118 protein-coding genes, 1 tRNA gene and 1 pseudogene (2 of these 120 only partly in view) are annotated in these 110,349 nt (G+C 69.6%); 49 read left to right on the top strand and 71 right to left on the bottom strand.

The window, feature by feature from the left end:
• The 4 genes in view from BKA24_RS03085 to BKA24_RS03070 are tightly spaced (at most 53 nt apart) and all read left to right on the top strand, a layout consistent with a single transcriptional unit that may run on beyond the window.
• Positions 1-902: the final stretch of a bifunctional aldolase/short-chain dehydrogenase gene (locus tag BKA24_RS03085; protein WP_184214947.1), read on the top strand. 1,135 nt of this gene lie to the left of the window's left edge; only the last 902 of its 2,037 coding nucleotides appear in the window; its start codon lies off the left edge, out of view; it ends in the stop codon at positions 900-902.
• Complete coding sequence (locus BKA24_RS03080) at positions 899-2,305, top strand: rhamnulokinase (protein ID WP_184214945.1); 1,407 nt, start codon at positions 899-901, stop codon at positions 2,303-2,305. The genes BKA24_RS03085 and BKA24_RS03080 overlap by 4 nt, the downstream gene beginning before the upstream one ends.
• 13 nt (positions 2,306-2,318) lie before the next feature.
• Positions 2,319-3,563 carry an alpha-hydroxy acid oxidase gene (locus tag BKA24_RS03075; protein WP_184214943.1) on the top strand — a complete coding sequence of 415 codons (1,245 nt, stop codon included), beginning with the start codon at positions 2,319-2,321 and terminating at the stop codon, positions 3,561-3,563.
• Between the two features lie 53 nt (positions 3,564-3,616).
• On the top strand, positions 3,617-4,936 hold the full coding sequence (locus BKA24_RS03070; protein WP_184214941.1) for an MATE family efflux transporter: 1,320 nt from the start codon (positions 3,617-3,619) through the stop codon (positions 4,934-4,936).
• A gap of 3 nt (positions 4,937-4,939) precedes the next feature.
• Here BKA24_RS03070 and BKA24_RS03065 read toward each other — a convergent pair whose 3' ends face one another.
• Positions 4,940-5,611, bottom strand: coding sequence for a TrmH family RNA methyltransferase (locus BKA24_RS03065; protein WP_184214939.1), 672 nt, complete (start codon positions 5,609-5,611; stop codon positions 4,940-4,942).
• 72 nt (positions 5,612-5,683) lie between these two features.
• On the opposite strand from BKA24_RS03065, the gene BKA24_RS03060 reads away from it, so the two are divergent.
• Positions 5,684-6,994, top strand: coding sequence for an Nramp family divalent metal transporter (locus tag BKA24_RS03060; protein WP_184214936.1), 1,311 nt, complete (start codon positions 5,684-5,686; stop codon positions 6,992-6,994).
• Between the two features lie 47 nt (positions 6,995-7,041).
• Complete coding sequence (locus BKA24_RS03055) at positions 7,042-7,686, top strand: metal-dependent transcriptional regulator (protein WP_343065890.1); 645 nt, start codon at positions 7,042-7,044, stop codon at positions 7,684-7,686.
• Between the two features lie 21 nt (positions 7,687-7,707).
• Here BKA24_RS03055 and BKA24_RS03050 read toward each other — a convergent pair whose 3' ends face one another.
• A complete protein-coding gene (locus tag BKA24_RS03050; protein WP_184214934.1) occupies positions 7,708-8,661 on the bottom strand; it encodes an SDR family NAD(P)-dependent oxidoreductase in 954 nt (317 codons plus the stop codon).
• 132 nt (positions 8,662-8,793) lie between these two features.
• On the opposite strand from BKA24_RS03050, the gene BKA24_RS03045 reads away from it, so the two are divergent.
• A complete protein-coding gene (locus BKA24_RS03045; RefSeq protein ID WP_184214932.1) occupies positions 8,794-8,937 on the top strand; it encodes a hypothetical protein in 144 nt (47 codons plus the stop codon).
• Positions 8,938-8,942: 5 nt separating this feature from the next.
• Here BKA24_RS03045 and pyrE read toward each other — a convergent pair whose 3' ends face one another.
• A complete protein-coding gene (gene pyrE / locus BKA24_RS03040; protein WP_184214930.1) occupies positions 8,943-9,521 on the bottom strand; it encodes an orotate phosphoribosyltransferase in 579 nt (192 codons plus the stop codon).
• Between the two features lie 51 nt (positions 9,522-9,572).
• Here pyrE and BKA24_RS03035 point away from each other — a divergent pair, with 51 nt between their 5' ends.
• From BKA24_RS03035 to BKA24_RS03025, 3 genes are all read left to right on the top strand, one after another.
• Positions 9,573-10,412, top strand: a complete 840-nt coding sequence (locus BKA24_RS03035) for an exodeoxyribonuclease III (protein WP_184214928.1) — start codon at positions 9,573-9,575, stop codon at positions 10,410-10,412.
• A gap of 85 nt (positions 10,413-10,497) precedes the next feature.
• Positions 10,498-11,814, top strand: coding sequence for a sensor histidine kinase (locus BKA24_RS03030; protein ID WP_184214926.1), 1,317 nt, complete (start codon positions 10,498-10,500; stop codon positions 11,812-11,814).
• Positions 11,811-12,497: a response regulator gene (locus tag BKA24_RS03025; protein WP_184214924.1), complete on the top strand. Its 687-nt coding sequence runs from the start codon at positions 11,811-11,813 to the stop codon at positions 12,495-12,497. The genes BKA24_RS03030 and BKA24_RS03025 overlap by 4 nt, the downstream gene beginning before the upstream one ends.
• 60 nt (positions 12,498-12,557) lie before the next feature.
• On the opposite strand, the gene BKA24_RS03020 is transcribed toward BKA24_RS03025, so the two are convergent.
• On the bottom strand, positions 12,558-13,127 hold the full coding sequence (locus BKA24_RS03020; protein WP_184214922.1) for an NADPH-dependent FMN reductase: 570 nt from the start codon (positions 13,125-13,127) through the stop codon (positions 12,558-12,560).
• A 236-nt stretch (positions 13,128-13,363) separates the two neighbouring features.
• Between BKA24_RS03020 and BKA24_RS03015 the strand changes: the two genes are divergently transcribed.
• Both BKA24_RS03015 and BKA24_RS03010 read left to right on the top strand, forming a co-directional pair.
• Positions 13,364-14,248 (top strand): ABC transporter ATP-binding protein, encoded by an 885-nt coding sequence (locus BKA24_RS03015; RefSeq protein WP_184220349.1) that lies wholly within the window; start codon positions 13,364-13,366, stop codon positions 14,246-14,248.
• Entirely contained in the window at positions 14,245-15,339 is a 1,095-nt protein-coding gene (locus tag BKA24_RS03010) for an ABC transporter permease (protein ID WP_184214920.1), read from the top strand. The genes BKA24_RS03015 and BKA24_RS03010 overlap by 4 nt, the downstream gene beginning before the upstream one ends.
• A gap of 76 nt (positions 15,340-15,415) precedes the next feature.
• On the opposite strand, the gene rraA is transcribed toward BKA24_RS03010, so the two are convergent.
• From rraA to BKA24_RS02995, 3 genes are all read right to left on the bottom strand, one after another.
• The gene (gene rraA, locus BKA24_RS03005; RefSeq protein WP_184214918.1) at positions 15,416-15,883 is read right to left on the bottom strand and encodes a ribonuclease E activity regulator RraA; all 468 of its coding nucleotides are present in this window, start codon (positions 15,881-15,883) and stop codon (positions 15,416-15,418) included.
• Positions 15,884-16,034: 151 nt separating this feature from the next.
• A complete protein-coding gene (locus BKA24_RS03000; protein WP_184214916.1) occupies positions 16,035-16,865 on the bottom strand; it encodes a zinc-ribbon domain-containing protein in 831 nt (276 codons plus the stop codon).
• 34 nt (positions 16,866-16,899) lie between these two features.
• Positions 16,900-18,183 (bottom strand): serine/threonine-protein kinase, encoded by a 1,284-nt coding sequence (locus tag BKA24_RS02995; protein WP_184214914.1) that lies wholly within the window; start codon positions 18,181-18,183, stop codon positions 16,900-16,902.
• 139 nt (positions 18,184-18,322) lie between these two features.
• On the opposite strand from BKA24_RS02995, the gene BKA24_RS02990 reads away from it, so the two are divergent.
• Entirely contained in the window at positions 18,323-18,940 is a 618-nt protein-coding gene (locus BKA24_RS02990; protein WP_184214912.1) for a nitroreductase family protein, read from the top strand.
• A 14-nt stretch (positions 18,941-18,954) separates the two neighbouring features.
• Here BKA24_RS02990 and BKA24_RS02985 read toward each other — a convergent pair whose 3' ends face one another.
• Positions 18,955-19,473: an ArsR/SmtB family transcription factor gene (locus BKA24_RS02985; RefSeq protein WP_184214910.1), complete on the bottom strand. Its 519-nt coding sequence runs from the start codon at positions 19,471-19,473 to the stop codon at positions 18,955-18,957.
• Positions 19,474-19,531: 58 nt separating this feature from the next.
• Between BKA24_RS02985 and BKA24_RS02980 the strand changes: the two genes are divergently transcribed.
• From BKA24_RS02980 to BKA24_RS02965, 4 genes are all read left to right on the top strand, one after another.
• Positions 19,532-20,872 (top strand): MFS transporter, encoded by a 1,341-nt coding sequence (locus BKA24_RS02980; RefSeq protein WP_184214908.1) that lies wholly within the window; start codon positions 19,532-19,534, stop codon positions 20,870-20,872.
• Positions 20,873-20,934: 62 nt separating this feature from the next.
• Positions 20,935-22,113 (top strand): type III polyketide synthase, encoded by a 1,179-nt coding sequence (locus BKA24_RS02975; RefSeq protein WP_184214906.1) that lies wholly within the window; start codon positions 20,935-20,937, stop codon positions 22,111-22,113.
• Positions 22,110-22,817, top strand: coding sequence for a methyltransferase domain-containing protein (locus BKA24_RS02970; RefSeq protein ID WP_184214903.1), 708 nt, complete (start codon positions 22,110-22,112; stop codon positions 22,815-22,817). Before BKA24_RS02975 ends, BKA24_RS02970 begins: the two co-directional genes overlap by 4 nt.
• Positions 22,810-23,952: an FAD-dependent monooxygenase gene (locus tag BKA24_RS02965; protein ID WP_184214901.1), complete on the top strand. Its 1,143-nt coding sequence runs from the start codon at positions 22,810-22,812 to the stop codon at positions 23,950-23,952. Before BKA24_RS02970 ends, BKA24_RS02965 begins: the two co-directional genes overlap by 8 nt.
• 69 nt (positions 23,953-24,021) lie before the next feature.
• Here the strand turns inward: BKA24_RS02965 and BKA24_RS02960 are convergent, their stop codons facing one another.
• The 3 genes from BKA24_RS02960 to BKA24_RS02950 all read right to left on the bottom strand — a co-directional run bounded on the left by BKA24_RS02960 (position 24,022) and on the right by BKA24_RS02950 (position 28,201).
• Entirely contained in the window at positions 24,022-24,846 is an 825-nt protein-coding gene (locus BKA24_RS02960) for a UbiA family prenyltransferase (RefSeq protein WP_184214899.1), read from the bottom strand.
• 97 nt (positions 24,847-24,943) lie between these two features.
• A complete protein-coding gene (locus BKA24_RS02955) occupies positions 24,944-27,142 on the bottom strand; it encodes an ATP-dependent Clp protease ATP-binding subunit (protein ID WP_184214897.1) in 2,199 nt (732 codons plus the stop codon).
• A gap of 90 nt (positions 27,143-27,232) precedes the next feature.
• Entirely contained in the window at positions 27,233-28,201 is a 969-nt protein-coding gene (locus BKA24_RS02950; protein ID WP_184214895.1) for a GlxA family transcriptional regulator, read from the bottom strand.
• Between the two features lie 89 nt (positions 28,202-28,290).
• On the opposite strand from BKA24_RS02950, the gene BKA24_RS15705 reads away from it, so the two are divergent.
• Positions 28,291-28,422 (top strand): hypothetical protein, encoded by a 132-nt coding sequence (locus BKA24_RS15705; protein WP_281385731.1) that lies wholly within the window; start codon positions 28,291-28,293, stop codon positions 28,420-28,422.
• 56 nt (positions 28,423-28,478) lie between these two features.
• Positions 28,479-28,958, top strand: coding sequence for a hypothetical protein (locus tag BKA24_RS02945; protein ID WP_184214893.1), 480 nt, complete (start codon positions 28,479-28,481; stop codon positions 28,956-28,958).
• A gap of 13 nt (positions 28,959-28,971) precedes the next feature.
• On the opposite strand, the gene BKA24_RS02940 is transcribed toward BKA24_RS02945, so the two are convergent.
• Together BKA24_RS02940 and BKA24_RS02935 are read right to left on the bottom strand one after the other, a co-directional pair.
• Positions 28,972-30,072, bottom strand: a complete 1,101-nt coding sequence (locus tag BKA24_RS02940; protein WP_184214891.1) for a glycosyltransferase family 4 protein — start codon at positions 30,070-30,072, stop codon at positions 28,972-28,974.
• Between the two features lies 1 nt (position 30,073).
• Positions 30,074-31,225, bottom strand: coding sequence for a glycosyltransferase (locus tag BKA24_RS02935; RefSeq protein ID WP_184220346.1), 1,152 nt, complete (start codon positions 31,223-31,225; stop codon positions 30,074-30,076).
• A gap of 195 nt (positions 31,226-31,420) precedes the next feature.
• Between BKA24_RS02935 and BKA24_RS02930 the strand changes: the two genes are divergently transcribed.
• On the top strand, positions 31,421-32,011 hold the full coding sequence (locus BKA24_RS02930; protein ID WP_184214889.1) for a hypothetical protein: 591 nt from the start codon (positions 31,421-31,423) through the stop codon (positions 32,009-32,011).
• Between the two features lie 45 nt (positions 32,012-32,056).
• On the opposite strand, the gene BKA24_RS02925 is transcribed toward BKA24_RS02930, so the two are convergent.
• The 4 genes from BKA24_RS02925 to dnaK all read right to left on the bottom strand — a co-directional run bounded on the left by BKA24_RS02925 (position 32,057) and on the right by dnaK (position 36,052).
• Positions 32,057-32,506: a heat shock protein transcriptional repressor HspR gene (locus BKA24_RS02925; RefSeq protein WP_184214887.1), complete on the bottom strand. Its 450-nt coding sequence runs from the start codon at positions 32,504-32,506 to the stop codon at positions 32,057-32,059.
• A gap of 61 nt (positions 32,507-32,567) precedes the next feature.
• The gene (locus BKA24_RS02920; protein ID WP_184214885.1) at positions 32,568-33,557 is read right to left on the bottom strand and encodes a DnaJ C-terminal domain-containing protein; all 990 of its coding nucleotides are present in this window, start codon (positions 33,555-33,557) and stop codon (positions 32,568-32,570) included.
• A 15-nt stretch (positions 33,558-33,572) separates the two neighbouring features.
• Positions 33,573-34,187, bottom strand: a complete 615-nt coding sequence (locus BKA24_RS02915) for a nucleotide exchange factor GrpE (RefSeq protein ID WP_184214883.1) — start codon at positions 34,185-34,187, stop codon at positions 33,573-33,575.
• 2 nt (positions 34,188-34,189) lie between these two features.
• Entirely contained in the window at positions 34,190-36,052 is a 1,863-nt protein-coding gene (gene dnaK / locus BKA24_RS02910; RefSeq protein ID WP_184214881.1) for a molecular chaperone DnaK, read from the bottom strand.
• A gap of 174 nt (positions 36,053-36,226) precedes the next feature.
• Between dnaK and BKA24_RS02905 the strand changes: the two genes are divergently transcribed.
• Positions 36,227-37,663: an MFS transporter gene (locus tag BKA24_RS02905; RefSeq protein WP_184214879.1), complete on the top strand. Its 1,437-nt coding sequence runs from the start codon at positions 36,227-36,229 to the stop codon at positions 37,661-37,663.
• A gap of 37 nt (positions 37,664-37,700) precedes the next feature.
• Here BKA24_RS02905 and BKA24_RS02900 read toward each other — a convergent pair whose 3' ends face one another.
• The 3 genes from BKA24_RS02900 to dcd form a co-directional block, all read right to left on the bottom strand.
• A complete protein-coding gene (locus BKA24_RS02900; RefSeq protein ID WP_184214877.1) occupies positions 37,701-38,336 on the bottom strand; it encodes an NADPH-dependent F420 reductase in 636 nt (211 codons plus the stop codon).
• Between the two features lie 28 nt (positions 38,337-38,364).
• Positions 38,365-40,017: a BCCT family transporter gene (locus BKA24_RS02895; RefSeq protein ID WP_184220343.1), complete on the bottom strand. Its 1,653-nt coding sequence runs from the start codon at positions 40,015-40,017 to the stop codon at positions 38,365-38,367.
• Positions 40,018-40,164: 147 nt separating this feature from the next.
• Entirely contained in the window at positions 40,165-40,770 is a 606-nt protein-coding gene (gene dcd / locus BKA24_RS02890; protein WP_184214875.1) for a dCTP deaminase, read from the bottom strand.
• Positions 40,771-40,900: 130 nt separating this feature from the next.
• On the opposite strand from dcd, the gene BKA24_RS02885 reads away from it, so the two are divergent.
• The 3 genes from BKA24_RS02885 to BKA24_RS02875 all read left to right on the top strand — a co-directional run bounded on the left by BKA24_RS02885 (position 40,901) and on the right by BKA24_RS02875 (position 41,703).
• On the top strand, positions 40,901-41,212 hold the full coding sequence (locus tag BKA24_RS02885; protein WP_184214873.1) for a hypothetical protein: 312 nt from the start codon (positions 40,901-40,903) through the stop codon (positions 41,210-41,212).
• A gap of 93 nt (positions 41,213-41,305) precedes the next feature.
• Positions 41,306-41,379 (top strand) — tRNA-Gly (locus BKA24_RS02880).
• 174 nt (positions 41,380-41,553) lie between these two features.
• Positions 41,554-41,703, top strand: a complete 150-nt coding sequence (locus BKA24_RS02875; protein ID WP_221417792.1) for a hypothetical protein — start codon at positions 41,554-41,556, stop codon at positions 41,701-41,703.
• Between the two features lie 182 nt (positions 41,704-41,885).
• Here BKA24_RS02875 and BKA24_RS02870 read toward each other — a convergent pair whose 3' ends face one another.
• A complete protein-coding gene (locus BKA24_RS02870; RefSeq protein WP_184214871.1) occupies positions 41,886-42,404 on the bottom strand; it encodes a GNAT family N-acetyltransferase in 519 nt (172 codons plus the stop codon).
• Positions 42,405-42,510: 106 nt separating this feature from the next.
• Here BKA24_RS02870 and BKA24_RS02865 point away from each other — a divergent pair, with 106 nt between their 5' ends.
• A complete protein-coding gene (locus BKA24_RS02865; protein ID WP_184214869.1) occupies positions 42,511-44,103 on the top strand; it encodes an SLC13 family permease in 1,593 nt (530 codons plus the stop codon).
• Between the two features lie 2 nt (positions 44,104-44,105).
• Here BKA24_RS02865 and BKA24_RS02860 read toward each other — a convergent pair whose 3' ends face one another.
• Positions 44,106-44,465: a hypothetical protein gene (locus tag BKA24_RS02860; protein WP_184214867.1), complete on the bottom strand. Its 360-nt coding sequence runs from the start codon at positions 44,463-44,465 to the stop codon at positions 44,106-44,108.
• A gap of 74 nt (positions 44,466-44,539) precedes the next feature.
• Positions 44,540-45,070, bottom strand: a complete 531-nt coding sequence (locus tag BKA24_RS02855; protein ID WP_184214865.1) for a MarR family transcriptional regulator — start codon at positions 45,068-45,070, stop codon at positions 44,540-44,542.
• A gap of 132 nt (positions 45,071-45,202) precedes the next feature.
• Between BKA24_RS02855 and BKA24_RS02850 the strand changes: the two genes are divergently transcribed.
• The 7 genes from BKA24_RS02850 (at position 45,203) to BKA24_RS02820 (ending at position 52,692) form a co-directional block, all read left to right on the top strand.
• Positions 45,203-45,547: a hypothetical protein gene (locus tag BKA24_RS02850; RefSeq protein ID WP_184214863.1), complete on the top strand. Its 345-nt coding sequence runs from the start codon at positions 45,203-45,205 to the stop codon at positions 45,545-45,547.
• Between the two features lie 142 nt (positions 45,548-45,689).
• Positions 45,690-46,586, top strand: coding sequence for a formate/nitrite transporter family protein (locus tag BKA24_RS02845; protein ID WP_184214861.1), 897 nt, complete (start codon positions 45,690-45,692; stop codon positions 46,584-46,586).
• Positions 46,587-46,660: 74 nt separating this feature from the next.
• The gene (gene nirB / locus BKA24_RS02840) at positions 46,661-49,237 is read left to right on the top strand and encodes a nitrite reductase large subunit NirB (protein WP_184214859.1); all 2,577 of its coding nucleotides are present in this window, start codon (positions 46,661-46,663) and stop codon (positions 49,235-49,237) included.
• The gene (gene nirD / locus BKA24_RS02835; RefSeq protein ID WP_184214857.1) at positions 49,234-49,611 is read left to right on the top strand and encodes a nitrite reductase small subunit NirD; all 378 of its coding nucleotides are present in this window, start codon (positions 49,234-49,236) and stop codon (positions 49,609-49,611) included. The genes nirB and nirD overlap by 4 nt, the downstream gene beginning before the upstream one ends.
• Positions 49,608-50,846 (top strand): uroporphyrinogen-III C-methyltransferase, encoded by a 1,239-nt coding sequence (gene cobA / locus BKA24_RS02830; protein ID WP_184214855.1) that lies wholly within the window; start codon positions 49,608-49,610, stop codon positions 50,844-50,846. Before nirD ends, cobA begins: the two co-directional genes overlap by 4 nt.
• Positions 50,843-52,000 (top strand): uroporphyrinogen-III synthase, encoded by a 1,158-nt coding sequence (locus tag BKA24_RS02825; protein WP_184214853.1) that lies wholly within the window; start codon positions 50,843-50,845, stop codon positions 51,998-52,000. The genes cobA and BKA24_RS02825 overlap by 4 nt, the downstream gene beginning before the upstream one ends.
• Positions 51,997-52,692 carry a sirohydrochlorin chelatase gene (locus BKA24_RS02820; RefSeq protein WP_184214850.1) on the top strand — a complete coding sequence of 232 codons (696 nt, stop codon included), beginning with the start codon at positions 51,997-51,999 and terminating at the stop codon, positions 52,690-52,692. Before BKA24_RS02825 ends, BKA24_RS02820 begins: the two co-directional genes overlap by 4 nt.
• A gap of 140 nt (positions 52,693-52,832) precedes the next feature.
• Here the strand turns inward: BKA24_RS02820 and BKA24_RS02815 are convergent, their stop codons facing one another.
• The 4 genes from BKA24_RS02815 to BKA24_RS02800 form a co-directional block, all read right to left on the bottom strand.
• Positions 52,833-53,666, bottom strand: coding sequence for a carbohydrate kinase family protein (locus BKA24_RS02815; protein WP_184214848.1), 834 nt, complete (start codon positions 53,664-53,666; stop codon positions 52,833-52,835).
• A gap of 20 nt (positions 53,667-53,686) precedes the next feature.
• Complete coding sequence (locus BKA24_RS02810) at positions 53,687-54,562, bottom strand: EamA family transporter (protein WP_184214846.1); 876 nt, start codon at positions 54,560-54,562, stop codon at positions 53,687-53,689.
• Positions 54,559-55,791 (bottom strand): serine hydrolase domain-containing protein, encoded by a 1,233-nt coding sequence (locus BKA24_RS02805; RefSeq protein WP_184214844.1) that lies wholly within the window; start codon positions 55,789-55,791, stop codon positions 54,559-54,561. The genes BKA24_RS02810 and BKA24_RS02805 overlap by 4 nt, the downstream gene beginning before the upstream one ends.
• A gap of 118 nt (positions 55,792-55,909) precedes the next feature.
• The gene (locus tag BKA24_RS02800; protein ID WP_184214842.1) at positions 55,910-56,218 is read right to left on the bottom strand and encodes a DUF2470 domain-containing protein; all 309 of its coding nucleotides are present in this window, start codon (positions 56,216-56,218) and stop codon (positions 55,910-55,912) included.
• A gap of 63 nt (positions 56,219-56,281) precedes the next feature.
• On the opposite strand from BKA24_RS02800, the gene BKA24_RS02795 reads away from it, so the two are divergent.
• Complete coding sequence (locus tag BKA24_RS02795; RefSeq protein WP_184214840.1) at positions 56,282-56,935, top strand: biliverdin-producing heme oxygenase; 654 nt, start codon at positions 56,282-56,284, stop codon at positions 56,933-56,935.
• Positions 56,936-56,938: 3 nt separating this feature from the next.
• On the opposite strand, the gene BKA24_RS02790 is transcribed toward BKA24_RS02795, so the two are convergent.
• A complete protein-coding gene (locus tag BKA24_RS02790; protein WP_184214837.1) occupies positions 56,939-58,339 on the bottom strand; it encodes an ATP-dependent DNA helicase in 1,401 nt (466 codons plus the stop codon).
• A 35-nt stretch (positions 58,340-58,374) separates the two neighbouring features.
• Between BKA24_RS02790 and BKA24_RS02785 the strand changes: the two genes are divergently transcribed.
• Positions 58,375-59,502 carry a hypothetical protein gene (locus tag BKA24_RS02785; RefSeq protein ID WP_184214835.1) on the top strand — a complete coding sequence of 376 codons (1,128 nt, stop codon included), beginning with the start codon at positions 58,375-58,377 and terminating at the stop codon, positions 59,500-59,502.
• A gap of 28 nt (positions 59,503-59,530) precedes the next feature.
• Here BKA24_RS02785 and BKA24_RS02780 read toward each other — a convergent pair whose 3' ends face one another.
• The 18 genes from BKA24_RS02780 to BKA24_RS02695 all read right to left on the bottom strand — a co-directional run bounded on the left by BKA24_RS02780 (position 59,531) and on the right by BKA24_RS02695 (position 74,133).
• A complete protein-coding gene (locus tag BKA24_RS02780; RefSeq protein WP_184214833.1) occupies positions 59,531-61,507 on the bottom strand; it encodes a cytochrome c oxidase assembly protein in 1,977 nt (658 codons plus the stop codon).
• Positions 61,508-61,608: 101 nt separating this feature from the next.
• On the bottom strand, positions 61,609-61,887 hold the full coding sequence (locus tag BKA24_RS02775; protein ID WP_184214831.1) for an HU family DNA-binding protein: 279 nt from the start codon (positions 61,885-61,887) through the stop codon (positions 61,609-61,611).
• 322 nt (positions 61,888-62,209) lie between these two features.
• The gene (locus BKA24_RS02770) at positions 62,210-63,253 is read right to left on the bottom strand and encodes an alpha/beta hydrolase fold domain-containing protein (RefSeq protein ID WP_184214829.1); all 1,044 of its coding nucleotides are present in this window, start codon (positions 63,251-63,253) and stop codon (positions 62,210-62,212) included.
• A gap of 86 nt (positions 63,254-63,339) precedes the next feature.
• Positions 63,340-63,645: a 30S ribosomal protein S14 gene (gene rpsN, locus BKA24_RS02765; RefSeq protein ID WP_018187657.1), complete on the bottom strand. Its 306-nt coding sequence runs from the start codon at positions 63,643-63,645 to the stop codon at positions 63,340-63,342.
• A 4-nt stretch (positions 63,646-63,649) separates the two neighbouring features.
• Positions 63,650-63,820 carry a 50S ribosomal protein L33 gene (gene rpmG, locus BKA24_RS02760; RefSeq protein ID WP_005051772.1) on the bottom strand — a complete coding sequence of 57 codons (171 nt, stop codon included), beginning with the start codon at positions 63,818-63,820 and terminating at the stop codon, positions 63,650-63,652.
• Positions 63,820-64,056: a 50S ribosomal protein L28 gene (rpmB, locus tag BKA24_RS02755; protein WP_005051771.1), complete on the bottom strand. Its 237-nt coding sequence runs from the start codon at positions 64,054-64,056 to the stop codon at positions 63,820-63,822. The genes rpmG and rpmB overlap by 1 nt, the downstream gene beginning before the upstream one ends.
• A gap of 228 nt (positions 64,057-64,284) precedes the next feature.
• A complete protein-coding gene (locus BKA24_RS02750; RefSeq protein WP_184214827.1) occupies positions 64,285-64,911 on the bottom strand; it encodes a HEAT repeat domain-containing protein in 627 nt (208 codons plus the stop codon).
• Positions 64,912-65,136: 225 nt separating this feature from the next.
• Entirely contained in the window at positions 65,137-65,805 is a 669-nt protein-coding gene (locus tag BKA24_RS02745) for a DNA-3-methyladenine glycosylase (RefSeq protein ID WP_184214825.1), read from the bottom strand.
• Positions 65,802-67,220: a hypothetical protein gene (locus tag BKA24_RS02740; protein WP_184214823.1), complete on the bottom strand. Its 1,419-nt coding sequence runs from the start codon at positions 67,218-67,220 to the stop codon at positions 65,802-65,804. Before BKA24_RS02740 ends, BKA24_RS02745 begins: the two co-directional genes overlap by 4 nt.
• Entirely contained in the window at positions 67,210-68,001 is a 792-nt protein-coding gene (locus BKA24_RS02735) for a TIGR03943 family putative permease subunit (protein ID WP_246366990.1), read from the bottom strand. Before BKA24_RS02735 ends, BKA24_RS02740 begins: the two co-directional genes overlap by 11 nt.
• The gene (locus BKA24_RS02730) at positions 67,994-69,025 is read right to left on the bottom strand and encodes a permease (RefSeq protein WP_184214821.1); all 1,032 of its coding nucleotides are present in this window, start codon (positions 69,023-69,025) and stop codon (positions 67,994-67,996) included. The genes BKA24_RS02735 and BKA24_RS02730 overlap by 8 nt, the downstream gene beginning before the upstream one ends.
• Before the next feature lie 4 nt (positions 69,026-69,029).
• The gene (locus tag BKA24_RS02725) at positions 69,030-69,440 is read right to left on the bottom strand and encodes a Fur family transcriptional regulator (RefSeq protein ID WP_184214819.1); all 411 of its coding nucleotides are present in this window, start codon (positions 69,438-69,440) and stop codon (positions 69,030-69,032) included.
• Between the two features lie 10 nt (positions 69,441-69,450).
• Positions 69,451-70,350 carry a metal ABC transporter permease gene (locus BKA24_RS02720; RefSeq protein ID WP_184214817.1) on the bottom strand — a complete coding sequence of 300 codons (900 nt, stop codon included), beginning with the start codon at positions 70,348-70,350 and terminating at the stop codon, positions 69,451-69,453.
• Entirely contained in the window at positions 70,347-71,189 is an 843-nt protein-coding gene (locus tag BKA24_RS02715) for an ATP-binding cassette domain-containing protein (RefSeq protein WP_184214815.1), read from the bottom strand. The genes BKA24_RS02720 and BKA24_RS02715 overlap by 4 nt, the downstream gene beginning before the upstream one ends.
• On the bottom strand, positions 71,186-72,169 hold the full coding sequence (locus tag BKA24_RS02710) for a metal ABC transporter solute-binding protein, Zn/Mn family (RefSeq protein ID WP_184214813.1): 984 nt from the start codon (positions 72,167-72,169) through the stop codon (positions 71,186-71,188). The genes BKA24_RS02715 and BKA24_RS02710 overlap by 4 nt, the downstream gene beginning before the upstream one ends.
• A gap of 193 nt (positions 72,170-72,362) precedes the next feature.
• Positions 72,363-73,034, bottom strand: a complete 672-nt coding sequence (locus BKA24_RS02705) for an esterase/lipase family protein (RefSeq protein ID WP_184214811.1) — start codon at positions 73,032-73,034, stop codon at positions 72,363-72,365.
• A complete protein-coding gene (locus tag BKA24_RS02700) occupies positions 73,031-73,804 on the bottom strand; it encodes an alpha/beta fold hydrolase (protein WP_343065884.1) in 774 nt (257 codons plus the stop codon). The genes BKA24_RS02705 and BKA24_RS02700 overlap by 4 nt, the downstream gene beginning before the upstream one ends.
• Positions 73,801-74,133: a DUF3140 domain-containing protein gene (locus tag BKA24_RS02695; RefSeq protein WP_184214809.1), complete on the bottom strand. Its 333-nt coding sequence runs from the start codon at positions 74,131-74,133 to the stop codon at positions 73,801-73,803. The genes BKA24_RS02700 and BKA24_RS02695 overlap by 4 nt, the downstream gene beginning before the upstream one ends.
• A gap of 264 nt (positions 74,134-74,397) precedes the next feature.
• On the opposite strand from BKA24_RS02695, the gene BKA24_RS02690 reads away from it, so the two are divergent.
• Positions 74,398-74,769: a hypothetical protein gene (locus BKA24_RS02690; protein ID WP_184214807.1), complete on the top strand. Its 372-nt coding sequence runs from the start codon at positions 74,398-74,400 to the stop codon at positions 74,767-74,769.
• 343 nt (positions 74,770-75,112) lie between these two features.
• Here the strand turns inward: BKA24_RS02690 and BKA24_RS02685 are convergent, their stop codons facing one another.
• The 6 genes from BKA24_RS02685 to BKA24_RS02660 all read right to left on the bottom strand — a co-directional run bounded on the left by BKA24_RS02685 (position 75,113) and on the right by BKA24_RS02660 (position 80,628).
• Positions 75,113-75,757 (bottom strand): DsbA family protein, encoded by a 645-nt coding sequence (locus BKA24_RS02685; protein ID WP_343065883.1) that lies wholly within the window; start codon positions 75,755-75,757, stop codon positions 75,113-75,115.
• Between the two features lie 289 nt (positions 75,758-76,046).
• Complete coding sequence (locus BKA24_RS02680; protein WP_343065882.1) at positions 76,047-77,345, bottom strand: peptidoglycan DD-metalloendopeptidase family protein; 1,299 nt, start codon at positions 77,343-77,345, stop codon at positions 76,047-76,049.
• Positions 77,346-77,476: 131 nt separating this feature from the next.
• On the bottom strand, positions 77,477-78,445 hold the full coding sequence (locus BKA24_RS02675; protein ID WP_343065881.1) for a cytochrome c oxidase assembly protein: 969 nt from the start codon (positions 78,443-78,445) through the stop codon (positions 77,477-77,479).
• Between the two features lie 67 nt (positions 78,446-78,512).
• Entirely contained in the window at positions 78,513-78,848 is a 336-nt protein-coding gene (locus BKA24_RS02670) for a DUF6804 family protein (protein WP_184214801.1), read from the bottom strand.
• The gene (locus tag BKA24_RS02665; protein ID WP_184214799.1) at positions 78,845-79,381 is read right to left on the bottom strand and encodes a signal peptidase II; all 537 of its coding nucleotides are present in this window, start codon (positions 79,379-79,381) and stop codon (positions 78,845-78,847) included. The genes BKA24_RS02670 and BKA24_RS02665 overlap by 4 nt, the downstream gene beginning before the upstream one ends.
• A gap of 335 nt (positions 79,382-79,716) precedes the next feature.
• Entirely contained in the window at positions 79,717-80,628 is a 912-nt protein-coding gene (locus BKA24_RS02660; protein ID WP_184214797.1) for a cation diffusion facilitator family transporter, read from the bottom strand.
• 951 nt (positions 80,629-81,579) lie between these two features.
• Here BKA24_RS02660 and BKA24_RS02655 point away from each other — a divergent pair.
• The gene (locus BKA24_RS02655) at positions 81,580-81,882 is read left to right on the top strand and encodes a hypothetical protein (RefSeq protein WP_184214795.1); all 303 of its coding nucleotides are present in this window, start codon (positions 81,580-81,582) and stop codon (positions 81,880-81,882) included.
• On the top strand, positions 81,882-82,223 hold the full coding sequence (locus BKA24_RS02650) for a hypothetical protein (protein ID WP_246366988.1): 342 nt from the start codon (positions 81,882-81,884) through the stop codon (positions 82,221-82,223). Before BKA24_RS02655 ends, BKA24_RS02650 begins: the two co-directional genes overlap by 1 nt.
• Before the next feature lie 211 nt (positions 82,224-82,434).
• Here the strand turns inward: BKA24_RS02650 and BKA24_RS02645 are convergent, their stop codons facing one another.
• From BKA24_RS02645 to BKA24_RS02630, 4 genes are read right to left on the bottom strand one after another with little or no spacing between them, the layout of a single operon-like run.
• Positions 82,435-82,848 (bottom strand): DUF4913 domain-containing protein, encoded by a 414-nt coding sequence (locus tag BKA24_RS02645; RefSeq protein ID WP_184214793.1) that lies wholly within the window; start codon positions 82,846-82,848, stop codon positions 82,435-82,437.
• Positions 82,841-84,616 carry a type IV secretory system conjugative DNA transfer family protein gene (locus BKA24_RS02640; protein WP_343065880.1) on the bottom strand — a complete coding sequence of 592 codons (1,776 nt, stop codon included), beginning with the start codon at positions 84,614-84,616 and terminating at the stop codon, positions 82,841-82,843. The genes BKA24_RS02645 and BKA24_RS02640 overlap by 8 nt, the downstream gene beginning before the upstream one ends.
• Positions 84,613-86,259, bottom strand: a complete 1,647-nt coding sequence (locus BKA24_RS02635; RefSeq protein WP_221417267.1) for an ATP/GTP-binding protein — start codon at positions 86,257-86,259, stop codon at positions 84,613-84,615. Before BKA24_RS02635 ends, BKA24_RS02640 begins: the two co-directional genes overlap by 4 nt.
• Positions 86,259-86,591: an SCO6880 family protein gene (locus tag BKA24_RS02630; RefSeq protein ID WP_184214791.1), complete on the bottom strand. Its 333-nt coding sequence runs from the start codon at positions 86,589-86,591 to the stop codon at positions 86,259-86,261. The genes BKA24_RS02635 and BKA24_RS02630 overlap by 1 nt, the downstream gene beginning before the upstream one ends.
• Positions 86,592-86,772: 181 nt before the next feature.
• Here BKA24_RS02630 and BKA24_RS02625 point away from each other — a divergent pair, with 181 nt between their 5' ends.
• A complete protein-coding gene (locus BKA24_RS02625; RefSeq protein ID WP_184214789.1) occupies positions 86,773-87,120 on the top strand; it encodes a hypothetical protein in 348 nt (115 codons plus the stop codon).
• Between the two features lie 4 nt (positions 87,121-87,124).
• Here BKA24_RS02625 and BKA24_RS02620 read toward each other — a convergent pair whose 3' ends face one another.
• From BKA24_RS02620 to BKA24_RS02610, 3 genes are read right to left on the bottom strand one after another with little or no spacing between them, the layout of a single operon-like run.
• Entirely contained in the window at positions 87,125-88,468 is a 1,344-nt protein-coding gene (locus BKA24_RS02620; protein ID WP_184214787.1) for a dihydrolipoamide acetyltransferase family protein, read from the bottom strand.
• A 24-nt stretch (positions 88,469-88,492) separates the two neighbouring features.
• Entirely contained in the window at positions 88,493-89,476 is a 984-nt protein-coding gene (locus tag BKA24_RS02615) for a transketolase C-terminal domain-containing protein (protein ID WP_184214785.1), read from the bottom strand.
• Positions 89,473-90,612: a thiamine pyrophosphate-dependent enzyme gene (locus tag BKA24_RS02610; RefSeq protein ID WP_184214782.1), complete on the bottom strand. Its 1,140-nt coding sequence runs from the start codon at positions 90,610-90,612 to the stop codon at positions 89,473-89,475. The genes BKA24_RS02615 and BKA24_RS02610 overlap by 4 nt, the downstream gene beginning before the upstream one ends.
• Positions 90,613-90,743: 131 nt before the next feature.
• Here BKA24_RS02610 and BKA24_RS02605 point away from each other — a divergent pair, with 131 nt between their 5' ends.
• Together BKA24_RS02605 and BKA24_RS02600 are read left to right on the top strand one after the other, a co-directional pair.
• The gene (locus BKA24_RS02605; RefSeq protein ID WP_184214780.1) at positions 90,744-91,421 is read left to right on the top strand and encodes a response regulator transcription factor; all 678 of its coding nucleotides are present in this window, start codon (positions 90,744-90,746) and stop codon (positions 91,419-91,421) included.
• A complete protein-coding gene (locus tag BKA24_RS02600; RefSeq protein ID WP_343065878.1) occupies positions 91,414-92,820 on the top strand; it encodes a sensor histidine kinase in 1,407 nt (468 codons plus the stop codon). The genes BKA24_RS02605 and BKA24_RS02600 overlap by 8 nt, the downstream gene beginning before the upstream one ends.
• 144 nt (positions 92,821-92,964) lie before the next feature.
• On the opposite strand, the pseudogene BKA24_RS15860 reads toward BKA24_RS02600, so the two are convergent.
• Positions 92,965-93,015 (bottom strand): annotated as a pseudogene (locus BKA24_RS15860) (hypothetical protein); the annotation flags it as partial.
• A 66-nt stretch (positions 93,016-93,081) separates the two neighbouring features.
• Between BKA24_RS15860 and BKA24_RS15855 the strand changes: the two are divergent.
• A complete protein-coding gene (locus tag BKA24_RS15855; RefSeq protein WP_343066147.1) occupies positions 93,082-93,567 on the top strand; it encodes an RNA polymerase sigma factor in 486 nt (161 codons plus the stop codon).
• A 342-nt stretch (positions 93,568-93,909) separates the two neighbouring features.
• Entirely contained in the window at positions 93,910-94,116 is a 207-nt protein-coding gene (locus BKA24_RS02590; protein WP_184214778.1) for an ABC transporter ATP-binding protein, read from the top strand.
• A 64-nt stretch (positions 94,117-94,180) separates the two neighbouring features.
• Here the strand turns inward: BKA24_RS02590 and BKA24_RS02585 are convergent, their stop codons facing one another.
• Genes BKA24_RS02585 through trxB form a run of 4 tightly spaced genes read right to left on the bottom strand, consistent with a single transcriptional unit; the run spans position 94,181 to position 97,630 of the window.
• Positions 94,181-94,582, bottom strand: coding sequence for an arsenate reductase ArsC (locus tag BKA24_RS02585; protein WP_184214776.1), 402 nt, complete (start codon positions 94,580-94,582; stop codon positions 94,181-94,183).
• A gap of 11 nt (positions 94,583-94,593) precedes the next feature.
• The gene (locus tag BKA24_RS02580) at positions 94,594-95,580 is read right to left on the bottom strand and encodes a metalloregulator ArsR/SmtB family transcription factor (protein ID WP_425488703.1); all 987 of its coding nucleotides are present in this window, start codon (positions 95,578-95,580) and stop codon (positions 94,594-94,596) included.
• Positions 95,577-96,671: an ACR3 family arsenite efflux transporter gene (arsB, locus tag BKA24_RS02575; protein WP_343065875.1), complete on the bottom strand. Its 1,095-nt coding sequence runs from the start codon at positions 96,669-96,671 to the stop codon at positions 95,577-95,579. The genes BKA24_RS02580 and arsB overlap by 4 nt, the downstream gene beginning before the upstream one ends.
• Positions 96,668-97,630, bottom strand: coding sequence for a thioredoxin-disulfide reductase (gene trxB / locus BKA24_RS02570; RefSeq protein WP_184214769.1), 963 nt, complete (start codon positions 97,628-97,630; stop codon positions 96,668-96,670). The genes arsB and trxB overlap by 4 nt, the downstream gene beginning before the upstream one ends.
• A gap of 75 nt (positions 97,631-97,705) precedes the next feature.
• Here trxB and BKA24_RS02565 point away from each other — a divergent pair, with 75 nt between their 5' ends.
• A complete protein-coding gene (locus tag BKA24_RS02565; protein ID WP_184214766.1) occupies positions 97,706-98,095 on the top strand; it encodes an arsenate reductase/protein-tyrosine-phosphatase family protein in 390 nt (129 codons plus the stop codon).
• Positions 98,096-98,140: 45 nt separating this feature from the next.
• Here the strand turns inward: BKA24_RS02565 and BKA24_RS02560 are convergent, their stop codons facing one another.
• Positions 98,141-99,454, bottom strand: a complete 1,314-nt coding sequence (locus tag BKA24_RS02560) for an FAD-dependent oxidoreductase (protein WP_184220317.1) — start codon at positions 99,452-99,454, stop codon at positions 98,141-98,143.
• A gap of 90 nt (positions 99,455-99,544) precedes the next feature.
• Between BKA24_RS02560 and BKA24_RS02555 the strand changes: the two genes are divergently transcribed.
• Together BKA24_RS02555 and BKA24_RS02550 are read left to right on the top strand one after the other, a co-directional pair.
• Complete coding sequence (locus BKA24_RS02555) at positions 99,545-99,895, top strand: ArsR/SmtB family transcription factor (protein WP_184214764.1); 351 nt, start codon at positions 99,545-99,547, stop codon at positions 99,893-99,895.
• Positions 99,892-100,395 carry a GNAT family N-acetyltransferase gene (locus BKA24_RS02550; protein ID WP_184214762.1) on the top strand — a complete coding sequence of 168 codons (504 nt, stop codon included), beginning with the start codon at positions 99,892-99,894 and terminating at the stop codon, positions 100,393-100,395. The genes BKA24_RS02555 and BKA24_RS02550 overlap by 4 nt, the downstream gene beginning before the upstream one ends.
• A 125-nt stretch (positions 100,396-100,520) precedes the next feature.
• Here the strand turns inward: BKA24_RS02550 and BKA24_RS02545 are convergent, their stop codons facing one another.
• Both BKA24_RS02545 and BKA24_RS02540 read right to left on the bottom strand, forming a co-directional pair.
• Positions 100,521-100,982, bottom strand: a complete 462-nt coding sequence (locus tag BKA24_RS02545) for an NUDIX domain-containing protein (protein WP_184214760.1) — start codon at positions 100,980-100,982, stop codon at positions 100,521-100,523.
• Positions 100,983-101,899: 917 nt separating this feature from the next.
• Positions 101,900-102,412 carry an ASCH domain-containing protein gene (locus BKA24_RS02540; protein ID WP_184214758.1) on the bottom strand — a complete coding sequence of 171 codons (513 nt, stop codon included), beginning with the start codon at positions 102,410-102,412 and terminating at the stop codon, positions 101,900-101,902.
• Positions 102,413-102,492: 80 nt separating this feature from the next.
• On the opposite strand from BKA24_RS02540, the gene BKA24_RS02535 reads away from it, so the two are divergent.
• A complete protein-coding gene (locus BKA24_RS02535) occupies positions 102,493-103,347 on the top strand; it encodes a hypothetical protein (RefSeq protein ID WP_184214756.1) in 855 nt (284 codons plus the stop codon).
• A gap of 61 nt (positions 103,348-103,408) precedes the next feature.
• Here BKA24_RS02535 and BKA24_RS02530 read toward each other — a convergent pair whose 3' ends face one another.
• The 4 genes from BKA24_RS02530 to BKA24_RS02515 form a co-directional block, all read right to left on the bottom strand.
• Positions 103,409-104,434 (bottom strand): serine hydrolase domain-containing protein, encoded by a 1,026-nt coding sequence (locus BKA24_RS02530; protein ID WP_184214754.1) that lies wholly within the window; start codon positions 104,432-104,434, stop codon positions 103,409-103,411.
• A 171-nt stretch (positions 104,435-104,605) separates the two neighbouring features.
• Positions 104,606-105,778 carry a glycoside hydrolase family 1 protein gene (locus tag BKA24_RS02525; RefSeq protein WP_184214752.1) on the bottom strand — a complete coding sequence of 391 codons (1,173 nt, stop codon included), beginning with the start codon at positions 105,776-105,778 and terminating at the stop codon, positions 104,606-104,608.
• The gene (locus BKA24_RS02520; RefSeq protein ID WP_184214750.1) at positions 105,775-107,421 is read right to left on the bottom strand and encodes an alpha-amylase family glycosyl hydrolase; all 1,647 of its coding nucleotides are present in this window, start codon (positions 107,419-107,421) and stop codon (positions 105,775-105,777) included. The genes BKA24_RS02525 and BKA24_RS02520 overlap by 4 nt, the downstream gene beginning before the upstream one ends.
• A 366-nt stretch (positions 107,422-107,787) precedes the next feature.
• The gene (locus BKA24_RS02515) at positions 107,788-108,372 is read right to left on the bottom strand and encodes an NAD(P)H-dependent oxidoreductase (protein WP_184214748.1); all 585 of its coding nucleotides are present in this window, start codon (positions 108,370-108,372) and stop codon (positions 107,788-107,790) included.
• A 189-nt stretch (positions 108,373-108,561) separates the two neighbouring features.
• Here BKA24_RS02515 and BKA24_RS02510 point away from each other — a divergent pair, with 189 nt between their 5' ends.
• From BKA24_RS02510 to BKA24_RS02500, 3 genes are all read left to right on the top strand, one after another.
• Positions 108,562-109,008 carry a GIY-YIG nuclease family protein gene (locus tag BKA24_RS02510; protein WP_184214746.1) on the top strand — a complete coding sequence of 149 codons (447 nt, stop codon included), beginning with the start codon at positions 108,562-108,564 and terminating at the stop codon, positions 109,006-109,008.
• A 108-nt stretch (positions 109,009-109,116) separates the two neighbouring features.
• The gene (locus BKA24_RS02505; protein WP_184214744.1) at positions 109,117-110,166 is read left to right on the top strand and encodes a LacI family DNA-binding transcriptional regulator; all 1,050 of its coding nucleotides are present in this window, start codon (positions 109,117-109,119) and stop codon (positions 110,164-110,166) included.
• A 135-nt stretch (positions 110,167-110,301) separates the two neighbouring features.
• Positions 110,302-110,349, top strand: the beginning of a protein-coding gene (locus tag BKA24_RS02500; protein WP_425488702.1) for a hypothetical protein. Its footprint extends 126 nt past the window's final position; 48 of the gene's 174 nt are visible here — the first part of the coding sequence; it begins with the start codon at positions 110,302-110,304; its stop codon lies beyond the right edge, outside the window.

Genomic DNA, 110,349 nt, shown 5'->3' with positions numbered 1-110,349 from the left:
GCGGCGCCGAAGCCCTCTCGACGTACTCGCCCATCTCCGACGCCGAGAAGTTCCGCATCGAGTACTGGGCCCTCGAAGAGGCGAAGCTGCAGCGGATGCCGAAGCCCAAGACCCACCAGGGCCGCATCGCTTTCGTGACCGGCGCGGCATCCGGCATCGGCAAAGCCATCGCGGTGCGCCTCGCTGCCGAGGGCGCCTGCGTCGTCGTCGCCGACCTCGACCTCGAGAAGGCGCAGGCCGCGGCCGCCGAGCTCGGTGGCACGGACGTCGCGATCGGCGTCGCCGCGAACGTGGCGGATGCCGCGGGCGTGCAGGCCGCGATCGACGCGACCATCCTCGCTTTCGGCGGCATCGACCTCGTCGTGAACAACGCCGGACTGTCGCTGTCGAAGCCGCTGCTGGAGACCACCGAAAAGGACTGGGACCTGCAGCACGACGTCATGGCGAAGGGCTCGTTCCTCGTCGCGAAGGCGGCCGCGAAGGCGCTCATCGAGCAGGGCATGGGCGGCGACGTCATCTACATCTCATCGAAGAACTCCGTGTTCGCAGGCCCCAACAACATCGCCTACTCGGCGACGAAGGCCGACCAGGCCCACCAGGTGCGCCTGCTGGCGGTCGAGCTCGGCGAGCACGGCGTGCGCGTCAACGGCATCAACCCCGACGGCGTCGTCCGCGGCTCGGGCATCTTCGCCGCCGGATGGGGCGCCAACCGCGCCGCGACCTATGGCGTCAAGGAAGAGGACCTCGGCCAGTTCTACGCGAACCGCACGATCCTCAAGCGCGAGGTCGTCCCCGAGAACGTCGCCGACGCGGTGTACGTCCTCACCGGTCCCGAGCTCTCGCGCACGACCGGCCTGCACATCCCGGTCGACTCCGGCGTCGCCGCCGCGTTCCTGCGATGACGACCGTCGCGGCGGTCGACCTCGGCGCGACGAGCGGGCGGGTCATCGTCGGTCGCGTCGGGCCGAGGCAGCTCGACACCGAGACCGTCGCCCGCTTCCCGAACGACCCGGTGCGTCTGGCCGACGGCCTCCACTGGAACCTCGTCGGCATGTACGGCTCCGTGCTCACCGGGCTCCGCGAGGCGCTGCGTGAGCACCCCGACATCGCGAGCGTCGGCGTGGACTCGTGGGCGGTCGACTACGGCCTGATCGCCCGGTCCCGCCTCCTCGGCGAGCCGTTCCACTACCGCGACGAGCGCGCGGCCGCAGGCGTCGAAGCGGTGCACGCGCGGCATCCCCATGCCGACCTGTTCGCACGGAACGGCCTGCAGTTCCTGCCGTTCAACACGCTGTACCAGTTCGCCGCCGAAGACCCGGAGCTGCTCGGCATCGCCGACCACGCCCTGCTCATCCCCGACCTGATCGGGTACTGGCTCACCGGCCAGGCCCGCACTGAGCGGACCAACGCCTCGACGACGGGGCTCCTCCGCGCCGACACCGGCGAGTGGGATGCCGAGCTGCTCGAGTCGCTGGGCATCCCCGCGCGCATCCTGGCCCCCCTCATCGCGCCGGGCGAGACGCTCGGCACGATCAGCGGCGGCGCTGCCGAAGTGCTCGTCGCACGCAGCGCGGTCACCGCGGTCGGGTCGCACGACACGGCATCCGCCGTCGTCGCCGTCCCCATGACCTCCCCCGATGCCGCCTACATCTCGTGCGGCACCTGGGGTCTCGTCGGGGTCGAGGTCGAACGGCCCGTGCTCACCGACGCGGCTCGCGAAGCTGGCTTCACCAACGAAGGCGGCGTCGACGGTCGCGTCCGACTGCTCCGCAACGTGATGGGCCTGTGGATCCTCAGCGAAGCCGTGCGGGGCTGGCAGCGCGAGGGGCACGCCATCGACCTGCCCACGCTGCTCGACTCCGCCGAGGAGATCACCGCTCCCGTCGCCGTCTTCGACGTCGACGACGCTCGGTTCCTGCCGCCCGGAGACATGCCCCGCCGCATCGCCGACTGGTGCGAGGAGCACGGGGTGCCGGCCCCACGCACCCGGGCGGAGTTCGCCCGCAGCATCATCGAGTCGCTCGCGCAGGCGTTCGCCGACACCGCGCACGACGCAGCCCGCGTGGGCGGGGTCGACCTGCGCGTCATCCACATCGTCGGCGGCGGCGCATTGAACGAGCTCCTCTGCCAGCGAACCGCCGACCGGTCCGGCGTGCCCGTGCTGGCGGGGCCTGTCGAAGCGACCGCACTGGGGAATATCCTCGTTCAGGCACGCGCGACCGGCATCCTCTCCGGCTCCCTCGAATCCCTCCGCGACCTCGTCGCTCTCACTCACCAGCCCCGCCGCCACCAGCCGCGGGCATAAGGACGGAACTCCCATGGTTCAGCGCCAGTTCCCCAAGCCGCTCGAGCTCCTCGAGCTCATGCAGTTCAAGAAGCCGGAACTCAACGGCACCAAGCGTCGACTGGATGCCGCGTACACGATCAACGATCTGCGCACCATCGCCAAGCGCCGCACCCCGAAGGCCGCGTTCGACTACACCGACGGCGCCGCGGAGGGCGAGACCTCCCTCGCCCGCGCCCGGCAGGCCTTCCAGGACGTCGAGTTCCACCCCGACGTGCTCCGCCCTGCCGCCGACGTCGACACGTCCGTCGAGATCCTCGGCGGACCCTCGGCATTGCCGTTCGGCATCGCACCCACCGGCTTCACCCGACTGATGCAGACCGAGGGCGAGGTCGCCGGGGCGGGTGCGGCGGGCGCCGCCGGCATCCCGTTCACGCTCTCCACCCTCGGGACGACGTCGATCGAGAACGTGAAGGCCGCGAACCCGAACGGTCGCAACTGGTTCCAGCTGTACGTCATGCGCGACCGCGAGATCTCGTACGAGCTCGCCCGTCGCGCCGGCGCCGCCGGGTTCGACACCCTCCAGTTCACCGTCGACACCCCGGTTGCGGGTGCGCGCCTGCGCGACAAGCGCAACGGCTTCTCGATCCCGCCGCAGCTGACCCTCGGCACGATCATCAACGCGATCCCCCGGCCCTGGTGGTGGATCGACTTCCTCACCACGCCGAAGCTCGAGTTCGCGTCGCTGTCGGCCACCGGCGGCACCGTGGGCGACCTGCTCAACGCCGCGATGGACCCGACGATCAGCTACGAGGACCTCAAGGTGATCCGCGAGATCTGGCCCGGCAAGATCGTCATCAAGGGCGTGCAGAACGTCGAGGACTCGAAGCGCCTCATCGACCACGGCGTCGACGGCATCATCCTCTCCAACCACGGCGGACGTCAGCTCGACCGCGCGCCGATCCCCTTCCACCTCCTGCCGACGGTCGTCCGCGAGGTCGGGAAGGACGCCACCGTGATGGTCGACACCGGCATCATGAACGGCGCCGACATCGTGGCATCCATCGCCCTGGGAGCGAAGTTCACGCTCATCGGCCGTGCCTACCTGTACGGCCTGATGGCCGGAGGCCGGGCCGGCGTCGACAAGACCATCGAGATCCTGCGCAGCGAGATCGAGCGGACCATGAAGCTCCTCGGCGTCGCCTCGATCGCCGAGCTGGAGCCCCGCCACGTCACGCAGCTGACGCGCCTCGCGCCGATGCCCCGCCAGGACGTCTGACCCGCGCGGCGCAGAGGTCGGCGCGTCGCAGACGCGGCCCTAGGCTGAAACGCGTGCCCGCGCCCACCCTGAACCGCGAGATCCTGCGCCTCGCCGTGCCCGCCCTGGGGGCGCTCGTGGCCGAGCCGATGTTCCTCATCGTGGATGCCGCGCTGATCGGGCACCTGGGCGTCGTCCCGCTCGCGGGGCTCGGCATCGCCAGCGCCGTGCTGCAGACGATCATCGGTCTGATGGTGTTCCTCGCGTATTCGACGACCCCGGCGGTGGCGCGGCGGTTCGGTGCCGGCGACACGCACAGCGCCGTGAGCGTCGGCATCGACGGGCTGTGGCTCGCGCTGGGCCTGGGCGCGGTGCTCGCCCTCGTCGGGTCGCTGGCGACGCCGATGCTCGTTGGCCTCTTCGACCCGACCACCGCAGTCGCCGAGCAGGCCGTCGCCTATCTGGGGCTCTCGATGTGGGGGCTCCCCGCGATGCTGATCGTCTTCGCGGCGACCGGCCTGTTGCGAGGCATGCAGGACACGGTGACCCCGCTGTGGATCGCCGGCCTCGGCTTCGCGGCGAACGCCCTCCTCAACTGGCTCTTCATCTACGGGTTCGGCTGGGGCATCGCGGGTTCCGCGGCGGGGACCGTCGCCGCCCAGTGGGGCATGGTCGCCGCGTACGCGGTCGTCATCGGTCGCCTCGCTCGACGCCACTCGGCATCGGTCCTCCCCCAGCGCGACGGGGTGCGCGGGTCCGCACGCTCGGGCGGATGGCTGTTCCTGCGCACGGTGTCGCTGCGCGTCGCCCTGCTCGTCACCGTCGCGGTCGCCACCGCCATCGGCACCGAGGAGCTGGCCGGCTGGCAGGTCGCATTCACGATCTTCTCGACGGCGGCTTTCGCCCTCGACGCCCTCGCGATCGCGGCGCAGGCGCTCATCGGCCGCGGGCTCGGGGCGGGTGACGAGCCCTTCGTCCGTCGGGTCCTCGGCCGCACGGTCGCGTGGGGCATCTGGTTCGGGGTCATCGTGGGCGTCGTGATCGCCGCGCTGTCCGGGGTGATCGGCGTCGCGTTCACCGGCGACCCGGAGGTCGCCGCGCTGATCCAGCCGGCACTCCTCGTGCTCGCTGTCGCTCAGCCCGTGTGCGGTGTCGTGTTCGTGCTCGACCGGGTGCTGATGGGCGCGGGCGACGCGAAGTACCTCGCGATCGTCGGCGCCGTGAACCTCGTGCCGTACCTGCCCGCGCTCATCGTCGTGTGGCTGCTGCTCCCGGCCGGTGCCGCGGGGCTCGCCTGGCTCGCGGTCTGCTTCTTCGGCGTCTACATGCTGGCGCGACTGGTGACCCTGGGCCTCCGCGTCCGCCGCTCGGAGTGGCTCACGGTCGGCGCCTGACGCTCAGGCGTAGCGGCGGCACCATTCGTACATGACGACCGCGGCGGCGGCCGACGCGTTGATCGAGCGGGTCGAGCCGTACTGGGTGATCTCGATGACTCCGGATGCCGCGGCGAGCGCCTCCGCCGACAGCCCGGGACCTTCCTGGCCGAACAGCAGGACGCAGCGTTCGGGGAGGTCGGCGCGGTCCACGGGCACCGATCCGTCGACGTTGTCGATGGCGAGGACGGGCAGGCGTTCGGCATCCGCCCATGCGGTGAAGGCGGCGACGTCCTCGTGGTGGCGCACGTGCTGGTAGCGGTCGGTGACCATCGCGCCGCGGCGGTTCCACCGGCGCTTGCCGATGATGTGCACCTCGGCCGCGCCGAAGGCGTTGGCGCTGCGGACGATCGATCCGATGTTCATGTCGTGCTGCCAGTTCTCGATGGCGACGTGGAACGGATGCCGCTTCTCGTCGAGATCGGCGACGATCGCCGCCATCGTCCAGTAGCGGTACCGGTCGACGACGTTGCGCCGGTCACCGCCGGCCAGCAGCTCGCGGTCGTAGCGGGGGTTGTCGGGCCACTCGGCCTCACCGCCGGGCCAGGGGCCCACGCCGACGGGCAGCTGCGGCTCGGCGTCACCGTCCGCCGACGGGCCGTCCGGCGCGGCGGGGACGGGGGCCGGGTCAGTCATGTTCCCAGGCTACGCGGGCACCACCTCAACGCTTTTTTCGGTCGACCGAAAACTCCTGGTACATTTTTCGGCATGCCGAAATCTGCTCTCCGTACCGCCGCCGCGCTCCCCACGCCCCGGCGTCGTGGGTCGCGATTGGCGTGGCTGCTCGGACCGGCGCTCGTCGCGGGGGTCGCCTATCTCGACCCGGGCAACGTCGCGAGCAACATGACCGCCGGCGCGCGGTACGGGTACCTGCTGGTGTGGGTGGTGGTCCTCGGCAACGTCATGGCCTGGCTGATCCAGTACCTCTCGGCGAAGCTCGGCATCGTCACGGGCCAGAGTCTCCCCGAGGTGCTCGGCACCCGCATCCGCTCGAACGTCGCGCGTCGCCTGTACTGGGTGCAGGCCGAACTCGTGGCGATGGCGACGGACGTCGCCGAGATCATCGGCGGCGCCGTCGCCCTGTGGCTGCTCTTCGGCGTCCCCCTCGTCTGGGGAGGCCTGATCACCGGCGCGGTCTCGATCGTGCTGCTGATGATCCAGTCGCGCCGCGGCGCGCGCAGCTTCGAGTTCGTGATCATCGGCCTGATGGCGATCATCGTGATCGGCTTCAGCTACGGCGTCTTCATCGGACCGCCCGAGGCGACGGGCGTCGCCTCGGGCCTTCTCCCCCGCTTCGAGGGCGCCGACTCCGTGCTGCTGGCGGCGTCCATCCTGGGCGCGACGATCATGCCGCACGCGATCTACGCGCACAGCGCGCTGGCCCGCGACCGCTTCCGACCGGCGGATGCCGCGCCCGCACGGCCCGCGGCCGCGCAAGCCGAGGCAGCGCAACCCGAGCGGCTCGCCACCACCCGCCTCCTCCGCGCCACTCGATGGGACGTCACGATCGCGCTCGCGATTGCCGGCACGGTGAACCTCGGCATCCTCCTGCTGGCGGCGGCGAACCTGGCGGGCATCCCCGGGACGGACAGCCTGGAAGGGGCGTACGCGGCGCTGCAGAGCGGCATCGGACCGGTCGTCGCGACGCTGTTCGCCGTCGGCCTGCTGGCGAGCGGCCTGGCCAGCAGCGCCGTCGGCGCGTACGCGGGCGCCGAGATCATGCAGGGACTCCTCCGGGTGCGGCTCCCCCTCCTCGCGCGGCGACTCGTGACCCTCGTCCCGGCGCTCGTGATCCTCGCCGTCGGAGTCGACCCCACCCTCGCCCTCGTGCTGAGCCAGGTGGTGCTGAGCTTCGGCATCCCGTTCGCCCTGGTGCCGCTCGTCGTCCTCACCGCCCGGCGCGACGTGGTCGGGGCGCACCGCAACCGCGTATTCACCACGGTCGCCGGCGCTGCGGCATCCGTCTTCCTCATCGCGCTCAACTGCGCGCTGCTCTGGCTCACCTTCACCGGCGGGTGACGACGTCCGTCACCATGGCCGGGACGGCGGGCCGATACCCTGGGGGCGTGCCCGCCTCGCCGTCCACCATCGACGACTACCTGAAGACGATCTACCACCACACCGAGTGGCAGACCCAGCCGGTCACCCCGTCGATCCTCGCGTCGGAGCTCGGGCTCGCGCCCTCGAGCGTCACCGAGATGGTGAAGAAGCTCGCCGCCCAGGGACTCGTCTCCCACCGTCCGTACGGCCCGATCTCGCTGACGGATGCCGGCACGCTGCGCGCCACGTCGGTGATCCGGCGACACCGCCTCATCGAGACCTGGCTGGTGCGGGAGTTCGGCTACGCGTGGGACGAGGTGCACGACGAGGCGGAGGTCCTCGAGCACACGATCAGCGACCGCCTGCTCGCCGGGATCGACGCGCGCCTCGGACACCCGCGGTTCGACCCGCACGGCGATGCGATCCCGGCGCCCGACGGAACCGTGGAGCGGGAGCCGTTCGTCCTGCTGGCCGAGGCGGCCCTCGGACACACCGGCCGGGTGCTCCGCGTCTCCGACCGCGACCCGTCGCTCCTCCGAGCCCTCGAGGAGGCGGGGATCGACGTGGGTCACACGGTGACGGCGACCGGACGCGACGCCGTCCAGGTCGACGGCGGTCCGACGATCGAGCTGCCCGCGGCCGCGGCATCCGCCGTCTGGATCAGCGCCTGAGCGACCCGGCGCCAGGCGGGATCAGCGCAGGCGAACCTTGCGCGCCTTGAGGTAGGGCCATTCGGTCCGCGTGGCGTGCTCCGCGTAGTGCCACACCCGGGCGCCGACGTCGGGGTCGACGGTGACCTTCGACGGCGTGACCTGCTCGGGCGCCCCGGTGATGAAGCCCGACGGGCCCCAGTACTGTCCGCCCTCGGCGTCGGGGTCGACGAGCGCGCGCACGGGTGACCATGCACCGCGCTCCTTCGATTGCGAGATCGGCGCCTGCAGGCTGCTGAACAGACGCTTGCGCCGGGTCGGCGCGCTCACACCCGCGATGCGTCGGGTGCGGCCGCCGAGGGAGTATCCGGGGTGGGCGACGATGCTGTCGACGGGAACGGATGCCGCCCGGAGCCGGCGATCCGCTTCGAAACCGAGCGCCGAGGTCGCGACCTTCGACTGCACGTAGGCCCGCCACGGCGTGTACCCGTGCACCAGTTCGGGGTCAGTCGGATCCCAGGGGAAGAGCGTCGTCGAGACCGAGCCGAGCCACACCATCCGGCCGCGCGCGGCGGCGAGGGCGGGCAGGAGCGCGCCGGCGAGCGCGTAGTGCCCCAACGCGTTCGTCGCGATGACGAGCTCGTGCCCGTCGAGGGTCACCTGCCGCGTCTTCGGGGGGTGCACGATCCCGGCGTTCAGCAGGACGCCGTTCAGTCCGACCCGCCCGCGCACGGTCGCGGCCGCCGCGCGGACCGAGCCGAGGTTACTCGTGTCGAGGGCCAGCGTCTCGAGGTCGGCGTCGGGCACCTGGGCGACGATCGCGGCCCGCGCTCGAGAGAGCCGAGTGGGGTTCCGGCCGCTCATGATGACGTGCGCTCCGGCGCCCGCGAGCTGCAGGCACGAGAAGAATCCGAGCCCGGCGTTGGAACCCGTGACGAGGTATCGGCGACCGCTCAGATCGGGCAGATGTCGGGGGTCCCACACGTCTCGTGCCACCCCTCGACCCTACGCTCGCGGGCCCCTGAGGTCACGTGGCCGGGCGAGGTTTCCCAGTGGGTTCCGACAATGGATGCCGCAATCGGCACATATCGGTGTCAGAGTGGGGGGACCGAGTGGAGGAGGCTTCGCATGAGCGGGCTGGAACAGAACCTGCTGTTCGCCGTCGTGGGCCTCACGATGACCACGACGCTCGTGATCGTCATCGTGCAGATGGTCCGTCGCCGGCGCGACGACGATCGCGGCGGCAACCCCTGGGACGACCTCGAGCAGTGAGGTGATTACTGGGGCTGCAGCCCCAGGTCGTCGAGGTCGATGGCGGCGAGCCAGGTGAGACCCTCCGCCTCGACCGCGGCCTGAGCTCCGGTCTTGCGGTCGACGATCACGGCGACGGCGACGGGCTCGGCACCCTCGCGGCGCAGCGCCTCCACCGCCTTGAGCGCCGACTGACCGGTGGTCGAGGTGTCCTCGACGACGACGACGCGCTTGCCCGCGACATCCGCGCCTTCGACCTGACGACCGCGGCCGTGGTCCTTCGGCTCCTTGCGGACGACGAACGCGTCGAGCGGAGCGTCGGTGCGAACCGACTCGTGCATGACGGCGTTGGCGATCGGGTCGGCGCCGAGAGTCAGACCGCCGACCGCGACGATACCGTCGACGTCGCGGATGAGGTCGAGCATGATCCGGCCGATCGCGGGAGCCGCACGGTGGTCGAGCGTGAGCTTGCGCATGTCGACGTAGTACGACGCCTTCTTGCCGCTCGACAGGGTGAAGTCGCCGTGGAACACGGCCTCCTCCTGGATCAGCGAGATGAGGCTCTGGCGGTCGGCTTCGAGTGCGGGCGTGGAGGCGACGGTCACGCGACGAGTCTACGACCGGAGGCGTCGGGGCCCCGATCTAGGCTGGGAGGCATGCGGCTTGCCACCTGGAACGTCAACTCGATCCGCGCCCGTGTCGTGCGCACCGTCGACTTCGCCGTGCGCGAGAACATCGACGTGCTCGCGATGCAGGAGATCAAGTGCAAGCCCGAGCAGTTCCCCTACGAGGCGTTCGAGGAAGCCGGGTACCACGTCGAGGCGCATGGCCTCAATCAGTGGAACGGCGTCGCGATCGCGAGCCGCTCCCCGATCACCGAGGTCGAGCACGCGTTCCCCGACATGCCCGGCTTTCTGAAGGGGCACGAGGGTCCGGATGCCCCGCAGGAGGCGCGCGCGCTCGGGGCGACCATCGACGGTGTGAAGGTCTGGAGCCTGTACGTCCCCAACGGCCGCGGACTCGACGACCCCCACTTCACGTACAAGCTGCACTGGCTCGAGGCGCTCCGCGCGTACACGCAGCGGACGCTCGCCGCACAGCCCGACCTGCCGCTCGCGCTCGTCGGCGATTTCAACATCGCTCCCACGGATGCCGACAACGGCGACCCGACGGTGGTCGAGGGCGTGACGACCCACGTCTCCCCCGAGGAGCGTGCCGCGTTCCAGGCGCTCCTCGACGCCGGACTCACCGACACCGTCCGCCCTCTCGTTCCCACCGGCTACACCTATTGGGACTACAAGCAGCTGCGCTTCCCCCGCAACGAGGGCCTGCGCATCGACTTCATCCTCGGCTCGTCGGCGCTGGCCGATGCCGTGGTGGCCGCCGAGATCCACCGGAACGAGCGCAAGGGCGAGATCCCCAGCGACCATGTTCCGGTGGTCGTCGACCTCGAGCTGGACGGCGACGCTGACGACGACCGCCCGATGATTTTCTGACACAGGGATTTTCTGACACCGATCCCCCCTCCTTCTCCGTCACGCGACGGATGCCGCACCGCGGCGTCGCCTCTAGCGTGGAGGGATGTCCGTCATGTCATTGCGTCGTCAGGTCACCCCTGAGGAATCCCGCCACGATGCGTGGCTCGCGGCGGGCATGCTCGTCGCCGGCATCCTGAGCACGGCGCTCGGATCGGTCTCGGGCATCTACGGCGGCGACCACCCCGACCTGTGGTGGGGTTTCGTGTACGCCGCGGCGCTCACGCTCCCCCTCGCCTTCCGCCGCCGGTGGCCGAGCATCGTGCTCATCGCCGTGGCGACGTCGTACTTCGTCGGCGTCTCCCTGCTGATCCCCGAGGTGTACGTGGGCAACGTTGCCCTGTTCATCGCCATGTACACGGTCGGCGCGTGGGTGTCGGACCGGCGCCGCGCGGCGCTCGTTCGAGTCCTCGTGATCATCGCGATGCTCGTCTGGCTCCTCGTCTCGATGTTCCAGTCGGCGGCATCCGACAGCTCGCTGTCGCAGGAAGGACCGTTCTCGCCCTTCGCCGCCTTCGCCATGCTGCAGTTCCTCATCAACATCGCCTTCTTCGGCGGCGCGTACCTGTTCGGCGAGCGCGCCTACGCGAGCGCGGTCGAACACGCCGCCCTCGAGGAGCGCACCGCCGAGCTGGAGCGGGAGCGGGAGCTCACCGCGGCGCAGGCCGTCGCCCTCGACCGGGTGCGCATCGCCCGCGAACTTCACGACGTCGTCGCGCACCACGTCTCGGCGATGGGGGTGCAAGCCGGGGCGGCCCGCACGGTCCTCGACCGCGATCCGGATGCCGCGAAGACCGCGCTCGCGGGTGTCGAGGGGTCGGCGCGTGGCGCGCTCACCGAGCTCCGCCACCTGCTCGAGACCCTGCGCACGCCCGATGCGGAGGCCCCGGGCGGGTCGACGCTGCGCCTCAGCGCCCTGCCCGACCTCGTCGCACACGCCAACGCGAACGGGCTGCCGACGACGCTCTCGGTCGTCGGCGAACCGGTGTCGAGTTCGGAGCTCGTGCAGGTGAACCTGTACCGCATCGCGCAAGAGGCGCTGACGAACGCGCGCCGTCACGGCGGGCCGGGGGCGACCGCCGATCTCCGTGTCCGTTACGACGGCGACGGCATCGAGCTCGAGGTGTCGAACACCGGCCGTGCTCCTCTGTCCGGCCGCGCCGGGCTCGGGCTCGTCGGCATGCGTGAGCGTGCGGCGGCATCCGGGGGAACCCTCGAGGCGAGGGCACGCGACCGGGGCGGGTTCCTCGTGCGCGCTCGGGTGCCGGTCGGCGCGCCGCAACAGGGCGGTGACACCGGGGCGGATGCCGCGGTGATGGCAGCCGCGGCATCCGTCGACGGCGGCGGCGGGGGCGACGCATGATCCGGGTTCTGCTGGTCGACGACCACGCGGTCATGCGCGCCGGATTCCGGATGATCCTCGAGGCCGCCGGCGACATCGAGGTCGTCGGCGAAGCTGGCGACGGGGTGGCGGCGATCGCCGCGGCATCCACCCTCCACCCCGACGTCATCTGCATGGACGTGCAGATGCCCGACATGGACGGACTCGAGGCGACTCGCCGCATCGTCGCCGACGAAGCGATCACCGCCGCCGTCGTGATCGTGACGACGTTCGACCGCGACGACTACCTGTTCCAGGCCCTCGCGGCCGGAGCCAGCGGCTTTCTGCTGAAGAACGCCGGCCCGGAGGAACTCACCCACGCCGTCCGCGTGGCGCACGACGGCGACGCGCTGCTGGCCCCGGCGGTCACGCGACGCGTCATCGAGCGCTTCGCCTCGGCGCCGGCACCCACGACGGACCCGGCGCCGGCGGCATCCCTCCCCCGCACGGCGGAGACCGCGCCCGCCCCCGCCGTCGAGCTGACCGATCGCGAGACCGAGGTCCTCCGCCTCCTGGCGCAGGCAATGAGCAACGGCGAGATCGCGCAGACCCTCTTCATCGGCGAGGCGACGGTCAAGACGCACGTCTCGAACGTGCTGCAGAAGCTCGGCGCCCGCGACCGCGTCGCAGCCGTCGTCTACGCCCACCGCCACGGGTTGACCTGACACCACGCGAAACGGCCCCGCTCCCGGGAACCGGGGCGGGGCCGTTCGTCTGGTGTCGGGTCAGAGCGACGCGGAAACCTTGGCGTAGCGGTCGACGAGGGCGTTGAAGGCCTCGAGGTAGCCGACGAGGAAGCCGGCGGTCTCGTCGTTCGACACTTCGCCGTCCTCAGAGAAGAGGCCGGGCGTGCTCTGCACGTAGCCCTCGGGCTGACCCAGGGTCGGGGCGTTGAAGTGGCTCAGCACAGCCTTGAGGTGCTGCTGTGCGGCGGCGGTGCCGATGCCGCTGCCGGAGGTGCCGATCACGGCGGTCGGCTTGCCGTCGAAGGAGCCCTGGCCGTAGGGGCGGGCGGCCCAGTCGAGGGCGTTCTTGAGCACGCCGGGGATCGAGCGGCTGTACTCGGGCGTGACGATGATGACGCCGTCGACGTCGGCGATGGCCTGCTTGAAGTCCACGGCCACCTGGGGGAAGGCGCCGTCGTGGTCGACCGAATAGAACGGCAGGTCCTTGATCGGGATCTCCACGAGCGTCGTGCCTTCGGGGGCGAGGCGCTCCAGCGCCTTGGCGAGCTTGCGGTTGATCGAGGTCGACGAGATGCTGCCGACGATGTAGCCGATCGTGCGGTCGGTCATGAATCCTCCAGGGTCGAGCGGACGGATGCCACGGGTCGCGGCATCCACTCCCACCCCAACACACCGTCGACGATACGCATTCCCGTGCATGTAATCGGGCGTCAGCCGCGCCCGTCTCCGTCTCAGGAGGGGGATCGGAGATCACCCGTCGGGGGGAGGTCCGGCGCGCGGACGATCCCTAGCGTGGAACCAGATGAGGACGCGACGTGCGGCCCCACGACGAGCAGGAGGATCGGATGCTCCATCTGAGCGGCATCACGAAGAACTACGGCACCCGCCGGGTGCTCGACGACGTCACCTTCGACGTCGCGCCCGGCCGGCTGACGGGCTTCGTCGGCGGGAACGGCGCCGGCAAGACGACCACGATGCGCATCATCCTCGGCGTCCTCGCCCGCGACGGTGGCGACGTCACCCTGAACGGCACGCCTGTCACCACGGCCGACCGCCGCCGGTTCGGGTACATGCCCGAGGAGCGCGGCCTGTACCCGAAGATGAAGGTGCTCGAGCACATCGTCTACCTCGCCCGGCTGCACGGCTTCTCGAAGCCGGATGCCACCGCGCGCGCCACCACCCTCCTCGAGGAGCTGGGGCTCGGCGAGCGGCTCGGCGACAACGTCGAGACCCTCTCGCTCGGCAATCAGCAGCGCGCGCAGATCGCCGCGGCGCTCGTGCACGACCCCGAGGTGCTCATCCTCGACGAGCCGTTCTCGGGCCTCGACCCGCTCGCCGTCGATGTGGTCGCGAACGTCTTGCAGACCCGCGCGGCGCAGGGCACCTCGGTGCTCTTCTCGTCGCACCAGCTCGATGTCGTCGAGCGTCTCTGCGACGACCTCGTGATCATCGCCAGCGGCACGATCCGCGCGGCGGGAACGCGCGACGGCCTTCGCGCGGAGCACGCCACCCGCCGCTATGAGCTCGTCTCGGCATCGGATGCCGGATGGCTGCGCACTGAGCCCGGTGTGGAGGTCGTCGACTTCGACGGCGGCTACGCGGTCTTCGAGGCCGATTCCGACCAGACCGTGCAGCGCGTCCTTCAGCGCGCGGTCGCCGCCGGCGACGTGACCAGTTTCGCGCCGCGCCGTCCCACCCTCGCCCAGATCTTCACGGAGGTCATCCAGTGAACGCGTCCGTCTCCTCCCCGTCCTTCGGTCAGAGCGTCTGGCTGGTCACCGAGCGCGAGCTCGGCTCCAAGCTGCGCGCGAAGTCCTTCCTCATTTCCACTGCGGTGATGTTCGCCCTGGTGCTCGCCGCGGTCCTGTGGGCGGGCTTCGCGGCGCAGTCCGACAGCCGCACCCCGCTCGCGGTGACCCCCGAGACGGCGAGCGCCGTCGAGGGGCTCGACGGGTTCGACGTGACCGACGCGGCCGACGCGGAGGAGGCCCGCGAGCTGGTCCGCAGCGGCGATGTCGATGCCGCGATCGTCCCCGGCGGCGCCGACCCCCTGGGCTTCACGGTGGTCTTCGAGGACGCACCGTCGACGACGTTGCTGCAGGCCCTGAGCATCGCACCCGAGGTGGAGATCCTCGAGCCCGAGGGCACCGACGGCTTCTTGCGCTACATCATCGCGATCGCCTTCGGCGGCGTCTTCTTCGCCGCGGCGTTCACCTTCGGCACGACCATCGCGACGAGTGTCGTCGAGGAGAAGCAGACCCGTGTGGTGGAGCTGCTCATCTCGGCGATCCCGACCCGCGCCCTGTTGGCGGGCAAGGTGCTCGGCAACACGATCCTCGCGATGGGCCAGATCGTCGGCATCGCCGCGATCGCGACCGTGGGGCTCACGGTGACCGGGCAGGAGTTCCTGTTGGCGGGTCTCGGCGGCCCGATCGCCTGGTTCGCGGTGTTCTTCCTGTTCGGGTTCGTGCTGCTGGCGGCGCTGTTCGCAGCGGCCGGGGCGATGGTCTCCCGACAGGAGGACATCGGCGCCACGATCACGCCGCTCACCTACCTCGTGATGGCGCCGTACTTCCTGGTCATCTTCTTCAACGACAACCCGGTGGTGCTCACGATCATGTCGTACGTGCCGTTCTCGGCCCCCGTGGGCATGCCGGTTCGCATCTTCGTCGGCGAAGCGCAGTGGTGGGAGCCGCTGCTGGCCCTGGTCGTGATGCTGGTGACATGCGTGGCGGCGATCCTCGTCGGCGCGAAGATCTACGAGAACTCGCTTCTGCGGATGGGGGCGCGCGTGAAGCTCGCGGAGGCGCTCAAGCGCTGACGCGCACCTCCGAGCGTCGTCCCATCGTGGCCACCGTCCCGCTGTGCCTTCGGGCCCGGCGGGACGACGGCGTCGGTCACCGCTCGACGAGGATGCCGTCGCGGTCGGCCCAGAGGTGTCTGCCCGGATGCACCGTGACATCACCGATCCGGATGGGCACGTCGACCTCCCCGACCCCGTCCTTCGCGCTCTTGCGGGGGTTCGACCCGAGGGCCTTGATCCCGAGGGGGAGCTCAGCCAGGGCCGCCCGGTCTCGGACGGCGCCGACGATGATCACGCCCGCCCATCCGCAGCGCACCGCTGACGCGGCGATGAGGTCGCCCATCAACGCCGACGCCAGCGATCCGCCGCCGTCCACGACCAGCACGGCTCCCTCGCCCGCAGTGGCGAGGATCTGTTTGACGAGTCCGTTGTCACGGTGGCACCTGATGGTGCGGACCGGCCCGTCGAAGGCCTCACGTCCACCCAGGTCGAGGAACTGCGTCGACACCGAGTCGAGGTCATCGCCGCGCTCGTCGTAGAGGTCTGCCGTTGCGATCGTCATACCGCCACGATACGAAATCGCCGTCAGGACATGCGGCCGAACGTCGCGTCGATGTCGCCGAACTGGCCGCCGAGACCTTCCTGAAGCGCGTTCGCGGCGGCCGGATCCGGCTCGTCCTCGAGGTCTACACTCGGCGCGCGCCCGAGCGCGGTCAGCGCAGGTAAGCGTTGACGATGAGGTCTCCGCGGATGCCGCGGAGCGCGTCGATCAGTCGGTCGAGCGCGCGACCGCTGATCCCGCCGACCTGCAGATCGTGAGGTCCGAGCGGCTCGAGCGGCCCTGTCCGCAGCCGGACGACCTCCCACCCCGCGGCCCGGAGTAGCGCATCCTTGCGCAGATCCGACGTGCGTCTGCGGCCGACGTGCTCGAGTCCGTGGCGACCGATGGTGTCGTACTCGACGGCGATGCGAAGCTCGGGCAGCAGGATGTCCGGCCACACCTCGCGGTGCCGGAAGAACGGACGCGCGACCCGCACGGCATTCACCCCCGGCGTGAAGAGCAGTCGCTCGGTGAGGTTCGCGCGGAGCCGTTCCTCCGCCGCCGAGGCCGGCGCCGGCGCGCACGTGCTCGCGAACGGCTCGCCGACGGGTAGATCCGGTGTCTTCTCGCACACGTCGGGTGCCCGCACCGGCGCCGCCCGAGCCACCGGGCGCGCTTCGCCGAGAACGACGACGGGAGGCAGCGCCAGGGCGGTGCACTCCGGGCACCAGGCGGATCGCCGGCGCCGCCGTCCGGGCCGGTTGCGCTGCTCGGTGGGGGTCGCCGCGAACCGATGGCCGCTCGCGCACTCCCAGCACAGCAGGACGTCGGCAGCCGGTGGCACCTGCGACAGCACGATCCCGTTGTTGAGCTCCGGGTGGTACTGCCGGATCAGCTCGGGGTACGACGACCAGGCGTCGCGGTAGGTCCCCACCGCGTACGGAACGGCGAGATCGCGCGAGAACTGGCGCCTCGCCCACCACAGCCGCACCGGTTCCGCCACGGGGCGACGCTAACGCCGACTACGGACACGGCGCTCAGTCGTCGCTGCCCTTGCCCCGACCTTTGTTCTCGTCCTTCTTCCGCTCTTGCTCCGCCTTCTTCTCGGCATCCTTCTGGGCCTTCTCGGCCTCTTTCCGTTCCTTTTCGGTGAGCGGCGTCGGTGTCGGCGCGGGTTCCGGCGTCACCGCCGGGTTGCTGTCGGTGGGCTCGGTGACGACCGTCTCGCTCGGCGCCGGGCCCGGCGCAGCCGTCCGCCCCGCGCCCGACACAGCCACCGCGACGATGACGATGAGGGCCACCGCGGCGGCAGCAAGGGCGACCGGCAGCCAACGCCGCCGCGAGGCCGACGTCACCGCAGTGCCGGAAGCCGCCGACGCGGCGAGGGCCGGCTCCCGCAGCACGTCAGTCGGCTTGTCCGGGTAGGCGAGGGTCGGCGCCGTCGCGGGCGCCGCGGGCAGCACCGGCCCGGCACTGGCTGCCACCCCAGCCAGCAGAGCGGATGCCGCACCCGCGACCTCCGCGGCGGTCGGTCGCCGGCCCGGGTCATCGTCGAGCATGCGGGCGAGCAGGTCGCGCCACGGTGAGGACAGCGTGTCGGGGAGGGTGGGAGGTTGGTTCAGCCGGGCGAGGGCGGCGCCGACGCCGTCGGCATGCGGATAGGCGCGGGTCCCGGTGAGCGCCTCCAGGAGCACGAGACCGAGTGCGTACACGTCGGCGGGGGCCGCCGGGTCCGCTCCCCGAACCTGCTCGGGCGCGAGATAGGCCGCGGTCCCGATGATCGTGCCCGGAGAGGTGACCCGCGCGGCATCGAGCAGCACGGCGATACCGAAGTCGGCCAGCTTCGCCCTCGGGCGGGCCCCGGGGAGGGAGGCCGGGGCGAACAGCACGTTCGATGGTTTGAGGTCGCGGTGGACGACCCCCGCCGCGTGGACGACGTGCAGCGCTTCGGCCAGTTCGGCGGCGACGGCGGCGACGTCGTCCTCGGACAGCGGACCCGCCGCGATCCGGCGACCCAGGGTGGGCCCGTCGACGAACTCCATCACGAGGTACTCGGGCTGACCGGGAACCAGTCGGGCATCGAACAGGGTCACCAGCGAGGGGTGGTTGAGCGAGGCCAGCACCGTCATCTCGCTGCGCGCCCGCTCGGGCACGGCGAGTCCCTCGAGACCGGGCCGGATGAGTTTCACCGCGACCGTGCGGCCGAGGCTCACGTCGTCGGCGCGGTACACGCGCGCCATTCCGCCTTCCCCGACGAGCGTCCCCAACCGGTAGCGACCGTCGAGCAGCGGCTCGGCGGGCACGTCGTCGGACGTCGGCATGGGCTCCTCCGGTTCGGGTGGTCGTCCCCGACGCTAGCGCGCCGATCCCGACGGCGGAGGGCTCTTGACGTGCGCGGTGCGGTGACTCCCGATGACACCGCGCGACGCCGTCGCCCGTTCCCTCGGGTTGAATGGAGGGATGCGCACACCCCGCGCGACCCCCGTCCCCGACCCGAGGAGCCCCGTGCCCGACCGCGCCGCGACCACCGACCGCCCCATCCTGGATGTGCTGACCGAGCGGTGGAGCACCCGCCTGTTCGACGGCGAGACGCCGATCGACGAGGACGCCCTCGCATCGGCGCTCGAGGCCGCGCGCTGGTCGCCATCGGCGTCGAACACGCAGCCGTGGCGCTTCCTCGTCGCGCGCCGCGGCACGGCATCCCACGCGAAGATCGTCGACGCGCTCGTCGGCTTCAATCAGGGATGGGCTCCGGATGCCGCCGCTCTCGTCGTCTTCGTCGCGGCGACGGAGGCGGACGGCAAGCCGCTGCGCTGGTCGTCCTACGACGTGGGACAGGCGGCCGCGCACTTCACGATCCAGGCGCACGCGGCAGGACTCTTCACCCACCAGATGGGCGGCTTCGACGCCGACGCGCTCGCGGCGTCGTTCTCGCTCCCCGACACCCTGCGACCGCTGACGGTCACGGCGGTCGGCTCGCTGGGAGACTTCGCCTCGGCGTCGGAGAAGGTGCAGGAGCGCGAGTCCGCACCGCGCACACGGCGCCCCGTCGCCGAGTCCCTCCTCCTCGACGACTGACCGGGACGGCGCGGCTACGCGCTGCGCGGGTTGAGGTCGGGATGCAGGACCGTGACGAGGGAGTAGGGGTCGCCGTCGTCGTCTGGCCCTCGCTCCTTGAACTCCTGGAGCAGCGCGTAGAGGCGCTCCTCAAGCTCCTGCAGGTGCGCCGCATTCAGACGCAGCCCGAGCCACGTGGTGTCGATGTCTTCGGGATCCACCGTCGCGAGCTGCTGCCGCATCGTCTCCAGCAGCACGACCGACTGGTTCGGGAGGCGCGGTCCGCGCCACGACAAGCCCGTCGCACGGTACGGGACTTCGCGTGCGCCCCGCGTTCCGGCGCGCTCGGGATCGGCAGCGAGCAGCCCTGTGTCCACGAGGGTGCGGACGTGGTGGAGCATCGTGCCCGGGTTGACCTGCAGCAGCAGGGCCAGCTCCTTGTTGGTGCGCGCGTCGAAGGCGCACAGGCGGAGGACCCGCAACCGGAGCGGCGAACTCAGCGCCTTCGCGATCGCCTCGGCATCCGCTTCCCACTCCTCGTGACGCGCTGACATGCCCTCATCGTAGCGAAGCGATTGACAACGCCCAATCACTCATCGCAGACTGATCGACATGTCCCAATCAGTCGGCCCGGACCCCGCGCCCGAACCCGGGCCGCAGCCTTTCGACGAGATCGACCCGCCGGACCACACCACCGCTCGCCCACGCGGGCTCTGGCGCGACGGCAACTTCGTGACGATGTGGACCGGGCAGGCGCTCAGCCAGTTCGGCGCCCAGGTCACCGAGCTCGCCATCCCCGTCCTCGCGGTGCTCCTGCTGCACGCGTCGGAGCTCGAAGTCGGCATCCTGGGGGCCGCGGGCACCGCCGCCTTCCTCGTGATCGGCCTTCCGGCCGGCGCCTGGATCGACCGGATGCGCAAGCGCCACGTCATGATCTGGGCCGACCTCGTCCGCGCCGTCGCCCTCGCGACGCTCCCGCTGCTCTGGTGGCTTGGTGCGCTCGAGATCTGGCACATGGTCGCCGTCGCCCTCGTCATGAGCGTCGCCACCGTCTTCTTCGACGTCTCGTACCAGAGCATCGTTCCCTCCCTCGTCCGCGACGACCAGATCGCCGACGCGAACGGAAAGCTCCAAGCGACCTCCGAGCTCGCCGGCATCGCCGGCCCCGCCGCAGGCGGCTGGCTCATCGGCGTCATCACCGCGCCGTTCGCGATCCTCGTCACGGCGGCGACCTACGTGGTCTCGATGCTCGCGCTCCTGCGCACACGCGACAGCGAGGTCGTCGTGCAGGGATCGCACGATCCACTCGTGCGATCCATCCGCGAAGGACTCGCCTGGGTCTTCGGCAACCCCTACCTGCGCCGGATCGTGGGTACCACCGCAGTCTCGAACTTCTTCGCAACCCTCACCACGACGCTGCTGCCGATCTTCATCCTGCGCACCCTCGGCCTCTCCCCCGCCGTCATGGGTCTCATCTTCATGGCGGGATCGCTGGGCGGGCTCGCCGGTGCCTTCGCGACGGCGCACATCGTGCGCTGGGTGGGAGAGGCTCGCGCCGTGCCCCTCAGCGCGATCGCCTTCTCGGTGTTCGCCCTGATCCTGCCGGTCGCGGCGGTCGTGCCCGAAATCGCCGTTCCGCTGCTCATCGTGCAGAACTTCCTCATGATCTTCGCCGTCCTCGTCTACAACATCACCCAGGTCACGTTCCGCCAGCGCATCACCCCCAAGCGGCTCCTCGGCCGGATGAACGCGTCGATCCGCTTCTGCGTCTGGGGAGTCATGCCCATCGCCGCCTTGCTCGCAGGAGGCCTCGGCACCTGGGTCGGAACCACGGCGACCCTCTGGATCGGGTCGTTCGGCGCCCTACTGTCGGCCGTCTTCGTCACCTTCGGCCCGTTCTGGACCCGCGATCTCCCGCGCGCGGCATCCACCCCCGATCCGGCGGCACCATAGACGACCGGCCGAACGGGCGACAGGGGTCGCCGCGGCCACCCAACCGCCGGTTACGGTGAGGCATGACCTCGCGCATCCTGGGCATCGGCACCGCGGTGCCGCCCGCTCGCCTGCACCAGAGCGCGGTGCGCGACCTGTTCGCGGCGCAGGCAGGCGTCGACCGGCTCACGCGACGGCTGATCGGAGCGGCATTCGACGCCTCCGCCATCCAGACCCGCCACACCGTGCTGGGCGACCTGGCCGCGGCGGCCGACCGCGGCACTGGGACGGAGGGGATGCCGCCGATCGAGGACCTGCCGGTGGGGGATCCGTCGGAGGCCTCACCGCAGGGCGCCGCGCTCGCGACGGTCGACGACGCGGGGCGGCTGCTGGCCCCGCCGACGGGCGCACGCAACGACGCCTACATCCGCGAGGCGCCGCCGCTGTTCGCCGAGGCGTCCACGAAAGCCCTCGCCGCGGCATCCGTCGGAGCCGGCGACGTGACCCACGTCGTGACGGTCTCGTGCACCGGCCTCTTCGCGCCCGGCCCCGACTTCCGGCTCGTCCGCGACCTGGGCCTCGCTCCGACGGTCGAGCGCTACCACCTCGGGTTCATGGGCTGCGCAGCGGCCGTCCCGGCACTGCGCGCGGCCGCGCGCATCTGCGATTCCGACCCCACCGCCGTCGTCCTCGTCGCGTGCGCCGAGCTCTGCTCGCTCCACGTCCGTCGCCCGGACGATCACGACCAGATCGTCGCCGCGTCGGTGTTCGCCGACGGCGCCGCGGCGGCCGTCGTGAGCGCCGACCCTGCGCGACGCGGAGAGCGCTGGCTCGATCTCGACCGGTTCGGCACCGCCCTGGCAGAGGAGGGCGAACACGACATGGCGTGGACCGTCGGCGACACGGGGTTCGACATGGTCCTCTCCGCAGAGGTGCCGCGGATCGTCGGGCGGGAGGTCCGCGAAGCGATGCAACGGTTCCTCGGCGACGACACGGCCGACGCGTGGGCGGTGCATCCCGGCGGACGCAGCGTGCTCGACCGCGTCGAGACGGGGCTGGGGCTCGCCGCTCCGGCGCTCGACGCCTCGCGGGCAGTGTTGCGCGACTACGGCAACATGTCGAGCGCGACGATCCTCTTCATCCTGCAGTCCTTCCTCCAGGGGTCGCTCGCACACGGCGACCGCCTCGTCGCGCTCGCGTTCGGCCCCGGCCTCACCCTCGAGTCCGCGCTCCTGACCGCGGGACGGAGCGAGACGGCGTGAGCCTGCGGACCCGCGACACCGTCCTGCGCGAACTGATGGACGATCCCGACTGCGACCCCGCGCGGCTCGCGGCCACCCTGCGCCGATTCGACACCGTGAACCGGCTCATCGGCGGCTGGGGACGGGTGTGGGAACGCCACCTGGCGCCGGTGCTCCGCGGTCTCGACCGCCCGGCGCGCGTGCTCGACGTCGGCAGCGGCGGAGGCGACGTCATCGTCCGCCTCGCCGATCGCGCCGAGCGCGAGGGGCTCCGCGTGGACTGGCTCGGCATCGACCCCGACGAGCGCGCGCTCGATGTGGCGCGCGAGCGGGAGCGACCGAACGTGACGTTCGCCGCCACGGATGCCGCAGCCCTGCGAGCCACCGGCATCCGATTCGACGCCGTGATCTCGAATCACGTCCTGCACCACCTGAGCAAGGCCGACCTCGCCGGGTTCGCCGACGACACCTCGGCACTGACGGCCGGCCCGGTCTTCCACGCCGACATCGAGCGCGGTCGCCTCGCCTACGCGCTCTACAGCGTCGGGATCACCCCGCTGCAGCACGGGACGTTCCTCCGCACCGACGGGCTCCGGTCGATCCGCCGCAGCCACCGCGCCGACGAGCTCCAAGCCGCGCTCGGCGGCGACTGGCAGGTCGTCACCCCCGCGCCGTTCCGGCTGCTCGCGATCGGCCGAGGTCACGCGGGAGACCGGCGTGGCTGACGGTGGCGCCCCCGGCGTCGTGATCGTCGGCGCGGGGCCGGTGGGCACCCTGCTCGCGGCAGAGCTCGCACGCTCCGGCGTCACGGTGGAGCTCCTCGAGCAGCGGTCCGCGGCGGGAGCCGGCTCCCGGGCGATCGGGCTGCATGCCCCGACGCTCGCGGCGCTCGAAGCGGGGGGCGCGACCGAGCGGCTCCTCGCCGGTGCGGTCCTGGTCCGTCGGGGAGAAGCACGCAGCGACGGGCGACTGCTGGGCACCGTGCGCTTCGACCGGCTGGACACGCGGCATCCCTACGTCGCCACCCTGCCGCAGGCGGCGACCGAGGCCGCGCTGGCTGCGGGGGCGCCCGAACCGGTCCGCGACACGAAGGTCGTCGCCGTCCGTCCGGAGGAGCGCGCGGTCGTCGTCCGTTCGGAGTCCACCGAGCACCGCGCTCCGACCGTCGTCGTCGCCGCCGGCGTCAGCGCGCGCGACCTCGTCTTCCGCCCCGGCGCGCTCCGGCGGACGCCGTACCCCGATCGGTATCTCATGACGGATGCCGCCGTCCCCCCGCGCGACGATGCCGAGACGGCCGTCGTACATCTCTCCCCCGCGGGGGTGCTCGAGTCGTTCCCGCTCCCCGGCGGGCACCGGCGCTTCGTCGCGTGGGATGCCGGTGGCGACGACGCGCCCGACGCGCGGCGCGAGCGTCTGCGCGCTGCGCTTTCCGAGCGTGGCGAGGCGGTCGCCGCCGCAGCGGTGGACGCCGCGACGGCGTTCTCGGTGCGCCGCGTCCTCGCGCCGGCGATGCGTCGGGGGCGCCTGTTCGTCATCGGTGACACGGCGCACGAGATCAGTCCCATCGGCGGGCAGGGGCTGAACCTCGGGTTGCTGGATGCCGCGACACTCGCCCCGCTGCTGGCGCAGTGGATTCGGTCGGGTTCTGCCCCCGAGGCGGACCTCGCCCGCTGGGAGCGCGATCGACTGCGGTCGGCCCGCATCGCGGGGCGGATGGCCGCCGTCAACATGCGGCTGGGCCGGCCGGTGCCGCCGCGCGCACACGGGGCGATCACCCGGTCGCTCGGGACCGTGCTCACCGCGACCGGCACGCTGATCCCCCGCGCCTACGCGATGGGCTTCGACGCCGCGGCCCGCTGATCCGCGCGGTCACGGACCCGCGGGCTCGCGACCCGCGCGCCCGCCGACCCAGTCGGACCGAGCCGGTCGTCAGGCCGTGAGCGCGGCGGAGGTGACGACGAGCTGCACGGCGAGCACCAGCGCCGCCGCCATCACGAGACGAAAGCCGGTACGGTCGGGGCCGCGCCGCCGCATGCGCACGGCGACGCCGACGGCGATCGCGACGACGAGGCCGAAGAAGACCCACCCCGCCGGCGACCCGCCTCCGCCGAGGAGGACGGCGACCGCGGCAGCGAGGATGCCGGCGACGGCGACGCCCACCGACAGCGGTGCGCCGAGGCGATGCGGGAGCCCGCGGATACCGGTGCGCCGGTCGTCGTCGAGATCGGGAAGCACGTTCGTCAGGTGGACGGCGGCGCCGAGCGCGGCGCCCGCGATCGTCGCCCAGAGCGCGGCCGGCTGCGGGTCGGGAGCCGACAGCGTCGGCAGCGACGGGAAGAGCCCGAAGCTCACCAGGAACGGCGCGATCGACAGCGGCGTCGCTTTGAGCAGGCCGTTGTACGCCCACGCCGAGGCGAGAGCCACGGCATGGGCGATGAGCATGCCCAGCCCCAGCACCAGGGAGACGCCCAGGCTGACGACGACGCACACGAACGCCGCGACCCAGGCCGTCTGTCGACGGGTGTCGCCGCGGACGAGCGGCTTGTCGGCGCGCCCCACCGCGGCATCCCGATACAGATCGAGGGCGTCGTTGGAGAGCCCCACCGACAGCTGACCGAAGAACACCGCCGCGACGAGGACGACCACGCGCCACGCCTCGAGGCCGGCGGCGAGCCCCAGCGCGAGGGAGAGCACCGTAACCACGACGGCGGGACCGGGATGGGTGGCACCCCAGAGAGCCCTCGCTGTGCGCACAGGCCCCCGTGTCCACAGAGGCCTCGGTGTCCGCATCACACGATGCTATGCCGCAGGTCAGGCCGCTCGGGCGATGGGCCGCCCGAGCGGCATGCGCTCAGTCGTCGAGGAGCTCCGCCTCGATCACGTCGTCCGGCGTCTGGCCGCCGCTTGTCAGCGCGAGGCCCGACCCGTCGACGGCGACGTCCACCCGGACCGTGTCGCCGTCGTGCACGCCGCCCGAGAGCAGCGCCATCGCGAGGCGGTCCTGGATCTCGGACTGGATGAGGCGGCGCAGCGGCCGGGCGCCGAACAGCGGGTCGTATCCACGCTCGGCGAGCCAGGCCCGGGCGTCGGGGGTGACGGCAAGCGTCAGGCGGCGATCCTTCAGGCGGCGCTGCAGCGCGTCCACGGCGAGCTCGACGATCTGCGCGAGGTCGGACTCGGTGAGCGGCTGGAACATCACGATGTCATCGAGCCGGTTGAGGAACTCGGGGCGGAACGCCTGTCGAACCATCGCCATGACCTGCTCGCGCTTGACCTCGCTCGACAGCGTCGGATCGATCAGCACCGGGGAGCCGAGGTTGGAGGTGAGGATCAGGATCGCGTTCGTGAAGTCGACCGTCCGGCCCTGACCGTCGGTGAGACGGCCGTCGTCGAGCACCTGCAGGAGGACGTCGAACACCTCGGGGTGCGCCTTCTCGACCTCGTCGAGAAGCACGACCGAGTACGGACGCCGGCGCACGGCCTCGGTGAGCTGTCCGCCCTGCTCGAAGCCGACATACCCGGGAGGGGCGCCGACCAGCCGGGCGACGGAGTGCTTCTCGCCGTACTCGCTCATATCGATGCGGACCATCGCCCGCTCGTCGTCGAAGAGGAACTCCGCGAGCGCCTTCGCGAGCTCGGTCTTGCCGACGCCGGTGGGGCCGAGGAACAGGAACGAGCCGGTGGGACGGTTCGGGTCGCTGATGCCCGCGCGCGAGCGGCGCACCGCGTCGGACACGGTCTTCACGGCCGCCTTCTGTCCGATGAGACGGCGACCCAGCTCCGACTCGAGGTGGATCAGACGCGAAGACTCGCTCTGCAGGAGCTTTCCGACGGGGATGCCGGTCCATGCCGCGATGACATCGGCGATGTCCTCCTCGGTCACCCGGTCGCCGACCATCCGCTCGGCGCCGTCCGCGCCCGCCTGTTCGGCGCTCTCCGCCTCGGCGAGCTTGCGCTCCAGGGCGGGGATCTCGGCGTAGAGGAGCCGCGAGGCGCGCTCCAAGTCGCCCTCGCGCTGAGCCCGCTCGGCTTCGACGCGCGCGGCATCCAATCGCGTCTTGTAGTCGCCGACGGCGTTCAGCGACGCCCGCTCCCGCTCCCAGCGCGCCTGCAGCTCACCGAGCTGCTGCTGCACCGTGGCCAGCTGCTCGCGCAACGCGGCGAGTCGCTCCTTCGAGGCGTCGTCCTTCTCCTTCTTGAGCGCCAGCTCTTCGAGCTTCAACCGGTCGGCGTGGCGTCGCAGCTCGTCGATCTCGAGGGGCGCGGAGTCGATCTCCATGCGCAGGCGCGAGGCGGCCTCGTCGATGAGGTCGATCGCCTTGTCGGGCAGCTGGCGCGACGGGATGTAGCGGTGCGAGAGTGCGGCCGCCGCGACGAGTGCACCGTCCGAGATGCTCACCTTGTGGTGCGCCTCGTACCGCTCCTTGAGTCCGCGGAGGATCGCGACGGTGTCTTCGACGCTCGGCTCACCCACGTACACCTGCTGGAAGCGGCGCTCCAGCGCGGCATCCTTCTCGATGAACTCGCGATACTCGTCGAGCGTCGTCGCACCGATCAGGCGCAGTTCGCCGCGGGCGAGCATCGGCTTCAGCATGTTGGATGCCGCGACGGAACCCTCGCCACCGCCCGCCCCCATGAGGGTGTGCAGCTCGTCGATGAACGTGATCACGCGCCCGTCGGACTCGGTGATCTCCTTCAGGACGCTCTTGAGCCGCTCCTCGAACTGGCCGCGGTACATCGCTCCCGCGACGAGGGCCGAGATGTCGAGGGAGATGAGCTCTTTGTCCTTCAGCGACTCCGCCACGTCTCCGGCGACGATGCGCTGGGCGAGGCCTTCGACAACGGCCGTCTTGCCGACGCCGGGCTCGCCGATGAGGACCGGGTTGTTCTTCGTGCGGCGGGTCAGCACCTGGCTGACGCGCCGGATCTCGCCGTCGCGGCCGATGACGGGGTCGAGTCCGCCCTGGCGGGCGCGATCGGTCAGGTTGATGCCGAACTGTTCGAGGGCGCTCTTCTGCTCCTCCTGCCCGGGTGCCGGCTGTGCGTTCATTTGATCTCCTGAAAGGCTGGGGTGAAACTTGAGTCTCAGTGGCTCAACTTTATCAGAAGCCGAGGCTCTCGGCACGGTCGGGTTCGACGGCTACGACGCCATCTCGTCGATGCAGGCGAAGCGCGCCCGGTAGCCCGTCGGGGTCGTGCCGAGAACGCGCGAGAAGTTCTGCCGCAGCACCGCCGCCGACCCGAAGCCGCACTCGTAGGCGATCGCGTCGAGGCCCAGGTCGGTCTGTTCGAGCAGGCGCTGCGCGTGCAGGATGCGCTGTCGCCCGAGCCACGCCGCGGGGGTGGTGCCGTGGTCGGCCTTGAAGCGTCGCGCGAAGGTGCGGGGCGACATGTGCGCCCGCGCGGCGAGCTGGTCGACTGACAGATCGAGGCGGAGGTTCTCGAGCATCCAGTCGGTCACCGGCGAGAGCGAGAGCGAGGTCGTCGCGGGCAGGGGCGCAGCGATGAACTGCGCCTGTCCCCCATCGCGCTGCGGCGGAACGACCATGCGTCGCGCGATGATGTTCGCCGCCTCGGCGCCGAGTTCGATCCGCAGCAGGTGCAGGCAGGCGTCGAGCCCCGCCGCGGTGCCGGCGCTCGTGATGATGCGTCCGTCCTGCACGTAGAGGACGTTCGGGTCCACCTCGATGTCGGGGTACATCCGCGCCATCGTCTCGGCGTAGCGCCAGTGGGTCGTCGCGCGCTTTCCCGAGAGCACACCGGATGCCGCGACGACGAACGCGCCGCTGCAGACCGTGAGCACCCACGCGCCCCGCTCGACCGCACGGCGGACGACGTCGAGCGCGCGGGGGTCCACGTCGTCCCACGCCTCACGGGGAATCGGGGTCACGACGACGAGGTCGGCCTCGTCGGCGAACGCCAGATCGTCGGCGACGTTGATCGAGAAGCCGATGTTGCTCGGAACGGCGCCCGGGTCGGGCGTCACGATGCGGAAGTCGAAGTTCGGGATGCCGTCGTCGGTGCGATCGAGCCCGAACGCCTCGCAGGCGAGGCCGAACTCGAAGGGAGCGAATCCGGGAAGGACGACACAGGCGACGGTGGCGATCATGACGCTCCTCGGCGGTCTGGCAGGAATTCTAAGAGCAGTGGCTCTCCTGCCACTATTGGCAGGATGCGTACAAGCATAGCGTTTCTGCCATGATCACTGCATTCCTCCTCGCGTCCCTCGCCGGCGTCTCCCTCGCAGCGATCGCCGGCACCGTCTTCACCGTCCGCCGTGACGGATACCGCCGCCAGCCCACCCGCCCGCAGAAGCCCCGATTCCCCTGAACTCCCCCGCGCCACCGACCGCCGCCCTAGACTCGGGGCGCGCGGAAGGAGACGCCATGACCGACCCCACCACCCCGCAGGGCGACCCGGCGGCATCCGCCGGTCAGCCGGACTCGACCCCCGCCTACCCTGAGCAGCCGGGCGCGCACCCGAGTCAGCCGGGCGCCTACCCGGGCCAGGCGTACGCCGGTGGGCCCGCTCCGGCCTCGGCACCGGCACGGCCGGGGCGAGGACTCGGCGTCCTCGCGATCGTGCTCGGTCTCATTCCGGTGGTCTTCGGGTCGATCCTGCCGTTCACCTACTCGTCGCTGTACTCGACGTTCGCCTCCGCCGGCCTCGGGCTGCTGACCGGCGCTTCGTCGCTGCTCACGCTGATCCTCGGCGCGGCCGCGATCGTCGTCGGGGCGATCGCCGCACGCCGCAGCGGTGGAGCCGTCCCCGGGGGAATCGGGATCGGCCTGGGAGCGGGCCTCGTCCTTTCGACGCTGCTGAGCTTCGTGGTCTCGAGCTCCCTGGGAGCTTTCGGCTACTGGTGATCCGCCTCGCGGGTCACTTCGCGCCGCGAGCCAGGTCACTCGCGGCGGCCAGCAGGGTCTGCGCCGATCGGCTCCACGAGAACGTGCGGATGTGCGCCGTCCCCGTCTCGACCAGCCGGTCGCGCAGGCCGGGCTCGTCGAGTGAGCGGACGGCATCCGCGACGGCCGCGGGGTCGAGCGGATCGACGTACAGCGCTCCCCCGCCGGCGACCTCACGGAAGATCTCCATGTCGGTCACGACCGCCGGCACACCCAGCTCGAGCGCCTCGGCGACCGGCAACCCGTACCCCTCGTCGAGGCTCATCGTCACGAGGGCGGCGTGGTCGGCGAGGAGGGCCGCGTATTCGGCATCCGTCACACCGTCATGGAAGACGATCGATCCCGGGCGGGCGCCGCGCTCGAGCTCCGCACGCCGTTCGGGCGAGATGCGCGACAGCAGGTGCAGCGTGTGCTCGGGGAGCTGGCGCATCGCGGTCACGAGCGTCTCGACGTTCTTGTAGGGCATGAAGGAGCCCATGTAGACGAGGTTCCGCACGGGCCCACCCGTCACGGCGGTCCCCTCCGGCAGCAGATCCGCGAGCCGCTGCGGCGCGTTGGGGATCACCACGACGGGACGCTTCGTCAAGCGCACCTTCGCGAACTGGCGGGCGCTCGTCTCGCTCACCGTCGCGACCAGGTCGGCCGCGTTCAGCGTGACCCGCTGCGGCCAGTACGACAGGTGGAACAGGCGCCAGCCCACGCGCACGTACCAGGGCAGGTTCCGCGGCGGGGTGCGGTGCCGGTAGTAGATCGTGTCGTGCAGCGTCAGGATGAGGCCGAAGCGGCGGCCCGCAGAGCCGATCGTCTGCATCGGCGAGAACACGACGTCGGGCCGGTGGGCGCGCAGGATGCGCGCCGCGAACGGTTCGCGCACCGACGTCGGGGCGTGGAAGGGGAGCACGGCGGCATCCGTCGGCAGGAACGCGCGCTGGGCGTCGTCGTGGATGAGGAAGGTCACCTCGACGTCGGACTCGGATGCCGCGGCCGCGACCGCCGCGGCCAATTCGGCCGAGTAGCGGCTGATGCCGTCGTGGAAGTCGGTGCGGATGTACCGGGCGTCGAAGAACAGCCGCATGTCAGCTCTCGAGCGGCTCGCCGCGGTACAGCTTCTCGAACGTGTCCAGGGTGCGCTCGATGTCGTGCGCCTCGATGCCGTCGAGCGACGCCTGCTGCATGCGGTCGTACTCCTCCTGTGGCGCGGTGAGCACGCGGCGGAGCTTGTCGGCCAGGTCGTCGACGTTCCCGGGCTCGAACAGGTAGCCGTTCTCGCCGTCGTGGATCAGGTGCGGCAGGGCGACGGCGTTCGCGCCGACGACGGGCAGCCCCGAAGCCATCGCCTCCATCGTGACGATCGACTGGAGCTCGGCGACCGAGGCGATCGCGAAGACGTCGGCCTTGCCGTACGACGCGCGCAGCGTCGCCTCGTCGACACGGCCGTGGAATGTGACGCGGTCGCCGAGGTTCAGCCGCTCGGTCCACTGGTCGAGGTTCTTGCGCTGGTCCCCACCGCCGACGACATCGAAGGTGATGTCGGGCAGCTCAGGGGCGAGCTTCGCGATCGCCTGCAGCACCACTTCGATGTGCTTCTCGGTCGTGAGGCGGCCGACGAACAGCACGCGCGAGTGCTTTCGGGGCGTGCGGTCGGGGGTGTAGTTGCGCTTGTCGATGCCGCAGCTGATCGGCACGACGCCCGAGATGTCGATGGTCGCCTCGAGGAACTCCGCCGCCTTGCGGGTGGGGGTCGTGACCGCGCGCGACATCTTGAACGTGCGCTCCGCGTCGGCCCACGCGAGCTTCAGGAACACGTCGTAGAGGAATTTCGGTAGCAGCGTGAAGTCGAGGATGTTGTCGGCCATGATGTGGTTCGTCGCCACCACCGGGATGCCGCGTTCCCGGGCGATCCGGGTGAGTCCCCGGCCGATCACGATGTGCGACTGGCTGTGCACCACGTCGGGCTTGACCTCGCTCAGGATGCGCCGCGCGTAGTGCTTGGCACGCCACGGCCACACGAAACGCAGCCAGTCGTGGGGCGCCCACCGCACGCCGGGGAGGCGGTGGACGGTGAGGTCCTGGTCTTCGATGTGCTCGGTGAACACGCCGTGGTTGCGGTAGCCGACGCTCGGCGTGACCACGTGGACGTCGTGGCCGCGGCCGGCCAGGCCCGCCGACAGCCGCTCGGTGAAGCGGGCGCCGCCGTTCACGTCGGGAGCGAAGGTGTCGGCGGCCATCACGATGGTGAGAGGGCGGCGCGAAGCGGCGGGCTCGGGCGTCACGGTCACGGGTGCGGGCCAATCTGTGCGTCGGGGGTGGCGCAGGGTCTGCGCGTCAGGGCGGTCCGGGGGTCGCGGCTGCGCTGTCGGTCGAGTCTACCGGCGGCGGTTTTCTGTCAGCCGGGCCTCATCGGCGCGCCGTAGCCTGGCGGAATGGCGAGACTTCAGGCCCAGGCCGACCCTGCACGTTGGGTTCCGGTGACCGGTTCGTTCGGGCTGCGCGGACGGCGCGCCCGCAAGAAGGCGATCGGCATGCTGCTGTCGCAGGCGAACGCCGCGTTCGGACGCGAACAGCCCGGCAGCCGCGTCGCCGCGTGGGCGATGAGCCAGGCGCTGCCCGCGCTCATGCGGCGCGCCGACGGCCGCGTGCTCGTCTGGGTGTGGAAGGACGACCCGGAGCTGCTCGTCACGATGGCGCAGGTGCAGGAGCTCACCCCGCAGCTGCGCGCCGCGCGCGCCAGCATGCCGATCGAGTACGACGACACCGAGAACTTCACCGGCTCACCTCTCGGCGTCGGCGAGAAGCTCGTCATGCCGCTGCCGCCGAACGAGCGACAGACCCCGTTCGCCAGCTACACCTGGGACACCGGCACACACCTCGTGACCCTGACCGCCGTGATCGCCGACCGCGAGCGCTTCGGCGTCGTCCTCCCGGCGGTCGACGAGTTGGCCCGTTCGCTGCGCCTGGTCGACGGCTTCACCGTCGGCGAGGGCCCCGCGACCCTCCGCATCGACCCCGCCTGACACGGATGCCGCGTCGCGGCATCCGTCGCCCGCCCCGCCGGCCGGTCAGTCGGCTTCGGCTGCGGCGTCGGGCTCGGGGCGGCGGTAGAGGACGACCTCCGTCGCGCGGCGCACGCGGGCGCCCTGGCGGAGAGTGACGACAGCACCGGTCGCACCGGCGGCGAACACGCGGGCGCCGGGGCGCTGCTGCACCTCGGCGCGCAGCTGCTGCTCGAGTCCGCGCACCTGGCGCCGCAGGGCGCTGACCTCGTTCTCGAGCTCGAGGATGCGGGCGATCGCCGGCAGGCTGATCCCCTCCGCCGACATCCGGGCGACCTCGCGCAGCTGCCGGATGTGACGGAGGGAATACCGACGTGAGCCGCCGCGCGTGCGGCCGGGCACGACCAGCCCGATGCGGTCGTACTGCCGCAGGGTCTGCGCGTGCATCGAGGCGAGTTCGGCCGCCGCGGCGATCGCGAAGATCGGCGCGTCCTCGTCGAGTTGCTCGTCTGGCATCGTCCTCGCCCTCCTCTCACGGGCTGTCTGTCAGTGGCGCGCGTTCAGCGACGCCGAAAGGTCATTCGCGCGCCTTGGCCATCAGGTCGGCGCGCGGGTTCTCCTTCGGCTCACGTTCCGCGAACGCCTGGAGGGCCTCCCGAGCTTTGTCGTCGAGGTGCGTCGGCACGGCGACCTGCACCTCGGCGAGCAGATCGCCGGTGCCCTTCGCCGTCTGCACGCCGCGCCCCTTGACCCGGAGCACACGCCCCGAGGGCGTTCCCGGTGCGACGCGCAGCTTCACCGGGTCGCCGCCCAGGGTCGGCACCTCGATGGTCGCGCCGAGCACCGCCTCGGTGAACGTGACCGGCACGGTGACGCGGAGGTTCAGCCCATCGCGCGTGAACACCGGGTGCGGACGCACCGCGACGGTCAGCACGATGTCGCCGGACTCGCCGCCGTCGGGCGAGGGCCGACCGCGCCCGCGCAGGCGGATCTTCTGCCCGTCGGAGACACCGGCAGGAACCTTGACCTTGATCGGCTTGCCGTCGTCGCCCTGCAGCGTGATCGTCTCGCCGCGCACGGCGGTCGAGAAATCGAGGGTCGTCCGCGCGGTCACGTCCGAGCCGCGCTGCGGACCGCCGAAGCCGCGGAACCCTCCGGTCGACTGACCGAAGCGTCCCGAGCCGAAGCGGCTCCCCGACTGCTGTCCGAACATCGCGAACAGGTCGTCGAAGTCGGCCTGCTGTCCGCCGGAGCCTGCGCCCGGCGAGAACCGGCTGAACACGTCCTCGAACCCGCCGCCACCGGCACCGGGCGCGAAGCGGGCGCTGCCCGATCCCATCGCGCGGATCTGGTCGTACTCGGCGCGCTGCTCCTTGTCGCTGAGCACCGAGTACGCCTCGCTGACCTCTTTGAACTTCGCCTCGGCTGCGGCATCCCCCGCATTCGAGTCGGGGTGGTAGGTGCGCGCCAGCTTGCGGTACGTCTTCTTCAGATCGGCGTCGGAGACGTCCTTGGATACTCCGAGGACCTTGTAGAAGTCCTTGTCGAACCAGTCCTGACTGGCCATTGCCCTCCCTCCCTCTTACTCGGCCGGAACGGCGACCACGACCTTCGCGGGACGAAGCTCGATCTCACCGAGGCGGTATCCCACCTCGACGACCTCGAGGATCGTCGCCTCGGTCGTACCCGGGGTCGGCGCCTGGAAGATGGCCTCGTGCTGCTGCGGGTCGAACGCGTCGCCGGCCTCGGCGTAACGCTCAACGCCCAGCCGCGCGACGACGCCGCGCAGCTTGTCGGCGATCGCGGCGAGCGCGCTGCCCTCGGCGAGGTCGCCGTGCTTCTCAGCACGGTCGAGGTCGTCGAGCACCGGCAGCAGGTTCTTGGCGACCGAACCCTTGGCGCGTGCCGCCTCGACCTCGCGCTGCTCTTCGGTGCGGCGCCGGTAGTTCGCGTACTCGGCCTGCACCCGCTTGAGGTCCAGCAGCAGGTCGTGCTCCTCTTCGGGAGCATCGGCCACCGCTGCCTCGTCGGACTGTGCGGCGCCGAGGATGTCGTCGACCGTCAGCTCCTCGGGTTCGGTGTCGGGTCCATCGGACGCGGGCCCCTGCGCGGCGGGGTCGGAAGCGTGCGCCTCCGACCCCTCCGTGCCGAGGACCTCGTCGCCGTCGTCCGGCTTGTCGAAGTCCTTGTCTGCCATGGTTACTTCTTCTCGTCCTCGTCTTCGACGACCTCGGCGTCGACGACGTCCTCCTCGGAGGATGCCGCCTGCTCGCCCTCGGGGGCGTCGGTGCCGGCCTGCGCGGCATCCGCCTGGCCGGCGTTGTAGATGGCTTCGCCGATCTTCGACTGCGACGCGTTGAGCTTGTCGAAGGCGTCCTTCACGGCGTCGTCGTTGTCACCGGCGAGCGCCGTCTTGAGCGCGTCGACGTCGGCCTGGACCTCGGTCTTCACGTCCTCGGGCAGCTTGTCGGCGTTCTCCGAGATGAGCTTCTCGATCGAGTACGAGAGCGTCTCGGCCTGGTTGCGGACCTCGGCGGCCTCACGGCGCTTCTTGTCCTCAGCCGCGTGCTCCTCCGCCTCGCGCACCATGCGCTCGATGTCGTCCTTCGGCAGCGACGAGCCGCCGGTGATCGTCATCGACTGCTCCTTGCCCGTGCCCTTGTCCTTCGCCGACACGTGGACGATGCCGTTCGCGTCGATGTCGAAGGTGACCTCGATCTGCGGGATGCCACGGGGAGCCGGGGCGATGCCGGTGAGCTCGAACGTGCCGAGCGGCTTGTTGTCGCGGGTGAAGTCGCGCTCGCCCTGGAAGACCTGGATCGCGACCGACGGCTGGTTGTCGTCGGCGGTCGTGAAGGTCTCGCTGCGCTTGGTCGGGATGGCCGTGTTGCGCTCGATGAGCTTGGTCATGATGCCGCCCTTGGTCTCGATGCCGAGGCTCAGGGGGGTGACGTCGATGAGGAGGACGTCCTTGCGCTCGCCCTTGAGGACACCCGCCTGCAGGGCGGCGCCGACGGCGACGACCTCGTCCGGGTTCACGCCCTTGTTGGGCTCCTTGCCGGCTTCCTTCTTCACGAGCTCGCTCACGGCGGGCATACGCGTCGAACCACCGACGAGCACGACGTGGTCGATGTCGGCGACCTTGATGCCGGCTTCGCGGATGACGTCCTCGAACGGCTTCTTGGTGCGGTCGAGGAGGTCCTTGGTGAGGTCCTCGAACTTAGCGCGGGTGAGGGTCTCGGAGAGCGAGACGGGGCCGGCGTCGGTGAGCGACAGGTACGGCAGGTTGATCGAGGTCGACTGCGAGGAGGAGAGCTCCTTCTTCGCCTGCTCGGCAGCTTCCTTGAGGCGCTGCAGGGCGATCTTGTCGCCCGAGACGTCGACGCCCGAGGTGTCCTTGAACTGCTTGATCAGGTACTCGACGATGCGCTGGTCCCAGTCGTCACCGCCGAGGCGGTTGTCACCGGCCGTGGAGCGCACCTGGATGGTCGAGAAGTCGTCGTCCTTGCCCACCTCGAGGAGGGAGACGTCGAAGGTTCCACCACCGAGGTCGAAGACGAGGATGAGCTCGTCTTCCTTGCCCTTGTCGAGGCCGTAGGCGAGGGCGGCGGCGGTGGGCTCGTTGATGATGCGGAGCACGTTGAGGCCCGCGATCTCGCCGGCTTCCTTCGTGGCTTGACGCTCGGCGTCGTTGAAGTAGGCGGGGACGGTGATGACCGCGTCGGTCACGGTGTCGCCCAGGTACTGCTCCGCGTCGCGCTTGAGCTTCTGGAGGATGCGGGCCGAGATCTCCTGCGGCGTGTAGTTCTTGCCGTCGATCGCCTGGGTCTTCCAGTCGGTGCCCATGTGACGCTTCACCGAGGTGAGCGTGCGGTCGACGTTGGTGACGGCCTGGCGCTTGGCGGTCTCGCCGACGAGCACCTCGCCGTCCTTCGTGAAGGCGACCACCGAGGGGGTGGTGCGAAGGCCCTCGGCGTTGGCGATGACCTTGGGCTCGCCACCTTCGAGGACGCTGACGACCGAGTTGGTCGTTCCAAGGTCGATTCCCACTGCACGTGCCATGTGTGTCTCCTTCGTGTGGATCTCTGAGGTCGAAAAGTCGTGGACGGTTCAGCAACCTGAGCCGTGTGGACTCAACGATAACGAGATGCGGTTCACCTGTCAAACGAACTTGATATGAGTTGGCTCAACTTTTCGGACACCGCGCCGTCGACGCGGCGCGATAGGGTGCGGCACATGACGAGCACCAACGGCGGGCGCCCCGACGTCCCCGCCACGGCCGACAGCGGCGCCCTGCCGGTGATGTTCCAAGACCTCGAGGAGCGCCCGGTCCCCCGGAAGCGCGTCTACTCGTGGGCGATGTGGGACTGGGCAATGCAGCCCTTCAACACGGTGATCCTCACGTTCGTGTGGATCGCGCTGTACCTCACCTCGCGCCAGTTCCTCGACCCGGCCGTGCGTGAGTCGGGACAGCTCGCCGACGGCTCGTACCTGAACTGCAACGAGACGGCGAACCTCGGCAGCGAGTACTGCCAGGGCCTCACCGACCTCTCGGAGTGGTGGGGATGGGCGAACTTCGCCGCCGGCATCCTCATCCTGCTGGTGGCGCCGGTGCTCGGGCAGCAGGCCGACGCGCGCGGCAGCAAGAAGAAGTGGATCATCGGCGCGACGATCGGGGTCGCGCTCGCGCAGTTCTCGCTGTTCTTCGTCGAGGCCGACCCGAAGTACTTCTGGTTCGGCGCACTCGCGGTCGCGTTCGGCGCCCTCATCGCCGAGATCGGCAACGTCAGCTACTACGCGATGCTCTCCGAGGTGTCGACGCCGCGCACAGTCGGCCGGGTCTCGGGCCTGGGCTGGGGTCTCGGGTACATCGGTGGTGTCGTCGCGCTGATCGCCTGCATCCCCGTTCTGTTCGGTCTTGGACAGGACAACCCGCTCGCCTACAAGATCGTCGCCGTGGTGTGCGCGGTGTGGACGATCGTCTTCTCGATCCCGCTCTTCCGCAACGTCCCCGAGTCACCCGCGTACGGCGGCACCGAACGCGTCGGCTTCTTCCGGTCGTACGTCGTGCTCGCGAAGCACCTGAAACGGCTGTTCCGAACCAACCGTCCGACGTTCTGGTTCCTGCTCTCCGCCGCCGTCTACCGCGACGGCCTCGCCGGCGTCTTCGCCTTCGGCGCCGTTCTCGCCGCGCAGGGCTTCGGGTTCTCGTTCCTCGAGGTGATCGCGTTCGGTCTCGCAGCGAACCTGGTCGCCGGGGTGTCGACGATCCTCGCGGGCCGACTCGACGACAAGATCGGGCCGCGGCGGCTCATCATCATCACGCTGACCGGGCTCGTGGCGATGGCCTTCGTCGTCTTCGCGTTGCGCGACCTCGGCACGATCGTGTTCTGGGTCTGCGGCCTGCTGCTGTGCGCGTTCGTCGGTCCCGCGCAGGCCGCGAGCCGCAGCCTGCTGACCCGTCTCACGCCGGAGAGCACGCAGGGCGAGATCTTCGGTCTCTACGCGACGACCGGTCGCGTCGCGTCGTTCCTCTCCCCCCTCGCGTGGTCGCTGTTCCTCGCGTGGTTCGGGGGCATCGTCTACGGCGTGCTCGGCATCGGCCTGATCCTGCTGATCGGCCTGATCATGCTGCTGTTCGTGAAGCTACCTGCTCCGCAGCGCGCCGCCTGACCCGTGGATGCCGCGCACCGCGGCATCCACGCGATGATCAGCGCTCGGCGCGGGCCAGGTTCGCGCGCAGCTCGTCGGCGGTCTGGTGGATCACGTACGCCGGCTGGTCGCGTTCGACGCGCCAGCTGTCCTGCAGCGGGCCGATGTTCACGGTGTCATAGCCGAACTCGTCGTACAGCGCCGTGATGAAGGCCACGGCCTCGTCGGAGTCGCTCGCGGTTGCGAGTGCACGCCGCCCGTCGGTGCCGGCGGGACGGCCGTCGGTCAGGATCTGCGACGCCATGATGTGGTTGAAGCCCTTCACCACGGTCGACTCGGGCAGGCGCTCCTGCAGCAGCTGCGAGGTGGTCGTCTGCTTCTCGTCGAGTGCGGCGATGCGGCCGTCGCGCTCCCAGTAGTAGTTGTTCGTGTCGACGACGGTCTTGCCGGCGAGCTGCTCGGCGGGGAGCTGGTCGATCGCCTTCAGCGGCACGGTCACGATGACCCAGTCGCCGAACGCCGCGGCATCCGTCGCCGTCGCCGCCTGCGCCGACGAGCCCAGCTCTGCAACGAGGTCGCCGAGCGTCTCGGGTCCGCGCGAGTTGCTGATCGCGACCTCGTAGCCGCGAGCGACGAGCCCGCGGGCGAGTGTCGAACCGATGTGTCCTGCTCCGATGATTCCCACACGTGTCATGCGGGGGTGCAACGCCGCCGGGACGGCGCTATTCCTGCAGGGGTGGGTCGTCGACGGCGACGCGGCTCGCGGCGGGGCGTCGCCGGAAAGCGGGGAATCGGATGCCGCGCTCGTTGGGCTCCTCGACCTCGAGGCCGTAGTGGTCGCCGATGTCAGCAACGAACTGCTTGCGTTCCGCCCGGGCGTACGCGGCCCGCTCTCGCTGGAACGCGAGCACCGTCGACCAGCACATCAGCAGCATCACGACCGAGAACGGCAATGCGATGAGGATTGCGGCGGTCTGCAGTGCGGTGAGGCCGCCCGCGAGCAACAACGCACTGGCGAGCACGGCGGTGAGCGCCACGAAGAAGACGCGCACCCAACGGCGCGGCTCGGGGTTACCGCCGGTCGCGATCATCCCCATGACGAGGGCACCGGAGTCCGCCGACGTGATGAAGAACACCGCGATGAGGATGATCGCGCCGACCGTGAGCACCATGCCCGCCGGGAGGTTGGCGAAGAGCTGGAACAGCGCACCCTGCAGGTCGACCTCGCCGTCGGGCGTGAGCATCGAACCCGGCTCGGTGAGTTCGAGCAGCAGCGCCGAGCCGCCGAGGACGGCGAACCAGAGGATGCCGACGAGCGTCGGGACCAGCAGCACGCCGGCGACGAACTGGCGAACCGTGCGCCCCTTGCTGACGCGCGCGATGAAGATGCCGACGAAGGGCGCCCACGAGATCCACCAGCCCCAGTAGAACGAGGTCCACGACGCCTGCCACTCCTCGCCGGCGCTGCCCTGGAACGCGCTCACGGTGAACGAGAGGCCGACGAAGTTCTGGATGTACGCACCGATCGACTGCACCCACTCGCGCAGCAGGTACTCGGTGTTGCCGACGACGAGCAGGAAGACCAGCAGGAGTCCCGCGAGGATGAGGTTGAAGCTCGAGAGCCACTTCATGCCCTTCGTGACACCCGAGATGACGGATGCCAGCACGAACAGCGAGATCACGAAGATGAGCCCGATCTGGCCCACCTCGTTCAGCTCCGGCACGCCGATGGCCGACAGCCCCGAGCCGATCTGCGTGACCCCGAGACCGAGCGACGTCGCGACGCCGAACACGGTGCCGACGAGCGCGACGGCATCGATGACGTTGCCGGTCGCGCCGCGGACGCGCTTGCCAAGCAGGGGCTCGAGCGTCCAGCGGATGGAGATGGGGCGGCCGCGACGGTGGATGGCATACGCGAGCGCGACACCGACAACGACGTACATCGCCCACGCCTGCACCCCCCAGTGGAGGTACGTCTGGGTGAGCGCCCCCTGCGCGAGCTGCGCGGGCGTGCCTTCGACGCCGGGGCGCGGGTTCACGAAGTGGCTGAGTGGCTCACTCACGCCGTAGAAGACGAGGCCGATACCCATGCCGGCCGCGAAGAGGAGGGAAAACCAGGCGCCGAGCGAGAACTCCGGCTTGTCATCGTCTTTGCCGAGCTTGATGTCACCGAACCGGCTGAACCCGATGTAGACCGCGAACGCCACGAAGAATGCGGCGATGAGCACGTAGTACCAGTTGAACGCGTTGACGATCGAGGTCTGGATCGCCCCGAAGAAGGCCTCTGCGGAAGCCGGGAAGACGATCGCGAACAAGCTGAAGGCGAGAATCACGCCCGCCGCGGGCCAGAAGACCCATCGGGCGATCGTGCTCATCTGACCGAAACGGTCCGCACGCGTGGGGGAGTCGGAGGACGACGTTTCGGTGCTCACTGTTCCAGGTTGGCAAACCCCGCGGCATCCGGCCACCCGTGGCGACGCCGCGGGAGCCTGTGGTAGGCCATCGTGCGCGACTGAGCCCTGTCAGTTCCCCTTCGCACCGGCGTCGGTCGTCCCGACGTCGGTGCGGTGGAAGTTCAGGAACGAGCGGGATGCCGTCGGGCCCCGCTGGCCCTGGTACCGGTTCTTGTACGGGCCGGTGCCGTAGGGGTTCTCGGCGGGCGAGGTCAGCCGGAAGAAGCAGAACTGGCCGATCTTCATACCGGGCCAGAGCTTGATCGGCAGGGTCGCGACGTTCGCGAGCTCGAGGGTCACGTGGCCCGAGAACCCGGGGTCGATGAATCCCGCGGTCGAGTGGGTGATGAGCCCGAGACGGCCGAGGGAACTCTTGCCCTCCAGGCGAGCCGCGACGTCGTCGGGAAGGGTGATCTGCTCGAACGTCGCGCCCAGGGCGAACTCCCCCGGGTGCAGGATGAAGGGCTCGTCCGGGTCGACCTCGATCAGACGTGTCAGCTCGGGCTGATCCTCCGACGGGTCGATGAACGGGTACTTGTGGTTGTCGAACAGCCGGAAGTAGCGGTCGAGCCGAACGTCGACGCTGGAAGGCTGGACCATCGCGGGATCCCACGGGTCGAGGCCGATCCGGCCGGCGTCGATGTCGGAGCGGATGTCGCGGTCGCTGAGCAGCACGCGGCCAGCCTACTGGCCGACTCGAGCAGCACGCGGCCAGCCTCCCCGGCCGACTGAGCACGCTTATTCCGTCGCAATGGGGAGCGCTACACCTTCCGCCACCGTGCGCTCGGTCGTTATCGTGCCACCCATGGACAACGATTACTCGGGGGCCGCCGCGGGACTGGGCATCGGCCTCTTCATCCTCTTCGGTGTGATCTACCTCGGCATCCTCGCTCTGGCGATCTGGATCGGCTACCTGATCCAGCGCACGGCTGTGAAGAACGGCGTGCTCCTCGCGATGAAGGAGAGCGGCACGCAGTTCCCGCCGACCTACCGCCCCGGCGCTCAGCCGCCCTACCCGAGCGGCCCCGGCCAGCCCGGCGGCCCGGCGCACGGTGGACCGACCACCGGCGGTCCGACGCCGCCTCCGGCATCCGGGCCGGCCGCACCTTCCGCCTGACCCCGGCGCAGCGGCATCCACTCACCGTCTCCAGCACGACGTGCGGCGAGCGGATGCCGCTTTGCTAAGCTGACCGGGCACCTTCGGGTGCATGGGGCTGTAGTTCAATGGCAGAACATCTGCTTCCCAAGCAGATAGCGCGGGTTCGATTCCCGTCAGCCCCTCCACTGTGACTTCTCGCGCAAGATGTCACTTTCTCGATCTAGGTGACACCGTGGCTGAACAATTTGGAGAGCCGTCGTCGCGCTCACGCCGCTCTGCCTAGGTCGGGGGCTCCGACATCGAACCCGGGCACTCGACCGAGCTGAGCGTCCGCGCGAACCATAAAGTCGTCTTCCTAGGTGAAGGAGGCCCTGCTCGGCTCGGAGCGGAACCTGCGCCTCGCGAACGACAAGGCGACCGCGCTCACGGTGCAGAAGCTCACGAAGGGCAACCCGACGATGCAGGCGAAGTTCGCCGAGCTGACCGCTTCTGCGGAGGATGCTGCCTGACCCGACCGGCACGCGGTGCGGCTGGTGGACGCTCGGTCCCACTGGCCGCACCGCCGCGTCACCCGGCGCGTCGAGGCGCGCCCAGCCGACACAATGCGCCGCATCCGATCGCGCCCAGCGACGTTTCGCGTCGGGTCGACGACGTTCGCGCAACTGACGCGAACGCCCCCCGAGGCGCACACTCACCCCCGCGGCGGCGCCTCACGATCATCGAGCACGAGCTGCATGAACGTCAGGTCGAGCCACCGCCCGAACTTCATGCCGACCTGACGCAGCGTGCCGGTCGCGGCGAAGCCCATGCGCTCATGCAGCCGGATCGAGCCCGCGTTCTCGGCATCGATGCCGGCGACCATCACGTGCGTGCCGCGCTGCCGCGCGCGCTCGACGAGCTCCGCCATGAGCGCCGGGCCGAGGCCCGCGCCGCGCTGATCGCCGCGCACGTACACCGAGTGCTCGACGGTGTGCCGGTAGCCGTCGAAGGCCCGCCACGGGCCGAACGAGGCATAGCCGAGCACGTCATCGTCGGCATCCACCGCGACGATCACCGGAAACCCGTGCGCCTGCCGATCTGCGATCCAGCCCCGACGATTCGCGGCATCCACCGTCTCGTCGTTCCAGATCGCCGTGGTGTGCTGCACGGCGTCGTTGTAGATCTCCGCGATGCGTTCGGCGTCGACGGGGCGGGCATCACGGATCGGCATGGTGCCATTCTCGCGCCGAACCCGTCGCCGACCTGCGCATGCACGGCTCGATCCGCAGCCCGCAGTCCGTGACATGCTGGATCGGCCGACGGCAGGGGAGGGCGACATGGACGGCGCGATCGTCACCTTCGCGGTGCTGGCACTCGCGATCGTCGGGTTCGTGACGAACCGGGTTCCGCTCGTCGTCGTCGCCCTCGCGGTCCCGCTACTGCTCTGGGCCACCGGGGTCATCGACCTCGACGCCGCCCTCGCCGGCTTCAGCGACCCGATCGTGCTGTTCATCGCCGCACTGTTCGTGATCAGTGAGGCACTGGATGCCACCGGGGTGACGGCGTGGATCGCTCGGCGCCTACAGGGCCCGCGGGTCTCGGGCAGGGTGCGCCTGATGACCACAATCGGCCTCACGGCGGCGCTGCTCGCCGCCGTCATCAGTATCAACGGTGCGGTGGCAGCGCTGCTCCCGGTCGTCGTCATCGTCGCCACCCGCGCTGGGATCGTGCCGTCGAAGCTCCTCATCCCGCTCGCGTTCGCGGCGAGCGCCGGGTCGATGCTGACCCTCTCGGGCACGCCCGTGAACATCGTCGTCTCCGAGGCGGCTGCCGCGGCGGGCGGGCGGGAGTTCGGCTACTTCGAGTTCGCGCTCGTCGGCATCCCGCTCGTGCTCGCGACGGTGACCCTCGGCATCCTCCTCCAGGAGCGCTCGTTGCCCCACCGCACCCCGGACCGGCTTGAGGTGGCAGTCGTCGACCCCGGGGAGAGCCTGGCCTCGTGGCGCGCCGACTACCGGGTCGATCTCGACGCGGACGCCCTCATCGACGGCGACCACGGCGTCGCCGAGGTGCTCATCGCGCCGCGCTCGACGCTGATCGGCCGCACCGTGTCGCCGGGGATGGCGACACGCGACGAGAACCTCATCGTGCTCGCGCTTCGCCGTGGCGACCGCTCCCCCCACGTCGACGACGGCCGCGCGACAGCCGGTTCGCTCACCCTGCAGCCGGGCGACGCCGTACTCGTGCACGGGCACTGGGAGGCGCTCCACCGGTACACGTCGTCGCCCGACGTCATCGCCGTGGCATCCTCACGCTCGATGCAACGCGCGGTGCCGATGGGCAGGGGCGCACGTCGAGCGATCGCGATCGTCGCGCTCGCCGTCGTCGCGCTCGCGAGCGGGCTGGTCCCGCCGGTCGTCGTCGGACTGTGCGCCGCGGGCGCGCTGCTCGTGACGCGGGTGCTGTCGGTGCCGCAGGCGTTCCGAGCGATCTCGTGGAACACGGTCGTGCTGATCGCCGGCATGATCCCGCTCTCTGCCGCGTTCGTCGCGTCCGGCGCGGCCGACCTGATCTCGACGGCAGTGCTGGGCGTGACCGGGAGTGGCTCGCCACACCTCGCGCTGCTCGTCCTCTGCCTGCTGACGCTCGTCCTCGGACAGTTCGTGTCGAACGTGGCCACGGTGCTCGTCATGGCGCCCATCGCCGTCTCGTTCGCGGCAGCGCTGGAGGTGAGCATCCAGCCGTTCATGATGGCGCTCGCGGTGGTGGGCGCCGCTGCGTTCCTCACCCCGATCGCGACGCCGGTGAACCTGATGGTGATGCAACCGGGCGGCTACCGGTTCGGGGACTACTGGCGGTTGGGTCTGCCCCTGAGCGTCGTGTACGTCGTCATCGCGGTCGTCTACGTGCCGCTGATCTGGCCGTTCTGACGTCAGCGGCGGTCGAAGCCGTCCAGGTCGGGGTCCCACTGCATGTCGGGACCGTCGTCGAAGCTCGTGTCGGCGACCGTGTCGGTCTCGTTCGGGTAGAGCGCGTGCTGCCGGAGCCCGGCAGCCGCCTCAGAGAAGTCGGGTTCCTCTTTCGTCCACTGCACCGGGACAGAGAGCACATCGTTGCCCACGCCGATGACGAGTTCCGCCTCGCCCACCTCGTCGCTGCCCTCGAACACGATCGGGATCGCCACGGCATCCGCACGTCCGGCGCTCGCGACCGCCGCCGTCAGGTCGACGAGGACCTCGGCCACGTCGTCGGTCGTGATCACGGTCTCGCCGGCGTAGGTGATGCGTCGCATGGGCCCACTATGCGGTGCCGAACTCGCCGCGTGGTAACTGTTGCATCCGGCGGCGTCACCGGATAAGGGCGACCTCAGTCGGCGGATGCCGCGGGCTCGACACCGTCGACGGCGTCGGCCATCTTTTGCAGGAAGGCGACGACGTGCTCCTGCGCTTCGGGGGTCAGCCCCACGGCCACGCCGTACATGAGCTCGTGCATCTTGCCGAGGGTCTCGCGGACTTCCTCGTTCGCGTGCGGGGTCGCCCGCACGAAGATGCTCCGCCGGTCGGAAGGGTTGGCGACGCGTTGAACGCGGCCGGTCTTCTCGAGCCGGTCGAGCATCGTCGTGACGGATGCCGACGTCACGCCGAGGTACTTGACCAGTTCCGACGGACGCGAGGTGTGATCGGGCTGCCGAAGCAGAAAACGGAGCGCGAGGAGCTCGTTCTCGCCCATCGACATGGAATCGCGGGTGCGCCGCCGCATCGCAGTCTCGGCGGCCCGGTAGGTGCGAAGGGACTCGAGCACGCGACGAGCGCGATCTCGCTGGCCCGGCGACTCGTCGTACCAGTAGCCAGCAGCGTTCGCGCGGTCTCCGCTGGTCTCCGTGTCGACGTCCGTCACAAGCTCTCCTCAGAATGGCGCACTATGCGCCGACCTGGTCGAGAATAGACGAAACGGACACGCGACAGTCCCTATAGCCAGGCGTTGCGGCATCCTGTAGCCTGCCGAGCCCCTTCACAAGAGGAGTGACCCATGCCCTTCCGCAGCAAAGAAACCCTCGAGCAATGGGTCTCCGACTTCCACGACGCTCGCGGAGCCGGCGACCTCATCAAGGTCGTCATCCAGGACGGATCCGACGGCGGTGACACGGGTCTGGTCGTGGTCCCCCTCCTCAACGCGACGGTCTCGGTCTTCATGGAGCCGCTCGAAGTCGGCGACGCGCGGTGGCGGATCACGATCGAACCGCAGCCCGACACCACCATCCTCAACAGCCACCAGCTGCAGGGCATGGCGGCCGAGCTGAGTGTGGCTGCGGAACTCTGCGCTTACCTCGAGGCCCGTTCGGTCGGCCACGAGGAGACCAGCTCCGGAGCCTGACCCGGCATCCGTTCTCACATTCGACCTCTCCGCGTTGAGAGGAAGAGGTAACGGAAAAGACGATCACCGAGACGTCACGGGAAACACCCGCCCTTTAGCGTCGAGCCTCACACCCGGCTCCACGACTGAAAGGCTCCCCGCGATGACGTACGTCAAGCCCACCGAACTCGTCCAGAGCGTCATCGACGCCGGCGCGTCGAAGGTCCTGCTCTCCACGCGCGACACGATCGTCCGATCGATCATGGGCGGCGCGATCCTCACCATCGCCGCCGCCTTCGCGGTAACGATCAGCGTGACCACCGGCAGCCCCCTCCTGGGCGCCGTGCTGTTCCCGATCGGGTTCATCATGCTGTACCTGCTCGGCTACGACCTTCTCACCGGAGTCTTCGTCCTGGCCCCGCTCGCCTGGCTGGCGCGGCGACCGGGTGTCACGCTCGGCGGCATCCTGCGCAACTGGGGTCTCGTCTTCGTCGGCAACTTCATCGGAGCCTTCGCCATCGCCGTCCTGATGGCCATCGTCTTCACGAACGGATTCGCCACCGCCCCGAATGCGGTCGGCGAGGCGATCGGGCACATCGGCGAGGGCCGAACCGTCGGCTACGCGGAGTTCGGAGCCAACGGCATGCTCACCCTGTTCGTGCGGGCGGTGCTCTGCAACGCGATGGTCGCCACCGGCGTCGTCCTCGCGATGGTCTCGAAGGACGTCATCGGCAAGATCTTCGCAATGTGGATGCCGATCATGCTCTTCTTCTTCATGGGCTTCGAGCACTCCATCGTGAACATGTTCCTGTTCCCGTCGGGCCTGCTCCTCGGCGGTGACTTCACGATCGTCGACTATCTGATCTGGAACGAGATCCCCACCGTCCTCGGCAACCTCGTCGGCGGTCTGGCCTTCGTCGGCATCCCGCTCTACCTCACCTACGGACGCCCGTCGACGCCGCGCCGTGTGCGTCCGTCGAAGCGCGAGCGTCTCGCCGCGGCGGCCGCCGTCGACGCACCGGCACCGGCCGACCGCGAAGCCACCGGCGCCTCGGTCTGACCATGGCCCGCCCCGTAAAGAACTCGAAACACGACGCGAATCCGGGGGCAACCTCTCCGGCGTACCGTCACGGCATGAGCTCCACCGGCCCCACCCCGCACGTCGTGGTGGTGGGTGCCGGGATGGTCGCGCACCGGTTCGTCGAGAGCCTGCTCAGCCGCACGGGCGACGCGTGGCGGGTCACCGTGATCGGCGACGAGCAGCGGCATCCGTACGACCGAGTCGGCCTCACCTCGTACTTCGCCGGCGCGTCCGTCGACGACCTGGCTCTCGACGCCGGCCCGCTTGCCGACGAGCGGGTGACGTTCCTGCGCGGCACGCGGGTGACCCGCGTCGACATGGCGGAAGCGGCCGTGCTCACCGACCGCGGCGAGCGCATCGCGTACGACCGCCTCGTGCTTGCCACCGGCTCTTACGCGGCGCGCCTGGCCGTCGACGGGTATGACAACGACGGCTGCTTCGTGTACCGCACGCTCGACGACGTCGAGGCGCTCGAAGCCTTCGTGCACCGCCGCTCCGCCGAACTCGGCCGCCCGCTCGTGGGCACCGTCATCGGCGGCGGACTCCTCGGGCTCGAGGCAGCGGGCGCCCTGCAAGGGCTCGGCGTCGACTGCACCGTGGTGCAGTCCTCCGACCGGCTCATGTCCGCGCAGCTCGACCTGCCCGCCGGCGATGCGCTCCGTCGCCTCATCGAAGCCCGCGGCATCGGCGTCCGCACCTCGTCCCTCACGACTCGACTCGACGCCGATCGCTACGGAAACGTCGTCGGGCTCGAGTTCCGCGACGGGGACTGGGAGCGCACCGACGTGGTCGTCTTCACCGTCGGCGTCCGTCCCCGCGACGAACTGGCCCGCAGCGCCGGACTCGACGTCGACCCGCGGGGCGGTGTCGTCATCGACGAGGGATGCCGCACCTCCGACCCCCGCGTCCTCGCGATCGGCGAGGTCGCGAGCTTCGCCGGCCAGTGCGTCGGGCTGGTCGCTCCCGGGTACGCGATGGCGGAGGTCGCCGCAGCCCGTCTGCTCGGCCAGGACGCCGTCTTCGGCGGCTTCGACGTCTCGACGAAGCTGAAGCTCTCCGGCGTCGACGTCGCGAGCTTCGGCGACGCATTCGCCGAGACGCCGGGAGCCCTCGACGTCGTCTACGCTGACCCGGTGTCGGGGGTCTACAAGAAGCTCGTGCTCTCCGACGACGCGAAGACGCTGCTGGGCGGCATCCTCGTGGGCGATGCCTCGGCGTACGGATCGCTCCGTCCGCTCGTCGGCGGCGCGCTGGGCGGTGATCCCGTCGCCTACCTCCTGCCGCAGGACGGCGTCGCCGCTCCGACGGGGGATCTGCCCGACGAGGCCCTCGTGTGCTCGTGCAACAGCGTCACCGCCGGCGGCATCCGCTCCGCCGTGCACGACGAGGGCTGCACCGACGTGAAGGCGATCAAAGCCTGCACGAAGGCGGGAGCAGCCTGCGGGTCGTGCGTGGGCATGATCACGAAGCTCTTGGGGTCCGAGCTCGCGAAGACCGGCGCCGCCCTCAGCAACGCGCTGTGCGAGCACTTCGGGATGTCGCGGCGGCAGCTCTTCGACGCGGTCCGCGTGTCGGGACTGTCCACCTTCAGCGCGGTCATCGAGCGCTTCGGCACCGGGCGCGGCTGCGACATCTGCAAGCCGGTGCTCGCGAGCATCCTCTCGACGCTCACCGGGCGTCACGTGCTCGACGGCGAGAACGCCACCCTGCAGGACACCAACGACCACGTGATGGCGAACATGCAGAAGGACGGCAGCTACTCCGTCGTCCCCCGCATCCCCGGCGGTGAGATCACCCCCGAGGGGCTGCTCGTCATCGGTCAGGTCGCGCAGGACTTCGGGTTGTACACGAAGATCACCGGCGGTCAGCGCATCGACATGTTCGGCGCACGTCTCGAGCAGCTGCCCGAGATCTGGAAGCGGCTCGTCAACGCCGGCTTCGAATCCGGCCACGCGTACGGAAAGTCGCTGCGCACCGTGAAGTCCTGCGTCGGATCGACGTGGTGCCGCTACGGCGTGCAGGACTCGGTCGGCATGGCCGTGCAGCTCGAGCTGCGCTACCGGGGCCTCCGGTCGCCGCACAAGATCAAGCTCGGCGTCTCGGGCTGCGCCCGCGAGTGCGCCGAGGCCCGCGGCAAGGACGTCGGCGTCATCGCGACGGAGGCCGGCTGGAACATGTACGTGGGCGGCAACGGCGGATTCACGCCACGGCACGCGGTGCTGCTGGCGGAAGGACTCGACGACGAGGGGCTCCTGCAGGCGATCGACCGATTCCTCATGTACTACGTGTTCACCGCCGACCGGCTGCAGCGCACCGCCCCCTGGTTCGAAGACCTCGAGGGAGGCATCGACGAACTCCGTCGCGTGATCTTCGACGACTCCCTCGGGATCTGCTCGGACTTGGATGCCGCGATGGCACGCCATCTCGACAACTACGAGGACGAGTGGAAGGCGACCCTCGACGATCCCGAGAAGCTCCGACGGTTCGCCTCGTTCGTCAACGCGCCGACGACGCCCGACCCCTCCCTGGCGTACACGTCGGAGCGCGGCCAGGCCCGCCCCGCCACCGCCGAGGAGCGCGCGGACGCGCGCGTGCTCATCGCCGGCACCACGCTGGAGGTGCGCCGATGACGCTGCTCGCCCACGAGATGGATGCCGCGGTCGCCGAGGGATGGACGGCGATCTGCGCCCTCGCCGACCTGGAGCGGGAGCGCGGGCGCGCGGCGCTGCTCGGAGACGTCCAGGTCGCGCTGTTCCTCACCCACGCGGGCCGCGTGCACGCGGTCCAGAACCTCGACCCGTACAGCGGAGCCCACGTCATCTCGCGCGGAATCGTCGGCACGCAGCAGGACGTGCCGACCGTGGCATCCCCCATGTACAAGCAGGTCTTCGACCTGCGCACGGGCGTCTGCCTCGAGACGCAGGGCAAGGAGCCGCGCACCCTGAGGGTCTGGCCCGCCGCCGTCGCCGACGGGATCGTCTACCTGCGAAAGGGGCAGCCATGACCACGATGCTCGGACTCTCCCTCGCGGGTCGCTCGGTCGTCTTCATCGGCGGCGGGGCCGTCGCGACTCGACGAGTGGGCAGGTTCCTCGATGAGGGTGCGGTGGTGACCGTCGTCGCTCCACTGCTCGACGACCGGATGCGTGTGCTCGTCGACGAGCGGCAGGTCAGCTGGGTGCCCCGGACCGCGACGCCGGAAGACGTCGCCGGCGCGTGGCTCGTGCACGCCGCGACCGCCGTCCCCTCGGTGGATGCCGCCGTCGCGGCGTGGTGCGAACGGGCGCGGGTGTTCTGCGTCAACACCTCCGACGGTGCGCACGGCTCGGCTCGTCTGACCGCCGAGACCCGCGCGGGAGACGTGGTGGTCGCGGTCGCGTCCGACGCCGGAGTCGATCCCCGCCGCGCGGGACGCCTGCGCGACGCCATCGGCGCGGCGCTGCGCGAAGGGACCCTGCCGCTCCGACGGCGACGCAAGGCACTCGGCCGCGTTGATCTCGTCGGCGGCGGCCCCGGCCCCGCCGACCTGATGACGGTCCGCGGTCGGCGACTGCTCGCCGAGGCCGATGTGGTCGTCGCCGACCGTCTGGGCCCGACCGATGTGCTGGCCGACCTCGAGCCCGACGTCGAGGTGATCGATGTCGGCAAGCAGCCCGGGCACCACCCCGTGCCGCAGGAAGCGATCAACGCGCTGCTCGTCGCCCACGCCAAAGCCGGCAAGCGCGTGGTGCGGCTCAAGGGCGGCGACCCGTTCGTCTACGGTCGAGGCGGCGAGGAGGTCGCCGCCTGCCTGGCCGCCGGTGTGCCGGTCGACGTGGTTCCGGGGCTCACCAGTGCGGTGTCCGTCCCGCAGGCGGCGGGAATCCCCGTCACGCACCGCGGGGTGTCGGCGGGTGTCCACGTCGCGAACGGACAGGGCGAGCTCTCGTCGGCGACGCGCGCCGCCCTCGCCGACGACGCCACGACCGCGGTCTTCCTCATGGGCGTCGCCGCCCTCCCCCGTATCGTCGCCGCGGCACGCGACGCCGGTGCCCCTGCGGACCGCCCCGTCGCGATCGTCGAGCGCGGACACACCCCCACACAGCGCACGACCTGGACGACGCTCGTCGACGCGGAACGGGATGCCGCATCCGCCGGCGTCAGCAACCCCGCCGTCATCGTGGTCGGAGATGTCGCGGCATCCGGTCTTCTGCTCCCGGATGCCGCCGTGGTCACCGGATCGGGGGACCCGTCCCGGTGAACTCGGCCGTCCGTCCCGCCCTGTCCGCCGCGCTCGGCGGCTGCACGATCGTCATCGCCGTCGATCGTCGGTCAGCCGAGCTCGCGACGGCGCTGGAGCGGCACGGGGCGACGGTCCGGCACGCGCCCGCTCTGACGATCGTGTCGCACATCGACGACGAGTCCCTCGTGCAGGCGACGCGGCAGCTGATCGATGCGCCGCCGGACGTCGTCGTCGCGACGACGGGGGTGGGGTTCCGCGGGTGGATGGAGGCGGCCGACGAAGCCGGTCTGCAGACCGCGCTGCACGATGCCCTGTCGGGTGCGCAGATCGTCGCGCGAGGGCCGAAGGCGCGCGGCGCGATCCAGCAGGCGGGGTTGACCGCGGATTGGGTGGCCGAATCGGAGACGAGCGAGGAGCTCGGATCGTTCCTGCTCGCCGAGGGTGTCGCGGGGCGCCGGGTCGCGGTCCAGCACCACGGATCGGGTGCGGACGGCCTCGACGAGCTGTTCGCAGAGGCCGGAGCCGACGTCGTCAGCCTGACCGTCTATCGCTGGGGTCCGCCGCCCGACGCCGCCGCGGTCGCGCGGTCCGTCGCACAGACGGCGCAGGGCGAGGTGGACGCGGTCCTCTTCACGTCGGCGCCCGGAGCGGCCGAATGGCTGGCGACAGCACGGCGCGAAGGCGCGCTCGAGGCGATCGTCGAGCGCGCCGCGGATCGACGCCTGCTGCTGGCCGCGGTCGGGCCGATCACGGCCGGACCGCTCCTCGACGCGGGGGCGGACCCTCTCATCGCCGAGCGCGGACGCCTCGGATCGCTCGTCCGCGCGGTCGTCACCCACTTCGGCGGCGGCGCCGCGCCCTCGCTCGACACCGCCGCCGGACGCCTCGAGCTCCGCAGCACCGCCGCCGTGCTCGACGGACAGGTGCTCCCCCTTTCACGCGCGTCGCTCTCGCTCCTGCGGGCGCTGTTCGAGGCCGGCGGTGGGGTCGTCGCCCGTGCCGAGCTCGCTGCAGTCCTCCCGCGATCGGGCGGCGCGCCCTCCGACAGCGCCCATGCCGTCGATGTGGCGATCGCCCGCACGCGCGACGCGCTCGGCATCCCGACCCTCATCCGCACCGTCGTCAAGCGCGGGTACCGGCTCGACGTCGCCTTCCCGGAAGGCCCCGCATGACCCCTGTCCTCATCGCCTGCTCGCACGGGACCAGCTCGCCGGACGGCCGTGCCGCCATCTCCGCCACCGTCGAGAAGGTGCGCCTGCTGCTGCCACACGTCTCGGTCGAAGAGGCCTTCGTTGATGTGCAGCAGCCCGAGATCGACGACGTCGTCCGCGCCGTCTCCCCTCGACGTGCCGTCGTCGTGCCGCTGCTCCTGTCGACCGGGTTCCACACGAAGGTCGACATCGCCCGGGCGGTGACGGATGCCGGGGGCCGCGCGACGGCGACCGCGGCGCTCGGGCCGCACCCCCTCCTGGCCGAGCTGCTCGCGACCCGCCTCCACGAGGCCGGCCTGTCGGACGGCGATGCCGTCGTGCTCGCGGCCGCGGGATCGAGCGACCCCGCGGCATCCGTCGACGTCGCAGGCATGGCCGACCTGCTGCGGAAGCAGCTCGACGCGCCCGTCTCGGTCGCCTTCGCGGCGGGAGCCGGCATCCGCATCGGCGACGCCGTCGCGCAGGCGCGCGCGACCGGCGCCCGTCGCGTCGTCGCGGCCAGTTACGTCCTCGCGCCGGGCCACTTCGCCGACGTCATCTCCCGTGGCGGCGCCGACGTCGTCACCGCGCCGTTGGCTCCCGACGACGCGGTCGCCCGCATCGTCGCCGAGCGCTACCTCGCCGCCGTCGGCGTCGTCGCGCACGCCGCCTGAGCCGCCGCCTGAGCCGCCGCCGCGCGCGGCGAGCTGACCCGCGAAAGCGCCCCCTCGTGCCGAGCGCGCTGTGCGCTGCGCGGCATCCGATGGCGCGCTCGGCACGAACCGGCGTCCTCGGCGACAGGCGCGGCGCGCGCTCAGGCGAGCGCGGGGTGCAGGTGCGCGGACTCCAGCGCGACGACAGCCTGCCGCGCGCCCGCCGCGAGGCATCCGTCCACATCAGCACCCGCCAGATGCGCGGCGAGGAACCCGGCGAAGAAGGCGTCGCCCGCGCCGTTGGTGTCGACGAGGTCGACGGATGCCGCGGCCACGGCGTATCGCGTGCCGTCCGCGCCCAGCGCGATCGCGCCCGCGGCGCCGCGCGTGCAGACGGCCATGCGAGGGCCGCGGTCGACGCACGATCGCAGCAGCGCCCACGGGTCGTCGACCGCGTCGTCGTTCATGAAGACGACCTCGGCGGCCCGCAGGAACGGCTCGTGGAATGCCGAGGACCCGTCGTAGTCGTGGAGGTCGGTCCAGACCGGCCCGCCGACGCCACGCCGGATCAGTTCGGCCCCGAAGACGCTGAGATCGACGACCGCGACCTCGGCGGTCGCCAGGTCGGCGAGTGACGTGTCGACAGCGGACTCGTCGGCCGGCGATGGCGTGGCGACGTACAGCGACACCCGTCCGCCCTCAGCGGTCATCAGGTTCACGTGCTGCTCGGTGACCGCACTCACGTGCCGCACCACTTCGACGTCGGCGCGCCGCAGCGCCTCAGCGACCGCCACGCCCTCGGCATCCTCGCCGAGCAGGGCATGCAGTCGAACGGCGACACCGGCATCCGCCAGGTGCACCGCCTTTCCGGCCGACGTGCCTCCCACGGTGTGCACCGAGGCGGAGGCGAACTGCATGTGCGGGACGGGCTCGGGGAGGCGATCGAGCAGGATGAGGTGATTCCACGCGGCGGGCCCGCAGACGACGACAGTCATGCGCCCAGTCAAGCGCAGAGTCAGCCGGTCGGCTCGGCAATGTCGTCCGCGCGGCGGCCCCCAGCGCGGACGGCGCCGATCGACGCGGCGATCACGAGGACGATGCCCGCCATCTCCCAGACAGTGAGGTGCTGCCCCAGCAGGAGGAATCCGGCGAGCGCCGCTGTCGCGGGGGCGAGCGCCATGAGGATCGAGAACGCCGCCGCAGCGAGCCTGCGGAGCGCGATGAGTTCGAGGGCGTACGGGATCGTCGACGACAGCAGGGCGACCGCTGCGCCCAGCGCGACCAGGTCCAGCCGCAAGAGGGCCGCGCCCGCGTCCGCGATACCGAACGGCAGCGACAGCACGGCTGCGAAGGTCATCGCCAGCGCGAGCCCGTCCAGCCGAGGGAAGGCAGCGCCGACCCGCGCCGACGCCAGGATGTAGAACGCCCAGGTCACCGCAGCGCCCAGCGCGAAGAGCACACCCAGAAGGTCGAGGCGGTCCCACCCGCCGCCGCCGAGGGCGACGACGCCGCAGAAAGCCAGCCCGGCCCAAAGCCACGATGAACGACGCCGGCCCGCGATGATCGACAGCGCCAGCGGACCGAGCACCTCGATCGTCACGGTGATGCCCAGGGGCAGCCTCGCCAACGCCAGGTAGAAGAAGCCGTTCATGACGGCGAGGGCGGTGCCGAGCTGCACGACCGCGATCCAGCCCGCACGGCCGTGGCCGCCCAGCGCGGGGCGGGCGATGAGCAGGAGGATGACGGCCGAGAAGACGAGGCGGAGCATCACCATGCCGAGAGGACCCACCTGCGGGAACAGCAGCACGGCGAGGGAGGCTCCCACCTCCTGGCAGACGAGACCCGTGACGACGAGTCCGACGGCGGTGGCGGGTGGACCGCCGCGGGTCACGAGCAGACGGCCGTCTCGGAGATCGTGCCGGCGAGGCTCTCCGCCGTCCACGGCAGGCCCGACTCGGGGGCCGTGCGACCCTCCGCGGCGGGCGCCTTCGAGGCGACGGCGGCGAGCTGCCACGCCAGCGTGCGCACGAGCGCGGCGGAGGCGCGAGAGTTGTTGAGGACGACGACGACCGCGAGGCCGGTCTCGCGGTCGGCGAACGCCGCCGTGAGGTAGCCCGGGATCGAGCCGTACTGGCCGACGAGCGAGCCGGCCTGGAACGCGCCACCGTCGGCGGTGAACCACGACGGCTGCGAGCGGAGGGTCCGGGCATCCGCGAAGCGGCCCTCCGTGTCGTACGAACGCGCGCCGGCCGCCAGTGCGCGAGCGTAGGTCGCGAGGTCATCGACATCGGAGACGACGCCTGCCGCCGCGCCGCCGGCGGTGGGCGACAGAGCGGTGACGTCGGTGGGCGTCTTGCACCGCGTCTTGCCCTCCTTGCTCGTGCCCGAGCGGAACCCGTTCAAGACATCGCCCGTCGGCATGTTCAGGGGCGCCGAGCTCGCCGACATGCCGAGCGGTTCGAACACGAACTCCTGGTACAACGCGTTGAGCGACGATCCGGTCACCCGCTCGAGGACGACGCCGAGGAGGAGGTAGCCCGTGTCGGACTCGCCGTACCGCGTGCCGGGGTCGAAGGCGCGATCCTTCGCGAGGCCGTACGCGGCGAGTTCGCGCGCATTCCATACGCGTTCAGGATTCTTCAGCAGGCGCGGGAGGAGCACGTCGAGATAGGTGTCGATGCCGCTGGTGCCGTCGCAGAGCTGCTCGAGCGTGATGTCCTTCGCGTTGGGATACGTCTCGACCCACTCGACCACCGTGTCATCGAGATCCACGGTGCCACGCTCGACGAGTCCGTAGAGCACATCGCACGTCATCGCTCGCGAGACGCCCGGCGCCTTGAACGTCATGTCCGCGGCGACGGCCGCACCCTCGGGCTCGGTCACGCCGAGACCGGCGACCCACTGACCCGCCCACGGTGCGTACACACCGACGATGGCGCCCGGGGCTCCCGCCGCGGTCATCGCGGTCTCGGTCAGGGATTGCAGCTGCGCCTGCACGTCGTCCGAGAGGGCGCCGTCGGCCTGGTCGACGCCGAGGTCGATCACGGTCGACTCGGGGGCGCATCCCGCGAGACCGATGGCCAACCCGAACGCCGCGATCGCGGCGATCGCGCGCCTCATCCCACGTCGTTCCACGCGCCGGTCCCCCCGTTTCGAAGCCTGCATCGATTACAGCACACCGAGGGCAGGCCGCCCGCGAAGCCGGACCGCGGGCGTCAGCAGCGAGGCTCACGACCCATCAGTGCGGGCGCGGCCCGAGTCCCAACCGCGCACACGCGGCGTCGTAGAGGGCGACGATCTCGCGCCGGACTTCGGGCCGCCCGGTGATCGGCCCACCCGGCCACGGAACCCGGATCACTTCCTCTGCGCCCTCCGCGGTGATGACGTGCCACTGCCCGGCGTCACCGTCGAAAGTGACCATTTGCGAGGCGATGACGTCGCCGAACGGCCCGAAGGCCCGCCCGATGAGCACGTTGTCGTCGCGGTGATCGTCGTTCATGTGGCCGAGGACGGCGGCGCGGACCGAGTCGTCGAAGACGTGAGGCATGCGCCCACTGTATGTCGATATCAGACCTTCAGGTTAGCTGACCCTTACTGTACGCTCGGGGCCATGCCCGACACCGTATCGTTCTCCGCCGCCGTACGGGCCCGCTCCTCCGCCGCGCACTCCTCGAGCGAGGGCGCCGACTTCATGACCGACCTCATGCGCGGTCGCGGCTCCCGCGAGGATTACGTCGCCCTGGTCGTCCAGCACTGGTTCATCTACAAGGCCCTCGAAGCGGCTGCCGAGACGATGAAGGCCGACCCGGTGGCATCCGCCTTCGTCGATGACAAGCTCACCCGCCTGCCCGCGATCGAGGCCGATCTCGACTTCCTGATCGGCGACGGCTGGCGTGACCAGGTCGAACCCCTCCCGACGACCGCCCGATACGTCGCACGCATCGCGGAGGTCGGCGCGACCTGGCCGGGCGGCTTCGTCGCCCACCACTACACGCGCTACCTCGGCGACCTCTCGGGCGGACAGTTCATCGGCAAGATCATGGCGCGCCAGTTCGGCTTCGAGACCAACGGCATCGGGTTCTACATCTTCGACGAGATCGCCGACCCGGCGGCCTTCAAGGACGTCTACCGCGAGCAGCTCGACGCTGTGCCGTGGGATGCCGCAGAGCGGGAGCGCGTGATCGACGAGGTGCTGCTGGCCTACCGCTTCAACACCGAGCTGTTCGTCGACCTCGCCGCCGCGAAAGCCGCCGCTGCCGCGTGAGCGTCAGCCGACGCCACCGGATGCCGCCGCGCGAACGCCGGCCATGAAGCGTCGGACGTCGCGGTCGACGAGGATGTCCGCCGGCCGCAGCGGCCGCGACAGGTAGAGACCCTCGAGGCTCGTCAGACGGGACAGCGCGACGTACGTCTGACCCGGCGCGAACGCGCCGCTGCCGAGGTCGACGACGGCGCGGTCGTACGTCTTGCCCTGCGACTTGTGGATGGTCACGGCCCACGCGAGCCGCAGCGGGAACTGGGTGTACTCCGCGACGATCTCGCGCGTGAGCTTCCGCGTCCCCGGGTCGTAGGCGTAGCGGAACCTCTCCCATACGGCCGGCTCGACGTCGTGCTCCTCACCGTCGAGCTCGACCCGCACGCTCGACCCGGCGATCCGCGTCACCGTGCCGATGGAACCGTTCACCCACCGCGGGCCTTCACCGCCGAACCCGCCGATGTCGTTGCGGAGGAACATCACCTGCGCGCCGAGCTTGAGCTGCAGCTCCTGGTCGGCGGGATACGCGGCGTCGCCCCGGCCGAAGTCGCCGCTGATCTCGGCCCGCGCCGTCTGCACCGGCCCGGGGAGCGCGTCCAGGTGCCGCTGATTGATCCGGCTGACGATGTCGTTCCGCGTCGCGAGCGTGATGATCGGCACCTCCCCCTCGACCGGGGCGGGCGGCTTCCGCGATCCGGCCGCGTTGAGCGCGTCCGCGATGTCGGCGGTCACGATACCGTGCCGCACCGCGTTCAGCATCGCCTTGAACGCATCGTCCGACTGCCGATGGATGTCGCGCAGCTCCGCGATGTGCAGCGGAGCGCCGACGCGTCCGAGGTCGAGCAGTCCGTCCGAGCGGATCGCCCCGGCATCCGCTCGAGGCCCCGCCCACACCTGCGCGTCGAAGAACCAGAACGAGCGGTAGTGGTCCTGGATGTAGCGCAGCTCATCGCCGCGAGGCGGCACCGGCGAGAGCTGGTACGGATCGCCGAACATGACGACCTGCACGCCGCCGAAGGGCTCCGCCCGGCGGCGCCGGGCCTGCCGCAGCGACCGGTCGATCGCGTCCATCACGTCGGCGTTGACCATCGAGACCTCGTCAATCACGAGCGTGTCGATCGCGTTGAGGATCTTCCGCGTGGCATCCGACTGCTCCAGCTCGCTGTCGGCGATGAGGCCGATCGGCAGCTTGAAGAGCGAGTGGATCGTCTGGCCCTCGACGTTCAGCGCCGCGACACCCGTCGGCGCGCACACCGCGATCTGCTTCTCGGTGTTCCACGCCAGGTGCTGCAGCAGGGTCGACTTGCCGGTGCCCGCTCGGCCCGTGACGAACACGTGCTGATCCGTGTCTTCGATGAGACGGAAGAGGGCCTCCTGTTCGGGTGACAGGGGCGGCGTGCTCACCGGAACCATGCTAGCTATCAGCGGGCGTTTCCTAGACTGGGCGGGTGCAACCTATCGGGGGGAACGGTGAGGCGGATGCCGCCGACGCGCCGCTCGACGCGCCCGCCGTCACCCGCACCTCGACCGTCGCCGAGCGCCGTCACCGCCGCAAGCTCGCATTCGACCTGACGACACTGGCCGTCGTCGGGGCTCTCCTGGTCGGAGCCCTCGCGGCATCCGGTGCTGTCCTCTACCGCCAGCTGTACAGCCCGACCGCCTTCGTCCTCGACTACCTCCACCTCCTCGCCGACGGACGCGCCAGCGATGCGCTGCTCGTGCCGGGGGTGTCCATCACCACCGACGAGCTCGCGGCCGCCGACCTGCCCGGCGCCGCCAGCCACGCGCTGCTGCGGGGCGAGGCGCTCACGCCGCTGACCGAGATCGAGCCAGTCTCGGAAGAGGAGGGCGAGGACGGAACGACCGAGGTCACCGTGTCGTACCGTGTGGGCGGCCACGCCGGCGAGACCACCTTCGAGGTCGAGCGCGACGGCCGCGTCGGTGTCGCGCCGACCTGGCGCTTCGCCGAGAGCCCGCTCGCCGTCATCGAGCTCGCCGTGCGCGGATCGATGCAGTTCCTCGTGAACGGCTTCCCGATCGACAAGCGGCAGGTCTCGCCCGACGGTCTGGATGCCGACCCTCTCGAACCCGTGTCGCTCCTCGCGTTCTCGCCGGGGCTGTACTCCATCACCGTCGACACGGCCGCCACCGCGAGCCCCGGCGTCGCGGTGCTCGCCGATGCGCCGCTCACCGCGGTGCCGGTGTCGTTCCAGGCCGAGCCGACGAAGGAGTTCATCGAGGTCGTGCAGACCAAGGTCGACGCGTTCCTCGCCGATTGCGCGACCCAGAAGGTGCTGCAGCCCACGGGCTGCCCCTTCGGCTACTACGTGCGCAACCGCATCGTGGAACCGCCGACCTGGTCGATCACAGAGAACCCGACGGTCACGCTGGAACCCGACGGCGCTGACTGGACCATCACACGCACGCAGGCCGTCGCGAAGATCGACGTCCAGATCCAGTCGCTGTTCGACGGCACCCTCTTCGACGTCGACGAGGAGGTCCCGTTCTTCATCACGGGGAAGATCACGATCCTCCCCGACGGCACCGCCTCGATCGCCGTCTCCGCCTCCGACTAACCCGGGCCCGAGCGGCCGGCGCGGCGGGTCAGCGCGCGGCGCGCGCGTCGCGGTCGGCGAGCTTCTGCAGGCGCTCGTTGTACGCCTCGAGCTCGGCGTCCCCCGTGCGGTCCGCGTGACGGTCCACGCTGCGCTGCGTGCGCGCGTCGGAGCGACTCCACTGCACGGCGACGACGATCGCGAGGATGAGGGTGGGGATCTCGCCGATCGACCAGGCGATGCCGCCGCCGACGTACTGGTCGTCGAGTGGAGCCGCGCCCCACGTCCGACCCATCGACCCGAACCACTCCGCCACGAACAGCCCCGACGACATCATGATCGCGATGCCGAAGAAGGCGTGCATCGCCATCACGCCGATGAGCGTCAGGAGGCGACCGGCGTGCGGCAGTCGGTACGGCACCGGGTCGATGCCCACGAGCGAGAGGACGAACAGGTACCCGGTCGTCAGGAAGTGGACGACCATCCACTCGTGCCCGAGGTGCTCGTACAGGGTCCAGCGGAACAGGTCGGTGTAGTAGAACGCCCACAGCGAGCCGATGAACAGCCCGGCGGCCACGAGCGGATGCGTGATCACCTTCGCGTACGGGCTGTGCACCGCCCACAGGATCCACTCACGCCCGCCCCGGGTGCCGTCGTCGCGCTTGCGGATGGCGCGAGAGGCGAGCGTGACCGGCGCGCCGAACACGAGACACATCGGGATCGCCATCGACAGGAGCATGTGCCCGACCATGTGCACGCTGAACAGGTAGTCCTGATACGCGTTCACCGGACCGCAGGTGACCCACAGCAGCAGCAGCAGGCCGAACACCCACAGGACCGTTCGCCAGAGCGGCCACCGGTCGCCGCGGGCGGCCAGCCGGCGCACCCCTGCGAGGTAGAAGAACAGCCCGAAGCCGACCGCGAAGGCCCAGATCAGGTCGACGTCCCACATCGTGAACCAGCGGTCGAGCGTCAGCTCGGGCGGCAGCGTTGAGCCCGTCAAGACCTCGGCGGCCGTCTGCTGCGCGGGAAGCGCCGTGTCGACGGGGGGCGGCGTGACCGACAGCGCCACCGCCGCACCCGACGCGATGCCCATGAACACGACCTCGACGCCGACGAGCGTCCAGAAGCGCGCCGCCGACGCGGCATCCCGCATGCGGGAGATGAGGCGCCCCCGATAGAACGCCCCGAGCACACCCATCGCGAGCAGCGCGACGACCTTCACCAGGAGGAGCGCGCCGTACGGCGACAAGAGGTTCTCGGGCGAGACGACGCCGATGACGGCACGGGCGACACCCGACAGGGTGACCACGATGAACGCGGCCAGGGCGATGCTCGAATACCGCGAGAGCACGTCGGCGACCCGTTCGCTGCCGAGCAGCGGTCGCAGCAGCACCAGGAGGAGCAGGCCTCCGAGCCAGACCGCTGCGCCGATGATGTGCAGGGCGAGGGCGGTGACGGCGATGTTGTGGTTCGCCTCGGTGCCGACGTGACCCACGGATGCCATCGGCACGAGGGCCGCGATCGCGAGCACCGTGACGAGCAGGGTCGGCAACCACCCCCGGACCGCGAAGGTCAGGACGGTGAGGCCCGCCGCCGCGATGGTGACGGTGAGCCACGCGACGCCCGCCTCCGTGTCCACCAGGAACCGGCCCAGCTGTTCCCCGAACGCCGCGCTCGCGCTCGGCTGCGCGTTGAAGATGTTGAGGAAGGTCAGGAAGGCGGTCGAGCCGGCGGCGACGGTGAGGATCGCGGCGCCGGCGGACGCGGCATCCAACGCCGTGTCGAACTCGGGCGTGCCCGACCGGAGGGCGAACAGCGCGAGGACGAGCGAGCCCACCAGCAGCGCGGCCGACAGGTTGACGACCAGTTCGGCGATCGGCAGACCCCATCGCACGACCGGTCCAGGGTCGCCGATCGCGAGCTCCGCGGCACCGCCACCGTAGGCCAGGCCGATCAGCAGGGCGAGCAGAGCCGCGCCCCCGAGGATCGCCGGTCCGGCGTAGCGGAAGGCGCGCGAGTTCACTGCTCCAGCCTACGCGCGGCCGTATGGACGGATGCCCGGAGCGCCCGAGAATGCAGAAGGGGGATGCCGCGTGGCATCCCCCTTCGTACGACTGCAGCGTCTTACTTGACGGCAGCCTTCAGCTTCGAGCCGGCGCTGACCTTGACGCGCTTGCCGGCGGGGATCTTGATCTCCGCACCCGTCTGCGGGTTGCGGCCCGTGCGAGCGGCGGTCTCGACCTGCTCGAACGCGATCCAGCCCGGGATCGAGACCTTCTCGCCCTTGGCGACGGCCTCGGAGACGGACGAGAACAGGCCGTCGACGACGCGCGAGACGGTGGCCTGGCTCTCGCCGGTGGCGCTGGCGATGCTGGCGACGAGTTCGGTCTTGGTGATGGCCATGGTGCTCCTCCAGACGGCTGATCGCCGTCTTCAGTTACTCGGACCGACGGGGTGACCGTCGGCTGGTCGATGCGACCGGTCCCGAATATACCCACGAACCGCGTGTTTCCGCGGATTTTCGGTCATCAGCGCCGTAATCGACCGGCGTGTCGCGTGTCGGATGTGACTTTTGGGGCGAATGTGGCCGTTTCGGCCGGAATCCGCGGAATTCCGCGGAGGGGGTTGCTTTCGCGGCTCGTTCTCCGGATGGATCCGGAACGCACTCCTCACGCAGGTCCGACGGGCGCCATCCGCGCGGAGAACGCGCCGCGGACCGGGCGCGTCAGATCCGGCGGAGGGCGGCGACGACCTCGTCCTCCCACCGACGCGCGGCCGGGAGCGCGCCGACGAAGATCGGGGTGTCGTGGGTGACCCCGAGGTACCGGGTCGCACTCGCTTCGACACCCGCAGCTCGCAGCTTGGCGGCGTAGGCGGCGCCATCACGGCGGAGCGGGTCGTACTCGGCCGTCAGCACGACGGCCGGAGGCAGGTCGCGGTGGGATGCCGCGCGCATCGGCGACGCGTACGGGTGGCGCGCGAGAGCGCGGTCGCCCAGATAGGTGCGGGCGACGGAGCGCATCTCACGGATGGCGAGGAACGCGGGGATGCCAAGCGCCCACGTCGCGCGAAGGTCGATCCACCGCCCCGTCAGATCGGTCACGGGGACCTCGAGGATCTGAATCGCGATCGGCAGCCGGTCGCGGTCGCGGTTCATGAGGGTGACGGATGCCGCCAGGCACCCGCCTGCGGAGGTTCCGGTGATCCCGATCCTCGCCGCGTCGATCCCGAGCTCGTCGGCGTGGGCGTGGAGCCACAGCCAGGCGGCGTAGGCCTGCTCGACAGCGACCGGGTACCGGTGCTCCGGGGCGAGGGCGTAATCCACGGCCACGAGGACGACGCCGGAGCGTTCGGCGCGGCGACGGCAGGCGGCATCCGCCGTGGGGTAGTCGATGCCGCCGATGCGGAACGCCCCTCCGGCCAGGACGAGACAGGCGGGCGCGGGCGTCGCGGCGTCGGAGGGTCGGTAGACGCGCACCCGCACCGACGGGTGACCCGGCACATCGACGTGATGCTCGGTCGTCTCGACGTCGGGTCCGGGGAGGCCGACGGTGCGAAGTTCCGTCCGATCCCAGTTGAGGGCCGCGCGACGGTGCCGCTCGCGGGGAGTGAGCGGCACCCGTGCCTTTGTCGCTGGGCTCGCGGGCGCACTATCAGGGATGGGGATGCCGCGACGCGGCATCCGCCCGATGACGGCCTTCCACGCCTGCTCGAGGAGGTACCGGCGGTGGGTGCGCAGGCGATCGCGGAAGAACGGATCCAGCGGCACGGTGCTCCTTTCGACCGTTCGAGCGTAGCCCCGCCGAAACGACGAAGCCCCCGTCCGGAGACGGGGGCTTCGTGCGGAAGTGGTGCTTACCAGCTCGACTTGGTCACGCCGGGCAGCTCGCCACGGTGCGCCATCTCGCGGAAGCGGACACGCGAGATGCCGAACTTCGACAGGTGGCCGCGGGGGCGTCCGTCGATGGCGTCGCGGTTGCGCAGGCGGACCGGCGACGCGTTGCGGGGGAGCTTCTGCAGGCCGACGCGGGCGGCCTCGCGGGCCTCGTCGGTCGCGTTCGGGTCGACGAGGGTCTTCTTCAGCTCGGCACGCTTCTCGGCGTAGCGGGCGACGATGACCTCGCGCTGGTTGTTGCGCGCGATCTTGCTCTTCTTCGCCATGCGATCAGCGCTCCTCTCGGAATTCGACGTGCTTGCGGATCACCGGGTCGTACTTCTTGAGCACGATGCGGTCGGGGTTGTTGCGGCGGTTCTTGCGCGTCACGTAGGTGTACCCCGTGCCGGCGGTCGAGCGCAGCTTGATGATCGGACGGACGTCCTGAGCCTTCTTCGCCATTAGAGCTTCACACCCTTCGCGATGAGGTCCTTCACGACCGACTCGATGCCGCGGGCGTCGATGACCTTGATGCCTTTAGCCGAGACGTTCAGCGTGATCTTGCGACCAAGCGAAGGAACGTAGTAGGTCTTCTTCTGCACGTTCGGGTCGAAGCGGCGCTTCGTCCGGCGGTGCGAGTGCGAGATGTTGTGACCGAAGCCGGGAACAGCTCCTGTCACCTGGCACACTGCTGCCATAGTGATTCTCCCTCAAGCCTTCGAAAAGGCAGTTACCGTGACACCGGACGGTGCCACCCAAGATCCCTTGTCTGCACCCCGCTCCCGGACACGGCTGTTGGGCCGTCTTCTGAGGGTGGGATGCGAACTGCGTGCTGGAGTGCGCGCAGACAAAGAGTCAGTCTAGCACGGCCGGGCGTGTCGCCTTGACTCGGGATGCCGCCGGCTCACGCGGCATCCGGTCGTCGATTACGGCTGGCTCTCGGTTTCGACCGCGTCGAAGGTCGCTTCGGGGTCGCGGAGCATCCGGGCGGTGATCGCGGCGTGGGCCTGCACGTACGGACCGCCCTCCGCGAGCGCGCGCTCGACGACTGGGTCGGCGTACTCGCCGAGCGCCACAAGCGCTTCGCTCAAGCTGCGCCGGGTCTCGCGCTCACCGCGGGCGAACTGCGTTGCGAGGACGCGCGCGAGTTCGGCCTTCTCCGTCTCGGGCGCCGTGCGTACGGCCGTCCGCCATGCAACGCGCGCAACCGAGTCTTCGGGATCGGTGAGGAGTTCCGTGGTGATCGCGGCCCAAACCCGCGGCCCGCCGATCTTCGACAGGGTGTGGAGCGCCTGGCTCCGCACCTGCGCGCCGCGCGATCGGAGCTCGGGGAGGAGGAGATCGGTGACCAGCTCGTGATCGTGTCGGGTGAGCGCCCAGGTCAGCATCTCGCGCACGAGGAAGTCGGGTTCGAAGCGGCATTGCGCCACGAGCACGGGCACGTACGTGGGGTGCGGGTGCGTGCCCGCGGTCATCGCCGCCTGCACGCGCGCCGAGGAGTCCGGCGCGTCGAGCGCGGCGCGCAGTCGCCCCGCGGCATCCGTTTCGGTCATCTCGCACCTCCCCCTCTCCAGCACACCACATCACGGCACGGGTATGGGCCGCATCACCGCCTGCTCAGGTGGCAGAACACGCCGCAACCCGGCGCGCGAAGCGGCAAGACGTGCCACCTGAAGCGGGAAGCGACCAGCGTCGAGACACACGAACATGCCCAGGTGGCAGGACACGCCGCTACCCCGCGCGCAAAGCGGCAAGAAGTGCCACCTGAAGCGAGGACCTCAGGCCTCGCGCGCCCCGCGGCCCCAACGGAACGCCGAGACCGTTGGATCGCCGGGGATCCAGAATCGCCACGGGTAGGCAGCGGTTCCGGCGACGCCCGCCACACCAACGCGAGGACCGGACGCCACGTCCACCAGCGGGCGCGCGGGGAGGAACAGCCTCGCGGTCGCTCCGGCCAGGGCGGCTCCCGTGACGGCGTCGATCCCGTCGTGGATCGGATGCCGCAGCCCGACGGCGTCGCCGAGGCGGCCCGGCCCACGGGCGAGGTCACGCGCGACGCGCGCCGCGGCGCGACGGGCGAACGCGGCATCCACCCCTTCGACGACCTCCCCCGCGCGCAGCAGGATTCCGCCCGCCACGCCCTCGGGGCCGCAGACGACGTTGACGCACGAATGGATGCCGTGGCTCAGGTAGACGTACAAGTGGCCGGGCTCGCCCCACATGGTCGCGTTGCGCGCGGTCGGACCCATGCGGGCGTGGGAACCGGGATCGGGCCGGTCTCCGGTGCCTTGGCCGTGATACGCCTCGACCTCCGTGAGGCGAACGGCCACCGACGACTCGGCTGTCTCCACACGGAGGACGGCACCGAGCAGTCGCGGGGCGACCTCGACCGGCAGCCCGAGGAGCGCCTCCCGTGTCGCGGGGATCAACCCGTCGACGCCGCTCACTGGTTCGGCGCCTTCCGGCACCACGACAGGTCGAAGCCGGCGATGGCGACCACCTCTTCGCCGTCATCCAGCGAGATGATGCGCGTCTGCACCTCCTGGGGCAGCGGCAGAAGGTAGCCGTCGTATGTGTTCGAGACCGCATCGGGTGCCACCACGAGCGCGGCGTACCGGCCGCTCGGCGAGACGCACGCCTGCAGCAGCGCGTCCGTGGCGGCTACCTGGGCGAGCTCGGTGGCGTTGCCCTCACCGTCCACACGCGCGATGGCGGTGTCCAGCGCATCCAGGCCGTCCAAGGGGGTGAGTGCACGGAGGGTGTCGCCGCCGGGGAGGGCGAGCACCGTGCCGACCTGGCCGAGGGCGGTGTCGGTCGGAGCGAGCGCCTGCTCCTCGGCGGTGGCGAGGTCGACGACGGCCGGGCCGTCGACGCGTTCGACATAGGCCTGCGTCCCGGCGATGTCGTCGATGCCGATGGCGCTGCCGAGCGCCACGGAATCGGCACCGTCGGGGGCGATCAGGCTGAGCGCGCCGTCGAAGGTGAGCATCAGGATGCTGTCGGTGCCGGGCACGAACCGCCAGTCCTCGACCCGCGCATCGCGGCCGGAGCGTTCGACCGGCACCGGCGCGGCATCCGGATCGGCCGTCGAGCCCGTGAAGAGCAGGCTCTCCCGGCCGCCGTCGGCCGAGATGTCGGCGTCGGTGAACGTGTAGCCGATGGTGTTGCCGGCCTCGGCGCTCTGCAGGTTGGTGACCGTTCCGTCGCCGGGGAGCGCGAGTTCCTCGGGCGCCGAGCCGTCGAGGCGGGTCACGATCAGGTGCGAGACATCGTCGACGATCGTCGAGACGACCAGGCGGGCCGCGGTGGCACGGAAGTCCTCGATGTGCTCGTCGCGGAAGACCGGCACGGCGTCGCCGTCGAGCCCGACACGGTAGATGGTGTCGGGTTCACCGTCGGCACGCTGGAGGACGTATCCGTGCAGCGGAGGGGTGGTGAAGCTCTCCTCGATGACCGCCGCGGGCCCGCCGCCGATCCCGCGGACGTCGTCGATCCGCACGGTGTACTCGGTCTCGTCCCAAAGGGGCAGTGCGAAGCGGAGACCGACGCTCCGCCCCGACGTGTCGACCGTGAAGTCGGCCGCGGGCGTGACCGTCACCTGCGAGGCGTCGACCTCGGCGAGGGACTGCGTCGTCGTGAAGATGATGCGGGAGCCGGCCGATGCCACTGAGGCGGCGGGGTCGGACTCGACTGCGGTGACGCGCGGACCCTGCACCGTCGTCAGCACGCCGGTCACCACGGCGACCACCGCGAGCGCGCCCACGACGGCGAGTGCGCGGAGGACGAACGCGCGCCCGAGCCTCGCGCGGCGCCGGGCGTCTCGCTCACCGCCGCGCCGCGAGGCGCCCGCGTCAGAACTCATACGGGTCCTCGGGCTCGTCGATCACGTCGACGGATGCCGCGTCGACGCGGAGGCGACCGTCGACGTCTCGGATGGTCCCGGTCACCGTGACCCACTCCCCCTCGGAAGGGATCTCGGCGCCGGCGATGGGGACGCTGGCCGGTTGCGCGTCGATCACGCAGTGGGTGATGACCAGGCGGGTGAGGTCGAAGCCGGAGCCATTGCCTGCGGAGTCACCGGGTGCGACGAAGCCGGTCAGCGAGATCTCGGTGCCGTCGAAGGCCTGCGGGTCGGTTGCCGTCGCGAAGACACCGGCCCAGTCTCCGACGCCGAACGACGCGGTATCGCCCATGACGGCGAGGGCGACGGAGTCGGCACCCTGGAACAGCGGCGGCGACCCGGTGTCGCGCTGCATCGCGAGCTCGGCGGACAGCGTGGCCGGGGGCACCACCAGCATGGCTCCCGCGACGCCGACGGCGAGGACGCCGCCGGTGACGGTCGCGGCGGCGGCGGCGAGCTGGCCGGGGCGCGCGGGAGCGGGCGTGTCCGCGTGGTCGTGCCCGTGATCACCGCCGTGGTCGTGCCCGTGATCGTGCCCGTGATCGGCCGCGTCGCCCAACCGGAGGGTGAAGCTGAGGACCGTTCCGACGAGCGCGAGCACCGACATCGAGACCGCGAACCATGCCGAATCGGGATTGATGTAGAGACCGAGCCGGCCGGTCACGGCGAGCGCGACGGTCACCGCGGCGATCGACGCGGCGAGGCCGACGCCCAGCATCCGGAACCAGAGGGTGTCACGCAAGGAGGTTCACCACCCCTCCGATCGAGGCGGCGAAGAGGATCACCGTGACGACGAGCACCGCGAGCACGCGGGTGCGGAACGTGGTGCGCAGGAGCGCCAGCATCTTCACGTCGACGAGCGGCCCGACGAGCAGGAACGCGACGATCGCACCGGGCGTGAAGGTCGACGCGAACGACAGCGCGAAGAACGCGTCGACGTTCGAGCAGATCGCGACGACCATGGCCAGCAGGATCATCGCGGCGATGGACAGCGCGGGGTTGGATCCGATGGCGAGCAGCACGTCGCGGGGGATCACGACCTGCACGAGCCCGGCGATCGCGGAGCCGATGATCAGCGCCGGCATGACCGCGCGCAGCTCGACGACGAATTGCGCGAGGCTGCGGCGCCAGCGGTGGCCTGTCGCCTCCTGCTCGATGAGGCAGGCGTCGCGGAACCGGTCGGTCAGCAGCGAATCGGGGTCGGGATGCCGGCTGTACAGCCATCCGATCACGTTGGCGATCAGGTAGCCGCCGAGCAGGCGGGCGATGAGGACGCCGTCGTCGAAGCCGAACGCCTGGTGGGTGGTGATGATGACGATCGGGTTCACGATCGGTGCGGCGATGAGGAAGGTCAGCGTCTCGGCCACCCCGAACCCGCGCATCATGAGGCCGCGCGCGAACGGGACGTTGCCGCACTCGCAGACCGGGATCAGCATGCCGAGGAGGGACAGCACCGCGCGGCGGCCCCACGGGTTCCGCGGCATCCAGCGTTCGATCACGCCCGGGGGCACCCAGACCTGCACGACGATCGACAGGACGACACCGAGCACGACGAAGGGCAGCGACTCGATGAGCACGCTGAGCGAGAGCGTCAGCCCGTCCTGCGCACGGGTGGGCAGCTCGGGGGTCGGGCTCCACAGGGCGAGACCGATCAGCACCGCGACGACCACGATGCCCGCGCCGAGCACGATCGCGCTCCGCGCCCCCGGTGTCGAGGGCGGGCGGGATGCCGCCGTGGCGACAGGCCGTGACGTGCGGTCCGTCACGGGGTCAGGCGTCGGCTCGCGCGGAGGTGGCCGCGGTGCAGTCGGCGCAGGTGCCGAAGATGTCGACGACGTGCTCGGCCTGCGTGAACCCGTGCGCTGCGGCGGTCGCCTGCGCCCAGGTCTCGACCTCGGTGGCCTGGATCTCGACCGCCTTGCCGCACACTCGGCAGATCAGGTGGTGGTGGTGGCCCGTGCTGGCGCAGGCCCGGTAGATGGCTTCGCCGTCGGGCGACTGCAGCTGGTCGGCTTCGCCGGTCGCGGCGAGGTTCGCCAGGGCCCGGTAGACGGTGGCGAGCCCGATGCCGGTGTTCTCGCCGCGCAGCTCCGCGTGGAGGTCTTGCGCACTCACGAATCCGGGGGCGCCCGCGAGCGCCGAGCGCACGCGCTCGCGCTGCCACGTGTTGCGCTGGACCATGGCCGGGATTCTACCCGCGGGCGCTGACGGACGGCTGGGTGCGAGGCGCGGCATCCGCTCGCACGACCCGACCGCGTCGGGCGCCGATGATGCGGCAGACGAGGTAGATCGCGAACGAGATGGTCGTGATGTACGGGCTGACCGGGAGGGTGCCGGCGACGGCGAGCAGGATGCCGCCCACCGCCGAGACCACGCCGAACGCTGCGGCCAGGAGCGGAACGGCGAGCGCCCCGGTGGCGACCCGGACGGCCGCGGCAGCCGGCGTGACGAGCAGCGCCATGACCAGGAGCGCCCCGATGATGTGCACCGCGACGGCGACGGTCAGGCCGAGGAGGAGCATGAAGGCGAGGGAGATCCCGACGGTGGGGACGCCGCGTGCGGCCGCGGACTGTGGGTCGAGCGAGTCGAAGCGCAGCGGCCGCCAGATGAGCAGCAGCGCCACGAGTACGACGGCGGCGATCGCGATGAGCCACGTCAGCTGGGAGGACTGCACCGAGACGATCTGCCCGGTGAGGAGGCTGAACCGGTTGGCGCTGCGCCCGTCGTAGAGGGCGAGGAACAGGATGCCGAGGCCGAGGCCGAACGGCATGAGCACACCGATGATCGAGTTGCGGTCCCGTGCCCGCGAGCCGAGCCATCCGATGAGAGCCGCGGCGATGATCGACCCGAAGATCGACCCGGTGACGACGTCGGCCCCGATGAGGAGGGCGGCGGCGGCTCCGGCGAAGGAGAGCTCGCTGATGCCGTGGACAGCGAACGCCATGTCGCGCTGGAGCACGAAGACGCCGATCAGGCCGCCGACGAGCCCGAGGATCGCGCCCGCCCAGACCGAGTTCTGCACGAGCGCGAGGATCTCGCCGTACACGGGGAGGCCGCCGAACATCGCGTCGCCGATGTCGTCCCAGGTCATGCGTGGCCCTCGTGATCGTGATGGTGGTGGTGCGAGGCCTCGGCATCCGGCGCACCGACGACGACGAGGCGGTCGCCCGCGCGCAGCACGAACACCGGCGCCCCGTAGAGGTCGGTCAGCACCGGCGAGGTGAGCACGTCCTTCGGCTTGCCGAGGGTGAAGCGGCCGTTCGCGATGTAGAGGATGCGGTCGACCTTGCCGAGCACCGGGTTGATGTCGTGGGTGACGAGCAGCACCGCGGCACCGGTGCGCCGGTGTGAGTCGATGAGCTTCACGACTCCCTGCTGGTTGGCGAGGTCGAGGCTCGTGAGGGGCTCGTCGCACAGGAGCAGCTGAGGGTCGTCGGCGAGAGCCTGCCCGACCCGCAGTCGTTGCTGCTCGCCGCCGGAGAGCACGCCCACGGGGCGGTCCGCGAAGCTGTCGGCGCCGACGGCGCTCACCAGCGCATCGACCCGCTCGCGATCGCGGCGGCGCGACAGGGGCACGCCGAACCGGTGGCCGTTGACGCCGAGCGCGACGAGGTCGCGACCGCGCAGGGCGGTGTCGCGGGGAAGCGGACGCGTCTGCGGCAGATAGCCGATGCTGCGGTTGCCGGAGCGGCGGACGGGCTTGCCGCTGACCGAGACGGTTCCCTCGCTGAGGTCCTCGAGGCCGAGGATCGCTCGCAGGAGCGTGGTCTTGCCCGAGCCGCTGGGGCCGAGGACGGCGATCAGCTCTCCGGGCTCGACGGTGAGGTCGAGGCCCGCCCAGAGCTCCCGGCCGTCACGACGGAGGGCCGCACCGTGGATCTCGAGGACCGGCTGCGCACCCGTCGGGTCGGATGCCGTGCGGTCGCTCACTCCGTCAGGCTACCCGCGAGCGCGTCGATGTTCTCCTGCATCCACTCCACGTAGTCGAGTCCCTCGGGGAGGAGCTCGGTGAACTCGATGACCGGAATACCCTCATCCTCGGCGAGCGAGACGATCTCCGTCGTCTCGGCGCCACCCGTTTGGGCGTTGGTGATCACGGCGCGGACATCGCCCGACGCGAGGATGTCGCGTGCCTCCAGCAGCGTCGCCGGCGGGACGTCCTGCCCCTCCTCCACGGCCTCGCTGAACGCGGCGGGCGTCGCGTCGACGAGACCGGCCGCCGCCGCGAGGTACACCGGGACCGGCTCCGTCACGAAGATCTGCTCGCCCTCGTTCTCAGCCGCGATCTCGCCGAGCGATGCTTCGAGACCCTCGATCTGAGCGACCAGGTCGGCCGCGTTCGCCTCGTAGGTGTCCGCGTTCGCGGCATCCAGTTCGCCCAGCTCGTGAGCGATGTCCTCGACGAGGTGGACGACGGTGTGCGGGTCGTACCAGACGTGCTCGTTGAAGCCCTCGATGTGGTCGTGACCCGCGTGGTCGTGGGCGTGGTCGTCTTCCGCGTGCTCGTCGTCTTCGGCGTGCCCGTCGTCTGCGTGCCCGTCGTTCTCGGGGTAGTCGTGCGAGTACTCGACGGCGGTGAGCACGGTGGCATCCGATCCGCTCGCGTCGATGAGCGCGTCGATGAAGGCGTCGTAGCCTCCGCCGTTCTCGAGGATGAGGTCGGCGTCCGCGACCGTGAGCTGTTCGCGCGCGGACGCCTCGTAGGAGTGCGGGTCCTGCGAGAGCGAGTCGATGATCGAGACGACCTCGACGCTGTCCCCGCCGATCGCCGCGGCGAGCGAGCCGTAGACGCTGGTCGATGCGACGACCGTCAGCGCGCGATCATCCTCCCCCACAGGCGTCGCGCAACCCACGAGGGCGACGGCGGCTGCGCCGAGGACGGCGATGGAGACGGGCACGCGGGAGATCATGCCCCCACTCTAGACGCTGTTGATAATCGTTATCAACTCGGGCGCTCAGCGTCGGTCATAGCGGCGCCCCGTCTCTAACTCCTCAAGAACGCACGGGACGGCGCGCCCCACCCCCGGAATTCAGTACCTCGCCGCCCGCGCCGCGCGCGGATGTGAGGAGTTAGCGCACGCGACTGCTCGGGACACGTCGACGTCATTCCGCGAGCGCGGCGAGCTCGGCGATCACACGAGGGTCGGCGAGCACGCGAAAATGACCTCCGGTGTCGAGCCGCACGTTCTTGCGGGCGCCCGCCAGCTCGCTTCCCTCGGGGATGTGCGGGTCGAAGCATCCGTAAACCGAGACGACGCGCGCGTTGACGTCGAGGGCTGTCGCGAGCGCCCGGATCGTGGCGCTGCGCGGCGAAAACACCCGCAACGACGGCAGCACCATGATTCGCCCGTAGGTCGACCCGCCGAACGGGGTCGCCACCGCGAGCATGCTGTCGATCCTGCCCGCCTCGGCGTCGAGCGCCATCGCCCGTTTGCCAACCAGCCCGCCCTTGCTGTGCGCCAGCAGGACGCATCCGCGCAGGTCGTGCTCGGCGAGGTAGGCGATGACGTGGGATGCCGCGTCGTCGACGGGTCGCCGGTTGTGACGGAGGACCGGGAGGACGTGCACCGGATGGCCGCGCCCGTGCACGGCGACGATCAGCGGCTGCATGAACTTCCACGTCTCGTAGACGCCGGGCAGGATCACGATCGGCGCACGGTCGCCGTTCAGGAATGACCGCGGATCGACGCGGTTGACGAGAGCGCGCGCCTGCCAGATCAGGGCGTACGCGTAATCGCGCACCCACCACGCGCCGATGCGGAGCGGCGAAGTCATCGCGCGTCACCCGCGGACGGTCGCGAGGCGACGAAGGCCTCGATCGCGGCCGCGACGGCGCGTGGTGCGCGCTCCTGCACGACGTGGCGTCCTCGGGGAACCTCGACGAGGAGGGCGTCCTGCGCGGCATCCCTGAGCCGGCGACACCACGCCAGGCCCGCGATCGGATCCCGCTGACCGCGGAGCACGAGCAGCGGGCGTGTGAGCGATCGCGCCCGATCCTCGATCGGATAGGTGAGCATGTGGCGCAGTTGCGCCGAGTACCAGCGCATGCCGCAGCGCAGGTAGTCGGTGAACACGAGCCAATTGACGGCGGGTGACTCGCCGAGCGTGTCGACGGCGAGCGCGCGCGCCTGCGCGAGCGGCGTCCGATGCCGGTCGTCGGCCACCGGCCCCATTGCGACGACGTGCGAGACGAGGTCGGGTCGCTGTGCGGCCAGCTCGATGACCCACTGGCTGCCCATCGAGTGGCCCACGACCGCGACGTCGCGTGGATCCAACTGATCGAGAAGGGCAGCAAGGCCGCGAGCCATCCCCGCGACGTCGGGGTTGCCGCTCGGTTTGGGCAGGCCGCCGAAGCCGGGAAGGTCGACCGAGATCACCTCGGCGTCGAGCGCGAGCTGCGCGTGGAGGCGGCGCAGGTAGCGATGCGAGACACCGATGCCGTGCACGAGGACGTAGGTCCGCGACGCGGACGGCGCGGGGGAATGGATGACCCGGAACGCAAGCCCCTCGACCTCCAGCTCGCGGGTGACGTGATCCGATCTCACTTCTCGGGGTCGTTTCCCCAGTTCATCAGCGAGTACCGCCAATCGGTGTGGGTGATGTCGCCCTTCGGCCGCTGCTTCGCGTGGCGGGCGACGTAGCCGTGCACCTTCTTCATGTGCGCGTAGTCGGCGTCGGTGAGATCCGCCTTCTTCGTGCGGAGGATCTTCACGATCCGCCGTCCCGACGCGTGCCCGACCGACTCGCCGCCACCGTTCTTCTGACCGACCGAGCGCGACTCGTCGGTGTCGAGCCAGTCCTCGATCTCCTTCGGAGTCATGTTCACCGCGTCGTCGAACTCGTCAGCGATCCGCCGCTTCTCGTCGTCGTTCATGCTCCGAGCGTGCACCGCCCGCTCCGCCCGCGCGACGGGGTTGCGCTCGCACGCGGCATCCGGCAGTCCCTCCGTCTGGGAGCGGTTCGCGGCTAACGCTCCTCAGCCGGAGTGATCACTGTGCGCAGGCCGACAACGGATAGCGACGTCTTTAAGCTCCCGCGAGACGCTGGCACCTCTATCGAAACGGCCTACTCATTCACGGCACGCAACGATGGGCCGAGCTCGGCAACACTTCGGTTCATCGGGACACGGGGCGTGTCCATGAACCCTTTCCGAGAGCAGCTGCACCCCGGCGAGTCGGTGGAAGTAGATGTGACCATCTCACGGACTGTCGCTGAGTGGGTCCAGCTCGTCGATGACGTCAATCCCAACGGCACCCGCATCGCGAAGCGCGCCGCGGTGCTTCAGGTCAACTACAAAGGGCCCCGCGACGCCGATGTGGACGAAGTCCAGCGGATCGTCGTAAGCGGGTCGCTTCTGATGCCTGTAGAAGGCGCAGAAGGCGATCGGCGACCGCATCACCACCCCTTCGAAGATCAGACTTTCGGGGTAGATATGCCCACCGTCGAGCGCACCTACTGGCGGTCCAGAAAGGCTAACGAAAAGTTCGATTCCGTACTTCCGGAACAGTGAGGGGAGACGCCCACCGCGGCGGCCGCGTCAGTCTTCTGACATAACGTCGATTATCGGTCAACCCGAGACGGGTGAGGGGCCGAGTGGCGCGCTGTCTAAATGCGGCTGAGCAACTCCAGGCTGATTAGCCTGCAGCCTTCGCATTCGGCGAGACTTTGTCGCAGGGCTCTCCTTATGGCGACTCGATCGGCGCCGGTATGACGGCTCAGGATGAGGGCAACCTCTGCGCATGCATCGACGATCAGATTGCCGGGAATCTTCTCAAACTGTAGGTAACTCTCGACGAAAGACGCGGTTTGAGAAACTCTCGTACTGGTGTCATAGAGGCATCGTCAGAAATCCGTCATTGCTGCGGTGCGCGACCTGTTGCTTGGTCGAGCGCGTCGGTGAGGTCGGAAAGTTGCTCGAGTTCCAGCTTCTCGCCGTCGAGGAAGAAGGTGGGAGTGCCGGTGACGTTAAGGTACTGCCCATCGTTGAAGTCCTCCTCTACCCGCTGCTGCGTTGCCGGGTCCGCAACCGCAGCGTCATAGGCATCCATGTCGAGGCCGAGGTCTTCGGCGTAGCTGCGGAACAGCTCCGCGCGGGACTCGCGGAGTTCCCCCCATTCAGCTTGGGTTTCGAAGAGACGGCTGTGCATGGCTTCGAACTCGTCTTGTTGAGCGGCCGCTTCTGCCGCGAGGGCGGCGTTCATCGAGTTGAAGTGCCCTGGAAGCGGGAAATACCGGACCACGAAATTGATGTCCCCGGCGTACTCCTCACGAAGCTGTTCTACGACCGGGTAGAACGCTCCGCACGCCTCGCATTCGAAGTCGAGGAACTCGACCAGGGTTGGCGCGTCGGGCCCGGCGTCATCGAGAACATGGGAATTGGCACGAGCCCCGGGGAGTGCCCCGTCGGTCGCGGCCGGGGGTGTGGGCGCTTCCGGACGGTTGATGAACGCGATCGCGGCAACAAGTGCGACGAGGACAACGACCACGGCGATCGTCACGATAGTGGCTCTTGCTGCAGGTTTCACGGAAACTCCTGATCATTCTGACGGTGTGTGCGATCTATTGGCGCCTGACATGCGGGCATCGGGTAGGGGTTCGGGCAGACCCATCGGGGGTGTGGGCCTGCTCGAACTGGCAGAGTCGTGGCACCATCACGCAGCTGCCGCAGGGCGACGAGGGAGTGCGCCCCGCCTACCATCGCCGGTTTGGCTCGGTAGTTGATGAGGAGAGGAACCGACACTGAGCGTCGGAGCCTCCGTACGACTAGCGATGTCGAGGGTTGCATTGTCAGAGGCCGACTCCGCGTGCTCGGAGGAAGGCTGCTGGGTCGACCCGCACCCCGCCGATGTATACCTCGAAATGGAGGTGGCATCCGGTGGAGGCTCCGGTGGTGCCGGCATAGGCGATGACCTGCCCGGCGCGCACCGTCTGCCCATAGCTGACGTTGTACCCACCGTTGAGGATATGCGCGTAGGCGGTGACGCTGCCGTCGCGGTGTTGAATCTTGACGTAGTTGCCCCAAGAACCACTCCACCCGGCAAAGATGACCGTTCCTGCTGCTGCGGCGTATAGCGGTGCGCCGCAGCCTGCGGAGAAGTCGAGTCCGCGGTGGCCGCTGGATGTGCAGTACCCGTTACTGCAGATTGTGCCGCGCGACCCGAAGGGAGATGTCACCCCTCCGTGCGCAGGCCGCACCCACCCGGCGGAGCCGGGACGGCCGCCGGGTGAGCTACCGGCACTGGGTCTTCCCGGCTGGCTGCCTCCGCCTGCTGCGGCTTGTTGGCGGCGGCGTTCCTCTTCCTCGAGCCGGCGGCGTTCTTCCTCGCGTGCCCGCTGGGCGGCTTGCTCTCTGGCTTTCCGCTGTGCTTCTTCACGGCGCTTGCGCTCGGCTACCACACCTGCCCGATATCCGGCAGTGGTTTTGGCGGTGGTGTCTTGCAGCGCCGAGAGCTGCGCTTCGAGGGTGAGCCGGTGCTCACTCTGCGCGAGGAGTGCTGCCTGCGCGGCCTGCGCGGCCTGTCGCGCCGCGTCCATGCGCTCCTCAGCTTGCAGCTTCAAACGGTCTCGCTCATCGCGCGCGACCTTGGCCTGGTCGGTGAGGCTCTGGGCGCTGTCACGTGCGCCGGCGGCGTCCGCATACACGTCACGATTCGCGTCGACGAGCTTGTCGACGGCGCCGAGACGCGCAAGCAGGTCGTCGGCATCCGCCCCGGAACCCGAGAAGAACAGTTCGAGGGTAGGATCACTTTTCCCGTTGCGGTACTGCAACGCGGCGAGGTCGCCGAGCTTCGCCGCTGCCTCACGAGCACGGGCAGTTTCGGCGTCAGCCTGATCCTGGAGGGTCTGCGCCCGGTCGACGGCATCCTCAAACGCTTCAAGAGCGAGCAGATACTCCTGCCCCAGCCGTTCCGCCTCGGCTTGTTTCGCGTCGACGTCGCGTTCGAGGCCGCGGATGAGGCCTTCGATACGGGCAATCTCAGTGCTCTTTGCGGCCTGATTGGCACGCGCTTTCTCCACGTCGTCCCACGTGGGATACTTCGCCGCGAACGCCGGTACCGCTACGCCCAGCCCCACCGATCCGACCACGACTCCTATCGCGGCCAAGCCGACGACGCCACGGCGGGAAATGGTGCGGAGCGATCGCAGCTCGTCGGCTGTGGGGGCGCACCCGCAGTCAACGTCAGGCACATGCAGGGGTCCCTCCGGGTTGCGGCGTCTCATTGGGCGTCCTTTCGGGCGAGGGCGGTGAGGTATTCGTTGTACGCGTCGAGGTCGGCGTGCCCGTGCGCGTCAGCGTGCCGGTCGGCTTCGACGGCGCGTCGTGTGTCGTCGCGGAACCACCGATGCACGACGTAGATCAGCATGAGAAGCGTGGGACCTTCGCCGTAGGACCATGCAAGTGCACCTGCCAGCCACTGATCATCGAGAGGTTCAATGCCCCACGCGGCGGGCGGAGCGGCGAAGCGGTCGACCAGGAGGGTGGTGCTCATCATGAGAAACACCCCGAAGAACGCGTGGAGCGCCGCCTCGGCAAACAGATCGAGAGCCCTGCCCGGGTAGGACATCCGCGAGGGCAGCGGATCGTTGGAAAGAATCGGTACCGTGAACAGGACCCCGACCGTCAAAAATGCGACATCGAGGAGCTGATGTCCGCCGGGCACGGTGAGGATCGGGTCGGCAAGTTTGGCGAGGTACAACCCGTAGAACGCCAACAGGTGTAGGGGCACCGCGACGGCGGGGCTCAGCGCCCATCGAGCGGCTCTGCTGCGCAGGCCCGCATGCGCCAGTCGAAGGAGGATGAGGCCCAGGCCGTGGTGTGGTGTCGAGCGCAGAAGCAACGTTCCGGGAGACCCCAGGATCAGCAGCGGCGGGATGGTGAACATCAAGGTCAGCTGCTGGAACATCGAAACGGAGAACAGTGCGTAGCTGTAGTTCTCGACACCCAGACCGGTGACGACAAACAGGATCACACATCCCAGCAGGAACGACCCCGCGCGCGCCACCGACCAGCGTCTCCGCTGCTGCCGCAATCGGACCACTCCTGCCACGTACGCGGCCGCAAGCACGATCGCGACGACCGGAAGCACCGGAAACGGCTGCGGATAGGGAGTGAGAAACGCGAGGAACGAAGGCGGCGCGTCGGGGATCCAAGCGCTCACCGCATGGCCCCCCACCCCGGCAGCCACTGCTTCGTTGTCCTCCTCGGTGGGGCGTGCTGCGGCGGTGCCGTGCCGCTGGGGTGTTCGCGTGATCTCACGGTCGACGCACCTTGATGAGTGGACCGGCAATGAGGAACGCAACCGCGGCGACCGGTTGCGCCGCCGACCACACGGGCCCTGAGAAGGGGAACGGGAAGATGGGATTCCAGAGCACGACGATCGTCGCGAGCACTGGGATCCACCACCACTGTCGGGCCTGGAAAGCGAACCACGCGGCGATCGCCGCGAGGATGGCGACCACGAACCGCACGACCGTAAACCAGTCGCTCTCGAGCAGGGTGGGGGCCAGGAACAACACCGCCGCTGCGATGAGTGCCGGCGCCAGAGCGTTGCGCTGGTAGGTGGAGGGGGTGCGCTGCTTCTTGGTCATAGCGCACGCTCATCCGGCACCCGTGCGTGCGAGTCACCGTGTTGTGCCGTCGCCCGGTGGTGCCGCCGTCGCCGCCACAGGCTGATAAGCAGAACACCTCCACCGGCACCGAGTGCGACATCAGCAAGATTTCCGATGAAGAGGTTCCCGTACGCCAAGAAGTCGATGACGTAGCCGCGACCGAACGCGGGGTAGAAGAAGAGCCTGTCAATGAGGTTCCCTATCGCACCGCCGAGGACGAGCCCCATTCCGACAGCCCACCCCGGCGTTCGCGAGCGCCACGCGGCAATACCGAGAAGCGCGGTCGCGACCACGCCGAGCGTGGTCAGCACCCAGGTCATGTTCGAACCCCAGGAGAGAAACGCTCCTGCGTTGAAAGCCAGCTGCAAACCGAGGAGATCCCCAATCAAGGGGATGCGCTCGCTAGGGCTCAACCCGCTTAATGCGTTGGCTTTGGTGCCTTGGTCAATGAGGACGGTGAGCCCGGCGGTGATGACTGCGAGAGCGACGAGGCGGAGCCGATTAGCGCTCATCGGATCCCTCCCCAGTTTCCAGTTCGGCGAGATCGCGGCGGCGCCGTTCTCGGCCCATCATGACCACGACGATCAGACAGCCGCCAATGATTGCGACCCCACTGACAAGTCCTACGAGCGGCAAGACTTGGCCGGTTGAGTTGGGTTCGTTGTGTACGTCTCCCGCGGGAGTGGGCGGGGGTGACGGGCTGAGGGTTGGTTCCGAGCCGCTCGCCTTGGGCGTCGGGGGCACTGTGGTGAGCTCGCGGGGCTCGGCTGCGGCAGCCGGTGCGACGATCGCCGATCCGGCGACTACCGCGGCGAGCATCGTGACGGTGAACCACCGACAGTGTCTATTACGCATGGGTGCGGTGCTCTCCGAAGTGCGATTGGGGTTCGATCTGGAAGGTCGAGTGCTCGATGATGACCGGGAAGTGATCACTCACACACACCTGCAGTGACCGCAGCAGCTGCGCGGATTCCTCGCCGTTGAGCCCGTCATCCACCACCACATGCGCGGTCAGGGTCGGCAAGTCTGTCGACACCTGCGATGCGTGAAGGTCGTGGACGGCGATGACATGGGGTAGCTCCAGCAGGTGCCGACGCACGTCCTGGAGGTTTAGGCCCGGTGGGGTGGACTCAAGCAGCACGCTCCCTGCAGTGCGGAGCAGGATTAGTGTTCGGGGAATGATGAGCAGTGCGATCAGGATTCCTGCGACCGCGTCGGCCTGATACCACCCGAATGCTGTGATCGCGATTGCGCTGGCGATCACACCGACCGACCCCAGCGCATCGTTGAGAACCTCCAGGAAGGCGGCCCGCATGTTGAGGTTCTTCTTGCGCCCGCTCAGCAGCACGAGCAATGAAGCGATATTCGCGACCAGGCCGACGACACCGAAGAAGAGGAGCGCGCCGGAAGAAATCTCGGGAGGTTCAAATAGACGCCGGATTCCCTCGACAAGGGCAAACAACCCGACCCCCAACAGCAAGGCCGCCTGAGTCAAAGCGCCCAACACTTCAGCGCGACGCAGCCCCCACGTGTGGCGGTCTGTCGGGGCACGATTCATCAGATGGGCCGCGGTGACTGCGAGGCCCAAACCAATGACATCGGTAAGCATGTGTGCTGCGTCGATGAGTAGGGCCAGGCTGCCAGTGATCACTGAGCCCACGACCTCGATCACAAAGACCGAGCCTGTTATCGCGAAAGCGATCAGCAGACGCCGTCGCGGCGCTCCCTGCACTGTCCCATGGCTGTGATCTGCTCCCATGTGTCCGCTCCTCTCGCAGGAAAGATGGATTCGCTAGGCACTCATCACGCGACCGCCACCGGCGAACGCGCAGATGGGGTGCATGCTGAGTTGTCGCCGACAAGCAGCACGCATCGTCGCCCGCGGCGTGACCCTCGCGGCCGGTGCCGGCGGCAGCCGCGAAGAGGCGGGTGCCAGCCGATTAGGCGGTGGAGACTGTGCTCAGATCCGGGCAATGCAAAGAAGAGCGAGCGTCGACCTCGGGACGTGTGCGCGGCGCGGGGTGATCGCCAGTCGCACACGTCGTGTTGAACCGATGAGTCGACGTCGACCGAAGAGCGCGAAAACTCGATGCAGCCACGCGAATCCAAGCAGGCAGCAAACCACGCCGAAGATGCAAACGCCTACTGTCATCGCAACAACGTCGTCGGAAGGAGCCGTGAGAGATGCGGTCGCCTCCGTAGAGGACGGGGAGGCGTTGCTCACCGCGGGTACCGGCGTGCCCGCGACACCGTCCACATGGGACATCGCCAGGATCCCGCCCATCAGCAAGAGGACTGCGATGGCGACCGTAATGAGTTTCGTTATCGGTCGGGCGGTGATGGCTACTGATGTCGCGTGCGTGAGCGGCATCCCAACCATGGCGGTGAAACTATATCAACCGGGCGATTGCAGGAGTGTTCGCCCGGAAGTGTGTCGGTGTGTCCGCCTGACGAGGTCCTGACCCGCGGGCCGCGCGGATGCCGTATCAGGATGATGACAACCTCTGCGATTTCGTGCACGAGGACGACGCCCCGCAAGCCCGAGCATCCGGGCCAGGACGAATGCGAACCGCGCCGACGCTTGAAAAGCACTAAGCGGCAGCCTCGTTCGAGTACCTGACTCAGATCCGCCGTGACAGAGAGCAATTCGGAGCAGCTACCAGCGCAAAAACTCGTACAACTTTTGCACCAATTCGCGTACAGTAGAGCCATGTCGTTCGGATTCGCTCTGCCAATTCTGTCCGTGCTGCCCACCTCCGAGGCGCGAGCGGCCTTACCGGATGCCCTGCGGCGATTTCGCTCGGAGGGTGCCCTGGCGCAGCCCGTTGTGTTCGGCGGTCACCGCCGTGCTGAGGGCGTCGTCATCCCGTTCGAGCTGTATGCCGAACTGCTGCCGGTGATCGAGGATCTCGAGATCGCCCACCAGGTTCGCGAGCGCGTCGCAGCCGGCCAGTCTGGTTCGCTGTCCGACATCGCCGCCGGTTTGGGGCTTGATCCTGACAGCTACCGCTGATGACGGCACCGCTCAAGCTGACAGCCATCCTGCCCGGCTTTCAGCAAGACATCGACGCGCTTCCCGACCAGGCCACCAAGAAGATGGCTCTCGACATGCTGGTGCTCGTCCGGGACGGCAAGTTCACGGGAATGAAGCTCGACTCCCGAGTCGGGACGGGCGACCTGGGCGATTGCTACAAGCTCTACTTCGACCCGGACGGGTCCGGCAAGCCTCGTTATCGGCTTGTGTACCGCTACACGCCTGATGAAATCAACGCCGTCGCAATCGAGGCTGTCGCTGTGGGTAGGCGTCTCAACCTCGACGCCTACCAGCGCGCGATCGCGAACCTCGGGCGCTGATCTAGACACAGAAGTCCCGGTGGCCTCGCAAGGGTGCTGCCGGGACCTCATGTATCCGTCACCTCGGCGCTGGAGAAGCTGAGCGAGGCGGTCGCGAGCGCGGATCTCGCAGATGTGCTGAGAGCTGTATCGCGACATGCAAGGAGGTCGAGCAGGTGCGCTGCCGTGTTCCCGATTGCAGTACGGCTAGTCGAACTGCCGATGATGAGAGTCAATCGCCCATGAGTCTCACATCGGGAAACCACATCTTGGGCGGTTCCGTGTACGGCAACGGCTCGCCGGGCTCGCACGCATCTTTCGACTTTGCGAAGGGTCCGTCTGGGCTCAGCAGTAGGTGCATGTGGGGGTCTGCGTGGTCGCGCCACCAGACGCTTGCGCCGGTCGCGGGGTCGAGTCGCAGGTGCTCCCAGGACCGCCACAGGCCCTCGAGGCGGGCGACTGCCTCCGGATAGCGCCACCAGTCCGCAGCCCACCGGTAGCGGGCGTTTCCGGGCCCGACAGGGCGCGTGTACATGTGGCGCAGGTACTCCCGAACGAACTCGTCGACGGAGCCGTAAACCAGCTCAGGGGTCGGCTCATCGACGTCGTCGCCGTCATCGCGGAAGTCATCGAGAAGGTCACTCATTGCGAGGCTCGCTTTCTTCAATAGCGGCAGCTCGAGCAGGATCCGTACCGGCGGGCGCGCTGTGAGCGGGATCATGAGCAGCGATCGACGCGCGCAACGCTGTCGCGTGCGGCCCGTTCATCCACGGGATCGTCTCGACGAGCGTGGCTGGGGCGCCAGAGGCGAACACGACAGCGCGGCCTCGCGGCAGTGCGCCGAGGTCGGCGACGTCGAGGGTGCGTTCGCGTTGCACTCCGTGAGAGGTCGACCGGGTGCCGCGGCCGACGCTGGTGGAGGTCGTGCGGCGGTCGTAGTCACCGATCATCTGCGAGAGCTCGTTGAGGAACTCGGGCTCCTTCACTCCCCCGCCGTAGACGGCCACGTTCGAGGCGCTCCAGAGCTTGCGCATCCCGTCGCGGCCCCACACCTGTACGCCCTGAGACCAGGACTGCAGAATCGTCATCAGGACGATTCCACGGGATCCGTAGTGGCTGTAAAGGTCGGGGAGGTCGTGCCAGCGGCACACGTTCGCGGCCTCGTCGAGAACACCGACCATGGGTACCTGCAGGCGCCCGCCCGGCTGCGTGGTCGCATAGTCCTCGGCCGCTTCGACGGTTGCGGCCGTGAGCGCGGTCACCAGCGGGCCGGCGGTGCCGCGGCCCTCCTTGGAGAGGCTGTAGAGCGTGTCGCTCCCGCGCACGAAAGCGTGCGGGTCGAACTGCGGCCGCGAGTCGGAGTTGCCCTGCGGTGTCACCCATTGCGCGATCGCGCGGACCTTGAGGCACGACGCCATCTGCGCGGCGGTGCCGTAGACACTGTCGCGACGGCGAGACTCGCCGTTGACCTGCCCGGAGACGGCATCCGCCATGTGTTCGTACCCGTGACGGCGGAGGATCCGCACCGGCTCATCATCACCGGGCGTGGTCGTCCAGGTGAAGGCGGTCGTGATCGGTAGTCCCTCGAGCGCTGCGGCGAGCAGGAAGCCGGCGAGGAGATCCTGACCGGCGTTGTCGAAGTAGGCATCCCCGCGGCTGTCGCCAGAGCGGGAGCCCGAGGCGAAGTGCGCGGCCAGTTTCGCGGCCTTCACGTCGTCGGTCACGTAGCTGAGCGGGTTCCACCACCAGGTGGGAGATCCGAGGGCGATGCTCTGCGGGTCGAAGGCCCACACCTGCCCCTTAGTGGCACGGAGCTCGCGAGTGGCGTCCAGGACGTCGCGCTTGTTCGACGTCGTCAGCACAGCACCGGGAGCATCAGCGATCGCCGGGATGACGTATGCGGTGGACTTACCGATTCGCGGGCCGGCAACCAGCGTGATCATGTCCTCGGGGGAGGCGTAGATGCGTTGCCTGCCGGCGACGGTGATGCCGATGAGGACACCGACCCAGTCGCGGACGCCGAGACGCTGCGCGGTCTGACGGGCGCCCGAGGCGGAGAGGGACTGCAGCTGCCGGCCCTTGCCCATGTGCGTCGCGGCGGCGTCAACAGACGACCGGCGCCCCCGTGCTCGAGCAGCCGCGACAGCGACGAGGATGCCCAGAGCGAGAACGGCGCCGCCGAGCACCGCCACGATCCAGGTGGCGGATGCCGGCCAGACGACCTTGCCGCGGAGCACGCCGAAGAACACCTCGAAGGGGTCCGAGGTCTGCCCCTCATTCACGCCGTCGAGCTGTGAGCCGAGCGCAACGGCGCCCCACACCACTCCCAGCACCAGAAAGACGGTCACCATCGCGATCAGCAGTGCGATCGTCGAGCCGTCGACGCCCTGGCCGCGCTTGTTGGTCGCACTCACGCGGCGCCCTCTTCCAGGTCATCGGGAACCTCTTGCACCGCGTGGGCGGCGTCGTCGAGGCCGATCATCGGGTTCGACTCGTCCGGTTCCGGGAACGCGGTCGTCGCGTGCCAGAGCTTGTTGGTGTCGTTGATCGAGCGCTCTGCCTCGACGAGCTCCACCTTGATCGGGATGCCGGGGTGACCGCCGACCTTGATGAGGAACTTCCCTCGCCCGGGAGGTTCCGAACCAGGCCCGGACTCCCACGTGCCGGGGTCCTGCCAGGACGTCAGAAGCTCTTGCTCCGCGTGAGACAGCGGTACCGCTGTCGTCAGCTGCGGCATCTCAGCCACCGGGAGCCCACCGCAGACCACCATCCCGGAGCGCTCGACGAAGCCGCGAGCCTTCATCCGGTCGTCCTCGCTAGGCAGGGCCAGAAGATCGCTCATGGTGTGCGAAATCATTGCGAGACCCACGCCGCGCTGACGGTTCAGGCGCGTGAGCGCGTCGACACGGTCGACCATGCCTCGCCCGGCCCGCAGGGCACGCCACAGCTCGTCGAGGATGACGAAGTAGTGGCGGCGCGGCTCGAGCCCAGCATCCGCGAGGGCGTTCGCGACGTTCACTGTGCCGAACCCTGCCGACCAGCAGGCGAGCAGGATCGCCGCCTGCATATCGGTGTCCGAATCGTCGATCGACGAGACGTCGTAGACGACAGGACGGTCACGCAGCATCGGAACGTCGGTGGCGTGGGCGAAGGTCTCACCGAGGCGACCGCCCGAGGTGAGACTGATCAGGGACGCCTCGAGGTTCTCGGTGATCGCCTTGTAGCGGCCGAGGTCACCACGATCGAGGGCCACGTCACGGACCTCCTGCGGTGCCTCCTGGATGACTCGCAGCAGGTCGCCGAGAACCGGTACGCCGTCGTGGTGCTCGTCGAGCACGCGGAGAGCACGGTCGATGATCGACTCTTCACGGTCGGTGGGCGGTTCCTTGCGGAGAATCGTCAGCAGCGCCGACACCATCGTGTGCCGGCGGCCGTGAGCGTCCGCGAGGACCTGCGCGCGCTCCTTCTCCTTGCCCGCTTCGCGGAGTCGTTCGGCAGCCTCGAATGCCTCGCCAGGGTCGAGGATGTTCAGGTGACCGCGACCGCGGCCGAGGGTGATGACCTGCCCGCCTAGAGCGCGGATCATGTCGACGTAGTCCGGCTTCAAGTCACCGAGCACCAAGGGCAGCGTCCCCAGGCCCGCGAGACCGGCCGCGGTGCGGCGCGTGTACGTCGACTTGCCGAGACCCGGCAGCCCGAGGACGAACATCGACGGGTTGTTGATGAGATCCGCGTCCTGGAACCAGGAAATGGGATCCGCGCACACCGTCGCGCCCGTGAACAGTTGCAATCCCATCGGCACACCGATCATCGGCGTGCCGCTCCCGACCGAGAACGGGTGCAGGCCGCACACCTGCACGGTCGTCCCGCGCCACTCGTCGACGGGGGCGACGACGCCCACCTCACCGCGGCCACGTCCCAGCCACCCTCGGGGGCCGGGACGCTTGACGGCCGGCTTCTTCTCCCTCTCCGTGCGGGTGCTCTTCGCGGCCGGAGTGAGCTCTTGCGGCTTGCGCTTCTGAGGCCGGCGGCGGCGCTGGTCGTCGAGTGCGGGCATTACAGCTGCTCCCTAACCTCGTTGGGTACCTGCAGATGCTTCGGCAGGACGAGACCGAGGGGCAGCGCCGCCGCGAAAGCGGAGTCCTGCGAGCCGTGCACCAGGCGCAGGCGGAGTCGCGCCGTAGCGGAGAGGTTGTCGATCGCGGCCTTTGCGTCGGCCTCCTGCGAGGCGTCGAGCACGGTGGCCGTGACGAGCATGCCGAACTGGATCAGCCCGGCTCCTGCGGCCTCCTCAGCGGCCGTCGCGACAGCCGCACGCGCACTGGTCAGATTGCGAGCGGTGGGCTTGTCAGAGCTGGCGAGGTTGAAGGGCGCCCCCTCCGCCCGCAACCGCGCTCGTCACAACGCGCGGCAGGCCGATCGCCATGTCGCCGAGCTTTCTGTCCAGGTCGATTCGTGTCATCGGTCCCCCTCACCCTCACCCTCACCCAGTACATGCCCACTGGGGCCCGATCCGTTGCATCCGATTTCGAGCAGGTCTGCACACGGCATCTCCCCTATGCTCGCGAGCATGAGCGAGACCACGACGCACCCGATGCCCGGTACCCGTCTGCGTGGGTACTCAGCCAGCGTGATCTTGGTCGCCGGCGTGTTCCTTGCCCCCGTCGCGCTCATGGTCGTCTTCAACAGCTGGAGCGCTCCGGAACCGTCCGACTATGTGCGGATGGCGTTCGCGCAGGTCGCCGGCGCGACGGTCGCGATCGGCACGGTCGTCGGCCTCGTGTTGCACCGCGTCGTCCGTCGGAGCCCGATCGGCGAGATCGCGTGGTTCTCCGCGATCGCCGTCGCAATCGTCGCGTTTCAAATCGGGGTCGTCGCGAACGCCGCGTCGTCCCTGCTGAGCAGACTCGGCGTCTAGCCCGTCAGTCGAGGAGGAGCGCGGGTTCCTCGAGGACGGATGCCACGTCGGCGATGAACCGGCTGATGCCGTCGCCGTCGATCACGCGGTGGTCGAACGAACCCGACACCGTCGTGACGTAGCGGGGACGCACCTCACCATCGACGACCCACGCCTTCTGACGGATCGTGCCCATCGCGATGATGCCCGACTCGCCCGGGTTGATGATCGGGGTACCGGCATCCATCCCGAAGACGCCGATGTTCGTGATCGTGAACGTGCCGCCCTGCTGGTCGGCGGGAGTCGTTTTTCCGTCGCGGGCGGTGACGGTGAGCTTCTCGAGCGCCTTCGCGAGGCCGCGCATATTCAGGTCCTGCGCGTCCTTGATGTTGGGGACGAGCAGGCCGCGCGGCGTCGCGGCGGCGATGCCGAGGTTCACGTAGTGCCGCACCCGGATCTCGGCGCCGCTCTCGGTCTCGACCCACGCCGCGTTGATCATCGGCGTGCGACGCAGCGCCCAGATGACCGCACGCGAGAAGATCAGCAGCGGAGAGATCTTCACGTCGGCGAAGTCGGGCGAGGCCTTCAGCCGCTTGACGAGCTCCATCGTGCGGGTCGCGTCGACATCGGTCCACACCGACACGTGCGGTGCGGTGTACGCGCTCGATGTCATCGCGTTCGCGGTCGCCTTGCGCACGCCCTTGACGGTGATGGCCTCTTCGCGAGCATCAGCCATGGGCGCAGCGGAGGGGACGGATGCCGCGGAGGCCGCCACCGGGATGGACAGCTCCCGCTCGGCCGGAACCTCGGGTGTCGCGATGTTGCGGAACACCGACGCCTGTTGCGCGTGGCGCACGACGTCGTCGCGGGTCACCTCGCCGGCTGCGCCCGACGGCGCGACGTCGGCGAGGTCGACGCCGAGGTCGCGGGCGAGCTTGCGGATCGGGGGCTTCGCGACGACACCGACAGCTTTCGTGACCGGCTTCTCCGCGGGCATGCGGCGACGGGACTTGACCTCGCCCCCCGTGCCGTAGCCGACGAGCACCGCGCCGGCGCCGTCGTCGGCAGGCTTCTCCGCCGCCTTCTCACCGTGCTCGGACTGGCCGATGTCACTGTCGGGCTCGCCCTCGCCACCGGCGATGGTGATGATCGCGGCACCGACCTCGACGGTCGCCCCCTCGGCGGCGAGAATGTCGCCGACCCGACCCGTGAACGGCGAGGGCAGTTCGACGAGCGACTTGGCCGTCTCGATCTCGACGAGCACGTCGTTGACGGCGACGTCGTCACCGGGCGCGACGCGCCACTGCACGATCTCGGCCTCGGTGAGGCCTTCGCCGACGTCCGGGAGGTGGAAGGTCTGCGTGCTCATCGGTGCACTCCAGTCAATCGGGGATCAGTAGGCGAGGGCGCGGTCGACGGCCTCGAGGATGCGGTCGGCATCGGGCAGGTACTGCCCTTCGAGCTTGGCGGGTGGGAACGGCACGTCGAAGCCCGACACACGAAGGACGGGCGCTTCGAGGGCGAAGAACGCACGCTCCATGACGGTTGCGGCGACCTCCGACCCCACCGAGACGTTGCCCGGGGCTTCCTGCGCGTAGACCATGCGCCCGGTGCGGCGGACCGACTCGATGATGGGCTCGTAGTCGATGGGGGCGAGCGAGCGGATGTCGATGACCTCGCACGACGTGCCCTCGCTCTCGGCGAGCGCCGCCGCCTGCAGCAGGGTCGTCACCATCGCACCGTGGCCCACGAGGGTGACGTCGGTACCGCGACGGACGACGCGGGAAGCGTGGAGCGGCAGTGCGCGCTCGGCGACGTCAACCTCGCCCTTCATCCAGTACTTCGCCTTCGGTTCGAAGAAGATCACCGGATCGGGCGAGGCGATCGCGTCCTGGATCATCCAGTACGCGTCGTTCGGCGTCGAGGGAGAGACGACCCGCAGTCCCGGGGTGTGCGCGAAGTACGCCTCGGGGCTTTCCTGGTGGTGCTCGACGGCACCGATGTGCCCGCCGTAGGGGATGCGGATGACGACGGGGAAGTTCGCCTTGCCCTCGTGCCGGTTCGTGAGCTTCGCGAGCTGCGTGGTGATCTGGTCGAACGCGGGGAAGACGAAGCCGTCGAACTGGATCTCGATGACGGGACGGAAACCGGCCATCGTGAGGCCGATCGCGGTGCCGACGATCCCCGACTCGGCGAGCGGGGTGTCGAGGACGCGCTGCGACCCGAACTCGGCGTGCAGGCCCTCGGTGACACGGAACACGCCGCCGAGCGGCCCGATGTCCTCGCCCATGAGCAGGACGTGGTCGTCGGCGGCCATCGCGGCGCGCAGGCCCGCGTTGAGCGCTTTCGCGAAGGGCAGGGTCTGGATGTCGCTCACGCGTCCCCCTCCTCGAACGAGGCCTCGTACTCGGCAAGCCAGCGCTGCTGCTCCTGCACGAGCGGGTGGACGTCGCCGTAGACGTGATCGAACATGACGGTGGTGGGGATGTCGCCCAGGGCGTTGGTACGCACGCGCACATCGTCGGCGTACGCGGCGGCCGCGGCATCCACGTCGTCGAAGAACGCCGCCGAGGCGCCTCGGCCCTCGAGGAACGCGCGCATCCGGGCGATCGGGTCGCGTTGCGCCCACGACTGCTCCTCGTCGGAGGTGCGGTACTTGGTGGGGTCATCGCTCGTCGTGTGCGCGCCCATACGGTAGGTGAGCGCCTCGATCGCCCGCGGTCCGCCACCCGCGCGCGCCTCGTCGAGGGCGAACTTGCTGACGGCGTAGCTGGCGAGGACGTCGTTGCCGTCGACGCGGACCGACGGGATGCCGTAGCCCTCGCCGCGCCGCACGAGCGGCACGCGCGACTGCGTGGTCACGGGCACGGAGATCGCCCAGTGGTTGTTCTGCAGGAAGAAGACCTGCGGGGTCTGGTAGCTCGCCGCGAACACCATCGCCTCGTGGACGTCGCCCTGGCTGGACGCGCCGTCGCCGTAGTAGACGATGACCGCCTCGTCTTTCTCGGGGTCGCCCGTTCCGGTGCGTCCGTCGAAGACGAGCCCCATGCCGAGGCCCGTGGCGTGCAGGGTCTGGGCGCCGAGGACGAGCGTGTAGATGTGGGTGTTCTGGTGCTCGGCGGGGTTCCAGCCCCCGTGCGTGAGTCCGCGCATGAGGCGGATGATGTCGATCGGGTCGACCCCGCGCGTGGTCGCGACGACGTGCTCGCGGTACGACGGGAAGACGTGATCGTGCGCCCGCGTGGCCCGCACCGAACCGACCTGGGCTGCTTCCTGCCCGAAGGACGGCGGCCAGAGCGCGAGCTGACCCTGTCGCTGCAGGTTCGTCGCCTGACGGTCGAAGGCGCGCACCACGACCATGTCGCGGTAGAACGTCTCGAGGTCGGAGTCGGGGAGCGCCTCGATGAGCGGGAGGTACCTCTCCGCCGTCGGGGATGGTGCGTACGATCCGTCTGCCGCGAGAACGCGGACCACGTCGGGAGCTTCGGCCGGAGCCTCGAAAGAGGGGGTCACCCTCCCACGCTAGCCCTCGGAGTATGACCGGTTCTGCATGAGGTCGACAACGGATGCCGCGAATCGCGGTGTCCGACCGATAAGCGACGCGCTTCAGCGCGGCTTCAGCGCGGACCGGCCAGACTGATCGCATGCGTGTACTGGTGGTCGACGACGAAGTGCGCCTCGCCGACGGTGTGCGGCGCGGTCTGGAGGCCGAGGGGTTCGCGGTCGACGTGGCCCACAACGGAGTCGACGGTCTGTGGCGGGCGCGGGAGAACCGGTACGACGCGATCGTGCTCGACCTGATGATGCCGGGGATGAGCGGGTGGAAGGTCTGCGAGGCGCTGCGTGCCGAGGAGAACTGGACGCCCGTCCTCATGCTGACCGCGAAGGACGGAGAGTGGGACCAGGTCGACGCCCTCGACAGCGGCGCCGACGACTACGTCACGAAGCCGTTCTCGTACCCGGTGCTGGTGGCGCGTCTGCGCGCGCTGATCCGTCGCGGTGGCGTGGAGCGGCCGGTCACCCTCGAGGCAGGCGACCTGCGCGTCGATCCCGGGTCGCGGAAGGTGTGGCGCGGCGAGATACCCGTGGAGCTGACCTCGCGGGAGTTTGCGGTTCTGGAGCACCTCATGCGGCACCGTGGTCAGGTGCTCTCCAAGCGCGACCTCATCTCGGGCGTCTGGAATGACGACTTCGACGGCGATCCGAACATCGTCGAGGTGTACGTCGGCCACCTGCGGCGGAAGCTGGACCGTCCGTTCGGTCGTCAGGCGATCGAAACGGTGCGCGGCGCCGGTTACCGGTTGGCGGCCGACGGTGGCTGAGCGGATGCCGCCGCGCTCGCCCGACCGCATCCCGCGTCGGCCGTGGCGGTCGCTCCGCGCACGGATCACCGTCGCGGCGACCCTCATCGTCGCAGCGGTCATGGTCGTCGGCTCGCTCGCCTTCTCCGCGCTGCTCGGAGCCGAGGTCCGCGACACGACCGCGCGCGCCGCCGAGGCGCGAGCGCAGGAGATCGCCCTGCGAGCCGATGAGTTCGGAACGAGCGCCGTCGGCGACCTCGATGACGACATCGCGCAGGTGGTGGACGGCTCGGGGCGTGTCCTCGTGGCCTCCGACGACGCGGAGGACGGCGCGCTCCCGGTCGACGCGGATGGCACGTTCTCCTCGTACCAGGGCGACCGGGTCCTCGTCGTGGTCCAGAGTCTCGACGACGACTCGTCCGGCCGGGGCGGATCGCGAGGGGATGACGATGACGACGATGAGGCAGAGGATGCCGCTGCGGATCTGCGGCTCGTCCTCGCTGTGCCGGTTGAGGACGACGACGCGACCCTCGCGACCGCCGCCCTGCTCCTGGCCGGATCCACCGTGCTCGTCGTGGTCGTCGTCGCCGGTGTCACCTGGTGGGTCGTCGGCCGCGCGCTGCGCCCCGTGAACCGGATCCGTCGCGAGGTCGACGACATCTCGGCGGACAGACTCGACCGGCGCGTCGCGGAACCGGCATCCGGTGACGAGATCGCCGCACTCGCGGCGACCATGAACCGCATGCTCGATCGCCTCGACGCGTCGGCCACCGCGCAACGTCGATTCGTCTCGGATGCCTCGCACGAGCTGCGCTCGCCGCTCGCGACCATGCGGCAGCATGCCGAGCTCGCCCGAGTGCACCCCGACGCGACGACCCTCGATGACCTCGCCGGTGTCGTCACCGAGGAGGGGCTGCGCATGCAGGACCTCGTCGACGGACTCCTCGTCCTCACCCGCATCGACGAGCATGCACCGCAGCGGCGCGACGCCGTCGACCTCGACGACCTCGCCCTCACCGAGGTGTCGCGCCTGCGGGCGGCGGGCGTCACGGTCGACGGGTCGGGCATCGCCCCCGCGCGCGTTTCCGGGGATGCGCATCTGCTGGGCCGCGTCGTGCGGAACCTCGCCGACAACGCCGCCCGCCACGCGACCTCGAAGGTCGCGATCGGCGTGCGGGTCACCGCCGGGCGGGCCGTGCTCACGGTCGACGACGACGGCAGCGGCATCCCGTCGTCCGAGCGAGCGCGGGTGTTCGAACGGTTCGTGCGCCTCGACGAGGGTCGGGCGCGGGATGCCGGTGGCTCGGGCCTCGGACTCGCGATCGTCGCGGCGGTGGTGACCGCCGCGGGGGGCACGGTCACGGTGACCGATGCGCCCCTCGGCGGGGCGAGGTTCGTCGTGTCGCTGCCGGCTTCCTGAGGCCGCCCGCCCCTCGCGTTCCCGAATGGCATCAGGGACAAGCCACTGGACGTAGCTCCCATCTGCCTGCGCCTCCCGCAGAAGGGAACGTTTGAACTCGTCCGCGTCGATCACGAGGTACTTGCCTCGGTGCTCCCCGAGCACATGCTCGAGGACGGTGCTCTTGCCGGCACCCGGCGGGCCGGCGAGTCCGATCGCGCGCCGCTGCTGCTCGACGTCAGGGGTGGCGTCCCGAGCCTCCTCGAGCAGACGCCTGGCGCGATGATCGAGGACGCGGAAAGCCTCGCGGACGAGACAGTCGTCCGAGCGCTGATCGCGTTCCGCGACAAGGTACTCATCCCTGGGAGATGGGATCCAGCTAAGGGGGCCTCCCTGCGAACGTTTCTCGTGGGGCAGTGCCTGTTCCAGTTCAGCAACGTCTACAAGCGGTGGCTGCGCGAAGAGATCCGGTCCTACGTTGAGCCCGAAGCACCGCCCGCCACGTTGGACTGGTTAGACGATTTCGAAGACGACCCTTCGGCGCCAACGATGCCGGATGCGGGGGAAGCAGCACAGGTCAAGGATGAGCTGCGGAGGGCTTTCGGGAAGATCACTGATGGGTGGGTCCGGTCGGCGTTCTACCTTCACGCGGTGCACGGCTACACCCACGCCGAGATCGGTGAGAAGTTGAGCATGACGGCGAAAGCGGTGGAGTCTGCGATGGCGCGGGCTCGTCAGCAGCTACGAGAGAGCAAGGAGTCAGCATGAGCGATCAGTTCAGAGCCAAGATCGAACGTTCCTCGTTTGGGACGCAGAGCGCCAAAGCCGCCCGGCGATCGGTGCCATCGACCAAGGCTCGGTCGCTGGTCGCCCGGTCCATGAAGGGATCAACCGCAGGAAAGTTCCGATCCGGCGGGGGGAAGTGAGCTCCGGCGGATGTATACCGAGATGTCGGGACCACAACTGAAAAGAGCCGCCCCGCTGCAACGGGACGGCTCACAAGCCCTGAGAAGTCAGGTCTCATCCAGAGCACTGACTGTACCGGAGTCAGCAGCCGCGAACCAGCGGCATTCCTCCTCACTGCGCCTGACACCGGAAGAAGGATTTCTCATGGGAACCGTTCACCGCTCCGCCACGACCGGCCGTTTCGTGTCGAAGGCAACCACCGCCCGCTGGCCCGGTAAGACCACCACCGAGCCTGTGGGCTCCGGCACCAGCAACTCGACCACGGTGCACCGTTCGGCCTCGTCCGGCCGGTTCGTGACCGAGTCGACTGCCAAGCGCAACCCGGATGGAACGATCAGCCAGCGCGTCTGATCCCCACTCGGAGGCACGCACGCTCAGGCGTGCGGGCCTCCGTCATGCGCGGGGTGCCGCCACCTCAGACGAGCTCGCTCACGAGCTGCTCGATACGCGTGCGGATGTCATCGCGGATCGGACGCACCGCGTCAATGCCCTGCCCGGCGGGATCGTCGAGCTTCCAGTCCTCGTAACGCTTGCCCGGGAAGAAGGGACACGCGTCTCCGCAGCCCATGGTGATGACGACGTCGGAGGCCCGCACGGCCTCGGTCGTGAGGACCTTGGGCTGTTCAGCGGTGATGTCGATGCCGAGCTCCGCCATCGCCTCGACCGCGGTGGGGTTGATCTGGTCGGCGGGCATTGACCCGGCGGAGCGGACCTCGATGCGGTCGCCGGCGATGTCGCGGAGGAATCCCGCGGCCATCTGTGAGCGGCCGGCGTTGTGGACGCAAACGAAGAGGACGGAGGGCTTGGTGTCGGTCATGAGGGCTCCGGTCAGCGGGTGGGGGTGAGTGTGGCAAGCAGGACGTCGACGCGGCGGGCAATGTCGTCGCGGATCGCGGCGACGCCTTCCGCGGAGGCGAGGGCTGGGTCACCGACGGTCCAGTCCTCGTAACGGACGCCGGGGATGATGGGGCAGACGTCGCCGCAACCCATGGTGATGACGACGTCAGCTGCGCGCACTGCGTCATCGGTCAAAGGTTTCGGGAACCTCGGTTCGTCGTCGCCTAAGGTCAGCTCGTCGATGAGGGGCTGCACATGGGGGTGGATCTCAGCGGCCGGGGTCGATCCAGCCGAGCGCGCCACAACGGCGCCGCCCGAGCGCTGATTCAGCAGCGCCGCGGCGAGCTGCGACCTACCTGCGTTCGCGACACAGACAAACAGCACCTGCGGCTGTCCCTGCGTGCGGTCACGGGTGATGTCGGTGAGTCGTTGGCGCGCGAAACGTTCGGTGAGGGACAACAGGTGGTTCTTCACCCGAGCGCTCTTGGCCAAGGCCGTGTACGACTCTCGCACGATCGTTGCCACCAGGCTGCCGTCGAGCTGCGGGTAGTCCTGACTGAGCGCTTCTGCAAGGCGGGTGAGAGCGTCGTCGACGTTCTCGAGTCCCGCATGCTCAGCGCGGACGGGGGCGACGGCTGCGGGCGCGAACGAGTCGAGCAGTGTCGTCACCGCCGGGCGAAGGGCCGGGGCGATCCGGTACCAGACCCACGTGCCGCGTCGCTCAGAGGTGAGCACCCCGGTGTCGCGGAGCACCTTCAGGTGGTGCGACACCGTGGGCTGGGACACGTCGGCCAGTTCCGCGAGGTCGCATACGCACGATTCTCCGCGCGCGTCCGTCGCGATCGCGGACAGCATCCGCAACCGCAGCGGATCGGACAGCGCCTTCAGTGTCGTCGCGATCGCGGCGGCCGCGTCGTCCCCGATCGCGTGCGTTGGGGACGGGGCGCAGGTGTCTTCTGTGGTGGTGGCGCTCATCATCGAGTCCTTTCCAGGGCAGGTTCGGAGATCGCGTAAGGGTCGGTGTGGAACCATGCCCGCGCGGCCCACAGTGAGACGTAAACCAGGCCGACCAGCACGGGTACTTCGATCAAGGGTCCGACGACACCGGCGAGGGCCTGCCCGGAGGTGGCCCCGAAGGTGCCGATCGCGACGGCGATGGCGAGTTCGAAGTTGTTGCCCGCCGCGGTGAATGCAAGCGTCGACGAGCGAGCGTAGCCCAGGCCGAGGGTCTTTCCGGTGATGAGGCCGGCGAACCACATGACGGCGAAGTACACCAGCAGAGGAACCGCGATCCGCACGACGTCGAGCGGCCGGGAGGTGACCTGTTCCCCCTGGAGGGCGAACAGCAGCACGATCGTGAACAGCAGCCCGTAGAGCGCCCACGGTCCGATTCTGGGCAGGAATGAGCCCTCGTACCAGGCGCGGCCCTTGCGGCGTTCCCCGATGAGACGGGACGCGAACCCGGCGGCCAGTGGCACGCCGAGGAAGATGAGCACGTTGAGTGCGATCTGCCACACGGACACGTCCAGGCCTTGGCTGTCGAGGCCGAGCCAACCGGGGAGAACGGTGAGGTAGAACCAGCCGAGGATCGAGAACGCGATGACCTGGAACACCGAGTTGATCGCAACAAGCACGGCGGCCGCTTCCCGGTCACCGCACGCGAGGTCGTTCCAGATCACGACCATGGCGATGCAGCGTGCCAGGCCGACGATGATCAGTCCCGTCCGATACTCGGGCAGGTCCGGCAGAAACACCCACGCCAGGGCGAACATCAAGGCAGGGCCCGCGATCCAGTTCAGCGCCAGCGACGAAACCAGCAGCTTCTTGTCGCCGGTCACGGCGGCGACCTTGTCGTAGCGAACCTTCGCCAGCACCGGGTACATCATGATCAGCAGCCCGAGCGCGATCGGAACAGAGATCCCACCAACCTCAAGGTGTGACAGCAGTTCGGACAGCCCCGGGACGAACCGGCCCAGGAGGATGCCGCCGGCCATCGCCAAGCCGATCCACAGCGGCAGCCACCGGTCGAGGGTCGAGAGGCGGCGGGTAGCGGGTGCTGCGTTGCTCACGCGAAAGCCTCCGCCAGGGCGGGAACATCGAGGGCGGCGAGGTAGTGCTGCGCGTCCTGTGCTGCGGCGCATCCGGTCCCGGCAGCGGTGATCGCCTGCCGGTAGGTGTGGTCGACGAGGTCGCCGGCGGCGAACACCCCGGTGAGCGAGGTGCGCGTGGACGGGTGCTCCACCAGCACGTAACCATCGGCATCGGTGGCGACCTGGCCGGTGACGAGTTCGGAGCGAGGGTCGTGACCGATAGCAACGAACACACCCGACACGGGGAGGTCACGCTCAGCACCGGAGACGGTGTCCCGCAGGCGAACGCCGCGCACCTTCTCTTCCCCCTGCAACGCCGTGATCTCGCTGCTCCACGCGACGTCGATCTTCGGGTGCTCAAGCACCCGTTGCGCCATGATCTTCGACGCCCGGAACGAGTCCCGGCGGTGAACAACGGTCACCTTCCGCGCGAACCGCGTCAGGAACAGGGCCTCCTCCATGGCCGAATCACCGCCGCCGACCACGACGATGTCCTGGTCCCGGAAGAAGAAACCATCGCACGTCGCACACCACGACACGCCATGACCCGACAAGCGCTCCTCGTCGGGAAGCCCCAGCTTCCGGTACGCCGAGCCCATGGTGAGGATCACCGCGCGAGCATGGAAAGTCTGCCCGGCGCCCGTCTCGATGACTTTCGTGTCGGATTCGAGATCAACGCGGATCGCGTCGTCGAGGAGGATGCGGGCGCCGAAGCGTTCGGCCTGTCGGCGCATCGTGTCCATCAGATCAGGGCCCTGGATGCCATCGACGAATCCGGGGAAGTTCTCCACCTCCGTAGTCGTCATAAGCGCACCGCCCGCGGTGACAGAACCCGCGATGACAACGGGGGCGAGCCCGGCCCGCGCCGCGTACACCGCCGCCGTGTAGCCCGAAGGGCCCGACCCGACGATGACCAGCTCAACCTCTTGAATCGACATGTGTCTATATTGACAGATGCCTATGCAAGGCGCAATCCTGATTATCGACACCCGCAACGTACCGAGGAGAGCCGCGTGAAACCGACCGTCCTGTTCATCTGTCAGCACAATGCCGGCCGCTCTCAGCTCGGCGCCGCTCTCCTCGAGCACCTTGCAGGGGACCGCTTCACCGCAGCCTCCGCCGGTCTCGCCCCGGCCGAGACGGTAAACCCTTCCATCGCTGCGACCGTTGCCGAGCTGGGAATGGACATCACGGGGCGCGTGCCCCGCGCGGTGACGCCTGCTGATCTGGAGGCTGCCGATGTCGTGGTTCTCATGAAGCCCGGGCTGGCGTTACCCAGCGCTCCGCGCGGGGAGGTCCTGGAATGGTCCTTCCCCAACCCCGAGTCCTGGGATGCCGACGCTGTCCGCCCGCTGCGCGAAGCAATGTCCGACAAGATCCAGGCGACTCTCCTCACCCGTTGAGCTGGTGATGAGGGGGCAGGCCGCAGGTCTCCCCCCTCATCGTTTTTAAGCGGGCGCCGGCGCCCGTCCGATCTGCAATACAGGAGGCGCGCAGCACGCCCCGCCGAGCGACGCCCCGGATGCATCAAACAGCCCTGCGCCGCCGCAGACACCGGTATCCGGGAGGACGAGCTCGACGCGGCGGGCGGCTTCGCGGTCGCCCGCAATTTCAGCTGCAACGCTGCGGACTTGCTCGTATCCGGTGAGCGCGAGGAATGTCGGCGCACGGCCGTAGGACTTCGCCCCGACGAGGTAGAAGCCAGGTTCGGGCTGCGCGAGGTCGGCGGCGCCGGTCGCGGCGACGGACCCGCAGGAGTGGACGTTCGGATCGACCTCCGCGGCGATCCGAACCGGCGCCTGCAACGTCGGGTCCAGCTCCAACCGCAGCTCGGAGAGGAACGACAGGTCGGGGCGGAAGCCAGTGAGCACCACCACCCGATCGGCTGTGAGAGTGCGACCGTCCTCCGCGACCAGGACGGGGCGCTCACGGTCACGGGTCACGCGTTCGACCCGGAACCCGGTGAGGAGGGATACCAGGCCGGCGTCGACGTGCTCTTTCGCTTTGATCCCCAGCGCGCCGCGTGCGGGCAGCTCGTCAGCGTCGCCCCCACCGAAGGTGTTCCCGGCGGTGGCTCGGCGTAGCGCCCAGGTCACCGTCGTCGACGGGTCCCGGCGAGCCATGCGGGCAAGGGCCAGCACGGCCGTCACGGCCGAGTGCCCCGAACCGATGACAACGGTGTGCTTGCCGGCGAAACCAGCACGGTCACGAAAGTCGGGGATGCGGTACGAGAGCAGGTCCGCGGATGCCGCCTCACCGATGGCGGGGAGCCCGTCAGCCCCCGCGGGGTTGGGGGTCGACCAGGTGCCGGATGCGTCAATCACAGCTCGGGCTTGCAGCCGGTACTCCTCCCCTTGGGCGGGCGAGACGTGAACGGTAAACGGCTGATCCCCGCGGCCAGCATCAACAAGGCGGTCCCGTCCGAGCCGCGAAACTCCCGTCACCCGGGCACCGAAGTGGACGCGATCACCCAGGGCAGCAGCCAGGGGCGCGAGGTATTTCTCGATCCACTGCGCCCCAGTGGGGTACCCCGTCGTCGGAGCCTGCCACCCCGAGCCGTCGAGGAGACGAGCGCCCGCCGCATCAATCAGCTCAGGCCACTCGGAGAACAGCCGCACGTGCCCCCATTCCGCAACCGCAGCCGCGGGAGAACTGCCAGCCTCAAGCACCACAACGGGCACACTTCGCTCGACCAAATGCGCGGCCGCGGCAAGACCCTGGGGGCCCGCGCCGATCACAGCCACCGGCAAGACGTCTTCCACAGCAACCTCACTCATTCATTGACGAACATCGATGGGTAGAGCATCATCGATACATCGGTGACTGTCAATACGACGTGAGAGGATCGCAGTATGACTGCACAGTTCCCGCTCCTTGCTCCCGCGGAAAGCGAAACATGCTGCGCTCCTGTGACCGGGGCGGTCATATCGCTGGAAGACGCTGAGCGCACCGCCCGGACGTTCAAAGCACTCGGCGACCCTACGCGCGTACGCCTGCTGTCCTTGATCGCCGCATCCGCTGACGGGGAGGCGTGCATCTGCGATCTCACCGAGCCCGTCCGCCTATCGCAGCCGACCGTGTCACACCACATGAAGCAGCTCGTCGACGCCGGTCTCGTTACCCGCGAGCAGCGCGGCCGATGGGCCTACTACCGCGTCATCACCCGCGCTCTCGACGCCGCATCCCGCGCCCTCCGCGCATGAGCGACATCGCCGTACGGGCCCTGACTGAGAGCGACTGGCCCGAGGTCGAAACGATCTACCGCGAAGGCATCGCCGCCGGAAACGCGACGTTCGAAAGCGGGCCCCCATCCTGGGCCGACTTCGACCAAAGAAAGCTCCAGGATGGCCGACTCGTCGCCACCAATCCCGCCGGCTCAGTCCTCGGCTGGGTTGCCGCATCCCGCGTCTCTGCACGCGAGGTCTACCGCGGAGTCGTAGAACACTCCGTCTATGTTGCCGATCGCGCCCACGGGCGCGGCGTCGGCACAGCACTTCTCACCTCCTTCCTGCGCGCAGCTGACACCGCTGACATCTGGACGGTACAAGCAAGCATCTTCCCCGAGAACACCGCCAGCCTGGCCCTTCACGAGCGTGCCGGCTTCCGCCGCATCGGCCACCGCGAACGCATCGCGTACATGACCCACGGCCCCTGGGCAGGCAACTGGCGCGACACGATACTCATCGAGCGCCGCCGCCCCTGAGGCACGTCAAAACCCCCCGCCGAAACCGTTTGTCCCGAAACCGGGTTTCGATACGGCCCTGAGTTTCGGCAGGCTTCCGCGGCGCACGAATCGACCGTCCCAGAAACGATCGTGTTCGGCAGGGGTCAGGTGGCGATGCCGGCATCCGTCAGGATGCGCGCTACCCAAGGTTGTGTGTCGAGTCCGGATACCTCGTCGGGCGTGAACCAGGCCACTTCACGCAGCTCATCTTCTTCGATGGTCAACGCCTCTGACACGAGCTGACATGCGTACGCAGTCGTCACGTACGCACAGCGATCACCGTTCGGGTAGGTGATAAACATGCCTTCGCCTCCGTACGCCCCGACGATCTGCGAAACCTCTGCCTCGACACCGAGTTCTTCACGGATCTCTCGGAGGATCGCGGCGGCCGGCTCTTCACCAGGCTCCAAGCCCCCGCCGATGAGAGCCCACTCATCGTCACCGTACGACCGCGCGAGCAGAACCTCCCCGACGTCATTGCGGATCACTGCTGACACCGCGGGGAGAAGGAGTAGGTCGTTACCGACACGCTCGCGCAGCGACTTTAGGTAGGGCGAGATTGGCATGTGCTCCAGCGTACGATCCTGCCGGGACGGGTGCCGCAGCTTGGTCTCGCCCGGTTCGCTTGACTGGCGTTAACGGCAGGCTCAACACCCTCGCGGCGCCGATCTGCCGAAAACGATCGTTTTCGGCAGACGGCCCGAACTCGCTGGGAGGCACGTACGGCTGCGGGAGTTTTGCGGGACACTGCTCTGAATGAGAGTCACCCCCACCAACTACAACGTCCGACCGTTCACTCCCGACGACGAGGACGGGTGGGTCCGGTGTCGCACGCTGGCTTTTCTGACGACTCAGTACTACGACGATGTCAAGCCTCGCCGCCGCAAGCTCGATGCACCATCCATCGGTCTTGTCGCCACCGATGCGCTCGGCCAGGTCTTCGGCGTCCTCGATATCGAGGTCGACGGGACGGAAGCAACGGAAGGTCTTGGACGTGCCGAACGATCTCACGGCGCACACGCAGCGGGATCTCCCTTACGCGGAATGGTTTGCGCAGCTGACCCACAAATGCAAATGTGGTGGTCTCCCGAGCGGGGGCCACCACATTTGTTTCACTTTCCGTAGATCGCCCGCATTCCTTCTTGGTCATCGGGGCCAGCTGCCGGTCGCTGGGGCTCTACCGCAGCTTGGTGCGTCTTCCGATTGCCAGCGCTACACCAGCCACTGCGATCAGACCACCAATGATGAGTCTGGCGACTCGTTGTGGATCGTCGGGGAGCATGGACGACACGCAGGTGGTGGCGCATTCCACCCCCTGCCCGATGAATGCGCTCGCGGCGAGAAGCACTCCCCCGACCACCAACGCAATCCACACGAATCGGTTCATGATCACAGCTGATCAGATTGGACCTCGATGGGCAACTGCTCCCCCTCTTCGGGATCGACCTGGATGAAGGTCAAGGAGCCAAGCTCCGTCGCATCGTCAGTCCGCGTGTTCGGGCGGCCAGACGACCGCGAACCGCTCGAAGACGATCTCGTCCTCCTCCGACCACGCTGCTCCGCGCGCGGCGGCGACGCGCGTCCAGTAGCGACGATGCTCGCGCTGCCAGCTCTCCAGACTGAGGTCGTCCTCGCCCTCGTCAGCGGCGAACTCGGCGTCGACGGAGTCGAAAGCGCCGACGCGCAGCTCGACGCTGCGGATCACGATGCGGGGTTCGCCGGTGCTGTCACACGCGATCCAATGCGAACCGATGCGCGGCACGGCGTCTCCCCGAGCGATGAAGTCGTCCACCAGTTCGGAGGTCGCTCGCTTGCGCCCGGAAAGCACGATCTCGAGCAGCTCGTCCGCAAGGCGCGCCGAGTCTCCGAAGTGTTCGACGGTGTAGTCGGGTCCCGCCGCGACCGCGCGCGGGCGCGCCGCGCGGTACGCCTCCCACATGCGGTCGGCAGCGGGACGGTCGAGCGGCAGAGCTGCGGAGGAGATGTTCGCGGGCATTCTTCGATCCTCGCACCTTCCTGAAAGCGGCTTCAGGTCGCTTCAGGATGGCTTCAGTGCCCGCGGGACATCCTCGAAGCATGAGCGAGCACAACAGCACCCCCGACCAGTCCCCGACCTCCGACTCGGCGCCCGCAGGCAGCAACCCCACCGCGCCGACGCAGGCCTACCCCGCCGAGACGGTGGTCCCGACGACTACGTCGGAAGAGAAGCCCGCGAAGCGTCGCGGACGCACAGCCCTGATCGCCGGCGGGGCCGCGCTCGGCGCGATCCTCCTCGTCGGAGGCGGCGCGGCCATCGGCGCGGCTGTCGCCGACGGAGATGACGACGACGATCGCGTGGCCGGCCTCGTCGCCGATGAGCAGTCGGCGAGCGACTCGGTCGCGGACGACGACGGTACGGCCGACCAGGGATCCGGCGACGTGAACTCCGGAGCGCAGGGATCCGCCGCACAGGGTGCGGACGACGACGGCACCGACGACCGCGGTTCAGGCGACGCGTCCGCTGCATCCGGCACCGTCGGGGCGACGTCCGCCGACGAACTCGACGCGATCGCCCGCGCCGCGGCATCCGTCGCCGAGGGCGAGCCCGTCTCGATCGACGCCAACCGGGACGGCAGCTGGGACGTGAAGCTCCGCGGCACCGACGGGTCCGAGGCCGAGGTCCTCGTCTCGGCCGACGGCACCGCAACCGTCCGCGAGACCGAGGGACCCGACGACGACGACCGCGCTCCCGAGAACATCCTCGACGCGGCGACGCTGAACACCATCGTCGCGGCAGCCCTCGCCGAGGCCGACGGTCGCGTCATCGAGATCGACGCCGACGACGACGGCCGCTCCCCGTTCGACGTGACGATCGTGACCGCCGACCGCCAGATCGTCGAGATCACCCTCGACGAGTCGGGCGCCGTCATCGGCACGGAGATCGACGACTGACCGATCCCGATTCACGGATGCCGCGGGGCCATGTGCCTCGCGGCATCCGTGCGTCCACGGGTCAGATGCCGAGCCGCGCCTCCAGCACGCCCCGCATCGCACTGGCCGCGGGCCACGCGCCCTCGGACGAGTTCGCGATGACGGTGTAGGTCGCGTCGGCCGCCGGATCGTGCGACGAGACGAAGGACACCCCCGCGTCGTAACCCTCGAGAACCAGCACGTCGGCGACCTCATGCAGCCACACCGCGAGACCGAAGCGCTTACCCTCGTCCTCGTCGTGATGACGCGGCGCGACGAGCACGCGATATGTCTCCGGCGAGACGATGTCGCCGCGCACCAGCGCCCGCCAGAACCGGTGGAGATCGCCCGTGGTCGTGTACGCGCCGCCGTCACCGTTGCCGAGCACCGGCAGGTGCAGCACGTTGGTGCGGTGGCCGCCGTCCTCGTCGAGGTAGCCCAGCGCGACATCACCGGTCAGATAGTCGCTGCGGTCGTAGTCGGTGAGGCTGAGACCCGCCGGATCGAGCACCAGCCGGCGCACGACATCGTGGAATGTCTCGCCCGTCGCACGCTCGATGACCACCGCGAGCACGACGTAGCCGCTGTTGTTGTACGCGAACTCCTCGCCGGGAGCAGAGACCTGCTCGCGACCGTCGAGCATCGGCAGGAATGCCTCGGCAGTGGTCAGCGTGTGAACCGGCAGCGTCATGATGTAGTCGTCGATCTCACCGCCGGCGGACTCGTCGATGTAATCGCCGATACCCGAGGTGTGGCTCAGCAGGTGCTCGATCGTCACGCCGTCGTCGATCAGCGGCAGATCGGAGCCGAGGACTGTCCGCACCGGCTGGTCGAGGGTCAGCGTGCCCTCCTCGACGAGGCGGAGCACGGCGAGCGCCGTGAAGATCTTGCTGCCGCTGGCGATCGCCAGCCGCGTTACCGGGGTGATCGGAACGCGATGCGCACGGTTCGCGAACCCACCCGCCCGTTCGTAGACGCGGGAATCGCCGACGTCGATCGAGGCGACGCCGCTGAAGAACGGGTTCCCCGTCGCGGCATCCAGGTCGGTCAGGTCATCGATCGTCGTCATCCGGGGCTCCTTCGCACAGCAGAACCACCCAGCGTAGCGGGGCACGGTTTCGCGGCATCCGCTCGGAAACGCTCGAGGGACGCAACGTGCGCCAGGCGAAACGGCCGAGCTGCACGGTACGTCCCCGGAGCTCGCGGGCGGCGGCGCGGATGGCGCCCCGCCCGCGCCGGGTCAGCCGGCGGGGATGACGCCGCGCTGAGCGAGGTCGCCGAGCCAGGCGAGACTCGGCTTGGGGGTGCGCTCGAACGTCTCACGGTCGACCCCGATGAGGCCGAACGTGGGGCGGAACGAACCCCACTCGTAGTTGTCGAGCAGCGACCAGTGCAGGTAGCCGCGAATGTCGAGGCCATCCTGCAGCGCCGATGCGAGGCCCTGGAGGGCGCCGGTCGTGTAATCGATGCGGCGGCTGTCGTCCTGCGTCGCCATGCCGTTCTCGGTCACCAGCATCGGCACGCCGCCGGTGACCTCCCACGTGTGGCGCAGCGCGTGACCGAGCGCTTCGGGGTAGTACTCCCACCCGGTGAGGGTGCGCTCGACGTCGTCAGGGAAGGGCACCGGCCCGTCGGGGCCGACAATCGTGCGCAGGTAGGACTGCACGCCGATGAAGTCGTCGTTCCGGGCCTGCTCGAGGTAGTAGTCCTCGCGCCAGTACCCCCACTCGTCGCGCTCCTTCTCGTACCCGGGCACCGCCTGGTACACCTGGTTCGCGACCGTCCAGCCGCTCTTCACGTGGCCGAGACCCTTCAGCACCTCGGTCGAGGCGTGATGCGCCTTTGCGATCACCTGCGCGACGTGCGGCGAGGGACCAGGGAAGTTGACGCCCTGCTCGGTGTCGATCTTCGCCTCGGTCTGGTTGACCATCATGTTCGGCTCATTGATCGTGACGACCCACTCGACGTCGTCGAGGATGCGCGTCGCCGTCTCGGTGTACCGGCGGAACCGGTCGACGACGTCGTCGGCGTACCAGCCGCCGTCGCGGCCCTGCCAGCGCGGCACCGTGAAGTGGTGAAGCGTCACGATCGGCTGGACGCCGTGATCGTGGCAGGTGTCGATCATGCGGCGGTAGTGGTCGAGCTGCGCCTTCGAGACGATTCCCTTCTCGGGCTCGATGCGCGCCCACTCGATCGAGAAGCGGTACGCCTTCAGGCCGCACTCCGCGAGCAGCCGGATGTCCTCGGGGAAGCGGTGGTAGGAGTCGACCGCGTCACCCGAGGGCTCCTCGACAGTCGTGTCGGCGGCGTGCTCGAACTCCCAGTGCGCCGTGTTCGTGTTGCCACCCTCGATCTGGTGCGCGGCGGTCGCTGCACCCCAGATGAAGCCGTTCGGTGCGGGGATCGTCGTCATGCGGATGTCCTTCCATCGGATGCCGCGGACGCGGCGGGGTCGGTATCGGTCAGCGGTTCGGGGGCGAGATCGACGACCGCGCACCCGAAGGCGTCGAGCTGCAGGGCGCCGTCGGCGATGCGCGCCGCGAAGGCGAGCCGGACGGCCGGGGCCGGCCCTCGCTCGGGGAGAGCCACCGTGCGAGGAGCCGCCGAGGGGTTGAGGGCGACCAGCAGCGAACCGCCGCGAACGTAGACGAAGGGGTAGTCCGTCTCCTGCACATCCACCTCGCTGCGAGCCGACAGGCGCGGGTCGCTGCGGCGCAGCGCGATCGCGTCGCGCACGAAGTGCAGCAGGGATGCCGCGTCGCCGAGCTGTGCGGCGACGGTCGGACGCTCGGGATCGGGGTCCTCCGGCAGATAGCGGGACACTCCCACCGTGTCGGTGTCGTCGAGCGCGCCCCACTGCATCGGCGTCCGCGAGCCGGCGCGCTCGTACCGCGGGCCGAGGGACGACCCTTCGAGCGAGGCGAGGCCCGGGACGTACCGCATGCCGATCTCGTCGCCGTAGTAGACCGACGGCATCGCCGGCCACGTGAGGACCAGCAGCAGCGCCGAGCGCGCCTGCTCCGCGTCGCGCGAACCGCTCACCATCCGGGTGAAGTCGTGGTTCGCGGTCGGAAGTCCCACCACGCCGCCACGGCCGTCGGCCTCGATCGCGGACGCGGCCTCGCGCCACGCGGCGATGAAGTCGGCCGCAGTGCCGGTGCCCGCGGCATCCGCCCACACCTCCGTCTGATCCCACGCCTCGTGGACGGTTCCGCTGTTGTTGTTGAACAGCGACTTGAGCGGGTGGCCGTCGTCATCACCGCCGAACTGGAGGAAGAAGTCGCTGTGGAATCCGGCGGCGATCGAACGCTTCGGGTCACCCCATTCCGAGATGAGGATGTTCCCCGGGTGGCTCGCGTCGAGCCGGCGGCGGATGTCGTTCCACAGCTTCGCGGTCTCGATGTGGCCGGGGTCGTCTTTGACGAGGGATGCCGCCATGTCGACGCGGAATCCCTGCACGCCGCGGTCGTACCAGCGGCGGATGATGTCGACGAGCGCATCGCGGTTCTGTCGCGGGCCGTCGGCGTCGACCGGCTGGCGCCAGGGCTCGGCGGCATCCGCCCGGGCGTAGCCGAAGTTCAGCGCGGGCTGGAAGGCGAAGAAGTTGGGCTTGTAGAACCCGCCGCGGGGGCCAGGAACCGGCTCGAACCCCTCGGCCTGCCGGTCGGAGAGGACGTAGCGGTGGTCGCTGTCGTCGGCGATCGCCCGCTGGAACCAGGGGTGCTGGTCCGACGTGTGGCCCGCGACGAGATCGAGCAGCAGGGCGATCCCGTGCCGGTCTGCCTCCGTGACGAGCCGATCGAGGGCGGCATCGCCGCCGTACCGGGGATCGATGTGGTCGAAGTCGGCGACGTCGTACCCGGCGTCGCGCATCGGGGAGACGAAGCAGGGGTTGATCCAGACCGCGTCGACACCGAGCCAGCCGAGGTAGTCCAGGCGCGCGGCGAGGCCGTCGAGGTCGCCGATGCCGTCTCCGTCGGCATCGGCGAAGCTCTGCGGGTAGGCCTGGTAGAGCACGATCCGGTCGAGCCGGTCGGCGAGGGTGCCTCGAGTCATCCGGTCGCTCTCCTGTCTGCGTCTGTGCAGTCCCGGCCGGTCGCTCCGTCGCGACCGGGACCTCGATGTAACCGGTTACCACGGGGACGATACCCGATGTAACCGGTTACCTCTACCGCTGCGCGGCTGGGCTGGAGATGGTCGGCGGCAGCGCGGTGTTCGTACTCCGCCGCTCATAACTCCTCAGAAGGCGCGCCAGTGGGGCTGGATTCGTGCAATTTCGGCGGCGGCGACGCAGTTTTTGAGGAGTTATGGACGCTCGGTGGCGCGCCGTCGGGATTTCCACGGCTCGCATCGGCGAGGCGACGGCTTCTCCGGAGGTGTTGCCGCGCCGCGGCGGCTGAGCCGCGGGCGGGCCGCGGAGGGTCAGGCGGAGATGGCGGCGGCGACCTCGGCGACGACGGCGTCGATCGCCGCGGGCACGTCGGTCCCCTGCTCCTCGGACTCGTACAGGAAGGCGGTCGCGCCGCGCGTCATGCCGCAGTAGTCGATGATGCCGGCGGTGATCTGCGTCTCGAAGGAACGGTCGTAACCGCGGCGCGCATAGAGCGCGGCATCCGATCCGGCGATCGGGATCAGATGCATCGTGACGCGTCCAAGGCCGGGACGGATGCCGACACCGTCGCCGACCCCGTAGGCCCAGCCGTTCGTGAAGACGCGGTCGATCCAGCCCTTGAGGAGCCCGGGCATCGACCACCAGTAGACCGGGAAGACCAGGACGATGTGGTCGTTGCGGTCGACGCGCGCCATCTCGGCGGCGACATCGTCGGGGTAGTCGCCCGCGACGAGGTAGGCGTGCCGGTCGGCAGTCGTCCACCGGGGGTCGAACCCCTCAGCGGTGAGGTCGGCGATCTCGGCCGATCCTTCGGGCAGCGCGTCGGCGAGACGGTCGGCGACCGCGCGGGTCAGGGAGGCGGGCTCGGGGTTCGCGGTGACGATCAGCGTGGCCATCGTTCCATTCTCGGGGCGCTGGCGACGCCCGGCTCCGCAACCCCCTGGCTCCCCTGACCGCGAGACAGCAGTGGGAACCCGAGACGTCGGTTCGTTGTCGACGTCTGGGGTTCCGCCTGCTGTCTCGCGGAATCAGACCGAGCGACAAGCGGATGCCGCGGTGTCGGAGGGCTGGCGCAGACTGGGCCGGTGCCCGAGACCATGCCTTCGCCGTGCCGCGTCTGCGGAGGTGAGCTCGGCGAGCGCCTGCGGACCGGCATCGGATGCTCCGCGTGGCACTGCGACCGGTGCGGCTGGCGCTTGGGTGACGCACCGGACGGCGACCTGCCGCGTCCGCGCGTCGCGGTCGTCTACTACCTGCGCTACGCCGACCGGGTGAAGATCGGCACGTCGGCCAGTCCCCAGCAGCGCTTGAGCGTCATCCGGCACGATGAGCTCCTCGCCTTCGAGCCCGGCGGACGGGCGCTCGAGCAGCAGCGTCACCGGGAGTTCGCCGCGCTGCGCGAGGGCGGCGAGTGGTTCACGCTGGTCGACCCGCTGACGACCCACATCGCGGCGATCCGGGCGGAGCGGGGCGAGCCCTGGGCGGCCTACGACCGCTGGTACGGCGACGCGTTGCGCGCCGTTTCGTCCTGACCCGCGTGCGGACGAGGGGTTGATGTAACCGGTTACCATCCGCTACAGTCGCTCGATGTATCCGGTTACATGACCGTAATCCCGCACTCACGAGGAGGTGACGCTGGGATGAGCACTCGCACCACCCGCCGATCCGGCGCCGCGCCCACACGGCCCACCATCCGCGACATCGCCCGCGAAGCCGGCGTCTCCGTCGCCACCGTGTCGCGGGTCACCCACGACGACCCACGCGTCACCGGCGAGACGAAGCAGCGCGTGCAGGAAGCGATCGACCGTCTCGGCTACACGCCCTCCTCGCTCGGTCGCGCCCTGTCATACCAGCGGACCAACACCCTCGGCATCGTCCTCCCCGGTCTCGGCGGTCCGTACTTCGCCGCGCTCATCGAGGGTGCCGAGTCGGTCGCGATCCAGCGCGGCGTCGCGATCAACGTGCTCGGCACGCACCTGCGCCCCGACGCCGCGGCATCCGTCCGCCAGCTCGCCGAGCGCACCGACGGACTCATCATCGCCGGCGGCACGCTGCCCGAGCAGGAGCTCGAGCGGCTCGCGAAGACCTCGCGCATCGTCCTCGTCGCGGGCGAGAGCGACACCGCGCCGTCCGTCCTCACCGATGGTCGCGCTGCGGCCGAGGAGCTCACGCGGCACCTGATCGAGGTGCACGGCCACCGACGGCTGCAGTTCGTCGGCGAGCCCGCCGGCTCCCCCGACACGACGCTCCGCTACGCCGGATTCCGCGATGCCCTCGCCGCGCACGACCTCGCCGAGGCGGGCGACCCGCTCCACTACGGACTCGATGTGCGCAGCGGCGCCCTCGCGGCCCGCCAGGTCCACGAGAATGGCGCGTTGCCCGACGCGCTGGTGTGCGCCAACGACGAGCTCGCGATCGGCTTGCTCGCCACTCTCCCCGGCCTCGGGCACCGTATCCCGGCCGATGTCGCGATCACCGGCTTCGACGATCAGTCGCTCGCCGAGATCGCGTCGCCCCGACTCACCACCGTCCATCAGCCCGTCGCCGAACTCGGCGCGCACGCTGCGGCCGGAGCGCTCGGCGACGACCTCGCCTCCCGCACCGTGCTCGAGACCCGACTCGTGATCCGCGAGTCGTGCGGCTGCGCACCGTCCGACGCACCGAGCGCCCTCCCGGGAGCGGCCGGCTGACACTCCGCCGGACGAGGACCGTCCGGCCCACACGAGGAACAAGGAGGTTCCGATGAAGACGAGGTCGCGCCCGCGCTCCGGGTACTCCGCGACGAGCACCCGGGCGCCTGGAACGAATGGGGCGCCACCGACGGCGTGAACCTCGAAGGCGACGAGCCCTGGTACGCGGAGCCCCGCTACGGG

The organism is Microbacterium marinum (assembly GCF_014204835.1).
GTDB classification, from domain to species: domain Bacteria; phylum Actinomycetota; class Actinomycetes; order Actinomycetales; family Microbacteriaceae; genus Microbacterium; species Microbacterium marinum.
The sequence above is the reverse complement of the archived record's forward strand: the minus strand, read 5'-3'. Positions and strand labels throughout refer to the sequence as shown.

Coding starts and splice junctions, on each gene's coding strand:
- BKA24_RS03080 (WP_184214945.1), top strand. CDS start 899: ATGACGACCGTCGCGGCGGTCGACCTCGGCGCGACGAGCGGGCGGGTC.
- BKA24_RS03075 (WP_184214943.1), top strand. CDS start 2,319: ATGGTTCAGCGCCAGTTCCCCAAGCCGCTCGAGCTCCTCGAGCTCATG.
- BKA24_RS03065 (WP_184214939.1), bottom strand. CDS start 5,611: ATGACTGACCCGGCCCCCGTCCCCGCCGCGCCGGACGGCCCGTCGGCG.
- BKA24_RS03060 (WP_184214936.1), top strand. CDS start 5,684: ATGCCGAAATCTGCTCTCCGTACCGCCGCCGCGCTCCCCACGCCCCGG.
- BKA24_RS03045 (WP_184214932.1), top strand. CDS start 8,794: ATGAGCGGGCTGGAACAGAACCTGCTGTTCGCCGTCGTGGGCCTCACG.
- BKA24_RS03035 (WP_184214928.1), top strand. CDS start 9,573: ATGCGGCTTGCCACCTGGAACGTCAACTCGATCCGCGCCCGTGTCGTG.
- BKA24_RS03030 (WP_184214926.1), top strand. CDS start 10,498: ATGTCCGTCATGTCATTGCGTCGTCAGGTCACCCCTGAGGAATCCCGC.
- BKA24_RS03025 (WP_184214924.1), top strand. CDS start 11,811: ATGATCCGGGTTCTGCTGGTCGACGACCACGCGGTCATGCGCGCCGGA.
- BKA24_RS03020 (WP_184214922.1), bottom strand. CDS start 13,127: ATGACCGACCGCACGATCGGCTACATCGTCGGCAGCATCTCGTCGACC.
- BKA24_RS03015 (WP_184220349.1), top strand. CDS start 13,364: ATGCTCCATCTGAGCGGCATCACGAAGAACTACGGCACCCGCCGGGTG.
- rraA (WP_184214918.1), bottom strand. CDS start 15,883: ATGACGATCGCAACGGCAGACCTCTACGACGAGCGCGGCGATGACCTC.
- BKA24_RS02995 (WP_184214914.1), bottom strand. CDS start 18,183: ATGCCGACGTCCGACGACGTGCCCGCCGAGCCGCTGCTCGACGGTCGC.
- BKA24_RS02990 (WP_184214912.1), top strand. CDS start 18,323: ATGCGCACACCCCGCGCGACCCCCGTCCCCGACCCGAGGAGCCCCGTG.
- BKA24_RS02985 (WP_184214910.1), bottom strand. CDS start 19,473: ATGTCAGCGCGTCACGAGGAGTGGGAAGCGGATGCCGAGGCGATCGCG.
- BKA24_RS02980 (WP_184214908.1), top strand. CDS start 19,532: ATGTCCCAATCAGTCGGCCCGGACCCCGCGCCCGAACCCGGGCCGCAG.
- BKA24_RS02975 (WP_184214906.1), top strand. CDS start 20,935: ATGACCTCGCGCATCCTGGGCATCGGCACCGCGGTGCCGCCCGCTCGC.
- BKA24_RS02955 (WP_184214897.1), bottom strand. CDS start 27,142: ATGAACGCACAGCCGGCACCCGGGCAGGAGGAGCAGAAGAGCGCCCTC.
- BKA24_RS02950 (WP_184214895.1), bottom strand. CDS start 28,201: ATGATCGCCACCGTCGCCTGTGTCGTCCTTCCCGGATTCGCTCCCTTC.
- BKA24_RS15705 (WP_281385731.1), top strand. CDS start 28,291: ATGATCACTGCATTCCTCCTCGCGTCCCTCGCCGGCGTCTCCCTCGCA.
- BKA24_RS02945 (WP_184214893.1), top strand. CDS start 28,479: ATGACCGACCCCACCACCCCGCAGGGCGACCCGGCGGCATCCGCCGGT.
- BKA24_RS02940 (WP_184214891.1), bottom strand. CDS start 30,072: ATGCGGCTGTTCTTCGACGCCCGGTACATCCGCACCGACTTCCACGAC.
- BKA24_RS02935 (WP_184220346.1), bottom strand. CDS start 31,225: ATGGCCGCCGACACCTTCGCTCCCGACGTGAACGGCGGCGCCCGCTTC.
- BKA24_RS02930 (WP_184214889.1), top strand. CDS start 31,421: ATGGCGAGACTTCAGGCCCAGGCCGACCCTGCACGTTGGGTTCCGGTG.
- BKA24_RS02925 (WP_184214887.1), bottom strand. CDS start 32,506: ATGCCAGACGAGCAACTCGACGAGGACGCGCCGATCTTCGCGATCGCC.
- BKA24_RS02920 (WP_184214885.1), bottom strand. CDS start 33,557: ATGGCCAGTCAGGACTGGTTCGACAAGGACTTCTACAAGGTCCTCGGA.
- BKA24_RS02915 (WP_184214883.1), bottom strand. CDS start 34,187: ATGGCAGACAAGGACTTCGACAAGCCGGACGACGGCGACGAGGTCCTC.
- dnaK (WP_184214881.1), bottom strand. CDS start 36,052: ATGGCACGTGCAGTGGGAATCGACCTTGGAACGACCAACTCGGTCGTC.
- BKA24_RS02905 (WP_184214879.1), top strand. CDS start 36,227: ATGACGAGCACCAACGGCGGGCGCCCCGACGTCCCCGCCACGGCCGAC.
- BKA24_RS02900 (WP_184214877.1), bottom strand. CDS start 38,336: ATGACACGTGTGGGAATCATCGGAGCAGGACACATCGGTTCGACACTC.
- BKA24_RS02895 (WP_184220343.1), bottom strand. CDS start 40,017: ATGAGCACGATCGCCCGATGGGTCTTCTGGCCCGCGGCGGGCGTGATT.
- BKA24_RS02885 (WP_184214873.1), top strand. CDS start 40,901: ATGGACAACGATTACTCGGGGGCCGCCGCGGGACTGGGCATCGGCCTC.
- BKA24_RS02870 (WP_184214871.1), bottom strand. CDS start 42,404: ATGCCGATCCGTGATGCCCGCCCCGTCGACGCCGAACGCATCGCGGAG.
- BKA24_RS02865 (WP_184214869.1), top strand. CDS start 42,511: ATGGACGGCGCGATCGTCACCTTCGCGGTGCTGGCACTCGCGATCGTC.
- BKA24_RS02860 (WP_184214867.1), bottom strand. CDS start 44,465: ATGCGACGCATCACCTACGCCGGCGAGACCGTGATCACGACCGACGAC.
- BKA24_RS02850 (WP_184214863.1), top strand. CDS start 45,203: ATGCCCTTCCGCAGCAAAGAAACCCTCGAGCAATGGGTCTCCGACTTC.
- BKA24_RS02845 (WP_184214861.1), top strand. CDS start 45,690: ATGACGTACGTCAAGCCCACCGAACTCGTCCAGAGCGTCATCGACGCC.
- nirB (WP_184214859.1), top strand. CDS start 46,661: ATGAGCTCCACCGGCCCCACCCCGCACGTCGTGGTGGTGGGTGCCGGG.
- nirD (WP_184214857.1), top strand. CDS start 49,234: ATGACGCTGCTCGCCCACGAGATGGATGCCGCGGTCGCCGAGGGATGG.
- cobA (WP_184214855.1), top strand. CDS start 49,608: ATGACCACGATGCTCGGACTCTCCCTCGCGGGTCGCTCGGTCGTCTTC.
- BKA24_RS02820 (WP_184214850.1), top strand. CDS start 51,997: ATGACCCCTGTCCTCATCGCCTGCTCGCACGGGACCAGCTCGCCGGAC.
- BKA24_RS02815 (WP_184214848.1), bottom strand. CDS start 53,666: ATGACTGTCGTCGTCTGCGGGCCCGCCGCGTGGAATCACCTCATCCTG.
- BKA24_RS02805 (WP_184214844.1), bottom strand. CDS start 55,791: ATGAGGCGCGCGATCGCCGCGATCGCGGCGTTCGGGTTGGCCATCGGT.
- BKA24_RS02800 (WP_184214842.1), bottom strand. CDS start 56,218: ATGCCTCACGTCTTCGACGACTCGGTCCGCGCCGCCGTCCTCGGCCAC.
- BKA24_RS02795 (WP_184214840.1), top strand. CDS start 56,282: ATGCCCGACACCGTATCGTTCTCCGCCGCCGTACGGGCCCGCTCCTCC.
- BKA24_RS02790 (WP_184214837.1), bottom strand. CDS start 58,339: ATGGTTCCGGTGAGCACGCCGCCCCTGTCACCCGAACAGGAGGCCCTC.
- BKA24_RS02775 (WP_184214831.1), bottom strand. CDS start 61,887: ATGGCCATCACCAAGACCGAACTCGTCGCCAGCATCGCCAGCGCCACC.
- rpsN (WP_018187657.1), bottom strand. CDS start 63,645: ATGGCGAAGAAGAGCAAGATCGCGCGCAACAACCAGCGCGAGGTCATC.
- rpmG (WP_005051772.1), bottom strand. CDS start 63,820: ATGGCGAAGAAGGCTCAGGACGTCCGTCCGATCATCAAGCTGCGCTCG.
- rpmB (WP_005051771.1), bottom strand. CDS start 64,056: ATGGCAGCAGTGTGCCAGGTGACAGGAGCTGTTCCCGGCTTCGGTCAC.
- BKA24_RS02750 (WP_184214827.1), bottom strand. CDS start 64,911: ATGACCGAAACGGATGCCGCGGGGCGACTGCGCGCCGCGCTCGACGCG.
- BKA24_RS02740 (WP_184214823.1), bottom strand. CDS start 67,220: ATGAGTTCTGACGCGGGCGCCTCGCGGCGCGGCGGTGAGCGAGACGCC.
- BKA24_RS02725 (WP_184214819.1), bottom strand. CDS start 69,440: ATGGTCCAGCGCAACACGTGGCAGCGCGAGCGCGTGCGCTCGGCGCTC.
- BKA24_RS02720 (WP_184214817.1), bottom strand. CDS start 70,350: ATGACCTGGGACGACATCGGCGACGCGATGTTCGGCGGCCTCCCCGTG.
- BKA24_RS02710 (WP_184214813.1), bottom strand. CDS start 72,169: ATGATCTCCCGCGTGCCCGTCTCCATCGCCGTCCTCGGCGCAGCCGCC.
- BKA24_RS02705 (WP_184214811.1), bottom strand. CDS start 73,034: ATGACTTCGCCGCTCCGCATCGGCGCGTGGTGGGTGCGCGATTACGCG.
- BKA24_RS02695 (WP_184214809.1), bottom strand. CDS start 74,133: ATGAACGACGACGAGAAGCGGCGGATCGCTGACGAGTTCGACGACGCG.
- BKA24_RS02690 (WP_184214807.1), top strand. CDS start 74,398: ATGAACCCTTTCCGAGAGCAGCTGCACCCCGGCGAGTCGGTGGAAGTA.
- BKA24_RS02670 (WP_184214801.1), bottom strand. CDS start 78,848: ATGACCAAGAAGCAGCGCACCCCCTCCACCTACCAGCGCAACGCTCTG.
- BKA24_RS02665 (WP_184214799.1), bottom strand. CDS start 79,381: ATGAGCGCTAATCGGCTCCGCCTCGTCGCTCTCGCAGTCATCACCGCC.
- BKA24_RS02660 (WP_184214797.1), bottom strand. CDS start 80,628: ATGGGAGCAGATCACAGCCATGGGACAGTGCAGGGAGCGCCGCGACGG.
- BKA24_RS02655 (WP_184214795.1), top strand. CDS start 81,580: ATGTCGTTCGGATTCGCTCTGCCAATTCTGTCCGTGCTGCCCACCTCC.
- BKA24_RS02650 (WP_246366988.1), top strand. CDS start 81,882: ATGACGGCACCGCTCAAGCTGACAGCCATCCTGCCCGGCTTTCAGCAA.
- BKA24_RS02645 (WP_184214793.1), bottom strand. CDS start 82,848: ATGAGTGACCTTCTCGATGACTTCCGCGATGACGGCGACGACGTCGAT.
- BKA24_RS02635 (WP_221417267.1), bottom strand. CDS start 86,259: ATGCCCGCACTCGACGACCAGCGCCGCCGCCGGCCTCAGAAGCGCAAG.
- BKA24_RS02625 (WP_184214789.1), top strand. CDS start 86,773: ATGAGCGAGACCACGACGCACCCGATGCCCGGTACCCGTCTGCGTGGG.
- BKA24_RS02620 (WP_184214787.1), bottom strand. CDS start 88,468: ATGAGCACGCAGACCTTCCACCTCCCGGACGTCGGCGAAGGCCTCACC.
- BKA24_RS02605 (WP_184214780.1), top strand. CDS start 90,744: ATGCGTGTACTGGTGGTCGACGACGAAGTGCGCCTCGCCGACGGTGTG.
- BKA24_RS15855 (WP_343066147.1), top strand. CDS start 93,082: ATGATCGAGGACGCGGAAAGCCTCGCGGACGAGACAGTCGTCCGAGCG.
- BKA24_RS02590 (WP_184214778.1), top strand. CDS start 93,910: ATGGGAACCGTTCACCGCTCCGCCACGACCGGCCGTTTCGTGTCGAAG.
- BKA24_RS02585 (WP_184214776.1), bottom strand. CDS start 94,582: ATGACCGACACCAAGCCCTCCGTCCTCTTCGTTTGCGTCCACAACGCC.
- BKA24_RS02580 (WP_425488703.1), bottom strand. CDS start 95,580: ATGATGAGCGCCACCACCACAGAAGACACCTGCGCCCCGTCCCCAACG.
- trxB (WP_184214769.1), bottom strand. CDS start 97,630: ATGTCGATTCAAGAGGTTGAGCTGGTCATCGTCGGGTCGGGCCCTTCG.
- BKA24_RS02555 (WP_184214764.1), top strand. CDS start 99,545: ATGACTGCACAGTTCCCGCTCCTTGCTCCCGCGGAAAGCGAAACATGC.
- BKA24_RS02550 (WP_184214762.1), top strand. CDS start 99,892: ATGAGCGACATCGCCGTACGGGCCCTGACTGAGAGCGACTGGCCCGAG.
- BKA24_RS02545 (WP_184214760.1), bottom strand. CDS start 100,982: ATGCCAATCTCGCCCTACCTAAAGTCGCTGCGCGAGCGTGTCGGTAAC.
- BKA24_RS02540 (WP_184214758.1), bottom strand. CDS start 102,412: ATGCCCGCGAACATCTCCTCCGCAGCTCTGCCGCTCGACCGTCCCGCT.
- BKA24_RS02535 (WP_184214756.1), top strand. CDS start 102,493: ATGAGCGAGCACAACAGCACCCCCGACCAGTCCCCGACCTCCGACTCG.
- BKA24_RS02530 (WP_184214754.1), bottom strand. CDS start 104,434: ATGACGACGATCGATGACCTGACCGACCTGGATGCCGCGACGGGGAAC.
- BKA24_RS02525 (WP_184214752.1), bottom strand. CDS start 105,778: ATGACGACGATCCCCGCACCGAACGGCTTCATCTGGGGTGCAGCGACC.
- BKA24_RS02520 (WP_184214750.1), bottom strand. CDS start 107,421: ATGACTCGAGGCACCCTCGCCGACCGGCTCGACCGGATCGTGCTCTAC.
- BKA24_RS02515 (WP_184214748.1), bottom strand. CDS start 108,372: ATGGCCACGCTGATCGTCACCGCGAACCCCGAGCCCGCCTCCCTGACC.
- BKA24_RS02505 (WP_184214744.1), top strand. CDS start 109,117: ATGAGCACTCGCACCACCCGCCGATCCGGCGCCGCGCCCACACGGCCC.